Annotated in this window: 86 protein-coding genes, 2 rRNA genes and 1 pseudogene (2 of these 89 cut by a window edge); 52 read left to right on the forward strand and 37 right to left on the reverse strand. The window is 45.9% G+C overall.

The window, feature by feature from the left end; all coding sequences use genetic code 11:
• The 3 genes and pseudogenes from DTQ70_RS28705 to DTQ70_RS28720 form a co-directional block, all read left to right on the forward strand.
• Nucleotides 1-1,930 (forward strand): 23S ribosomal RNA (locus DTQ70_RS28705); it begins 875 nt to the left of the window's first position.
• A gap of 73 nt (nt 1,931-2,003) precedes the next feature.
• Nucleotides 2,004-2,115: ribosomal RNA gene (gene rrf, locus DTQ70_RS28710) — 5S ribosomal RNA — on the forward strand.
• 619 nt (nt 2,116-2,734) lie between these two features.
• Nucleotides 2,735-3,671, forward strand: a pseudogene (locus DTQ70_RS28720) (transposase).
• A 127-nt stretch (nt 3,672-3,798) separates the two neighbouring features.
• Here DTQ70_RS28720 and DTQ70_RS28725 read toward each other — a convergent pair.
• From DTQ70_RS28725 to DTQ70_RS28740, 4 genes are all read right to left on the reverse strand, one after another.
• The gene (locus DTQ70_RS28725; RefSeq protein WP_122933996.1) at nt 3,799-6,027 is read right to left on the reverse strand and encodes a sodium-translocating pyrophosphatase; all 2,229 of its coding nucleotides are present in this window, start codon (nt 6,025-6,027) and stop codon (nt 3,799-3,801) included.
• A gap of 181 nt (nt 6,028-6,208) precedes the next feature.
• The gene (locus tag DTQ70_RS28730; protein ID WP_122933997.1) at nt 6,209-18,106 is read right to left on the reverse strand and encodes a BspA family leucine-rich repeat surface protein; all 11,898 of its coding nucleotides are present in this window, start codon (nt 18,104-18,106) and stop codon (nt 6,209-6,211) included.
• Nucleotides 18,107-18,315: 209 nt separating this feature from the next.
• Nucleotides 18,316-18,903, reverse strand: coding sequence for a diheme cytochrome c-553 (locus DTQ70_RS28735; protein WP_122933998.1), 588 nt, complete (start codon nt 18,901-18,903; stop codon nt 18,316-18,318).
• A gap of 23 nt (nt 18,904-18,926) precedes the next feature.
• Entirely contained in the window at nt 18,927-19,916 is a 990-nt protein-coding gene (locus DTQ70_RS28740) for a ScyD/ScyE family protein (RefSeq protein WP_122933999.1), read from the reverse strand.
• Between the two features lie 431 nt (nt 19,917-20,347).
• On the opposite strand from DTQ70_RS28740, the gene DTQ70_RS28745 reads away from it, so the two are divergent.
• Genes DTQ70_RS28745 through DTQ70_RS28760 form a run of 4 tightly spaced genes read left to right on the forward strand, consistent with a single transcriptional unit; the run spans nt 20,348 to nt 26,320 of the window.
• On the forward strand, nt 20,348-20,635 hold the full coding sequence (locus DTQ70_RS28745; protein ID WP_122934000.1) for a nucleotidyltransferase family protein: 288 nt from the start codon (nt 20,348-20,350) through the stop codon (nt 20,633-20,635).
• Complete coding sequence (locus DTQ70_RS28750) at nt 20,619-21,062, forward strand: DUF86 domain-containing protein (protein ID WP_122934001.1); 444 nt, start codon at nt 20,619-20,621, stop codon at nt 21,060-21,062. The genes DTQ70_RS28745 and DTQ70_RS28750 overlap by 17 nt, the downstream gene beginning before the upstream one ends.
• A gap of 11 nt (nt 21,063-21,073) precedes the next feature.
• On the forward strand, nt 21,074-24,778 hold the full coding sequence (dnaE, locus tag DTQ70_RS28755; RefSeq protein ID WP_122934002.1) for a DNA polymerase III subunit alpha: 3,705 nt from the start codon (nt 21,074-21,076) through the stop codon (nt 24,776-24,778).
• A 48-nt stretch (nt 24,779-24,826) separates the two neighbouring features.
• Nucleotides 24,827-26,320 carry a hypothetical protein gene (locus tag DTQ70_RS28760; protein WP_122934003.1) on the forward strand — a complete coding sequence of 498 codons (1,494 nt, stop codon included), beginning with the start codon at nt 24,827-24,829 and terminating at the stop codon, nt 26,318-26,320.
• Between the two features lie 86 nt (nt 26,321-26,406).
• Here DTQ70_RS28760 and DTQ70_RS28765 read toward each other — a convergent pair whose 3' ends face one another.
• The 10 genes from DTQ70_RS28765 to thrC form a co-directional block, all read right to left on the reverse strand.
• Complete coding sequence (locus DTQ70_RS28765; RefSeq protein WP_122934004.1) at nt 26,407-26,829, reverse strand: putative toxin-antitoxin system toxin component, PIN family; 423 nt, start codon at nt 26,827-26,829, stop codon at nt 26,407-26,409.
• Nucleotides 26,830-26,834: 5 nt separating this feature from the next.
• Nucleotides 26,835-27,074, reverse strand: coding sequence for a hypothetical protein (locus DTQ70_RS28770; protein WP_122934005.1), 240 nt, complete (start codon nt 27,072-27,074; stop codon nt 26,835-26,837).
• A gap of 13 nt (nt 27,075-27,087) precedes the next feature.
• Nucleotides 27,088-27,831, reverse strand: coding sequence for a M23 family metallopeptidase (locus DTQ70_RS28775; RefSeq protein WP_122934006.1), 744 nt, complete (start codon nt 27,829-27,831; stop codon nt 27,088-27,090).
• Between the two features lie 18 nt (nt 27,832-27,849).
• Nucleotides 27,850-28,746 (reverse strand): SMP-30/gluconolactonase/LRE family protein, encoded by an 897-nt coding sequence (locus tag DTQ70_RS28780; protein WP_122934007.1) that lies wholly within the window; start codon nt 28,744-28,746, stop codon nt 27,850-27,852.
• 127 nt (nt 28,747-28,873) lie between these two features.
• The gene (locus tag DTQ70_RS28785; protein ID WP_122934603.1) at nt 28,874-29,992 is read right to left on the reverse strand and encodes a TlpA disulfide reductase family protein; all 1,119 of its coding nucleotides are present in this window, start codon (nt 29,990-29,992) and stop codon (nt 28,874-28,876) included.
• A 145-nt stretch (nt 29,993-30,137) separates the two neighbouring features.
• On the reverse strand, nt 30,138-31,154 hold the full coding sequence (locus tag DTQ70_RS28790) for a LiaI-LiaF-like domain-containing protein (protein ID WP_122934008.1): 1,017 nt from the start codon (nt 31,152-31,154) through the stop codon (nt 30,138-30,140).
• Nucleotides 31,155-31,166: 12 nt separating this feature from the next.
• Entirely contained in the window at nt 31,167-31,337 is a 171-nt protein-coding gene (locus DTQ70_RS30925) for a LiaI-LiaF-like domain-containing protein (RefSeq protein WP_164490258.1), read from the reverse strand.
• A gap of 57 nt (nt 31,338-31,394) precedes the next feature.
• Entirely contained in the window at nt 31,395-31,988 is a 594-nt protein-coding gene (locus DTQ70_RS28795) for a PspC domain-containing protein (RefSeq protein ID WP_122934009.1), read from the reverse strand.
• Between the two features lie 162 nt (nt 31,989-32,150).
• Complete coding sequence (locus DTQ70_RS28800) at nt 32,151-32,618, reverse strand: GNAT family N-acetyltransferase (RefSeq protein ID WP_122934010.1); 468 nt, start codon at nt 32,616-32,618, stop codon at nt 32,151-32,153.
• A 3-nt stretch (nt 32,619-32,621) separates the two neighbouring features.
• Entirely contained in the window at nt 32,622-33,923 is a 1,302-nt protein-coding gene (thrC, locus tag DTQ70_RS28805; RefSeq protein ID WP_122934011.1) for a threonine synthase, read from the reverse strand.
• A gap of 267 nt (nt 33,924-34,190) precedes the next feature.
• Between thrC and rhaT the strand changes: the two genes are divergently transcribed.
• Nucleotides 34,191-35,243: an L-rhamnose/proton symporter RhaT gene (gene rhaT / locus DTQ70_RS28810; protein WP_122934604.1), complete on the forward strand. Its 1,053-nt coding sequence runs from the start codon at nt 34,191-34,193 to the stop codon at nt 35,241-35,243.
• A gap of 70 nt (nt 35,244-35,313) precedes the next feature.
• On the opposite strand, the gene DTQ70_RS28815 is transcribed toward rhaT, so the two are convergent.
• Together DTQ70_RS28815 and DTQ70_RS28820 are read right to left on the reverse strand one after the other, a co-directional pair.
• Nucleotides 35,314-36,798, reverse strand: coding sequence for a M56 family metallopeptidase (locus tag DTQ70_RS28815; RefSeq protein WP_122934012.1), 1,485 nt, complete (start codon nt 36,796-36,798; stop codon nt 35,314-35,316).
• Complete coding sequence (locus DTQ70_RS28820; protein ID WP_122934013.1) at nt 36,795-37,166, reverse strand: BlaI/MecI/CopY family transcriptional regulator; 372 nt, start codon at nt 37,164-37,166, stop codon at nt 36,795-36,797. Before DTQ70_RS28820 ends, DTQ70_RS28815 begins: the two co-directional genes overlap by 4 nt.
• Before the next feature lie 360 nt (nt 37,167-37,526).
• On the opposite strand from DTQ70_RS28820, the gene DTQ70_RS28825 reads away from it, so the two are divergent.
• The 3 genes from DTQ70_RS28825 to DTQ70_RS28835 all read left to right on the forward strand — a co-directional run bounded on the left by DTQ70_RS28825 (nt 37,527) and on the right by DTQ70_RS28835 (nt 40,721).
• Entirely contained in the window at nt 37,527-38,735 is a 1,209-nt protein-coding gene (locus DTQ70_RS28825; protein WP_164490259.1) for a DUF6600 domain-containing protein, read from the forward strand.
• 106 nt (nt 38,736-38,841) lie between these two features.
• Complete coding sequence (locus DTQ70_RS28830; protein WP_122934015.1) at nt 38,842-39,960, forward strand: sensor histidine kinase; 1,119 nt, start codon at nt 38,842-38,844, stop codon at nt 39,958-39,960.
• The gene (locus DTQ70_RS28835; protein WP_122934016.1) at nt 39,957-40,721 is read left to right on the forward strand and encodes a LytTR family DNA-binding domain-containing protein; all 765 of its coding nucleotides are present in this window, start codon (nt 39,957-39,959) and stop codon (nt 40,719-40,721) included. The genes DTQ70_RS28830 and DTQ70_RS28835 overlap by 4 nt, the downstream gene beginning before the upstream one ends.
• Before the next feature lie 245 nt (nt 40,722-40,966).
• Here DTQ70_RS28835 and DTQ70_RS28840 read toward each other — a convergent pair whose 3' ends face one another.
• Nucleotides 40,967-41,845, reverse strand: coding sequence for an AraC family transcriptional regulator (locus DTQ70_RS28840; RefSeq protein ID WP_122934017.1), 879 nt, complete (start codon nt 41,843-41,845; stop codon nt 40,967-40,969).
• Between the two features lie 555 nt (nt 41,846-42,400).
• Here DTQ70_RS28840 and DTQ70_RS28845 point away from each other — a divergent pair.
• The 6 genes from DTQ70_RS28845 to DTQ70_RS28870 all read left to right on the forward strand — a co-directional run bounded on the left by DTQ70_RS28845 (nt 42,401) and on the right by DTQ70_RS28870 (nt 51,134).
• The gene (locus DTQ70_RS28845) at nt 42,401-43,870 is read left to right on the forward strand and encodes a c-type cytochrome domain-containing protein (RefSeq protein WP_229600032.1); all 1,470 of its coding nucleotides are present in this window, start codon (nt 42,401-42,403) and stop codon (nt 43,868-43,870) included.
• Nucleotides 43,871-43,872: 2 nt separating this feature from the next.
• The gene (locus tag DTQ70_RS28850) at nt 43,873-47,127 is read left to right on the forward strand and encodes a DUF1553 domain-containing protein (protein WP_122934018.1); all 3,255 of its coding nucleotides are present in this window, start codon (nt 43,873-43,875) and stop codon (nt 47,125-47,127) included.
• Nucleotides 47,128-47,132: 5 nt separating this feature from the next.
• Nucleotides 47,133-48,584, forward strand: a complete 1,452-nt coding sequence (locus DTQ70_RS28855; protein ID WP_122934606.1) for a DUF1501 domain-containing protein — start codon at nt 47,133-47,135, stop codon at nt 48,582-48,584.
• Between the two features lie 98 nt (nt 48,585-48,682).
• Nucleotides 48,683-49,240 carry an RNA polymerase sigma factor gene (locus tag DTQ70_RS28860; protein ID WP_122934019.1) on the forward strand — a complete coding sequence of 186 codons (558 nt, stop codon included), beginning with the start codon at nt 48,683-48,685 and terminating at the stop codon, nt 49,238-49,240.
• Nucleotides 49,215-50,012 carry a hypothetical protein gene (locus DTQ70_RS28865; protein WP_122934020.1) on the forward strand — a complete coding sequence of 266 codons (798 nt, stop codon included), beginning with the start codon at nt 49,215-49,217 and terminating at the stop codon, nt 50,010-50,012. The genes DTQ70_RS28860 and DTQ70_RS28865 overlap by 26 nt, the downstream gene beginning before the upstream one ends.
• A 12-nt stretch (nt 50,013-50,024) precedes the next feature.
• Complete coding sequence (locus DTQ70_RS28870; RefSeq protein WP_122934021.1) at nt 50,025-51,134, forward strand: hypothetical protein; 1,110 nt, start codon at nt 50,025-50,027, stop codon at nt 51,132-51,134.
• 11 nt (nt 51,135-51,145) lie between these two features.
• Here the strand turns inward: DTQ70_RS28870 and DTQ70_RS28875 are convergent, their stop codons facing one another.
• Nucleotides 51,146-52,018: an AraC family transcriptional regulator gene (locus tag DTQ70_RS28875; protein ID WP_122934022.1), complete on the reverse strand. Its 873-nt coding sequence runs from the start codon at nt 52,016-52,018 to the stop codon at nt 51,146-51,148.
• 168 nt (nt 52,019-52,186) lie between these two features.
• Between DTQ70_RS28875 and DTQ70_RS28880 the strand changes: the two genes are divergently transcribed.
• The 5 genes from DTQ70_RS28880 to DTQ70_RS28900 all read left to right on the forward strand — a co-directional run bounded on the left by DTQ70_RS28880 (nt 52,187) and on the right by DTQ70_RS28900 (nt 61,091).
• On the forward strand, nt 52,187-54,658 hold the full coding sequence (locus DTQ70_RS28880; protein WP_122934023.1) for a glycosyl hydrolase family 95 catalytic domain-containing protein: 2,472 nt from the start codon (nt 52,187-52,189) through the stop codon (nt 54,656-54,658).
• A gap of 250 nt (nt 54,659-54,908) precedes the next feature.
• Nucleotides 54,909-58,067, forward strand: a complete 3,159-nt coding sequence (locus DTQ70_RS28885) for a TonB-dependent receptor (RefSeq protein ID WP_229600033.1) — start codon at nt 54,909-54,911, stop codon at nt 58,065-58,067.
• A 42-nt stretch (nt 58,068-58,109) separates the two neighbouring features.
• Entirely contained in the window at nt 58,110-59,627 is a 1,518-nt protein-coding gene (locus tag DTQ70_RS28890; RefSeq protein ID WP_122934024.1) for a RagB/SusD family nutrient uptake outer membrane protein, read from the forward strand.
• 83 nt (nt 59,628-59,710) lie between these two features.
• Entirely contained in the window at nt 59,711-59,917 is a 207-nt protein-coding gene (locus DTQ70_RS28895) for a hypothetical protein (protein ID WP_122934025.1), read from the forward strand.
• Nucleotides 59,918-59,954: 37 nt separating this feature from the next.
• On the forward strand, nt 59,955-61,091 hold the full coding sequence (locus DTQ70_RS28900) for an exo-alpha-sialidase (protein ID WP_229600034.1): 1,137 nt from the start codon (nt 59,955-59,957) through the stop codon (nt 61,089-61,091).
• Here the strand turns inward: DTQ70_RS28900 and DTQ70_RS28905 are convergent.
• A complete protein-coding gene (locus DTQ70_RS28905) occupies nt 61,063-61,821 on the reverse strand; it encodes a LytTR family DNA-binding domain-containing protein (protein ID WP_122934026.1) in 759 nt (252 codons plus the stop codon). The genes DTQ70_RS28900 and DTQ70_RS28905 overlap by 29 nt on opposite strands.
• Nucleotides 61,796-62,917 carry a sensor histidine kinase gene (locus DTQ70_RS28910; RefSeq protein WP_122934027.1) on the reverse strand — a complete coding sequence of 374 codons (1,122 nt, stop codon included), beginning with the start codon at nt 62,915-62,917 and terminating at the stop codon, nt 61,796-61,798. The genes DTQ70_RS28905 and DTQ70_RS28910 overlap by 26 nt, the downstream gene beginning before the upstream one ends.
• Nucleotides 62,918-63,161: 244 nt before the next feature.
• Here DTQ70_RS28910 and rsmH point away from each other — a divergent pair, with 244 nt between their 5' ends.
• Genes rsmH through DTQ70_RS28925 form a run of 3 tightly spaced genes read left to right on the forward strand, consistent with a single transcriptional unit; the run spans nt 63,162 to nt 66,707 of the window.
• On the forward strand, nt 63,162-64,064 hold the full coding sequence (rsmH, locus tag DTQ70_RS28915; RefSeq protein ID WP_122934028.1) for a 16S rRNA (cytosine(1402)-N(4))-methyltransferase RsmH: 903 nt from the start codon (nt 63,162-63,164) through the stop codon (nt 64,062-64,064).
• A 21-nt stretch (nt 64,065-64,085) separates the two neighbouring features.
• Entirely contained in the window at nt 64,086-64,478 is a 393-nt protein-coding gene (locus DTQ70_RS28920) for an FtsL-like putative cell division protein (protein ID WP_122934029.1), read from the forward strand.
• Nucleotides 64,479-64,508: 30 nt separating this feature from the next.
• A complete protein-coding gene (locus DTQ70_RS28925) occupies nt 64,509-66,707 on the forward strand; it encodes a penicillin-binding protein (protein ID WP_122934030.1) in 2,199 nt (732 codons plus the stop codon).
• Nucleotides 66,708-66,880: 173 nt separating this feature from the next.
• Here DTQ70_RS28925 and DTQ70_RS28930 read toward each other — a convergent pair whose 3' ends face one another.
• A complete protein-coding gene (locus DTQ70_RS28930) occupies nt 66,881-67,747 on the reverse strand; it encodes a TIM barrel protein (RefSeq protein WP_122934031.1) in 867 nt (288 codons plus the stop codon).
• 286 nt (nt 67,748-68,033) lie between these two features.
• Between DTQ70_RS28930 and DTQ70_RS28935 the strand changes: the two genes are divergently transcribed.
• On the forward strand, nt 68,034-68,756 hold the full coding sequence (locus DTQ70_RS28935; RefSeq protein ID WP_122934032.1) for a head GIN domain-containing protein: 723 nt from the start codon (nt 68,034-68,036) through the stop codon (nt 68,754-68,756).
• Nucleotides 68,757-68,835: 79 nt separating this feature from the next.
• On the opposite strand, the gene DTQ70_RS28940 is transcribed toward DTQ70_RS28935, so the two are convergent.
• The 4 genes from DTQ70_RS28940 to DTQ70_RS28955 all read right to left on the reverse strand — a co-directional run bounded on the left by DTQ70_RS28940 (nt 68,836) and on the right by DTQ70_RS28955 (nt 74,078).
• Nucleotides 68,836-69,597 (reverse strand): LytTR family DNA-binding domain-containing protein, encoded by a 762-nt coding sequence (locus DTQ70_RS28940; RefSeq protein ID WP_122934033.1) that lies wholly within the window; start codon nt 69,595-69,597, stop codon nt 68,836-68,838.
• Between the two features lie 85 nt (nt 69,598-69,682).
• The gene (locus DTQ70_RS28945; protein ID WP_122934034.1) at nt 69,683-70,321 is read right to left on the reverse strand and encodes a sensor histidine kinase; all 639 of its coding nucleotides are present in this window, start codon (nt 70,319-70,321) and stop codon (nt 69,683-69,685) included.
• A 3-nt stretch (nt 70,322-70,324) separates the two neighbouring features.
• Entirely contained in the window at nt 70,325-70,741 is a 417-nt protein-coding gene (locus DTQ70_RS28950; protein WP_122934035.1) for a globin family protein, read from the reverse strand.
• Between the two features lie 136 nt (nt 70,742-70,877).
• Nucleotides 70,878-74,078, reverse strand: coding sequence for a two-component regulator propeller domain-containing protein (locus DTQ70_RS28955; RefSeq protein WP_122934036.1), 3,201 nt, complete (start codon nt 74,076-74,078; stop codon nt 70,878-70,880).
• 260 nt (nt 74,079-74,338) lie between these two features.
• On the opposite strand from DTQ70_RS28955, the gene DTQ70_RS30930 reads away from it, so the two are divergent.
• The 9 genes from DTQ70_RS30930 (at nt 74,339) to DTQ70_RS28985 (ending at nt 84,023) form a co-directional block, all read left to right on the forward strand.
• Nucleotides 74,339-74,506, forward strand: a complete 168-nt coding sequence (locus tag DTQ70_RS30930) for a class I lanthipeptide (protein WP_164490260.1) — start codon at nt 74,339-74,341, stop codon at nt 74,504-74,506.
• A gap of 49 nt (nt 74,507-74,555) precedes the next feature.
• Nucleotides 74,556-74,723, forward strand: coding sequence for a class I lanthipeptide (locus DTQ70_RS30935; RefSeq protein ID WP_164490261.1), 168 nt, complete (start codon nt 74,556-74,558; stop codon nt 74,721-74,723).
• Nucleotides 74,724-74,779: 56 nt separating this feature from the next.
• Nucleotides 74,780-74,947, forward strand: coding sequence for a class I lanthipeptide (locus DTQ70_RS30940; protein ID WP_164490262.1), 168 nt, complete (start codon nt 74,780-74,782; stop codon nt 74,945-74,947).
• A gap of 40 nt (nt 74,948-74,987) precedes the next feature.
• Entirely contained in the window at nt 74,988-75,116 is a 129-nt protein-coding gene (locus tag DTQ70_RS31010; RefSeq protein ID WP_206019611.1) for a class I lanthipeptide, read from the forward strand.
• A 186-nt stretch (nt 75,117-75,302) separates the two neighbouring features.
• A complete protein-coding gene (locus DTQ70_RS28965) occupies nt 75,303-76,517 on the forward strand; it encodes a lanthionine synthetase LanC family protein (RefSeq protein ID WP_122934038.1) in 1,215 nt (404 codons plus the stop codon).
• A gap of 124 nt (nt 76,518-76,641) precedes the next feature.
• Nucleotides 76,642-79,818: a lantibiotic dehydratase gene (locus DTQ70_RS28970; RefSeq protein ID WP_122934039.1), complete on the forward strand. Its 3,177-nt coding sequence runs from the start codon at nt 76,642-76,644 to the stop codon at nt 79,816-79,818.
• Entirely contained in the window at nt 79,815-82,049 is a 2,235-nt protein-coding gene (locus DTQ70_RS28975) for a peptidase domain-containing ABC transporter (RefSeq protein WP_122934040.1), read from the forward strand. The genes DTQ70_RS28970 and DTQ70_RS28975 overlap by 4 nt, the downstream gene beginning before the upstream one ends.
• 153 nt (nt 82,050-82,202) lie before the next feature.
• Nucleotides 82,203-83,477 carry an HlyD family secretion protein gene (locus DTQ70_RS28980; protein WP_122934041.1) on the forward strand — a complete coding sequence of 425 codons (1,275 nt, stop codon included), beginning with the start codon at nt 82,203-82,205 and terminating at the stop codon, nt 83,475-83,477.
• Between the two features lie 81 nt (nt 83,478-83,558).
• Nucleotides 83,559-84,023: a nucleoside triphosphate pyrophosphohydrolase family protein gene (locus tag DTQ70_RS28985; protein WP_122934042.1), complete on the forward strand. Its 465-nt coding sequence runs from the start codon at nt 83,559-83,561 to the stop codon at nt 84,021-84,023.
• A gap of 224 nt (nt 84,024-84,247) precedes the next feature.
• Here DTQ70_RS28985 and ald read toward each other — a convergent pair whose 3' ends face one another.
• Nucleotides 84,248-85,363 (reverse strand): alanine dehydrogenase, encoded by a 1,116-nt coding sequence (gene ald, locus DTQ70_RS28995; RefSeq protein WP_122934044.1) that lies wholly within the window; start codon nt 85,361-85,363, stop codon nt 84,248-84,250.
• A 195-nt stretch (nt 85,364-85,558) separates the two neighbouring features.
• Between ald and DTQ70_RS29000 the strand changes: the two genes are divergently transcribed.
• The 11 genes from DTQ70_RS29000 (at nt 85,559) to DTQ70_RS29045 (ending at nt 96,684) form a co-directional block, all read left to right on the forward strand.
• Entirely contained in the window at nt 85,559-86,020 is a 462-nt protein-coding gene (locus DTQ70_RS29000) for an Lrp/AsnC family transcriptional regulator (protein ID WP_122934045.1), read from the forward strand.
• Entirely contained in the window at nt 86,017-87,789 is a 1,773-nt protein-coding gene (menD, locus tag DTQ70_RS29005; RefSeq protein WP_122934046.1) for a 2-succinyl-5-enolpyruvyl-6-hydroxy-3-cyclohexene-1-carboxylic-acid synthase, read from the forward strand. The genes DTQ70_RS29000 and menD overlap by 4 nt, the downstream gene beginning before the upstream one ends.
• A 102-nt stretch (nt 87,790-87,891) precedes the next feature.
• Nucleotides 87,892-89,259: a Gfo/Idh/MocA family protein gene (locus tag DTQ70_RS29010; protein WP_122934609.1), complete on the forward strand. Its 1,368-nt coding sequence runs from the start codon at nt 87,892-87,894 to the stop codon at nt 89,257-89,259.
• Nucleotides 89,260-89,431: 172 nt separating this feature from the next.
• Entirely contained in the window at nt 89,432-89,797 is a 366-nt protein-coding gene (locus DTQ70_RS29015) for an FdtA/QdtA family cupin domain-containing protein (RefSeq protein ID WP_122934047.1), read from the forward strand.
• Complete coding sequence (locus DTQ70_RS29020; protein ID WP_122934048.1) at nt 89,794-90,921, forward strand: DegT/DnrJ/EryC1/StrS aminotransferase family protein; 1,128 nt, start codon at nt 89,794-89,796, stop codon at nt 90,919-90,921. Before DTQ70_RS29015 ends, DTQ70_RS29020 begins: the two co-directional genes overlap by 4 nt.
• Nucleotides 90,890-91,822, forward strand: a complete 933-nt coding sequence (locus tag DTQ70_RS29025; RefSeq protein ID WP_122934049.1) for a glycosyltransferase family 2 protein — start codon at nt 90,890-90,892, stop codon at nt 91,820-91,822. Before DTQ70_RS29020 ends, DTQ70_RS29025 begins: the two co-directional genes overlap by 32 nt.
• 20 nt (nt 91,823-91,842) lie before the next feature.
• Nucleotides 91,843-92,613, forward strand: a complete 771-nt coding sequence (locus DTQ70_RS29030) for a class I SAM-dependent methyltransferase (RefSeq protein ID WP_122934050.1) — start codon at nt 91,843-91,845, stop codon at nt 92,611-92,613.
• Nucleotides 92,610-94,151, forward strand: coding sequence for a hypothetical protein (locus DTQ70_RS29035; RefSeq protein WP_122934051.1), 1,542 nt, complete (start codon nt 92,610-92,612; stop codon nt 94,149-94,151). Before DTQ70_RS29030 ends, DTQ70_RS29035 begins: the two co-directional genes overlap by 4 nt.
• Nucleotides 94,152-94,251: 100 nt before the next feature.
• Entirely contained in the window at nt 94,252-95,322 is a 1,071-nt protein-coding gene (locus DTQ70_RS29040; protein ID WP_122934052.1) for a M42 family metallopeptidase, read from the forward strand.
• 387 nt (nt 95,323-95,709) lie between these two features.
• Nucleotides 95,710-95,859: a hypothetical protein gene (locus DTQ70_RS30945; protein WP_164490263.1), complete on the forward strand. Its 150-nt coding sequence runs from the start codon at nt 95,710-95,712 to the stop codon at nt 95,857-95,859.
• 147 nt (nt 95,860-96,006) lie between these two features.
• On the forward strand, nt 96,007-96,684 hold the full coding sequence (locus DTQ70_RS29045) for a hypothetical protein (protein WP_122934053.1): 678 nt from the start codon (nt 96,007-96,009) through the stop codon (nt 96,682-96,684).
• A 139-nt stretch (nt 96,685-96,823) separates the two neighbouring features.
• Here DTQ70_RS29045 and DTQ70_RS29050 read toward each other — a convergent pair whose 3' ends face one another.
• Nucleotides 96,824-97,723 carry an NAD(P)-dependent oxidoreductase gene (locus DTQ70_RS29050; protein ID WP_122934610.1) on the reverse strand — a complete coding sequence of 300 codons (900 nt, stop codon included), beginning with the start codon at nt 97,721-97,723 and terminating at the stop codon, nt 96,824-96,826.
• An 85-nt stretch (nt 97,724-97,808) separates the two neighbouring features.
• Here DTQ70_RS29050 and DTQ70_RS29055 point away from each other — a divergent pair, with 85 nt between their 5' ends.
• Nucleotides 97,809-99,554 carry a DUF885 family protein gene (locus DTQ70_RS29055; protein ID WP_122934054.1) on the forward strand — a complete coding sequence of 582 codons (1,746 nt, stop codon included), beginning with the start codon at nt 97,809-97,811 and terminating at the stop codon, nt 99,552-99,554.
• A gap of 87 nt (nt 99,555-99,641) precedes the next feature.
• Here DTQ70_RS29055 and DTQ70_RS29060 read toward each other — a convergent pair whose 3' ends face one another.
• On the reverse strand, nt 99,642-100,664 hold the full coding sequence (locus DTQ70_RS29060) for a family 43 glycosylhydrolase (RefSeq protein ID WP_122934055.1): 1,023 nt from the start codon (nt 100,662-100,664) through the stop codon (nt 99,642-99,644).
• A 90-nt stretch (nt 100,665-100,754) separates the two neighbouring features.
• Nucleotides 100,755-102,059, reverse strand: coding sequence for a Gfo/Idh/MocA family protein (locus DTQ70_RS29065; protein WP_122934056.1), 1,305 nt, complete (start codon nt 102,057-102,059; stop codon nt 100,755-100,757).
• 91 nt (nt 102,060-102,150) lie between these two features.
• On the opposite strand from DTQ70_RS29065, the gene DTQ70_RS29070 reads away from it, so the two are divergent.
• Both DTQ70_RS29070 and DTQ70_RS29075 read left to right on the forward strand, forming a co-directional pair.
• The gene (locus DTQ70_RS29070; RefSeq protein WP_122934611.1) at nt 102,151-104,025 is read left to right on the forward strand and encodes an ABC-F family ATP-binding cassette domain-containing protein; all 1,875 of its coding nucleotides are present in this window, start codon (nt 102,151-102,153) and stop codon (nt 104,023-104,025) included.
• 98 nt (nt 104,026-104,123) lie between these two features.
• Nucleotides 104,124-104,345 (forward strand): hypothetical protein, encoded by a 222-nt coding sequence (locus DTQ70_RS29075; RefSeq protein ID WP_122934057.1) that lies wholly within the window; start codon nt 104,124-104,126, stop codon nt 104,343-104,345.
• A gap of 12 nt (nt 104,346-104,357) precedes the next feature.
• Here DTQ70_RS29075 and DTQ70_RS29080 read toward each other — a convergent pair whose 3' ends face one another.
• Nucleotides 104,358-104,783 (reverse strand): hypothetical protein, encoded by a 426-nt coding sequence (locus DTQ70_RS29080; protein WP_122934058.1) that lies wholly within the window; start codon nt 104,781-104,783, stop codon nt 104,358-104,360.
• Nucleotides 104,784-104,982: 199 nt separating this feature from the next.
• On the opposite strand from DTQ70_RS29080, the gene DTQ70_RS29085 reads away from it, so the two are divergent.
• Nucleotides 104,983-105,696: a thiopurine S-methyltransferase gene (locus DTQ70_RS29085; RefSeq protein ID WP_122934059.1), complete on the forward strand. Its 714-nt coding sequence runs from the start codon at nt 104,983-104,985 to the stop codon at nt 105,694-105,696.
• A 15-nt stretch (nt 105,697-105,711) separates the two neighbouring features.
• Nucleotides 105,712-106,428 (forward strand): class I SAM-dependent methyltransferase, encoded by a 717-nt coding sequence (locus DTQ70_RS29090; protein WP_122934060.1) that lies wholly within the window; start codon nt 105,712-105,714, stop codon nt 106,426-106,428.
• A gap of 73 nt (nt 106,429-106,501) precedes the next feature.
• Here the strand turns inward: DTQ70_RS29090 and DTQ70_RS29095 are convergent, their stop codons facing one another.
• From DTQ70_RS29095 to DTQ70_RS29125, 7 genes are all read right to left on the reverse strand, one after another.
• Complete coding sequence (locus tag DTQ70_RS29095; protein WP_229600035.1) at nt 106,502-109,573, reverse strand: TonB-dependent receptor; 3,072 nt, start codon at nt 109,571-109,573, stop codon at nt 106,502-106,504.
• A gap of 21 nt (nt 109,574-109,594) precedes the next feature.
• Nucleotides 109,595-110,590 (reverse strand): FecR family protein, encoded by a 996-nt coding sequence (locus DTQ70_RS29100; RefSeq protein WP_122934061.1) that lies wholly within the window; start codon nt 110,588-110,590, stop codon nt 109,595-109,597.
• Nucleotides 110,591-110,594: 4 nt separating this feature from the next.
• Nucleotides 110,595-111,215: an RNA polymerase sigma-70 factor gene (locus tag DTQ70_RS29105; RefSeq protein ID WP_122934062.1), complete on the reverse strand. Its 621-nt coding sequence runs from the start codon at nt 111,213-111,215 to the stop codon at nt 110,595-110,597.
• Between the two features lie 248 nt (nt 111,216-111,463).
• Nucleotides 111,464-112,354 carry a hydroxypyruvate isomerase family protein gene (locus tag DTQ70_RS29110; RefSeq protein WP_122934063.1) on the reverse strand — a complete coding sequence of 297 codons (891 nt, stop codon included), beginning with the start codon at nt 112,352-112,354 and terminating at the stop codon, nt 111,464-111,466.
• A gap of 138 nt (nt 112,355-112,492) precedes the next feature.
• A complete protein-coding gene (locus DTQ70_RS29115; protein ID WP_122934064.1) occupies nt 112,493-112,933 on the reverse strand; it encodes a carboxymuconolactone decarboxylase family protein in 441 nt (146 codons plus the stop codon).
• Between the two features lie 75 nt (nt 112,934-113,008).
• Nucleotides 113,009-113,584, reverse strand: coding sequence for a Crp/Fnr family transcriptional regulator (locus DTQ70_RS29120; protein ID WP_122934065.1), 576 nt, complete (start codon nt 113,582-113,584; stop codon nt 113,009-113,011).
• Between the two features lie 25 nt (nt 113,585-113,609).
• A complete protein-coding gene (locus tag DTQ70_RS29125; protein WP_122934066.1) occupies nt 113,610-114,587 on the reverse strand; it encodes a polyprenyl synthetase family protein in 978 nt (325 codons plus the stop codon).
• 161 nt (nt 114,588-114,748) lie between these two features.
• Between DTQ70_RS29125 and DTQ70_RS29130 the strand changes: the two genes are divergently transcribed.
• On the forward strand, nt 114,749-115,343 hold the beginning of the coding sequence (locus DTQ70_RS29130) for a D-alanyl-D-alanine carboxypeptidase/D-alanyl-D-alanine-endopeptidase (RefSeq protein ID WP_122934067.1). The gene runs 740 nt beyond the window's last position; only the first 595 of its 1,335 coding nucleotides appear in the window; its start codon is at nt 114,749-114,751; its stop codon lies off the right edge, out of view.

Here is a 115,343-nt window from a genome sequence, read left to right on the forward strand (position 1 = left end):
AGGTAGAGCTACTGATAGGATGCGGGGGAGTCAAATCCTACCAAATTCTGACAAACTCCGAATGGGCATAAACAGACACAGCAGTGAGGGCCGGGGTGCTAAGGTCACGGTCCGAGAGGGGAACAACCCAGAGCAACCGCTAAGGTCCCTAAGTATATACTAAGTTGAACAAAGGAAGTCTGACTGCCGAGACAGCCAGGATGTTAGCTTGGAAGCAGCTATACATTTAAAGAGTGCGTAACAGCTCACTGGTCGAGCGGGGCGGGCGTCGATAATAAACGGGCATCAAGTATATCACCGAAGCGATGCGATTAGTAATAATCGGTAGGGGAGCATTCCAACGTCAGTGAAGTTGTAGCGTGAGCTATGGTGGAGATTTTGGAAAAGCAAATGTAGGCATAAGTAACGACAATGTATGTGAGAACCATACACACCGTAAAGCTAAGGATTCCTCAGCTATGTCAATCAACTGAGGGTTAGTCGGGGCCTAAGGGGAAGGCGAAGGCCGCACCTGACGGACAGCAGGTTAATATTCCTGCACCTGATACAAGTGTGAAGCGTACGGGGTAGGGGAGAGAGTACGAAGTGACGGAAGTCTTCGTTGAGCGGCGTTTACGGACAAAGCGAACTTTTGAACTGGCCTCCAAGAAAAAGCGCTGAAACATCAGCTTGTATTAGCCCGTACCGTAAACCGACACAGGTAGCTGGGTAGAATATACCAAGGTGCTCAAGTGAATCACGGTTAAGGAACTCGGCAAATTAGTCCTGTAACTTCGGGAGAAGGGACACTCTGGCGCGAGCTAGAGTCGCAGAGAAATGGCCCAGGCGACTGTTTAACAAAAACACAGGGCAACGCAAAGTGGAGACACGCAGTATGTTGCCTGACACCTGCCCGGTGCTGGAAGGTTAAGAGGGGAGCTTAGCGCAAGCGAAGGTTTGAATCGAAGCCCCAGTAAACGGCGGCCGTAACTATAACGGTCCTAAGGTAGCGAAATTCCTTGTCGGGTAAGTTCCGACCTGCACGAATGGTGTAACGATCTGGGCACTGTCTCAACCGTGAGCTTGGTGAAATTGTAGTAGCGGTGAAGATGCCGCTTACCCGTCACGGGACGGAAAGACCCCGTGCACCTTTACTACAACTTTGCGTTGGATATGGGATATGAATGTGTAGGATAGGTGGGAGGCTATGAAGTGGATTCGTCAGGATTCATGGAGCCAACGTTGAAATACCACCCTTTTGTATTCTGTGTTCTAACTTATTATTGAGGACCGCGCATGGTGGGTAGTTTGACTGGGGTGGTCGCCTCCAAAAGAGTAACGGAGGCTTCCAAAGGTTAGCTCATGACGGACGGTAATCGTCAGGGGAGTGCAAAAGCACAAGCTAGCTTGACTGTGAGACCGACGGGTCGATCAGGTGGGAAACCAGGGTTTAGTGATCCGGTGGTTGCGCATGGGTGTGCCATCGCTCAAAGGATAAAAGGTACGCCGGGGATAACAGGCTGATCATCCCCAAGAGCTCACATCGACGGGATGGTTTGGCACCTCGATGTCGGCTCGTCACATCCTGGGGCTGGAGAAGGTCCCAAGGGTTCGGCTGTTCGCCGATTAAAGTGGCACGCGAGCTGGGTTCAGAACGTCGTGAGACAGTTCGGTCCCTATCTGTGATGGGCGTAGGAAGTTTGACGGGGGCTGACCTTAGTACGAGAGGACCGGGTTGGACTCACCTCTGGTGAATCGGTTGTAACGCCAGTTGCACGGCCGAGTAGCTACGTGGGCAACAGATAAGCGCTGAAAGCATCTAAGTGCGAAACTGGCCTGAAGATGAGACTTCCACATAAGGGACGTTGTAGACGACGACGTTGATAGGCTGCAAGTGTAAAGGTGGTGACATCAAAGCTGAGCAGTACTAATTGCCCAATAGCTTCTTTGTAAATACAGATTTGCATAAATTATTCTCTACCAATGTCAATTGCTTATTGAAAGACGAAATAGCTAATAACCTTGATGGTGGTTACAGGGTGGGTGTTCACCTCTTCCCATTCCGAACAGAGAAGTTAAGCCCCACTCCGCCGATGATACTGCAATAAAATGTGGAAAAGTAGGTAGCCGCCACAATATTAAAATCCGAGAGGAGTTCAGAAATGAGCTCCTCTTTTTTGTGCTATATATTACTCGCCTCCAGTGCCTCGCGTGCCGTTTGTAAGGATCAAGACCAAAAGTTGTGGGGGATGTTGGATTTTTTTGGATCAAGACCAAAATTTGTGGAGAGGGTTGGATTTTTTTAAGTTTGTGCTTTTAATCAATCGTACTTGCTTTGGAGAGTTTCCTACCTATCGTTCAGTTCCTGTTGCCCGATTTCATTTTGGACTGGGCGTCCCCGAAAATTTTGAATTGACCACTATTAACCGCCAAGAGGGTGTCTTCGATATCCATCTTACAGAGAAAAATACAGACGCTCGAGACCCTGAAAGGAAAAATCTGCTTTCCAAAGGTTTTTTTGCACCCATAACTGTCCAAGACTTTCCCCTGCGTGGGCATAAGGTCTTTCTTCACATTAAGCGCCGCCGATGGCTCCATACCCAAACCGGTAAAGTAGTTTACAGAGACTGGGCAGAAGTAAGCAAAGGAACGCGAATGACAAGTGAATTCGCGAATTTTTTAAAAGGTATCAGTGGATACGAATCCGAGTAGTACAAATTCAATCGGAGAGTTTTATGGCGTGAAGGGTCGGAATTTGCTTCGTCACTACAAAGATTGCCAAGGTGGATTCAAACATTGGAATCAAAAGTCTCATGCTAAACTATGGCTGTTATACCCTCAAAATATGGGAACTCATCTTTCCATTGATGAAACCTCGTTATCTGATGGGGAGTTGTATACGATTCTTACCAATAAAGCTGCCAAAGGCAGTAAAGGAAGTATTGTGGCTATCATTTCGGGCACCAAGGCTGAAACAGTGATTGAGATTCTTCGAAAAACTCCTCAAAAGCTTCGTAAAAAAGTCGCTGAGATTACGCTGGACATGGCCAGCAATATGGCTTTAATTGCCAAGCGATGTTTCCCTTGCGCCACACAGGTAACTGACCGTTTTCATGTCCAAAAGTTGGCTTCGGAAGCCTTACAGGAAATCAGAATAAAACACCGTTGGCAAGCAATAGATGCTGAAAATGAATCTATTGAGCAAGCTAAAGCCACTCAAACAGACTACCAAGCGGAAGTACTCTCCAATGGCGATACGGTGAAACAGTTATTGGCACGCAGCCGGTATGTGCTCTACAAAAAGCAGAAAGATTGGACAGAGAATCAAAAACAAAGGGCAACACTACTTTTTGAGCGCTATCCTGATTTGAAAAAAGCTTATGAGTTAACCATGGCCTTGAGCCATATTTTTGAGAATACTACTGATAAACTTTATGGATTGGCCAGACTCGCCAAATGGCATGAGAAGGTGCGGCAATCCGGCTTTAAAGCCTTCAACACGGTGGCGCGTTCTATCCAAAATCATTATGAAACCATCCTTAACCGCGGCGGCGGACCGCTATTTTGATAATCGAAGTACGAACGCGTCTGCCGAATCTTTTAATGCCAAGATTAAAGCTTTTCGAGCTCAGTTCAGAGGGGTAAGGAATGTAGAATTCTTTCTGTATCGGCTAACTCAGATATATGCTTAATCCAAGTTGCTCCACAAATTTTGGAATTGAGCCAAAATATCATTCAAGTGGGTTAGTGAGAATATAAAAATAGCCGCCCAAAAATTGCTTTTGAGGCGGCTATTTTTATATTAGATTAGTACTTTAACTATTTTGCAGCGATTTGACCAAGAGCTGAAGCTTTGGTGAACGTGCTTACTTTTGTTGTTTGTACTGAACTTACTTTGTTGGTTTCTTTTGTTGCGCTATGCTCGTGACTGCCATTCACGGCAATGTACGGAGCAATAACCAACGATACGATAGACATTAACTTAATTAGGATGTTCATTGAAGGGCCAGAAGTATCTTTGAATGGGTCACCTACAGTATCGCCAGTCACTGATGCTTTGTGTGGCTCTGACTTTTTGTAGAAAGTTTCTCCGTTGATTACTACCCCTTTTTCAAAAGATTTTTTAGCGTTATCCCATGCACCACCTGCGTTTGATTGGAACATTCCCATCAACACACCCGATACGGTTACCCCTGCCAACAAACCACCTAATACTTCTGGCCCCATGGTGAAGCCTACAAGTACAGGGGTAACAAGTGCGATTGCTCCTGGCAAAATCATTTGTTTGATAGATGCTTCAGTTGAAATAGCTACGCATTTTTCGTACTCTGGTTCTGTTTTGTACTCCATAATGCCAGGAATTTCGCGGAACTGACGGCGAACTTCATTTACCATTTCCATGGCAGCCTTACCTACTGCTGATATAGCTAATGCACTGAAAATGAATGGAATCATTCCCCCTACAAACAAGCCTGCTAGTACGTCTGCTTTGTAAATGTCAATTTGGGAAATGCCTGCAATTCCTACAAAAGCGGCAAACAATGCCAACGACGTCAAGGCTGCAGAAGCAATCGCAAAGCCTTTCCCTGTAGCAGCCGTTGTATTACCTACGGCATCCAAGTTATCCGTGCGTTCACGTACTTCAGAAGGCAGCTGTGACATTTCAGCAATACCACCTGCGTTGTCAGCAATAGGCCCAAAGGCGTCGATGGCTAACTGCATCGCTGTGGTTGCCATCATACCTGCGGCTGCAATAGATACACCATACAAACCAGCAAATTTATAGGACAAAATGATACCCGCTGCCAACACGATGATAGGCAACACAGTAGATTCCATCCCAACGGCTAAACCACCAATGATGTTGGTAGCGTGACCTGTTCCTGATTTTTCGATGATTGAATTCACAGGACGTTTGCCCATGGCCGTATAATATTCAGTAATATACGACATCAATGCGCCTACAATTAAACCAACCACAATTGAGTAAAATACGCCATCAGAGGTAAATTCAAATCCTCGAAGCACAAGACTTTCTGGCAGAATATTTTTCACAAGAAAATACGAAGCTACAAATGTAATACCAATCGATGCCCAGTTGCCAATATTTAAGGCATTTTGGACAGATGCGTTTTCGTTGTTTATACGTACAAAAAACGTAGAAACCAAAGAGGCCAATAAACCTACCCCAGCAATCAACATAGGAAGAAGTACTGGAGAAAAGCCGCCGTAGTTATCTGTTACATCAATTTCTTGGCCTAAAACCATGGTAGCCAAAATCGTTGCTACGTACGAACCAAATAAGTCAGCACCCATACCTGCTACGTCACCTACGTTGTCGCCTACGTTGTCAGCGATGGTTGCTGGGTTACGAACGTCGTCTTCAGGAATACCTGCTTCCACTTTTCCTACAAGGTCAGCACCTACGTCGGCAGCTTTGGTATAAATACCACCACCTACCCGCGCAAACAACGCGATAGATTCAGCGCCCAACGAGAAACCAGCCAAGACTTCGATTACTTTTTTCATTTCGACCGAAGTAAGTGGTTGGCCTGCCGCAAACATTTGATAAAAAACAATGAATAGGCCACTCAGACCTAATACAGCCAAACCTGCTACCCCCATACCCATAACCGAGCCACCAGTAAAAGATACATTAAGGGCCTTGGCGAGTGAAGTGCGGGCTGCTTGGGCGGTGCGAACGTTGGCTTTGGTAGCCACTTTCATACCGATGTACCCCGCGGTAGCTGAAAACACTGCTCCAATCAAAAATGCGACAGCAATCAGTGGAGACGAGTGTATTTCGATGCCATTGGCTTCGGTTTGGCTACCCAGATACGCCAAAATTAAGGCAGTAGGAATGGCGAAGTAGGCCAAAATTTTCCATTCAGCTTTCAAGAAAGCGATGGCGCCATCGGCAATATAGCCTGATAGCTTTTTCATGTTGTCGTCGCCAGCAGGTTGGTTGGCAACCCAGTTGAAACGCCAAGCGGTGTACAGAAGCCCAATAGCCCCAAAAGCTGGGACAAGGTAAACGATACTATTCATGCGTAGGTTAAAAGATTTAGTTGAATATTTATATAAAATGTCGGACAAATATAGCAGAACGTGATTCATTTCCCCAACCCAAATCTTAGTTAATTGCTTATTTTGTATCGTTATTGTACAATTTTAGACCCTATTTTAGGTGGGTGTCACTAAAACAGGGCCTAAAATTGATAAATGAGCTTTAATTTACTTTTACAACTTTCAGCGTTGCTTGTTTTTCAGGCGTCGTCACCTTCAAGAAATACATGCCAGTTGGTAGTTCGCTTACGCCAAACTCCTCTTGATGGGTGTTCGTTTCGGGTACAAATTGACGGCGTAGCACCTCCCGACCCGATGCATCCGTTAAAGCCGCTTGCACCATGTGTCCCTTGCTCTCTTGCACTTTTAAGCGCAGGATGTTGCTGACGGGGTTGGGCATGACTGTGGCGAAAGACCCGTTATCAGTTATCTGTTTTCCGTTATCCGACCCTTGCCCTTTGCTTTTTGCCTCTTCGCTCTCCGCTGCGCGTGCTGCTCCCACGCCTACTCCATCTTTCGACTGGATTCTGAACCAGTACTCTTGATAGGCCAAGACATTGCCTTGTGGTTGACGCGTCGAGGGGTAAATGCTACCCCAACCCTTCATATCCCAATAACGGATGCCTAACTTGTACAAACCCTTGGGTAAACCTGCATCATATATGTTACCACCTGAACCGTTGTCTTGGTAGAAACCGTAGGCGGGGTGGTTTTGAGCGTACAACTCCGTCCAGCCCTCGCGGTTGGCGTACATGAAGTATGGCGCGTTGTTCTCGTGCGTGTTAAATGAACGAATTACCCCCATTTCTGGCGTCGCCAACATGTCGAAGGTCAATGAACCATCGGTGCTTAATCCGCAAGCTTCTACGTTGATTGTCCAGTAACGAGGAGCCATTTTGTTGGCATTCTCAACGTAGTATAAGGTCGGATTTACCTGCGTACTCTGCTCCAATTCGGGGCCACCGTCGCGGGTGATGAATTGGCTTGTCCACAACGACTTATCATTCGCAGGCTTTACTGCCGATTTTGATTCGCCGATGTTAATCAACGTCACTACAAAAGCATTCCAGTAAACATCTTTGCGAACACTTTCTGAGCTCTGACAACCGCCTTCAAATAGACACTTCGCCCAGTACGTTTGCTTGGTCACGTTGCTAAATGCCACTTCAAAACTTGGCGCGGTGACGCCCGTATTCCAAAACGTTTGGCTTCCTGCGGGGCAATTGGCCGAAATCGTGACCGTTGTGCCTGTGCAAACAATCTCTTGACTTGCCGTAATCACGGGAGCAACTTGCGTTGGCGTTAACGTAAACGTTACCACATTGCTCTTTTCACTTACACAACCATTTTCCGTCTGACAACGAGCGTAATACGAGGTCGTTTGGCTGGGAACAGTCGATGGAAGGCTTGGCAGAGCAACATTCGTTGTGGCATTGTACCAAACAGTGCGCAAGCTTCCACAAGTTGACTGTCCACTGAAACTGGCTGTCGCGTCACAACTAGCTGTAGATGACAATGAAACCGTCGGAGCTGTTGGAATCGTCACCAATTTTAAGCGCATTACCCCTGATTCAGATTCTACACACGAAGGCGTTCCGTCTGATTTGCGGCAACGTACGCGGTAGTTGTGGAATTGATTGTCCACCAAACCTACGGGAACTCCTGCACTGTACTCGCCACCGTCAACTGAGTAAAGAATCACTTCGCCAGCAGCACAGTTCGCATTAAATGTGAGCGTAGTAGTCACTAAGCTACAGACTTCTTTGGTTTCACCTACGGCAACCGTTACACCATCCACCAACATCGACACATTTTGCGGAACGGAAGCACGGTTATTTATCGTCAATTCTATCACGCCCGAATAGGTCGAAGCGCAATTGGCATCACAAGCCGCTTGGTAGCGGTGGGGTTGGTTATTGGACGGCTGGGAAACTGGTGCTGTCGCCGACCAGTTGCTCCATGCACCACTACCAACTTGAACTCGCCAAACGGGATTGCCAACCACACACGAACTCGAAACCCCAAACTGTAAACCGTTAACAGGATTGGCATCCGTATCGCACAAAACGGGGTTGTTGCCTTCGTTTAGGGTTTGTTGAAGGGTAGTCAACGAAATAGTTGGTGGAACAACTACCGTCACCATCACATCCACAAATCCACTCAATTGAGGGGCTAGTTCACAACGAACTTTGTAAACCGTACTTGCCGTAAGTGTTGGTGTCACCAGCGGTGAGCCCACAAACAACTGGGTGGTGCCCGCCGCGTTGTACCATGTTACTTGTCCCACTGCACACGAAGCCGTCAATGATGCCGTCGCGTTTTTGCAAATGGTCACGTTGGTAGTATTTGTTGGAAGTTCCACCGAAGCAATGACGGTCAATACCGCATCGTTGCCATCGCCACCTACGTAACTGATGCGGGCGTTTAACTGACTTCCCAAAAATGGTGCAATCGTTGACCCTTCGGGTAAGCCGTTGAACGTACCTTGAATGGCATCGCTTCCGTCGTTGTTGACTAGCACAAACGTTTGTCCCAATACTGGTATGTGGCTACCGCTGAGTACCAAATCAAGTCCCGACAAGTTGACCGACCCTTCTACTTTTAACTGACGGTAGTCGGTATCAGCCGTAGTTCCGTTGATGACAATGGCCAAGTCATTGCCCGAGGCAAACGACACGGTTCCGACGTTGACATCCGTTCCCGCTGCCGTTGGATTGATTCCTGCTGCTGCGTTGATGACAAGGTTACCTCCGTTGGTCGCCAAGGCCGAAGCGTTCAAATTAACTGCCCCTGCCGTCGAGAGGTTGACGTTGGTGGCTGCGGCGCGGCTGATGGGCGCACTGACAGTAATGGCGCCGCTGTTGGCATCACCGATTTGGAGCGTACCCGCCGTGATGCGGTCAAGTTCGTCGTCGGAAAGGCTCAAAGGACCGCCCAGAGGGTTTGTTGACGAGCCTAAGTCGATGTTTACGCCGTTGGTGTAAGGACGAAGTATGACACTGCTGGCCGAGTTGGTGCTGATAGTCGCCGTATTTTTGATGTCAATACTGTTGGTAATCAGCGAAATGTTTCCTCCCATGCTCGCTGTTGTAATTTGTCCACCAGAAAGTGATTCAATCTCAATACCCACGCCGCTTCCACCTTCGATGCCAGTTACGGTGATGGCACCTCCTGAGGTGCTATTGATAGTCCCACGAATATACACTCCTTTATTATCAGGCCCAGTTGAGCTTCCAGCCGTTCCTTGAATGTTGATTGCTTTCCCATTCCCCGCCGTAATGGTGCCATTTAAGTCAACCCCTACACTTCCATTGGATGCTGTAGCATCAGCTCCTCCTATACCAATAATCGTAATGGTGCCATCGTTGGTTGTGACCAAGTTACGAACTTCTACTCCATCGCTAAACGACTGGTTGGCACCCGTACCTTCTATATAAATACTACCAGTACCCCCCGCAAGGACTTTTCCACTTAGACCAATTCCCGTATTGCCCGTAGGATTATTGAATGAACCATTGGTTCCTTGACCGCCTTGACCAATGAGTCGGATATTACCGTTATTGGTACTAATTTGGCTATTGGAACCAGAAAGCTGAAGACCATAATTAAACGAAGCGGTGCTTGGTGAGCTACTGCCAGTACCTTGCACGGTGACATTCCCAGTTCCTCCCGCCGCAATACGGCTAGTAGCATCAAGTAAGACACCTTTGGCGCTACCTGTGCTTGCTCCTCCTGCTTGGCCTGTAACGCTAATGTGGCCATTGGTAGAAGTGATGGCACTCGATGTTAGAAAAACACCTTGATGGTATCCATCTGTACCAGTTCCGCCAGTGCCTAGTACCGTTACAGTTCCCGCTCCACCCGCAGAAATTAGTCCTGAACTTTCAAGATTAATACCATGGTTGGAAGTCGCATCACTACTTCCCCCACCTTGGCCTGTTACGCTTACATTTCCTCCTGAAGAGGTGATCGTACCTGCATCGAGGTGTACCCCAAAGGTATTACCATCGGTCTGGCTAGCTCCTGTGCCTTGTACAGTAACCGTACCCGTTCCACCTGCGGTAATCATTCCTAGGTCGGTGACTGCCACTCCGTGTTGGTTATATTCGTCCGCAAGTCCGCCACCTTGTCCTGTTACGCTGACGTTGCCGCCTAGTGAGGTTATTTTGGAATTCGTACCTGTAACCAATACGCCAATGTTTTCATTGCCCGAGGCAGTACCACCCGTTCCTACTACTGAAAGTGGAGCGTTACCTCCCTCTATTAGACCACCACTATTGACCGAAACCCCTGCTTTGTAGCCGGCAACCCCGCTTTTCCCTTTAATGGTTGCTTGCCCACTGCCTGTTACTTTTAGTGAGCCGCCATTGACATCAACACCAGCAAAATCGCCCGATGAAGGCGTTGTCTGTTGGTTGGCTTCTACGACTAAATTTCCGTTTTGTGTTAGTAAGCTACCCCCTGTATTAATGGTTGCATTTTTGCTTACTTTCACCGTTGCCGTACCTGTGCCAGAGAGGGTGACAATCGCATTAGCAGCGATACTCAAAGCATCCGTTCCAGGCGTGGTAGCATCATCATTTTGCAAGTCTAAATCCAAGTTAGCATTGCTGACAAACGTGATGTTGCCATTCAAATTCACTTCGTCATCGCCCGTGCCACCGTTGATGGTCAATGTAGGCAATTGGGTTGTAAATGCCCCAACGTTGATGATGTCGTTGCCTCCAGCAGTGTTGACAGTAATACTGGTTTTTCCCGAAAGTACTACCTCCGCAGGCGTGGTAAAGGCCGTAGTGATACCGCCGTCGATGTTATACGTTTTACCCGTGACGTTGAAGCGGATTTTACCGCTGTTTTCACTTACCTCCAGCGTTTCGCCCGTGCCTTTGGCATCGGTAATGACGATGTTTCCGCTTGTGGTCGTGATGGTGTAGTCGGGAGAGGTACAAGCAATGTTTTGAGCATCACCCGTGATTGTCCAGCCTTTGTTGGTAATCAAATTATTACGCGCCGATTGAGCAGTACAATATTTTAGCCCTAGTGCGCCCAAACTCCGACCCGTCACTGTCCCCTGATTGAAGCCAATCAACGTCGCATCGTAGTTGACCTCGCTCATTCCACAGTTGTCTAGGAAGTTGCCTAGATTAACGCTGGCATTGAATTTGGTTCCCCAAGCCGCCAAGCTTTGATTGAAAGCCGTCGCATTTTGAAACATTAACGACATGTTAGTGACATTACTCACGTCCCAATTGCTAATATCTTGGTTAAACGAAGTCGCTTCTTGAAACATACGTGACATCCCCGTTATGGTGCTTGTATTCCACGTACTGATATTTGCGGGGCCATTGAGAATCGTACAATTAGCAAACATGGATGAAAGCGACGTTACGCCAGACAAGTTGGGGACATCTGTCGCGGTAACGCTCAGGTTATTACAACCATTGAAAGCACTGCTCATAGATGTCCAAGCAATATCGCCCCATTGACTAATCGTCAGTAATTTAGAAGCATCTCCTACGGAGTTGAAATGAATCCTTGGGAAATCCCCTCGAATAGCCACTGTGTAAGTACCTGCTGTACCGTAATTATGGGTAACGCTCCCCGTTACTGCCAACTCATCATAAATACCGTCGTTGTTCCAGTCCACGTCATAATTGTAGCCTGTACCTAAGGTCGGGATGGTGATGGAAGTAGCGTTGGAAGTACCTGAGTTGTCAGTTTTCCAAGTTGTGATAAAAGGCTTTCCACCGTAACCTTCAATGGCAAAGGTGTAAGGCGAGCCAGGGTCGTTGCTCGGAATGCTGATAGTGGCCGTGCGTTTACCCGTTGTTGTAGGGTCAAACGTTACCGTAAAGGTTGTTGAACTACCTACAGCAACAGTCGTTGAAGAAGGCTGCGTGATGGTAAAATCGGTGGTTCCTCCCGTGATTGTTCCCAATGTCAAAGCTCCCGCTCCCGTATTTTCGATGGTGAAAGTACGTGTCACCGAGCCACTTGGCACTGAGACAGGCCCAAAATCTGTGTGGTCGGTGATAATTGGTGAGTTATCACCACTTACGATGCTAACGTTGTTGCCTTTGAGGTTAATCTCTGGCGCACACGTAGAAGAAAGAGCATCCCCCGTGATAGTCCAGCCTTTGTTGGTAGTTAGGTTCGTACGAGCCGATTGAGCAGTACAATATTGCAAACCTGTTGCTCCCAAATTTCGACCTGTCACAGTGCCCTGATTGAAGCCAATTAGCGTAGCGTCGTAGTTGGCAATGCTCATGCCGCAGCTACTCAGCATCTCTGTTAAATCAACACTGGCATTGAATTTGGTTCCCCAAGCCCCCAAGCTTTGATTAAAAGCCGTTGCCCCCAAAAACATCCCAGTCATATTTGTCACCTTACTCACATCCCAACCGCTGATGTTTTGATTGAAAGCCGTAGCACTAGCAAACATCCCAGTCATATCTGTCACCTTACTCACATCCCAACCGCTGATGTCTTGATTGAAAGCCGTCGCACCAGCAAACATCGTACTCATATTTGTCACCTTACTCACATCCCAACCGCTGATGTCTTGGTTGAAAGAAACAATACTACTGAACATGTTTGACATGTCCTGGACACTACTCACGTCCCAAGCACTAATGTCTTGGTTGATAGCTGTAATAGCCGTAAACATGTTACGCATGTTGGTTACGTCGTTCAAATCAGGCTTATCGCTGGCGTTAATCTCTAAATTGGTACAACCCTCAAAAGCGTCCTCAAAACTTTTCCAATCAATGTCTCCCCATTGATTTACTGTTAATATTTTACTTATGTCATTATCATCATGAAAATAAATTCGTGGAAAAGCTCCCCTAATAGCTACTGTGTAGGTGCCTGCCGTACCATAGTTATGGGTAACGTTGCCCGTCAGCCCAAACTCATCATAAATACCATCATTGTTCCAGTCCACGTCGTAGCTATAGCCCGTACCCGTGGTCGGGATTTCAATAGAGGTACTGTTTGAACTAGAACTACCTAAGTTGTCGGTTTTCCACGTCGTAATGAAGGGCCTTCCACCGTAGCCTTCAATGGCGAAGGTGTAAGGGTTTTCGTCGGTATCGTTGTTTGGAATGCTGATGGTAGCCGTGCGTTTACCCGCTGTGGTAGGGTCAAACGTCACCGTAAAGGTGGTAGAACCATTGGCAGGAATAGTCGTCAACGAAGGTTGTGTGATGACAAAATCAGTGGTTCCACCTGTGATTGTTCCCAACGTCAAGGCCACTGCCCCCGTATTTTCGATGGTGAACGTACGCGTTACCGAACCGCTTGGCACTGAGACTGGGCCAAAATCTGTGTGATCAGTAATGATAGGTGTATTATCTCCACTTACGATGCTGACGCTGTTGCCTTTGAGGTTGATTTCAGGAACACAGGTGCTGCTTAAAGCATCGCCCGTAATGATCCACCCTTTTCCTCCACTTCCAGTCGCTCCCACTAAAGTAGCGCGCGCGGCGGCAGCAGCACAGTATTTCAAGCCTGCTGCTCCCATTTCTCTATTCGTGACTGTACTTTGGCTAAACCCAGTGAGGGTAGCATCATAGTTCGCAACACTCATCCCGCAGTTATCAAGAAAAAACCTTAAATCAACGTTCGCATTAAGTTTTGTTCCCCACGAAGACAAACTTTGGTTAAAGGCCGTTGCACCGTAAAACATACCGTACATGTTCTCTACAGCCCTGATGTCCCACGAGCTCAAGTCTTGATTAAAAGAGGGTGCTTGATAGAACATCAATTTTATGTTCGTAGCTGCGCTTACAATCCACCCACTTATGTTTTGATTAAAAGCAGTTGTACCATGAAACATCGATTCCATATTTGTCACTGCACTTACCTCCCAACGACTGATGTCTTGATTGAAAATGACTGCATCTCGAAACATTGATCTCATGTTAGTAACAGCACCTACTTGCCAATTACCGATGTCTTGATTAAAGTGACTAGCCCCGTCGAACATTCCAGACATATCATTGACCGTTTGCACATCCCACCCGCCAATGTTTCCATTAAAATCGGTAGCTCCGTAAAACATTTGTGAGGTCGAAAGCGCTTTCGTTGGCTGCCAACTTCCAATGTTTTGATTGAAACGGAAGGCCTCAAAGAACATCCGTCTAAACGTGGTAACATTTCTTACATCCCAGTTCGTGATATTCCCGTTAAATGCGTCTGCCTGGCTAAACATCTCTTCCATCGAGGTCACGGCACCTACTTGCCAGTTGTTGAGCGATTGATTAAAAGACGCTGCTAAAGCAAACATGTTTCTCATGTTATTTACGGCTCTCACATCCCAACCACCAATATCCTGATTGAAAAGTACACATGCAGCAAACATATACCCCATGTCGGTGACAGAACTTACATTCCAGCTACCTATGTTGCTTGGTCCTGTTAGTTTTAGACAGCTAGCAAACATTGCATTGGTAGAAGTAACATTTGTTAAGTCAGGAACATCTGTGGCTGATACATCTAAATTTACACATCCTTTAAAGGCGCTTTCCATGCTTGTCCAAACGCCACTTCCCCACTGAGTTACCCCGAGTAACTTTGCTGCTTCACCCGAAGCATTGAAGAATATTCGTGGAAAAGTCCCTCTGATAGCCACTGTATATGTACCTGCCGTACCGTAGTCGTGGGTAACGTTGCCCGTCAGCCCAAACTCATCATAAATACCATCGTTATTCCAGTCCACGTCGTAGCTATAGCCCGTACCCGTGGTCGGTATTCTAATAGAGGTACTATTTGAACTACCTGGGTTGCCTGAGTTGTCGGTTTTCCAAGTAGTGATAAAAGGCGTTCCACCGTAGCCTTCGATGGCGAAGGTGTAAGGATTTTCGTCGGGGTCATTGCTCGGAATGCTGATGGTAGCCGTACGTTTACCCGCTGTGGTAGGGTCAAACGTCACCGTGAAGGTGGTTGAACCATTGGCAGGAATAGTCGTCAACGAAGGTTGTGTGATGACAAAATCGGTGGTTCCTCCCGTGATTGTTCCCAGCGTCAAAGCGCCCGCTCCCGTATTTTCGATGGTAAAGGTGCGCGTCACCGAGCCGCTTGGGCTTGACACTAAAACAGGGCCAAAGTCTGTGTGGTCGGTAATGATAGGTGTATTGTCGCCCCTTGCGATATTTTGACTGTTGCCTTTGAGGTTGATGTCGGGTACGGCAGGGGCGGACACTGTAATCACCACATCATTGTTACCGGTTCCTCCCGTGTAACTAATCGTCGCATTGAGGCCGCTTCCTCGGAAGTTAGGAATCGTTGCTCCTTGTGCTAGACCGGTGAACGTACCCACGATAGGGTCGGTACCGTCGTTGTTGACGATGGTAAATACTTCGTTCCCTGTTGGCACGTAAGTACCCGCCAAAAGCAAATCTACACCCCTTAAATCGATTTCTCCTTCTACGTTGAGTTGGGAGTAAGTGCTGCCCGTACCGTCGCCGAGGGTAGTGCCGTTGATGGTGATTTGCAAATCACTGTTAAACGACAGCGTGCCGGCAATGACATCCGTCCCGTTGAAGGTAGGTTTCACGGCTTTGGGTGACGTGCCTGGGTCGAGTAACAGCGTACCGCCGTTGGTATTGATACTTCCGCCACTGATGATGACATCGCCGCCGCTGATGAGTTGCATGTTGGTAAGCGTTGGGCGAGTAATTCCAATCCCAACGGTGATATCGCCCATCGTAGCATCACCTACGACAAGCGTACCCGTGCTGATTCTGTCAAGTTCAAGATCCGATAAAATAAGGGGGCCATTTGCACCATCAGGGGCAAGAGAAAAATCAATCGCCGTACCTGCCGTGAAGGGTTTGAGCGTGACACGGCCTGACGAATTAGTGCGAATGTCAGGGGAATCCACTATTCGTAAACTGTTGGTAATGATTGCAATATCACCGCCATTTACTTCCGTGGTAATGCTAGAGACGGGAGCCCCAATTTGTTTTGACATATAAATACCATAAGTCGAACTGCCGCCGCCTGATTTTCCCGTGAGCGCAATATTCCCTCCCGCAGACTTAACCAAGCCTTCCAATGTTATTCCATGGTTTGAGACACCAGTAGAGGTTCCACCTTCTCCTGTGATAGTTACGGTTCCAGTGCCTCCAGCTGAGATTTCGCCACTTTGGCTCATCGAAAGTCCGTAGTTCAATTGGCTAGTTCCACTGCCTCCGCCGTAGGCATTGACCGTGATACTCCCGCCAACTGAAGTGATTTTGCCAGAAGTTTGTAGATTAACTCCTATGTTATTGTTTCCCGTTGAAGCACTTCCTCCTCGCCCAGTGACCGTCACCGCACCCGTTCCCGCAGAGGTAATTTCACCAGAAGTAGTAAGTCTTATCCCGTCATTGCCAATACTGCTTCCTGTTCCACCACCTGTACCCTCTACGGTAACGGCTCCGCCCAAAGAGGTTATTTTAGCCGTACTTCCTTGAATGAGAATACCGTAATTACCGATTCCACTCGACGCACCACCGTTGCCAATTACTGAAACGGTATTGCTACCTCCATAGATGACTCCTCCAAAGTTTAAGAAAATACCTGCCTGACCACCCGATGCGTCATTTCCTCCTTTTCCTTTGACCGTCAGAGCACCCGAACCTAGCACTTGCAATTGGGTACTAGTAGTCATGGATACACCGATGAAATTACCAGCAGTAGGACTTGTTTGTTGGTTTGCTTCTACTGTGAGGTTACCATTGTTCGTTCCGAGTGTGCTTCCATTATTGAAAACTACATTTTTACTTACTTTGAGAGTCGCCGCCCCTGTTCCTTGAAGTATAATGTTAGCATTAATGGCAAACGTGATGGCATCCACTCCTGGGCTAGCGTCATCGTTCTGCAAATCCACATCTAAGTTGGCATTGGTCGCAAAAGTGATGTCTCCGTTGAAATTCACTTGGTCGTCGCCCGTGCCGCCGTTGATGGTTAGTGAAGGGAGATTGCTGCCGAGAGCGCCGATGTTGATGATGTCATTGCCGTCAGCGGTGTTTACTGTGATGCTTGCTAAACTACTCAAAGGTACATCCGCGGGAAAGTTGGTGGTAGGGCCATTGTTTAGACTGAATGTTTTCCCTGTCACATTAAAACGGATGTTCGTACTATTTGGAGTAATGTCCAACGTTTCCCCCGTTCCTGTTAGGTCGGTGATGACTAGGTTGTTGCCTGAAGTACTGATGTTATAATCAGGCTGGCCAGCATTGTTAAAGGCAAACGGAACTACATAAAAACATCCGCCCGTATTCGGGGTGATTTTTGCATACAGGGTTTGCGAGCCGGAAGGCAAACTATTGGAGGGTGTAAACGTATTGGGGGCGGTAAAGGTACCTGCCGAAGCAGTGGCGGCGGCATCGGTGAAGATTCCGTTTACGGTGCCGTTAAAAGCATTTCCATAGATAAAAATAGGATCGGAGTTATTGACAAATAGGTAATTATTTTGAATTCCAGCAGCTGAACCCGTATTTTTTTTAAAGACTCCAGTATTGGTAAAAGTGCCGAAATATTGCGTATTGCCGGGAGCATGCCCGCTTATAAAACCAAAACCATCGGCTATGATCATTCCATAGTTATTGCAAACACCTCCTAAATTGAATGTTCCGTTAGGAACAAACACTTTCCCGCATACTTCATTTTTAAATTCAAGGATTGTTAAAGGGGTTGACGAAAAGTCTTCAGCATAAATACAATAATGGGTGAGATTACCATTCACTGTAATAGTTCCTGAGTTTGAAATAACCCCACTTCGCAGAGTAAAAAAATTGTTTATAAAATCAGTTGTAACGGTAAATGAGCCCAAAGAAGTTATCGTCAGGTCATTACCTACAAAGGCTTTATTGACAGTGACTGCGGTATTAATAACCGGATCATGCGGAACGTTATCCAAAATAGTTATATCATCATTAGCCGTAGGTACACCGCTTGGCGACCAGTTGGAGGCAGTATTCCAGTCAGAGTTGGTAACCCCAATCCAATTTTTATCAACGGCAAACAAATTTTGGCTTATCAGCAAAGCCATTAAGAGATAAATGAGTTTTTTCATGAGTAGAAAAGATTAAATGTGGAGAAAGAATCGAAATAGGGCAGCGAGGCAAAAGGAGGGGAGGTGCTTCGTCAAATACCCCCTTGTTCCTCCTTCCCTTTCTACCATGAAAGTGTCAGCCAAAACAGTCCCAAAAGGACAAGGCTATCGCCTAGCCCTCCTAAAAAGGAGGGCTCAAAACGAGAGAATTACGTCAAGGATGGGGTTAGTTACTGCAACTTATCAGGCGCAATAGGCATCGGCACGATGTTGTTGACAGGTGGCGTGCTCTTCAAGTAGGCAAATACCGCTTGCAGGTCTTCTTCAGCCATGTTTACGTAGTTGGGCCAAGGCATCGGAGGCAACAAAGGGCGTGCGGTCGCAATCCCTTTTGATTTACCCTGCGTGAGGGCAATCTTGAACTGCTCAAACGACCAAGAACCAATTCCTGTGGTATCGGAGGTCAAATTGGCCGCAAAGCTCATTCCCCAAGGGCCAACGGCCGACGTACCGTCGCCGCCAAGTAGCATCCAGCCACTTTTCAACGCGTCGGGGGTGACTTTCGCAATGGGACGGTCAGCGGGGTAGCCTGACAAGTGGCGACCTGGTACTTCTTCTGGCCCTTTCGGACCCAGCTGCTTGGGCGAATGGCAGTCTTGGCAGCCCATGATGCCGACCAAGTATTCACCACGCTTGATAAGCGCCGAGTCCGATAGTTCCAGTTCAGCCTTGGCTGTGTCCTTCGACTCTTGCGAAGGTTGACAAGCTGCAATAAAGAAAACGAGTAGGGCAAATGCGTAAATAGGATAGCTTTTCATTGTTGTAGGGAAAAAAGATTAAATTAGTATGTTAGTTTTTGAATGGTTCCAAGGGCATAGCTCAAAAGGTAAAATTCGCGGTTTCCGCTGCGTTCGATGTCGGTTGGCATCATGATGCTTGGAAGTAATACTTTGCCTTCTTCGTTGACCACTTTACCCGAAAGCGGCTGAAAGCCCGTTGCGCCAAACTCCGCCATCTGAATCGCCAATGGCTTGTTGTTTTTAGAAAGGGTCAAATGCGACAAAGTCGTAAAACCTGTTTTGTACTCACTTACGGTACCGTCGGTCGTTATTTGGTACATTTTAGCATTACCCGGGGCAAACGGAAACCCGCTGAGCGTTGTCACTAAGAAACGCGTACCGTCAAACACGATACCAGTAGGTACAGACTCTACTTTCGGAGCCGCATCAGGGATTTTGGCAAACAAGCTCAATTTACCAGTGGCCTTGTCGCGTTTAAAAATGGCATTGGCACCTGCGTCGGCGATGTATAGATTGCCATCGGGGCCAACGACCAAATCATACACGTTAGAATTGATAGGGTTGGTAAGATTGAGGGTACGGATGTAAGTTCCTAAATCCTCCTTTTGGGCAGTGGCTATATTGAGAGGAGCATCCCCAGCCTTAAATGAAGCAACATCAATAGTATAAAGCATTCCACTAACACCGTGAAGCACGTACAATTTCCCGTCGTGGAAAAGAGGGTGGCTCATGCCTTCAATGGCCCCGTTGGCAATGACCGAAGGGAAGCCCGTCATAGCCGTCGTTTTTGTTCCTTGGGGGGTAATCATGACGATGCTTGCGTCGTTTTTACCCGTACCAGCTTCGGTGACCCAAAGCTGTCCTTTGGTGTCGAGCGTGAGCCCAATGGGAGCGCGTAATTGATCTACAAAATTGGCCGCTGTCAATTGCTCTGGCTCAGGCACGACTTCTTCTTTTTCATTACAAGCCACAAGCCAACCAACCAATACGACAGTCGAAAGTGATAACCAAAATGTGCGGGAAGTTTTCATAAAAGAATGAGTTTTGAGTGAATAGTAAACTGCACAAATATCGTATCGAATGGACTGAGGGTGTTAACTCAAAATGGACATTCTTTGTCTCATTTTTGACATTTGAAAAATTTTGATGTAAAAAATTTCAATTTTTATTAACTCATTTTTGACTTTCTTTTGCTCATTTTTGACAAAACGCCGTTTTTAGCCCATTTAAAGCGGGATTGTGTTAATTTTGAGTTTGGGAAAGAGGAGAATAAAACTGGTGCCGCTAAACTGATATTTTTTCAATGCCAATCATCATTTTACAACTCTTGTTTCTTTGCTTATTCTGCTCTTGCTCTTGTTTTGCGCAACAGGCGTCCTCACTACTACAGCAATTTTAGCGGCTATTCTCTTCTGCTTTCTAGCAGAAAACCGTAACTTTGGATAGAAAATTTAGTTCTACTATGCAATCTCTGACAACCATCATTCAGTATTTAGAAAGCTCACTGTTTTTCCAAACCTATAATTTGGAGAAAATTGGCATTTTTGGCTCAGTAGCACGTGAAGAGGATGCAAATGACTTAGACTTATTGATTGATGGTGACCCAAGTGACTTCAAAAAATGGGTTCAATTCAAGGAAAAAATTGAAGCTGATTTAGCTATTAAAGTAGATATTATGTTTGAAAAATACGCCGACCCGATTATTCTTTATCGTGCAAAAAAAGACTTAATCTATGCAACAAGACATTAAAAATGATTTGGTTTATTTGCTCAGAATGCTTGAATCAATTGGAAAAATACAGCTGTACATTGCTAATTTCGATAAAGCTATTGAGTTTTTTCGAGCTAATGACCAACAAAATTTCAATGCTTCTCTTATGTTACTTATTAATATTGGAGAGCAGTCCAATCGAGTAAGTAACATTCTTAAAATAAAACATTCTGATTTAGCATGGCTTCAGATAAAGAGTTTTCGTAATCGTGTAGCTCACGACTATATTGGTATTGACCGATTTATTGCATTTGACATTCTTCAAAACGAGTTGCCTACATTGAAACGCCAATTAGAACAAATTATACGTGTGGAAATGTTAGATGGTAATTTTGATAGAGAAGAATACAAACTCGCTCAAAATAGTGAATACTATACTCATATTGACTATAAAAATATTGAATAATCTCCCCAATTATGCAATTCTCCCACCTCCACTGCCACACCCAATATTCCCTACTCGACGGGGCGGCAGATATTAAGAAACTGTTTAAAAAGGCCAAAGCTGACGATATGCCCGCCATTGCCATTACTGACCACGGCAACATGTTTGGCGTATTTGAGTTTGTGGCCGAAGGACATAAACAAGGCATCAAACCCATCGTGGGCTGTGAGTTTTATTTGGTAGAAGACCGCCACAAAAAACAGTTTACCAAAGAACAAAAAGACGTTCGCCGCCACCAATTGCTGCTGGCCAAAAACGCCGAAGGCTATCGCAACTTGGCCAAACTCTGCTCGCTGGGCTTCATCGAAGGGATGTACGGCAAATACCCACGTATCGACAAAGAACTTCTAGTAAAATACCACAAAGGACTCATCGCCACGACTTGTTGCATTGGGGCAAGTGTACCACAGGCTATCATCAAAAAAGGTGAAGAGGCTGGACGCCAAGAGTTTAAGTGGTGGCTCGATTTGTTTGGGGATGACTATTACGTCGAAATCCAACGCCACGGTATTCGTGATCAAATCATTGCCAACGAAGCCTTGCTCAAATACGCCAAAGAGTTCAACGTCAAGGTGATATGTTCCAATGATAGCCACTATGTAGAACAAGACGACGCCAACGCTCACGATATTTTGTTGTGTGTCAATACGGGTGATAAACAATCAACACCTACCAACAAGGACTTTGATGACGAAAATCCGATGCCCAAAGGCACGCGCTTTGCGTTTTTCAACGATGAGTTTTATTTCAAAACCAAAGACGAAATGCTCAAAACGTTCAGTGATTTACCCGAATCGCTGGACAATACGCAAGAAATCGTTGACAAAGTAGAATTGTTAAAGCTCAATCGGGATATTTTATTGCCTAACTTCCCCATTCCCGACGAGTTTAAAAAGCACAGTATTTCGCAAATGATTGAGTTCAACGGTAAAATGAAAGAACTCACCGCCGACGTGCTCAATCAGTGGGAATACCTCAAACACTGGACTTTTGAAGGCGCCCGTAAGAAATACAAAGAAATTACGCCCGAAATTGAGGAACGACTCAACTTTGAGCTGAATACCATCAAAAACATGGGTTTTCCTGGCTACTTCCTTATCGTAGCCGACTTTATCCAAGCGGGGCGCGACATGGGCGTACTCATTGGGCCAGGGCGGGGGTCGGCGGCAGGGAGTGCCGTCGCCTATGCCATCGGAATCACCAACATCGACCCCATCAAGTACGACCTACTTTTTGAGCGTTTTTTGAATCCTGACCGTATCTCCATGCCCGATATTGATACGGACTTCGACGACGAAGGCCGTCAACGGGTGATAGATTATGTAGTGCAGAAATACGGTAAAAATCAGGTAGCCCAAATCATCACCTATGGTACAATGGCCGCTAAATCGTCGATTAAAGACGTGGCGCGGGTAATGGACTTACCGCTGCAAGAGGCCAATGCCGTGGTAAAACTCGTGCCCGATAAGCCTACTTATGGCATGAACCTCGACAAGGTTTTCAAAGTGCCTCTCGAAAAAATGGCGGAGGTTATCACGCCCGACGAGGTAGAAAACCTAAAAAAACTGCGTGAAATGCTGAAAGGCAACGACCTGACGGCCAAAGTCCTTAAAGAGGCTCAAAAGCTCGAAGGAACCGTCCGCAACGTAGGTATTCACGCCGCGGGGATTATCATTGCACCTTCTGATTTAACCGACTTGATTCCTGTCAGTACCTCCAAAGAATCAGACTTACTAATTACTCAGTACGAAGGAAAAATCATTGAAGATGCGGGGGTTATCAAGATGGACTTCTTGGGGCTTCGCAACTTGACCATCATCAAGGAAGCCCTTCGAATGATTGAGGCGAACCACGGAGTTAAAATTGAGATTGATTATATTCCACTGGACGATGTCAAAGTTTTTGAATTGTTCCAACGAGGGGATACCAACGCCGTTTTTCAGTTTGAATCCGACGGGATGAAAAAGTACATGCGCGAACTCAAACCTGACCGTTTTGAAGACCTTATCGCCATGAACGCCCTGTATCGTCCAGGCCCAATTGCGTACATTCCTAACTTCATCAACCGTAAACACGGCCGTGAAAAAGTAGAATACGACCTCCCCGAAATGGAGGAGTATTTGGCTGATACATACGGAATTTGTACTTATCAAGAGCAAATTATGTTGCTTTCGCAGAAAATGGCTGGCTTTACCAAAGGGGATGCCGACGTACTGCGGAAGGCTATGGGGAAAAAGCAGATTGAAGTTCTCAACAAGATGAAAAGCAAGTTCATCGACGGCGGAAAAAATAAGGGCCTTGATGAGAAAAAACTCGATAAAGTCTGGACCGACTGGGAAGCTTTTGCCTCGTATGCCTTTAACAAATCGCACTCTACTTGCTATGCCTTTGTAGCTTACCAAACGGCGTATCTCAAAGCCCATTACCCTGCCGAGTACATGGCGGCGGTCTTGACAAGTTCACTGGGAAACATCGAAAAAATCACGTTCTTCCTCGAAGAATGTAAAGCCCTCGGGATTCCTGTACTGGGGCCTGATGTCAACGAATCGGAACGTCGTTTTGGGGTAAACAAACGCGGCGAAATTCGTTTTGGATTAGGCGGAATCAAAGGAACAGGCGACGCCGCCGTAGAAAGTATCATCGAAGAACGAACCAAAAACGGGCCTTACAAAGACCTTTTTGATTTTATCACTCGGGTAAACTTGCGTACAGTCAACAAGAAAACCATCGAATCGTTGGCCTATGCGGGAGCGTTTGACTTGTTTGAAGAATACCACCGCGCGCAGTACTTCACGGCCGCCGAGGGCGAACAGCAAAACTTAATCGAAAAACTAATCAAATACGCCAACGCCGTTCAAGCCGATAAATCCAACGCACAAGCATCGCTGTTTGGTGGTTTTGGCGGAGGTGGCGCCGATATTGCCAAACCTAAAGCACCTAACGTCGAACGATGGAGCGATATTGAGCGGTTGCGTTTTGAAAAAGACGTGGTTGGCTTCTACATTTCGGGTCACCCGCTTGATATGTATCGTCTAGAATTGACCAACTTCTGTACCTGTACCCTCGACAAGGTGATGCTCACTTCCGAAGTTACCGAAACCAGTGATACCGAAGAAGGCGATACGCCTGCCGTTGCCAACGTAGAAATCGGCGGCCGTCCGCTCTTGTTTGGAAAAGATATTACCGTAGCAGGTATTGTGAGTAGCAGCCAAGTTAGAACTACCAAAACAGGAAACCCGTTTTGTATTTTTAAGCTCGAAGATTATGCAGGTTCGATGGAAATGGCGCTTTTTGGCGAAGATTTTGTGAAGTTTTCGGCTTACGTCCAAATGGGACACTTTTTGTTTGTCAAAGGCAAAATTCAAAACCGCTGGAAACAAGAAGATCAATACGAGTTTAAAATCACGTCGATGCAGCTTTTGAATGAAGTTCGTGAAAAACTCACCAAGGAAATCAAGTTGCAGTTGGATTTAGATTTACTGGATAGCGGTCTTGTAACCAAGCTCAACGAAGCCGTACAAGCCTATCCGGGTCACTGTGCGCTCACGGTATCGGTTGTGGATCATCAAAGTCGGACGGAGGTGAAACTTCAATCACGAACGCACCGAGTCGCGCCTACCAACGAATTTTTTAAACTGATAGAATCAATGGGAGGGGTGAATTTTTCGGTCAATTAAATCGACAATTACTTACGCCTTTTTTCGTTTATTAGAAAAAATTGCATTATGAAATATCCTCTCTACGGCCTTTTTGCGCTTTTGTTTACACAAATCCTAAAGGCACAAAATGCCCAAATTACCCTCAAAATGGCACCTGAGGCCACCAATTTTTCGGTGTCGCTGGTAACGGAAAAAATAAAGTTTCAGCCTTCGCCAGCCATTGGTTTGGCCGACGTTGAGTTTCTAAATATTGGTTATTTTGAAATTACCAACCAAAAAGTCGCCAATGCGGAAGTAGAACTTACTGAACCTCAGTTGGTACGCCTTCAAATTGTCCCTACTTCTGCGGGGGCTTCGGCTTATCAGCCTGGTAATCAAAGTTTTAATCGGGTGTTGTTTATCAGCCCCAATGATAAACTGACGGTGACAATTCATCCCAATAAATCACTGACTTTTGAGGGAACAAATGCTTATTACCAAGAGTTTTTGCGGGATTATTTCAAAGAAAACTTATACGAATACTTGCCCGTATTTGGCTACAAACCCACCAAAAATGACAACAGCATCATTTTGCCAAAGGTGGACAGCCTGCATCAAGCTCGTTTGCAGCGTTTTCAAACATTGAAAAGCCAACAACCCATCAGCGAGGCGTTTGATGCGTACATCACGGCGACCATCAATACCGAAGCGTATCTGACCCGTCAATTGGTATTGGATAAAAAACTCCGTGAAAGTCAGGGTGTTCAGCTGAAGTCGAATCAGCGCCAAGAAATTGAGAACTTTACGCTTCAAAATTTCAAAATCTTGCCCGATGCCGCCCTCATGAGTGAGCCGTACCGCCGCGAATTGGTAAATCATATCCTGATTCCTATTACCAAAAAATACCCAACGGATTCGGCACAGCGCTACATTTTGTCGGGGGACGCATTACAATTAGCTTACCAAGAAAGCGACGAACAGCTACGAGCCTATCCCAAACAACGCGCTTACTTACTCACACATTGGGTTGATTATGCGGTAGCGTTTAGAAGCGACATGACCGCCGCTCGCAGTTTATTGGAAAAATTTGAACGTGCGTACCCATCTTCCGAGCTAATTCCGTATTTCAAGCAAAGCATTACGGCCAAAGAAGGTATGTACGTAGGAAAGGGCGCCCCCAACTTTTTACTTAAAGACCGTGATGGTAAAGAAGTAACCCTCCAAAGTCTGCAAGGTAAGCCCATTTGTATTGCCTTTTGCTTTAATCTAAAACAACACGAGCTTATTTTTAAACCGCTCGAAGAAGCTTATAAGGGTCGTTTAACGTTTGTTTATCTCAACGTTACACCCAATACTTCTTTTGAGCTTTGGCAATCGTTGACCGAAAATCGTCCGAGTGTTGTCCATCTTTGGGCTTCCGACGAAGACGCACAAAAATTAAAAGAAACCTACGCAACCACCATGGGTTATCCGTTCGTATTGATAGATGCGCAAGGAAAGATTGTAGAACGCTGGATTCCGCAAGAATTTCCTGATAACAAAACGCTTCAAAAAGAGTTAAGTGGATTGGTAAAGAAGTGATTGGTTTCGTGAAGAGAATCGCCGCAACGGGTAACCATGCGGCGATTTTTTTATCGTATTATTTCAAGTGGCAAAGTGTTAATTTGTCACCAAATTTCCTCCAATATATCTATGAATTTTTTCATGCTTACAATTTCAGTTGTAGCATAATTTTGAAGTTGCAGCAAGTCTGGATCACCAGTGATTAGATACGTTGCTCTACCATCTCTTGCTAGGCTTAGTAAATAATGGTCGTTTCTGTCACGCCCTATTTTTACCTGAGAGGTCACGATTACTTTAACAGCAAACCCTTGAAAATATCCCAAAAACGTTTTAACACTAGCGGCGTCAACGCCCTTTGTCTTGAAGTAGTTTTTTCGCGGAAAACTTCGTATCTCTTTAATTAATTGGTCACAGTACAAAAACTCTATTGTATCTAAGTGATAGGTCAATTCTACAAATCGTTCTCTTGTGATACCCCCAATCAACACACTTGCAATTAGATTGGGATCAATGATGACACGTATCATACAGATTATTCAAAGTTTCCTTCTCGAACTTCTCTGACAGCCTTAGTTACTTCAGATTGATTGGAAGTACGGTTGGGTAATTGCGTCAAGAAATCTCTCATTCCCTGGGCAGCTTTCAACGCTTTTTTGGTGGGAGGGGGCGACGTAATTTGTCGTTCTATTTTTACAAAATCCAACGACTCCAAGTACCGAAGTAAAGCTTCAGCCTGTTTACTTTCAGAAAGTGTAAGCGTAACCTGAGTCATAGCCTATAATTTTTTATCGTATTATTTCAGCACTCGCTAACCAATCGTAGGTATTTACAGGATGAGGAAGCGCTTCGGGCGTTAGTTGAAGATACATCATGTGTAAATGCGTGCCTGAGCGGGCTTTTGCAGCATTAAGCCCTGTACGTCCGACTTCCGCTATTTTCTGCCCTAAAGCGATTTCATCGCCTGCTTCTACCATTACTTTGCTGTGGTGGGCGTAATAAAATAACCCGTCGAGGCAAGGGTCATAAATCCACACAAAATTGCCGCCTCGGTACAAGCTTTCGTGCGACCAATTCGTTTCGGTTGCTACTACAATACCAGGGCGCATCGCCAACACATCCACGGGTTTATCTGTCTGATCATCAACGCTATCTTGGTTGCGGTCATAGACAAAAATATCGTGCGCAGGATGGCTTCCTTGTACGGAATGATCGAATAAATTAAAGCCTTTCGGGCGAAAACCCGACCCATGCCCTCCGATGTTGTTGGCATCGTAGTCGCGCAAAGGAAACACAAATCGAACCGAATCCGTGCAGTTTTGCTGGCGATACGGCTGAGTTACTTGGCGCAATTCGCGCAAAATGGCCTGAAAGCGCAATTGCGCCGAATCAGGCGTCAGGGTTTGTTCACGAATCTGCGTATTCAAATCTTGAAAAGCCATTCCCAACGTTATCATTTGTTCGCGCGGGGCATCCGAACGAGCGGCTAGTAAGCCTAAAATCAGAATGATAAGAGCGTTAAACTTCTGCATTTAAACGTATTAATGGGGTTATTTCTTTCCTAAAAAAGCTTGCATCATTGTCCACTCTCTACCAGGAGCGTCGGCGGTAAAAGTTTCCATACAGCCCCTGTCTTGTAAAGTGATGTAGCAAGTTCGCCCTTTTTTGCCTCCAAAACAAATATTAGACACACTTTTGCCTTTGGTTTTGATGGTTTTGACAATCTTTCCATCGGGCGCTATGACGGCCACTTCTCCCTTGCCATGGCGTGTGATATACAGGTTCCCGTTGGCGTCACAGCGCATTCCGTCCATTCCTCCGTCGGCAAATTGTATCAACAATCGTTTGTTTGACAAGCTTCCATCCGCGCCAATGTCGAAAGCCCAGACGTTACGCTGCACGCTTTCATTGACGTATAGTGTCCGCTCGTCAGGACTCACATCAATGCCGTTGGTTGTTCCCATCGAGGGAGCGACAATTTTGGCTTTTCCTTCGGGCGACACGTGCCAGACTTGCCCCGTACCAGCTTTCCAGTTGGGGTCCGAACAAAAAATGTGTCCTTTGCTCGTAATCGCCAAATCATTGGGTTGATTCATGCTTGGTTCGTGGCAGTGAACAGTCACTTGCTTCGTTGCTAGGTTGACTTTCAATACATTATGGCCTGTAAAGTCGGCAACATAAAAAGTATTGGCATTGCCAAAACGTATCCCATTGCCTGTACTTCCTTTGGGTAAGGTCAAAAAAATCGACGTTTTGTTGCGTTTGGGGATTTGGGCAATGGTACCATCCATGGCATAGTTGACGGCATAAACATTGCCTTCGCCATCTACCGATGGGCCTTCGCAGTTGTTGGTAAACTCATGTTCACGGGTAAAGTCGGAAGTTTGGGCAAGGGCTCCGAGTCCAGATAACGCAGTAAGAATAGTTGAGAGGTAAAAATGGCGCATGGTTTCGCTGGTTTTAGAATACTGTAAAGATTAAGGTTTGACTCAAAATAAAAAAACTTTCCAAGTGACGAACACCTGAAAAGTTTTCATGTTTTATTTTTCTAGCAGTAAAAAGCGAGAAGTACGCCTAATTATTTACTTTCAACACTTCTTCCAATTTTTTCTCAAGCGCTTCACCACGAAGATTTTTACCGATAATTTTTCCGTCTTTGTCCAACAAGAATGTTGCAGGAATACCGTTTACACCATACGTTTGGGCCGCAGCCGATTGCCAATATTTTAAATCAGATACGTGACTTGGCCATAACAAACCGTCTTTTTCAATAGCTTTGACCCACGCGGTTTTGTCTTTATCAAGCGATACGCTAAAAATCTCGAAGCCTTTGTCTTTGAAACGATTGTAGGCTTTCACCACATTAGGGTTTTCTTGGCGACAAGGCCCACACCACGACGCCCAAAAGTCAATCAAAACTACTTTTCCGCGAAGCGATGAGAGGCTTAGAGGCTTGTCGCCTGTTGTGTTTAGGGTAATTTCAGGGGCACTGTCACCAATCTGAATTCCGCGCATACGTTTGGCATTACCGACAAAAATCTGTCCTTGCTTCATGTTAGGGCGTTCTTTCTCAAACTTCTGAGCCAGGTCGAAAATAGTACTCATTTCTACTTCTGGGTTGAGAAAATTGGTCGCAAACAACGCAGCCAACGACGTTCCCATCTCTGGAATCATGGCCTTCACTTTGGCCGTAAAGTCCTTGCTTTCTGCTTCAAATGCCTGCTGAATTTCGGCTATTTTCTTGCTGTCTTTCTTTTGTTCAGCTTTGGCGTATTCATCTTGCCATTTGGCCGATTTTTCTGACATTACCTTATAGAGTCCCAACAACTTCTGGTAGTAATCGTTGTTGGCCGAGCCTTTGATTTGCGCAGCGCCATTTTCCGTTCCATCCGCAGTAACTTCGATGTTTTCACCGCCTTCAATCAACACAATGAAACGCTGTTTCTTAGCGATGTTGACCTGATACACAGTGCCTTCGTCAAGTTCTTTCCGCTTAAATGTAAAACGTTTATCGCTTCCTACGGTTACTGAATCTAGCACCACCAAAGGCTGAGTGCCAGGAATTTCGAGATATACTTTATCGTTGGCTTGCAAGGTCTTAGCCGACCCCGATATGGTAAAATCTTTGGGTGTGCTTTGTGCAAAGAGCGTTATGCTTGCCAATAATGCCGAGGCAGTCAGTAGTTGTTTCATTGTTGTGCGAATGTTTGCCAATAGTGAACGAAAAAAGGCCGCTTTTGTTGCGTGTGTTACAAAGGTACAAAAAACAAAAATGCTGCCAGTCATTCTGACCAACAGCATTTTTGAGACTATTTATTTTTCAAGTTATTGGTTTTATCTAGTAGCGATTCACCTCCAAAGAAGAGATACCACCCTCGTACGAAATTTTGATTTTTTTCTTCGCCGAGTTATAGTTAGAGGTGCGATACAAACCGCTGCTGATTTTTTCAAAATTGTCGAGGTCTTTTGAGTTGAGTGCTCCGTCGATTTTAAATTCACAACCTACTGATTCGGGGATGTTAATTTCAATAGACGCCACTCCAGCTTCAATGTCGATTTGCGCATCATTTTCAACGTTTTCGCCGAGTCTGAGGTCAACTTCGGCAGCACCTGCACCGAGTTTTACTTTTTTCACCCGATAGGCCGACAAGTCGAAATTTCCTTTTCCAGCACCAAGCCCCAAATCGAAAGTCCAAGTAGGTTTGTCGCTCAAACGCATCTCTACGCGGTTATCCATGTTGTCAAAATCACGAATACGGATTTTCTTACGGCCCGTGCTGTCTTTGCTTTCCATTTCAAAGTCCACCACGCTTGTTTTGGTGCTTTCGTTTCGTTTTGCCGTCATGACATAGTTACCAAACTCCGTTTCAGCATCCGCTTCTACCAGTTGTGAAGTAGTGCCTTCAATGGTAAACTCTCCCGCCCCAGCGCCAAATTTCAAAGTTGCATCGGCAATATTTTCGGTAAATGGCTCAGAAAAGTGGGTTTTCCCGTCTTTTGAATACGTATCAGAGCGTTCTTCGTAGTCGTTGCGGTGGTTATGGTGGTCGTCATCATCGTCGTCAAAATCGTCGATGTTGAACTCAAAACCACGGTCATCCCAGTCGTGAAACTTTTTATTGGCACCATTAATGATGGCCGATGGAATCGCTAAGGCAATCAAAATGGCCGTTACTACCCCAGACCAAGATTGTTTGAGTAACAAAACGCCCCCTGCCAATATCAATAAAACAGGCCAAAAACGAAGCGTGAAACCCCAGTCAATGTGGAACCAACCGAGGGTTTTGGCCAAAAGTACCAACCCAAAGGCCAGAAGTATAGAACCCCAAACGAGGGTATTAGAGGATTGTTTCATGGCGAAGTGGGGTTAAGAAAGATTCTTGATTTTATCTTTAAAGATGAGTAACGCCCCTCCGACAATCAACACAACAGGTAAAAAGTAACGCTCGAAATCAAACCAATCAAACAACTCACGCATGAGCAAGAGGCCGCCGATTAATACGAGGAGAATTCCCCAGAAAGTGCTTCGATAATTCATGGCAATCAAAATTTAGAGGTGTAAAGAAGTAAACGTTTTTTAGTGAGTATTACGGCATTAAGCTTTTGGCTCATCGGGGCTTTTGTCTTCTTTTGGTTCGTCCGAAGATGGCGTCGTTGGGGCGGTCGGTTCGGTAGAAGCAGGCGGCTGCCACGAAGAGATAGGAGCTGAGTCCGTCCACGAAGGGGTAGCACGGTCACTATCCACCGAGGAAGTTGGCGTTCCGCTTTGGGAGTTGTTGTGTCTCAAAATCAAAAACAAACCAATGCCAATCAAAATCGCCGCTGGAATGTACTTTTGTAGGTGCATCCAGTAGAAAAGACGGTCGAAAAGCATAAATCCGCCAATCAAAAGTAAACCGTATCCTACGATTTCTATTCCACGATTACTGGTTTTCTTAGGAGCCATATCGTCGGGATACTGCCAACTATTCTCCAACCCAACGGCGGGAGTTGATGATTCGCCTACTGGTAAGGCTACCCACAGAATGATGTATAATAATACGATGGGAAACCCTTTCGCAAAAATCATTAGGACGATAAGGATAACACGCATCAAAGCTTTGTCCATTCCGAAATAATCGGCAAGACCAGCAGCGACACCGCCTAAAACGGCTTCACTTTGTATTCGGCGTAAGGGCTTATTGTTCATGGCTATGGTTGATTTATAAGTGATTGTTAAAAGTTGGTTTGTGTGCCGTCGGGCTTTATTGTTGATTCAAAGGTACTATGCAATGCAAGGTAATAAAATATTTTTTACGACCAACGGTTAAAGGACAAAATGAATGGAGAATTTTGGGGATGAGGTGGAAGCCTAGGAATGGAGATTTTTCTCAAAATACACTACGTCCGCCTCTGGATTGAAATTATAAGGAGAGATTGGCTGAAAGCCGTAGGAAGTATATAATTTTACGGCAGCTTCCAAGCGTTGTAGGCTGTCTAAACGCATGGTATGGTAGCCCAATGATTGAGCGGTTTGGAGCGCAACGTCCATCAATTCTCGCCCCCAGCGCTTACCTCGGTAAGTAGGGCGGATATACATTCGTTTTAGTTCACAAATGCTTTCATCTAGTTTTCGCAGGGCAGCACAGCCTACAAAACTGTCGTCTTCTTCCAACAACCACAACTCGCCGACAGGTGGGCCATACATGGTCGGAAGGATTTGGAGTTCGTTGTCGAACTTCTGAAACTGCAAATCAATGCCAAGGCTGGTGGCGTACTCTTTGAAGAGTTCGACGGCCTCAAGGTAGTGTTCAGAAGTTCGAGCAACGATGATATTCATAGTTTATCCCAACAAATAGGCTTTGAAATCAGCAAACTGTTTGGTCATTGGGGTTGCTACTTTTTCTTTACTAAGCAAATCAGACAAACGCGTCGGAATTTCGACGTCGCCAGTGCCCAACGCTTCTTCCACGACGTTTAAGAATTTGGCATAATGCGCCGTTGACAAAAATACTCCTGCTACTTCTTTTTGAGTTAGGTTCGTGTATTCTTTTAAACCTAAATAAGCCACGGCCGTATGTGGACACATTAAGTAGCCCGTGCGGTCATACACCTCGCGCATGGCGGCTTTGGTTTGGTCATCATTAAACCAAAAACCCGAAATGTCTTGTTTTACTTTGGGCCACTCGTCGCCAAAAAAGCGGGTCATTCGCACAAAATTACTTGGATTGCCTACGTCCATGGCGTTAGAAATGGTTTCAACCGACGGCACAGGCGCATAATTCCCGTTCGACAAATAATTAGGAACGACGTTGTTGCGGTTGGTGGTGGCAATAAAATGCGCCACGGGTAAGCCCATCCGATACGCCAAAAGCCCAGCGCTCAAGTTGCCAAAGTTTCCGCTTGGCACCGAAAACACCACAGGCAAACCCAATTGTTTCACTTGGGCATACGCGCGGAAATAATAAAACGACTGCGGAATGAGGCGTGAAATATTGATGGAGTTGGCCGAAGCTAGGTTGTACTTTTTATTGAGTTCGTCGTCCAAAAATGCTTGCTTTACCAGCGCCTGACAGTCATCAAATGTACCATCGACTTCTAGCGCGGTTACATTTCCGCCCAAGGTGGTCAATTGCTTTTCTTGAATATCGCTGACCTTACCACTAGGGTACAAAATCGTTACGTTGATGCCAGGGACATTGTGAAACCCTTGGGCTACCGCGCCACCTGTATCTCCCGATGTAGCCACCAAAATGCGTATTTCTTGCTGCGAACGTACCAAAAAGTAGGACATCAACGAAGCCATAAAGCGCGCCCCAAAATCCTTGAAAGCCATCGACGGCCCGTGGAATAGCTCCAAACAGTACGTTTTATCTTCAATAGGGACAACTGGCGCATCAAAATCAAAGGCCCGCTCCACAATGCGCAAAATATCGGCTTCGGGAATGTCGTCGCTCAGAAGTGTTTTTGATACTTCAAACGCAATTTCGTTGAACGAACGTTGCTCGATATTCGCTAAAAAATCGGGTGAAATACTGGGAATATGTTCGGGCATATACAACCCATTATCGGCAGGAAGGCTACGAAAAACAGCTTCTTCTAATGAGGCTTTGAGCTGTGCATTTTTGGTACTGTATAAAATCATTGGAAGGTGGTACGCGATGCGTGTTAACTTTTTTCAAAATTGAGAGTCCAAAATTACGCCGCTCATCCCCCTCATGCAAGAACTTCCTCATTTTTGCGTTTCGATGCACTTCAAAAAAGCTATAATACGTGGTGCGTAAAACGGAGAAAAAAAAATCTTTTTACATGACAGTCAAGGACAGTTGAGGGTATGCAGCTATCTAAGTTTGTACAATTTGTTGTATTAATACAATTTTCAACTCTTTACCAACTCAAAAACCGTTTTCTCATGGAGTCTATTTTAGGCGTTATTTTTCACTCAATAGGGGGATTTGCCTCGGGTAGTTTTTATATGCCCTACAAAAAAGTAAAAGGATGGTCTTGGGAAAGTTATTGGATTATCGGGGGGCTATTTTCGTGGCTCATCGTGCCGCCTCTGGCCGCTTGGTTAACCATTCCAGGTTTTTCCGAAATCATCAAAGCTACTTCCTCTGATGTTATTAAACTGACCATTTTCTTTGGACTTTTATGGGGAATCGGCGGGCTTACTTACGGGTTAGGAGTTCGTTATTTGGGTATGTCGCTTGGCAACTCCGTAACTTTAGGATTCTGTTCGGCGTTTGGGTCATTGCTTCCCGCTATTTTCTACGCAGTTTATCCAACCGAAGGGAAAGTGTCTATCATTGATATGATTAATTCGCGTAGCGGACAAGTGGTGTTGCTGGGAATTGCCGTGTGCTTGCTTGGTATTTTTATTTGTGGAAAGGCTGGAATGATGAAAGAAAACGAGCTTTCTACCGAAGAAAAACAAAAGAGTGTGGCGGAGTTTAACGTGGGAAAAGGGCTAGTTGTGGCCATTATTTCGGGAACGTTGAGCGCTTGCTTTAATTTCGGTATCGAAGCTGGAAAACCCATGGCTGACGCCGCCGTAGCAGCGGGCATGAATCCGCTTTACCAAAACAACGTGATTTATGTGGTGTTACTTTGGGGAGGACTAACAACCAATTTTATTTGGTGTATGATTCTTAACAGTCGCAACAAATCGTTTGGCGATTACCTCAATCCCGCCACGCCACTTGTCAAAAACTATGTATTCTCGGCACTTGCAGGCACTACCTGGTTCTTGCAATTTTTCTTCTACGGAATGGGCGAAAGCAAACTGGGCAATGGGGCTAGTTCGTGGATTCTTCACATGGCAACCATCATCCTAACGGCCAACTTATGGGGTTTATACTTTAAAGAGTGGAAAGCCGTTTCTCCCCGTACCTTCCGCACGATAGTATTAGGGATTCTTACCATGCTCGTTTCGGTGGTTATTGTGGGGATTGGCAATAGTTTATAATGCTCGTTTTTATACAAAAAGAGGCTGTCTCTTTGGTTGGAGACAGCCTCTTTTTGTTTTAACAAAATGCTTATTTGCCTTTCTCTGCATTTTCTTTCTTCCACTTGGCCATGTTAAAACCCAAATAATAACGCTTATCTGCCAAGGTTTCTGCTCGGTTTTTTTCGTAGTATGCCGTTGTTTCCAAGTCCAACTGAAACTTGTATTTGTAACCAATCGTCGCTTGGGCGTTTTTGTAAAGTCGGCTAATAAACACTTGCGAAAAATCCGATGCCTTGTAATTGTTTAACACCGAATTAGGTACCTTTTTGCCATCAATCCAGAGTCCGTAAATTTTCGGATTTTTGTACGATTCAAACTCCTTTTCCGTAGGTGTAATTCTTGGTAATGGCCCTAAAGGAGGATTCATGGCGTACTGCTGCTGTAACTGCTGCGTCTCACTCATCGACTTAAAAAGCACTTCCAAACGGGCACGGTCGGTTTCGTTGGGGCGATCCAATCGGCTCCATTCTTTGCCGTTATGTACACCTTTTGTAACGTATTTGTTAACCAGGGTTTGGTATTCGGTAATCATTTCGGGAGAAGCTCCGTCGGGGTTGGATGGGGCTTTTGCGCTAGAAGCAGGTTGAATAGTCGGAGGAGCAGGGGTTTGCGCCCAACTAAGGTCGGCAAAAGCAATGCCTACGCCCAAAAGGACAGCAAAAGCAGCAGCTTTAAGGCCAAAGGCGCGGAGAGGAGTTGTGTTTTTTTGCATCATGGCGAAACGGGTTTTGGTGACTTTATAATTAAATGAACTCGACAGAGCAAGGTGCGTGTGGTGGCAAAGGCGGTGGAGCAGTAAGTATTGGTAAACGGGCGGATTGGGATGGGCGCGAAGTACCCATTCGTCGGCCAAAAACTCGTGGTTGAGAGCAATCGCGTGGCGGTAATACCAAACTGCGGGATTGAACCAGCCAATAATTTTGAAAAACTCGCTCCAAAGAATATCAAAAGTGTGTTTCTGACGAATGTGCGCTTCTTCGTGTTGCCAGATTTCGGGTTCGATGCTGCCTTGTTGGTATTCGGTTTCGTTGACAAAAACGTAATTCCAAAAACTGTACGGAGTGATGGCTTGGGGAAGAAGAACTATCCTTAATTGACCCTGCCGAACGACGGGGTGCTGCCCAATACTCTTTCGCATAAGCCAAAGATTTTGGACAAAACGTACGAACAATAAGCTGGCTACCAGCAGATACAACCCGCCAACGAGTTGCTCCAAAGAAGGGACAATAGTGGTTGTTTTTTCAACTGTCTGCTGCACAAAAGGAGGAGTTGTTGTGGCTTTTGGCGTAAGGTTGGGGGAAATAATGGCTGTTTCATGGCTGAGGTAGGTAGGTACGGGCGCGACCGTAGAAGGAAGTTGAATAGGGACAAAGGGCACGAGGGCAGCAAAAGCCAGCCCAAACACTAAGAAAAAGCGACTAAAGACATAGACTTTTTCTTTTCGCAGCAAAAAATGATAAACCATCAGCAACACGGCTGACACAACGGTGAATTTGAGCACGTAGAGTATCATTGTTGTTTGTTTTTGATTTGTTGTTCAATCACGCTTTTTAAGTCTTCAAGCTCGGTTTCGGAGAGGTCGGTGGCCGTGGTAAAAAAGGAGGCAAATTGAGAAGCAGAGTTGCCAAAAAATTGCTGAATCAATCCCTTGACGTGTTTCCCGAAATAATCCTCTTTGGTCACAAGTGCATGGTATTGTCGAGAATTTCCAAAGGTTTCGTAGCCCACAAAGCCTTTGTCTTGCATTCGTTTGAGCAAAGTAGCAACGGTAGTAGCGGCGGGTTTCGGGTCGGGATGGGCCTCAATGAGGTCTTTCATGAAAATGGGGCCTTGCCGCCAGAGGTATTCCATGAGTTGTTCTTCGGCTTTAGAAAGTTGCATATTCTACGGATGTGTATTTTGTTCTACAAATGTAGAATTTCAGAATGATACTTCCAACTAATTTTTCAAATTTAATTGGATGGTAGAAAGAAATCCGTGCGGTTAATCGTTAACTGTTAGTCGTTATCCGTTTAAAGTCAACGAATTGTATAAAAGAAAATACCCCAAAGCTTTTGCTCGGTTACTTAAAAAGTAGCCTCGGAGAGGCGCAACGTTTGTAGAATCTCGGAGAGGCGCACCGTTTGTAGCAACGGATACATTTTCCTTAATGATTGTTAACGGGTTTGGTAATTGAAATGAAATGCAGTACCTTTTCGTTATCATTACAAAAGCAACAGCTTCCTTTAACAATTGAAAACAATGATGACTTTCAATAACTTCCGCGCGCTATTTTTGGCTTTGGGTGTTGCCGTGACACTCTTCGCAGCCCAAAAAAGCTGGGCCCAAAACTACGACTACGAGCCTTCGTACGATGAGTTTTACGACGAGCTTTCTCCTTATGGCGATTGGATGGACTATCCGTCGTACGGACGGGTATGGCGCCCCCGCGTAGAGCCTGATTTTCAGCCCTATGGTACCAATGGGCGCTGGGAAATGACCGAATACGGCAACACGTGGGTGTCGGATTATCCGTGGGGCTGGGCACCGTTTCACTACGGACGCTGGACGTTTGACAACTACTATGGCTGGGTGTGGATTCCTGGTTATGAATGGGGGCCTGCTTGGGTAACTTGGCGCTCGGGTGGCGGCTACTACGGCTGGGCACCGTTAGGCCCAGGGATGGGGCTGGACATCAATATTAACATCAACATCCCGCATAACTACTGGGTGTTTGTTCCCGATATGTACATTCGTAGCCCGCGTGTGTATAGCTACTGTGTGCCACGCAACCGCATCTCTGGTTTGTGGGGTGGAACATCCTACCTCAACAATTATTACCGATACAACAACCGTTCGTACGTGTTTGGCCCTCACCGCCGTGACCTAGAACGCGTGACTCGCAACCGCGTGTATGTGTATCGCGCCGATGACTTGTACCGCAATTACCGCCGCAACGATTATAACCGTAACGACCGTTATTCACAAAATAACCGCTCGTATCCACAGCGGCAGTATGACAATCGCATGGGGCAAAACAACTCACGCTACAACGACCGTTCTATGCCTCAGTCGAGACGAGAAAGCGAAGAGCGTTGGGAAAATCGCTCGCAAAATACACCTCGGCGTGATGACGACCGTAACTCACAAGGTCAGCGTAACGATGGCCGTAGAGACGAGGGACGTTATCAGCAACCTCAACCCCGTTACGAACAGCCACAACAACGCCAGGAACAACCCCAGCAACGCTACGAACAACCGCGCGGTGGTGCTGAGCGTACTTGGCAGGGTGGAGGAGAAAGAGACAGTAGCCCCCAACGCCGTAGCGAAGGACAAAGCCCTAGCCGTTCGACAGAACGGAGCGAAACGCCCCGCAATGACCGTGGAGGATGGCAAGGACGTGGCTCAGCCCAGTCGTCGCCTTCGGGAGAACAACAGGGTGAACGAGGAGGGAGAAGAATAAGAGATTGAGCAAAAAAGGCATTCACAACTTGATATGAGTCATTCGACGGGCTGAAATAGACATTCAGCCCGTTTTTGTTGCCTTATTATGAGCTAATTCCTTATTTTTACTTTGATGAATCTAGCTCCTTCTGACTTTCTCAGCAAACGCCAACAACTCCAACTTGCTTGGAGTGTGGTGATTGTTTATTTGCCAATTCGGATTTATATCAACATTCATGACCTTAGCCAAGTCCCGATTTTGCAACGCTTACCGCTCTGGATGATGGAGGTGACAGTCAATGTGCTGTTTTTCTTTTTGTGGATTAACGTCATTGAGTGGGTGCAGAAACGGTTGTTTAGCTGGTTTGGTAGGGGATTTCTGATGGAATTCAAAATCCCCGCTCAATTGGCGATGTTTTCGATGGCTACCGTGTTGGCGATTATGTTCAATATCGGCTTTCGGGGTTTATGGAGTTTTGCCGAAGATTCGCTCGAACAACGTTTTGGTCTTGCCCCAAACCATTCGCCCGAAAACAGCGTTGCGCATCATTTTACAAAGCAGCAAAAGAAAAAGGCCAACATGGGCCTGACCATTTTGGCGATGTTATCGGCCTTTTACTTGGCCTCCAACCGACGGGCATATCAACAACTGGAAAACGTGCAACTAAAGGCCGAGCGGTTGGAAAAAGAAAACGTGAAGACGCAGTTTAATGCTTTAAAAAACCAAGTTAGCCCTCATTTTTTGTTCAATAATTTCAGTATCCTTTCTTCCTTAGTAGAAACCGATAGCGAGCAAGCAAGTAAATTTCTTCAGCAACTTTCAAAAGTTTATCGGTATATTTTAGAACAAAGTGACAACGAACGTAGTAGTCTCAAAGGAGAGTTAGAGTTTATTGAAACGTACCTATTTTTGTTAAAAATGCGTTTTGATGAAAAATTGAAAGTCGAAATTGAGATTCCTGAGCTGGTTGCAAATCGGTATTCGATTGCCCCGCTGACGCTACAATTGTTGGTTGAAAACGCCGTCAAACACAATCGAATGTCGGCCGAAGAGCCGCTGCTGGTTTCTATTCACTGCGACGAGACGTATTTGAGCGTGGTTAATCCGATTCAGCCTCGTCCCCAGAGCGAACCTTCGACGGGCTTAGGACTGAACAATATCGTCAATCGATACAAATTACTAACCTCAACTCCCGTTTCTATCACCCAAAAAGAGGGGATGTTTAGAGTTACCATACCATTGCTTACATGAACGTATTAATTATTGAAGATGAAAAACTGACGGCCCAGCGGTTGGCTCATTTGCTGCATCGTTACGATCCCGAAATTCGGGTATTGGCACAAATCCCCTCGGTGACAAATGCAATCAATTGGTTCGAAAACCCCCAACATCCCAAGCCCGATTTGTTGTTTCTGGATATTCACCTAGAAGACGATTTAGGGTTTCGGATTATCGAAAAACTTCAGCTGACGATTCCTGTCATTTTTACCACCGCTTACCACGAATATACCTTGCGGGCTTTTAAAGCCAATAGTATTGATTATTTGTTGAAACCGATTGATTTTGAGGAGCTAAAAGCGGCAGTTGATAAGTTTAAACGGCTGCGACAACCGCTTGTTCCTGAAGTAAATCTCAATGCAATGCTCCAACTTTTTGGGCAAAACCAAGTGGCTTACAAAGACCGTTTTATGGTAACGGTGGGTGCAAAATTGCGGAGTATTCAAACCAGCGAAATTGCTTATTTTTCGTTTGAAGACCGAGCTACGATTCTTACCACGCACGACAACCTTCGCCTCAGCGTCGATTACAGCCTTGATAAGCTTACGCAGTTGCTCAACCCGCATGATTTTTTTCGGGTCAATCGCTCCCTGCTCGTTTCCTTGTCGGCGATTCAAGTTGCCCACGCGTATTCGGGCGGTAAAATAAAGCTAGAATTGACGCCTCCTTATAAACAAGAAGTTTTTGTGAGTGGTGATCGCATTGCTGATTTTAAGGAGTGGCTGGGCAAATAAACTAAAGCCGCTTTCAACGCCTGAGATGCCCTATTTAAGCATCCAAAACGGGCACTGGTGCTTTTTTATTTTTTCTGACGCGCTCTCCGTTCTATTTTTAGGGCGCTTGGTTTGCTTGCTTTTTTGCGCGCTTTCCATTCTTCCAAATGCACTTAAAGACTTTTTAGATAGAATGAGTGAGGGGGCCACGGGGGAGGTTTTGCCTCCCCCGTGCTTGATTTTATCACACTTCAACACAAGGTCTTTTAGTCAAGCTCAGGGACTTGTTTTCGGTACTGGCTTGGCGCTATTCCAAAACGGCTTTTAAACAGTTTAGAAAAATAGTAGATGTCAAACACACCTACTCGGTCGGCAATTTCTTGCAGTGAAAGCGAAGAAGTCGTTATCAATAATTTGGCCCGTTCTAGCCGTTTATTGATGATATAGTCCAACGGGCGAACGCCCAATATTTTTTGGAATTGCCGCGAAAAATAATCGCAATTCAGCCCCTGAAGGTCAGCCAATTGCTCTACTGTCAGCTTTTTATCCAAATGCGTATGAATAAACCGAAGTACAAAACCGATGTCACTACGGCGGTGTTTGTCGCTAGTATTGTCGAAGGCAGTGGTAGGGCGGATAAATCGAGATACTAGCTGAAGTAAAATTCCCTGCGTTTCGATCAGATGGTGTTCGTTGGTTGGAGGGTATTTTTGGTTAAAACTGAGCAAATCTGCGCGGTTATCGTAGGTTTTAGGGTCGCTTTTTAAGATGGCACGGCCTGGGTGTAAATCCAATAAGCGCTGGAACAGTTCCTTGTCAAAATGAGAAGCTTTGGCCTCATACACAAACGGTAGAATGTCGAATACCGAAAGCCCCGACTCGGAATCATCTAAAAAGGAGATATAATATTGCTGCATGTTGGTGTCGCAATGATAACGACTGACCGAAAACTTGGGAATGAGGTACATATACCCAGGTTTTAATACGTATTTCTGCTGATTATGATAAACCCAAGCTTCTCCTTCGGTGATAAAGTACAAGCGGGAAAAGGGGCTTAACACGCCGTCAAATTGCCAATCATTGCCTAGCGAAGCATAACCAATGTGCAAGAGGTCAAATTTTAAGGTGTAGAGTGTGTCAATCATTGTAGTATGGATTAGATAAAAAAAAGCTCATGTATAAAAGGAACAATGAGCTTTTTGCGGCTTTAACCTATCTATCTATTTATAAAAACGCTGCGTTATAATGGGTGTCGGGCGCTTTAACTGTTACAAAGAAAACGTATTTTAGTTTAATTTTATCTTTGAAATTTACCATAGTTGTAAGATATTTTAACTTCTAATTCGCATAAAATAGATTCTATTGGGAATAATTATTTAGCAAAGAGTAGGATTGTGGTATTTCTAAATTTTGATTCTGGAAATATGTGTACTGTATCCGAAGGTTCTTATCCTTTTTATGCGTTCATCCGTCTAAACCTGTTCAATCTGCTGTATCCGTGGGCTATTATCGGCGGTTGTTATACACGGATGGCTTGGGTTCGAGACGGTTTTTGAGGACTTAAAAAATATTCGGGCGCAGTAACTTATGCGGGAAAGTATTTAAAAAAGTCGGATTTGTACAAATAGCTGACACTTTTATTCATTTTTGAAAGGCAAACTTCACCTTACTTTTGTGTATCCTAAACCAGAAAAACTTGCATGATGACCGTTGCCGAATACATAGGCCGTTTTCACCCACTTTTAGTGCACCTCCCCATCGGTATCCTATTGTTTGGATTTGCGTTGATGTTGTACCAAAAAGTCCGAAGAGCGGAGTTAACTGAGGCTATTTCGCTGGCGTGGCTGGCCGGGGCGATTGCCGCATTGTTGTCGTGCGGGGCGGGCTGGCTGTTGGTGCAATCGGGCGACTACGAAGCGGAGGCCGTGCAGGTACACCAATGGACGGGGCTGGCAACGGCTGCGTTGAGTTTTTTGACCTACGCTTTTGTAAAATACCGCTGGCTATTGGCCTCGGCAACGGTGATTCTATTGACCATCGCAGGGCATTACGGCGGTAACCTGACGCACGGCGAAGGTTATTTGTCGTTTGTTAATCGACCCACTGAGGCATCTGATACGACGGCGGTGGTCATTGCGCCTGAGGTAACAAAACAAGATTCGTTGGTAGCGGCCAATCAGCCCCAAGTTCGTCGCACGTTTTTTTACCGCGACCAAGTGGTGCCTATCCTAGAAAAAAACTGTTACAGTTGTCATTCGGCGAAGAAAAAGAAGGGCGGACTGCGGCTTGATACCGAAGCTTTTATCCAAAAGGGAGGTAAAAATGGGGGAGTGTTAGTAGCGGGAAATCCGCAAAAAAGCAAACTGTTTAGCTACCTGCTGCTTCCGCACGACGACGAAATGCACATGCCACCCAAAGGCAAACGCCAATTAACTTCCCAAGAAGTAGCCATACTGCACCATTGGATTGCGAAAGGGGCATCGTTTAAGGAAGAAGTGGAGGTTATTCAGAATCAGCAACCGTCGGAGGTGGAAGCCTCGGCGATTTTGCCACTTACCTTTCCCGCTGCGCTTGCTGACTGCACGATTGTTCCTCAAAAAGAAACACATGCCGTGGCAAGCGTCGAGACGTCGATATTGGCGAAACCAACCGACGCACCTACTACCTCGACGGTGGCGTATTTTCAGCAACAGCAGGTGACGTTGACGCCCGTCCAGCAAGGAACGGGCTACGTAGCGGCCAATTTTGTGAATGTAAAAGCGTACCAGCCGTCGATGTTGAAAGAATTGAGCCGCGTGCAAGGTCAATTGGTACGGTTGCGTCTTTCCAACCAGCCCGTGCGCGATGAAGAGTTGAAGCCGCTGAGTACCTTGACCAACCTCAACCGACTCAATCTTGAAAATACACAAATTACGGATGCGGCGTTGGCCGAATTGAAGCAATTGCCGAAATTAGAACAGCTAAATTTGTACGGTACGGCGGTGACCGATGAAGGTATTCAACAATTAGCGACTTATCCACAATTGAAGGTCGTTTATTTGTGGAAAACCAAGGTAACTCCGCAAGGAATTGAACGGCTCAAACGCGCCAAACCAACGTTGAAAATAGAAGATGGACAACAAAGACTCACGTTGCCCGATACCAATAAAACCACAAAAACGCAATCATAGTCATGATGAGGTTACTCCTTTTTTTCTTGGCCAGCGTGCCTTTTTGGTTTCCTCCCACCAAAACCATTGACGGCGTAAAAGTGCCCGAGGAAGTGGCCGCCGCCTATGACAAACTCCCCGCCGAACTGGATTATAACCAACACGTAAAGCCTGTGCTTTCCGACAAATGCTTTGCCTGCCACGGCCCCGATAAAGCCAAACAAAAGGCGGGTTTACGCCTTGACGTAGCACAAGCTGCTTACGGTTCGCTGCCCGAAAACCCTGGCAAAGTAGCCGTCAAGCCAGGTAGCTTGGCCAAAAGTGAGTTGGTACACCGCATTTTGTCCAACGACCCTGACTACCAAATGCCGACGCCGCAATCGCACCTCACCCTGACGGCGGAGGAAAAAGCCGTTTTACTCAAATGGGTAAAAACGGGAGCGGTGTACAAGCCACACTGGGCGTTTGTGAAACCTGAGAAAAAAGCCATCCCTAGCCCGCCCGCATTCAGCGGCTACACGCCCGTCAATGAAATTGATTATTTTGTTGGACAACGGTTGATGCGTGAAGGACTGACGCCATCGGTCGAAGCGCCCAAGGAGTTATTGTTGCGGCGGTTGTCGTTGGATATAACAGGATTACCCCCGACCATCGCCGAAATCGACGCTTTTTTGGCAGATAAAAGCCCCAATGCCTACGAAAAACAAGTGGATAGGCTGCTGGCGTCGCCGCATTTTGGCGAGCGCATGGCCACCGATTGGCTGGACGTAGCCCGCTATGCTGATTCTCACGGCTATACCGTCGATCGGTTGCGTGATATGTCGCCTTACCGCGACTGGGTCATCAATGCTTTCAACCAAAACATGCGCTACGATGCCTTCATCCACCAGCAATTGGCGGGGGATTTGATGAAAGGGCCTTCGGGAAATACCCCAAGCCGTGACATGCTGATTGCGACGGCCTTCAACCGAAACCACCAACAAAACATGGAAGGGGGAATTGTGGAAGAAGAGTTTCAGACCGAATATGTTATGGATCGAGCCAATACCTTGGGTGATGCGTTCATGGCGTTGTCACTGGGTTGTGCGCGTTGCCACGACCACAAATACGACCCTATTTCTCAGAAAAATTACTACGAACTTTACAGCTTTTTCAACAACGTGCGCGAAGCGGGACAAATTTCTTGGAACGACGACTTGCCCACGCCTACGCTGCTGTTGCCTACCGAAAAGCAAGAGGAGTTAATCCGTTTTATGCAGTCGTCGATGAAAGAACAGGAAGCCAAATTGGCCAAAACTGTGGATGCTTCCGAGGCTTCTTTTCAGGCGTGGCTAGGAACGGAAGAGCCGCAAAAACTCAAAATCCAAGCCGTGCCGCAGGTAGGACTACAGGGCTTTTTCACGTTTGAAGATTCGTTGAGAAATACGGTAAATCCTTCGCACAAGGGCAAAATGAAACGCGACGCGGGCGATGCCGACAAGCCTGTTTTTTCAAAAACCGCCCGTGGACAAGTACTCGAACTCAACGGCGATTCGTACGCCGATTTGCGGCCTGTGGGCATTTTTCGGAAATCAGAGCCGTTTTCGGTTGGGATTTGGGCGTGGTTTCCCAAAGAGTTTAAAGAAGGCGTGATTTTTCACAAAAGTAATGCCGAGCGGTTGTACAATTTCAAAGGTTTTCATTTGCACGTCAAAGACAACCGTTTTGAAATCTGCATGGCGCACACCGCTCCGTCCAATGCCATCACGCGGCAAAGCAATCAACCCATTCCGCGCGACCGCTGGGTGCAGTTGACCATGACGTACGACGGTTCGTCCAAAGCCAATGGTTTTAAATTGTTTATGGACGGCACCGAATTGGCGATGGAAACGGTGATAGACCAGTTGTACAAAGACATTATTTTTTACGATGCCAAAAACGAAACGGGGCTACAAATCGGTGGCTGGTGGCGTGGATTGGGCTTCAAAGGGGGTAAAGTGGACGACGTGGCGGTGTATAACCGAACCCTCACGCCTTTTGAAATAAAGATTTTGGCCAACAAAGCTACGTGGCAAGCCATCGTGGATAAACCTGCTGCCGCGCTGTCGCAGGAAGAACGGGCAGTGCTGAAAGACTACTACGTGTCGGCCGTGGATGCGGCGGTGGCTGCCGAACGGGCAGTTCTCCAACAACAACGAACGGCTTTCAGCGATTCCACGCGCCACATTGCCGAAATTATGGTAATGCAGGAAATGCCAACGCCCAAACGCTCGTACTTGCTACAACGCGGGCAATACGACGCGCCTGGCCCCGAAGTGTTTCCCAATACCCCTTCGGCGGTATTGGCTTTCCCCGCCACCCTTCCCAAAAACCGCCTTGGCTTGGCACAGTGGTTGACCGATCCTAATCACCCGCTGACGGCGCGGGTAGCAGTGAATCGCTATTGGCAAAATTTCTTTGGAACAGGCTTAGTAAAAACCACCGAAGACTTTGGAAACCAAGGCGAATTGCCCTCTCATCCTGAACTGCTGGATTGGTTGGCCGTCACGTTCCGTCAGGATTACGGATGGGATGTCAAACGATTGGTGAAATTGATGGTGATGTCGGCTACCTACCGTCAAGATTCGCGCACGACGGCCGCTTTGCGAGAGCGCGACCCCGAAAATCGCTTATTGGCACGAGGCCCAGCCACTCGCCTAACCGCCGAAATGCTCCGCGACAATGCGCTGGTGGCCAGTGGATTATTGAATAATAAAATTGGGGGTAAAAGCGTGAAACCTTACCAGCCCGATGGCTTGTGGGAAATCAACAGCATGACCTACAAAATGGATACGACCGATGCCATTTACCGCCGTAGCCTGTACGTGATTGTCAAACGCTCCGTGCCCAATCCGACCTTGGGGACGTTTGATGCCCCCACGCGTAGCAGCTGCATCGTACGCCGACAACGCACCAACACGCCTTTGCAAGCCTTGGTCACGCTCAACGACCCCACCTACGTGGAAGCCTCGCGGGTAATGGGCGAGCAAATGGCCCGCCAAAAACAGTCAGCGGAAGCGATTGAATGGGCGTACCGACAACTGACGGGAAAACGACCCAACGAAAAGGAAGTACAGTTGTTGGATAAATTATACACGACGCAATACCAGACCTTTAAAGCAACCCCCGCCAAAACAAAAGGTTGGCTAAAAACAGGGCTGAAAAAAATAGATACCACGCTCGAACCTGCCCAAGTGGCAGCCTACGCCGTCGTGGCCAATACCATTTTAAATTCCGATGCAACCATCACCAAACGCTAATGCCCATGACACCGCATCACGATGAACCTTTTCGATTGCATACGCCCGAATTTTCGGGCTTGAACCAACAGCTCGACCGCCGCGATTTTCTCAAGCGAACGGCCTCGGGATTGGGGGCGTTGGCGCTGGGTAGTTTGTTAGGAACGCCAAGTTTTGGCGCAACGCCGATTTTGCCCAAAGCCAAACGGGTGGTTTACTTGTTTATGGCAGGCGGGCCTTCGCAGTTTGAAACCTTTGATTACAAACCCAAATTGCAGTCGATGCTCGGGGCAGCTTTGCCCGATTCGGTGCGAAAAGGGCAGCGCCTGACGGGGATGAGCGCCAACCAAGCGTCGTTGCCGATTGCCCCAAGTGTGTATGGTTTCAAACAACACGGAAGTACGCGCACGTGGGTGAGTGAGCTGCTGCCTTACACGGCGCAGGTGGTGGACGAATTGTGTTTGGTTAAATCGCTTTATACCGAACAAATTAACCACGATCCCGCCATCACGTTTTTTCAAACGGGTCATCAACTCCCTGGGCGTCCGTCGATTGGGTCGTGGGTGAGCTATGGCTTAGGCTCTGAAAATCAGAACTTACCTGCTTTTATCGTGTTGGTGTCCAAAGACGCATCCAAAGACCAGCCTTTGTACGCGCGGCTGTGGGGAAATGGCTTTTTACCGTCCGAATACCAAGGCGTGCAGTTTCGGTCGGGCAAAGACCCCGTGTTGTTTCTCAATAATCCCGAAGGCTACGACGGCACCGACCGTGAGCAGATGTTGGGGTACTTGAGCCAACTCAATAGCTTGCAAAACGATACGTGGGGCGACCCCGAAGTGAATGCCCGCATTGCGCAGTACGAAATGGCGTATCGGATGCAAACTTCCGTGCCCGAAGTGATGGATACCAGCCAAGAACCCGACGAGGTATTTGACCTGTACGGCCCTGGTAGTCGCGATAAAGGAAGCTACGCGGCCAATTGTTTGTTGGCCCGTAAACTGTTGGAAAAAGACGTGCGTTTTGTGCAGCTTTACCACCAAGGCTGGGATCACCACGGGTCGTTGCCCAAAGGCATGGCGAAGCAGTGCAAACAAATTGACCAAGCCACGGCGGGGCTGTTGATTGACCTCAAGCGCCGAGGACTGCTCGAAGATACCTTGGTCGTGTGGGGAGGCGAATTTGGCCGAACAGTATATTCACAAGGAAAACTAGCCGCCAACGATTACGGCCGCGACCACCACCCGCGTTGCTTTACGATGTGGATGGCAGGGGCAGGCGTGAAATCAGGGTTTTCGTACGGACAAACCGACGATTTTAGCTACAACATCGTCAAAGATCCCGTGCACGTGCATGACTTTCAAGCGACGTTGCTGCATTTGATGGGCGTTGACCACGAGCAGTTGACGTATAAATACCAAGGCCGCCGTTTTCGCCTTACAGACGTACACGGGAAGTTGGTGAAAGGGATTTTGAGTTAAGACCTGCGTCGGAGACGCTAGGCTGTTTTTTTATTTTTTTTACAACGCAGGCAACCTTTCGCCTGCGTTTCTTATTATAAGCCCAAAACGCACCTAATTTGATTACACTCGCCACCATACAAAAAGCCCAGCACCGCGATAAAATGGCCCAAAAACAGCTTTTTGAAGGCTATGGTAATGTTATTTATCGCTTGGCTTTTAGGTACTTGCGAGAGCGAGCCGATGCCGAAGACGTTGTTTCGGAAGCGTTTTGCTTGGCTTTTGAGAATATGCCGAAAGCAAATTTCCAGAGTGTGCCATTTTTTGAAGCTTGGTTGAAGCGTATCACGGTCAATGAGGCGTTGAAATCACTTCGCAAGCGTGCCAATTTTCATTTGTTGTCAGATTCTGAGTTTGAAATAGAAGCCGTTAGCGAAAACACCATCGAGAGGCTTTCGGCCGCACAAATTTGGGAAATTGTTTCGCAGCTTCCTGTTGGCTACCGAACCGTTTTTAACCTGTACGAAATCGAAGGGTATAGCCACGCCGAGATTGCCAAAATGCTGAACATCTCGGAAGGGACATCCAAATCTCAATTAAGTAAGGCAAAATCATTGTTGCAAAAAAGGGTCATTGAACTAGAAAAAGACTATGCACAATCAAAAATTGTTCGATAAAATCCGAGATACGCTCAGCGACGATGCGGCGGAGGACGTTAGCCCTTTTGAATGGGATAAAAAAGCCGTGTGGGAGCGTATCGAAACGCAAAATTCCCCCCGCCGTGGTTTTACTTTTGGTAGATGGGCGGCGGTGGCTGCCGCTTTTATTGGGATACTATTGTTGGGTAAATGGTTGTTGAGTCCCCAGTCTTTGAACGAATTACCACCAAGCTTGGCTAAAGTTACTCCGCAGCCTAGTCTTTCTAAGCCACCCGTAGAGCCGTTAAAAGTAGCAACCACTCAGCAGAATAAGGCGTTTGTGAAGAAAAACAAAAGCTACAGATACGTTGAAAGACAGTTGGTTGTAGAAGATACTTGGGCCGTTGAGCCAGAGGATTCAAGTAAGCTTGCGCAAGTCGTTGTCCAAGCCGATGGAATCACCTCACCCCAACCCCTCGCCTTGTTGGAGAAGGGTGAAGCGTTTTCCCGTGTCCAAAAGGAAGAAGGCGACGCCCAAAAAAGTCCCCTTCTACAGAAAGGAGAGGAGGATTTAGGAAATGAGGCGAAGCCCAAAGAACGAGTCCTGATTGTGGATATTGACTTACCAGATTTTCCCGAGAAAACCCCCGCCCAAGATTTGTTAAGAACCACCTTTTTAGAACGCTTTAGTCGAGAAACGCGCCGTTTGCGCACAGAACGAAAATTTGATTTAAGAGCATTGGACCGCCGCGCAGGCAAAGGCGTGTGGTCATTGGTCGCGCACAGCCTCGTTGTACCAGAATCGAAATAACCAATAACAACCATGAAAACAACCCTCTTAATGTGTCTCCTTGCTACGAACTGTAGCTGGGCTGCCGACTCCCTCATTGTGAATGCAGGCCCTGCAAGCCGCGTTATTTTTTACGGAAAAACGCCCGCAGATTTACAAAAGCTTGAGCGTTTGGATTTAAACAAACTTCTACGTGACCTGAATCAAACCAAAGATTCTACGTTGGGACACATTCAGCTGAGTTCAGCGCCTTATCGTGCAACGGCCAAGCCACTTCCCAAATGGCAACAATACTGGCAAGCGTACAAGAAAAACACCTTTTTTAACTTGCATCTGGGAATGGGTAGTTATACTTTTTTTAACCAGCCCATTGATCGGTATGAATACCTTAGGCTCAATGACCCTTCGATTTTTATGGAAAATGCACCCAACAAAGGACTTGTTATTTCGAACTCACTTTGGTTACGAACCCGTTCGGTGGTAGGCGTGAGTTTGGTGCATGACGCCTATTGGTGGAACGGTAAACGAATGGGAATGAAATTTAGGTACGGAGTAGGGGTAGAAGCACTAGGTTTGAGGTATCAATATTCCAATGTGGTAAAAGTGGACAGTGAATTGTTTCCGAATAACGAATGGTCGTCACCCAGATCTGATTATTATCAGAATACGTTGATGCTTAGGCCAGAGCAAACCGATGTGCGTGCGTTTAGTTATAATTTTCAACTGATGCCCAAGGTGTTTCTCAAAAACAAAAAAGGAAAAGAAACTTTCTCTTTGGGTTTGGGAGTGCGTTACAACGTAAGTAGGATGAAACAGCCATTGGATGGTGGTGGGATGATCGTTGGGTGGGGCGTTTATCCAATAGATTCAGATAAAGTTTTGGGAGGTCGAGTTACGGCCACCAGCGGCCCCATTGTTGCTTCTAAGGATATGTATTTCTTTGCGAAGGAGGGTGGCCTGAAAAACTTTACTTATATGGCAGAAATGGGTTACCGAAGCGTGTCGCTTTTTTTTAATTATACGCCTTCATTTACTCAAATTACCCCTAGCTTGACGAGGTTCTCTACCAGCAATGCCCAATATTACAATCAGCAAAGTGGCAAGCTCGGGTTTATCAATTTTGGGGTAAAAATAGGCCGTTAGTCTCCTTTCCGCTACTTATCTGCGTGGGCTTTTTGGTACGAAAACGGACTCATGCCTGTAATGTTTTTGAACTGCTTATAAAAACAAGTGAAGTTGTTGAAACCACTTTCAAAACAAATTTGCTTGATGGCCATGGGCGTGTTAATGAGTAACTTACAGGCATTGCCTACCCGTATTTCGAGCAAAAACTGAGAGTACGATTTACCCGTTCGGTGCTTGAAATACCGACAAAAAGAGTTGGGCGTTAGTCCCGCCAACGACGCAATGTCTTGCAGTTTTATTTTGTTATGAAAATTCTGGAGGGTGTATTTATAAATGCCATGAAGGCGTTCATTCTCCAGATCGGAGGCGTCGTATTGAAAACTAAGGGAAGATAATAAGTCATTTTCGTCGCAGTGCTGAGCCAATAATATACATTGAATCAGGGCGATGAGTTGGTAAGTGCCCTCGGTGGCGAAAATGACTTCTATTTGTTGGGCCACTTGTTGGCTCAATTCTTCTGAAAAAGAGATGCCCCGCTTGGCTTTATCAAGGACATTTTTAAGCATTTTATTCTCGGGGAGTTGTAGAAATTGGCTCCCCCAAAAATCTTCCGTAAAATGAATGACGGAAGAATAAAACTCACTTCCTTTTGGGCAATCTATTTTTTCTTCGTGGTCAAAGTGCCAATAATGCGGTAAATTTGCCCCTACCAGCACTACATCGCCAGGTTTAAAGCGTCGGATACTGTCGCCAATAAACTGCGTTCCGCTGCCTCGGTGAAACCAAACCAATTCGACCTCTTTATGGCAGTGCCAACGGTTGTTGATGTTCGGAATTGGATCTCGACGAAGGCTAAAAGAACGATTAGGGCTAATAGCAACTTGTAAAAGCTGGGGTTTCATAGTTAAAAAATTAGCAGAAAATATCCGTTTATATCTGTTTCGTAGTTAAAATAACTTATAATCTTGATAATTTCCAAATTTATACTGGATTAGAAATACACGTACTTTGTAAAACCAATAGTTCTATTTCTAATCATAGCCTTAACTCCATAAGTTTCTACACGCATTATGAAGTACTTTTTCAAATCTTTTGCCTTCCTCTTTTTATGTTATTTTCAAACCTTTGGCCAATCGAGCCAAAAACTATGGTATGCCAAGCCCGCCGAAAGGTGGGTGGAGGCATTGCCAGTGGGCAATGGTCGAATCGGTGCAATGGTGTTTGGCGGTGTCAATGAAGAGTTGATACAGTTGAACGAATCAACGCTGTGGTCGGGTGGTCCGCTCAAAAAGAACGTCAACCCCGAAGCGCATCAATACCTCAGTGCCATCCGCGAGGCGTTGTTGGAAAAAGAAGATTATTCAAAAGCCAACGAACTCACCAAAAAAATGCAAGGGTTTTATACCGAATCGTACTTGCCGTTGGCCGATTTGATGATTAAGCACCGTTTGACAAATGGCACGCCAACGGCTTACTACCGCGACCTTGACATTTCAAAAGCTATATCCACCACCCGTTTCACCGTGGACGGGGTCACTTACGTTCGGGAAGGTTTCGTTTCGGCACCTGCCAATGTGTTTGTGGTACGTTTGAGTGCTGATAAGTCGAAACAACTTAATCTAGACATCAATACGCGTTCCAAACTACGGATTCAAAAACAACCGTTGAGCAATACCGAATTGGTCGTCAATGGCAAAGCTCCAGCGAAAGTGGACCCGTCTTATTATAACCCTAAAGGCCGTACTCCTGTCATTTACGAAGATGCCGAAGGCTGTAATGGAATGCGTTTTCAGTACCGAATCAAGGCGGTTGCCAAAGATGGTTCGGTAAAAACCGACACCGCAGGTATCCACATTGAGAAGGCCAGTGAAGTAGTTTTGTACATTGTGGCTGCTACCAGTTTTAACGGCTACGACAAATGCCCCGACAAAGACGGAAAAGACGAAAAACAACTGGCGGCTGGTTTCCTGACCAAAGCCCTAGCGCAGCCCTACGCGACTTTATTGAAACAACATCAGAGCGAATATCAATCGTATTTTAACCGTTGCCAGTTGACGATTAAAGACACGTTGAATGCCAATACAACCCCAGTTCCAACCGACGAGCAGCTAAAAGCATATACAGCAGGGCGTTACAATCCTGATTTGGAAGTGCTTTATTTTCAGTATGGTCGCTATTTGCTGATTTCGTCGTCGCGCCCAGGAGGGCCGCCTGCCAACTTGCAAGGAATTTGGAACAAAGAGCTTCGTGCCCCGTGGAGTTCCAATTATACCATCAATATCAATACCGAAATGAACTACTGGCCTGCCGAAGTGACCAACCTTTCGGAAATGCACCAACCGCTGCTTGATTGGATTCAGCATTTGGCCAAAACAGGTCACGAAACGGCCCACGATTACTACCGCGCCAAAGGATGGGTTGCGAACCACAATTCCGACATTTGGGCGTTGAGTAATGCCGTGGGCGACGTAGGTGCAGGTGACCCCGTTTGGGCAAATTGGCCTATGGGTGGCAATTGGCTGTGTCAACATTTGTGGGAGCATTATCGGTTTACGGGCGATAAAAAGTTTTTGGCCGAAAAAGCCTACCCTGTCATGAAAGAAGCCGCTCTTTTTAGCCTCGATTGGTTGGTGACAAACAAAGACGGCTACCTCGTAACTGCCCCTTCTACTACGCCTGAAAATAAGTTTTTTGACGCGGCTGGCAAGCAACAAGGGGTATCGGTAGGAACTACAATGGATATGTCGATTATCTGGGATTTGTTTACTAACCTTATTGATGCCTCAACAGTTTTAGGCCAAGACAAAGAATTTAGAGAGCTGTTGATTGCCAAGCGAAACAAGCTGTTGCCGTTGCAGATTGGTAGCAAAGGTCAATTGTTGGAATGGTCGAAAGACTTCAAAGAGACAGACCCGTACCATCGCCACGTATCGCATTTGTTTGGTTTACACCCAGGGCGTCAGATTACGAAAGAAACGCCTGCCTTTTTTAACGCGGCTAGAAAGACCTTGGAGCTACGCGGCGACGAAGGAACGGGCTGGAGCAAAGGCTGGAAAATCAACTTTTGGACCCGATTGCTGGACGGCGATCACGCTTATACCCTCATTCGGGAGTTATTGAAATATACCAATGAAACAGGTACCATCATGAGCCGTGGTGGAGGAACCTACCCTAACTTATTCGACGCTCACCCACCTTTTCAGATAGATGGGAACTTTGCAGGAACGGCGGGTATGGCCGAAATGCTCATTCAAAGTCATCAAGATAAAGTACACTTATTGCCTGCGATACCTACCAGTTGGCCATCGGGCAAAGTCAGTGGTTTGCGTGGGCGCGGAGGGTTTGAAGTATCAATGCAATGGGAAAAAAATACCTTGACCCAAGCTCAAGTTAAGTCTATAAACGGCGAAGAATTGCGCCTGCTCACCCACAAACCCGTGACCGTACAAGGAACAAATACTACTTCCGTAAAGACGGCTGACGGGTACTTGCTGCAATTAAAAACCCAAAAAAATAAAACCTATTTACTGACGGTGAAATAATGCACGAAGCATTAAAAAATAAGGAGTTACTATCAATGACAAATAGTAACTCCTTTGCTATCGCTATGCCTAAAATGTGAAAAATAGCCTCCAAATAAGTCGGATTTGTACAAATATTTTACGGTTTTATCCATTCTTTCGCTCCCTTGTGGGTCTTAAATTTGTCTAACCATTTCACTGAATCTTCCTATGGAAAACAACCCTAACATCTGTTCATTTACCAAATTCTAACCTTTAATCATTTTACTTTATGGCAATTCATTCTACGCCTTTTGAAAGGAGTACAGGCATCCCTTTGCCCCAAAAACGGGTGATGTACACAACGCAAGACAGTAACAAACAAGAATTTTTTACCCTAACGCGTCGGTTACGCATTGGCTTTAGGGCTAGTGTATTGGCGTTGCTGATGTTGTTGGGGGGCATGGTGCAAGGGGCTTTTGCACAAAACCGACAAATCTCAGGGACGGTTTTTGACGCCAGCGGCGTGCCTTTGCCTGGTACGAGCGTGAAAGTAAAGGGTACGGTGACAGGTACCATCTCCGACGTCAACGGCAAGTACAGTGTTCAGGCTGCCAACAATGCCACGTTGGTATTTAGCTACATTGGGTATATTTCGCAGGAAGTACTGACCGATAGCCGAAGCGTCTATGATGTAACACTCCAAGCCGACGCCTCCGCCCTTTCGGAAGTGGTCGTGGTGGGCTATGGCACGCAGAAAAAAGTAAACCTGTCGGGGTCGGTAGCCACGGTTTCAGGCACAGAGTTGACGCAGCGCCCCGTGCCCAACATGCAAAACCTATTGCAAGGTCGCGTAGCAGGTTTGGACATTATCCAAAGTACGGGCGAGCCAGGCCGCGACGATGCCTCTTTCCAGCTCAGGGGATTTGGGTCGTTTGGTGCTTCTTCGGCTCCTTTGGTCTTGGTTGATGGGGTCATTGCTTCTATCAAGAACCTTTCGCCGCAAGACATTGAAAGTGTGACAGTTTTGAAAGATGCCGCGTCGGCTTCTATCTACGGTGCGAGGGCTGCCAACGGGGTTATTTTGATTACGACCAAAAAAGGAAAAGCAGGCAAAACCCAGATTGAATACAACGGAAGCATGGGTGTAAGCGAAGCCACAAAATACCCCGAGCTGATTACCAATTCAGCCACGTATATGGAAATGTACAATTCGGCGCGCCTTCGTAGTGGACAGCCTGCGCTTTATACCCAAGCCCAAATTGATTTGTACAAAAACAACCCCAACAGCGACAAGTACCCCAATTTTAATTGGTTGGACCATGTGCTAGGCAAAGGCCCGATTCAAAATCACCATATCGGGTTTTCGGGTGGAAACGAGCAGACGATTTACAATGCCTCTTTCAATTACTTAGACCAACAAAGTATTACCAAAGGGTATAAGTACAAGCGATACAACGGGTTAATTGACTTTTCGTCGCAAGTGCACAAGCGGGTACGCGTTGGAACAAACATCAACTTGTCGTTTCAGGATGCAAAAGCACCTTGGTTGACCAACGACAACTTGTTGTTACTCGCCTACGCCTCAGCACCGACCATGATGCCGTTTTTGCCCGATGGAAGTGGAAGAGCGACTAACCGCGATTTTACGACCAACGGAACAGGAAACCGCAGCGTAGAAGAAGTGTATGCGACGGGTGGACAATTCACCAAAACGTACAATGTCAACGCCCAGGCATTTGCCGAAGTAAGCATTTTGAAAAACTTAAAATGGATGAGTAAGGGGGCTATTACGTATTTCGATGAACAATACAAAAACCGTCAGTACCCAACGCAGTCGTTTGCGTATCAGCCCGACGCTTCAGGAAATTATGTGCAAGTAGCAAACGGTAACCCTAACTTCAACGGGCTTCAACAAAATGAAACCCGCGCTATTACGAAAACCTTTTTCAGTACCCTCAATTACAACACCCAATTTGGTACTGACCATAATCTGAACTTACTGGCGGGTTATGAGCAACAAAACAACTTCACCGAAAACGTAGGTGGTGCTAGATACGACTTCCCAACCACGTCCATTATGGTGCTTGATGGTAGCGGTCCGACCAACCAAACAACCAACGGTGGTGCTTCCGAATGGGCCTTGCAGTCGTTGTTTGGAAGGGCTAATTACGATTTCAAAAACAAATATTTCCTTGAAGGTAACATTCGCTACGACGGAACGTCACGCGTGGGAATCGACAACCGTTGGGGGATTTTTGGCGGAGGTTCGGGGGCGTGGAAGCTTTCGGAAGAAAATTTTATTAAAAACAACGTATCGTGGATTGATAACCTAAAATTGCGCGCTTCGTACGGAACGCTTGGAAACCAAGAAATCGGGAACTACCCTTACCAAGACGTACTCAACCTAACGGCTTATCCATGGACTTCGTCGCTCACAACGGGGGCGCAGTTGACCCGCTTGGTGACCAAAGATTTGAGATGGGAAAAAACGTCGATGTTGGATTTTGGGCTAGACGTTGACTTGTTCAAAGGACTTTTTGGCGCTACCATCGACTGGTACAAACGTGACACCCGCGACATCCTTACGCAGCGCCAAGATTTGCCAAACAGCGTAGGACTTACCGCGCCTATTGTCAATGCAGGAGCGATGCAAAATACGGGGATTGAGTTGGAATTGAGACACAACAAAACCATCAACGAATTCAATTACGGGGTGGGTGTGCTTTTCCACCGCTATCGCAACAAAGTTACCAACTTGTTGGCCGAGACCTTAGGTACAATCGAAATTGGGCAGCCGTATAACAACTTCTTTATGTATGAGTGGGTGGGTATTTTCCAAAGCCAAGACGAAATCAACAGCTCGCCCAAGCAACCTAACTCAGGTACGCTCAAACCAGGTGATTTGAAAATCAGAGACTTAGATGGCAACGGCACCGTTGGCCCCGAAGACCGAGTGCGTATTAGCCGTTTTCCTTCGTACAACTACTCGTTTAACCTCAACGCAGGCTGGAAAGGTTTTAACCTAACGGCGTTTTTCCAAGGGGTACAGGGAATAAAGACCCAAGTGAGCGGTTGGGGGTATGAGCCGTTCCAACAAGGTTCTGCGCCTCCGTTGCGCTTCCTAAACGCTTGGTCGCCTACCAATCCTAGCACGACCGTTCCTGCCGTGTATCAAGTGGGCTACCCAGGGGTGTCAGGTTATACCTCTACGTATTTCTTGCAAGATGCGTCGTATTTGCGTTTGAAAAACTTGTACCTCTCTTACACTTTCAATCAAGACATCCTCAGCAAAGTAGGAGCCAAAGGGTTGATTGTGTATTTCTCGGGTGACAATTTAATTACGTGGACAAAATACGAAGGAAACGACCCCGAAAGAGCAGGTTCAGGACGATTTGCGCAATTCCCTCAGTTGAAAATTTTTACGGGAGGATTGAACATCAAATTTTAGGTGAAACCGCGCTTTAGTACTCATTTTAAACGTTCGACAACAATGAAATTTTATAAAAAATACATGACCCAATGCCTCGCAGCTTTGATGTGCTTCAGCACGTTGAGTTCTTGCGATAAAGACTTTTTGGATAAAAACCCACTGAATGCCATCTCGGGCGCGACATTCTGGAAAACCGAAACCGACGTTACCATGGCGTTGGCGGGGGTGTACCGCACACTTCAAAACGGGATTTATGGCCACCGCAAGCCGTTTTTTGATGCATACTCTGACAATGCCTATGACCGACATAATTATTTTGGGTATCAGGCCGTAACCCTAGGCGTTGTGAACCCAAGTAATGTCAACTCGGGGCTTTACAACCAGCCTTATGCGGGAATTGCGGCTTGTAATTATTTTTTAGAAAACGTGGGTTCAGTCGCGGCGGTGTCGCAAGCCAATAAAGACCTGTACTCGGCCGAAGTACGCTTCTTGCGGGCCATGTACTATTTTGACTTGGTACAAATGTTTGGCGGAGTGGTCTTGTACAAAGTAGCTCCCAAAACCGCCGAAGAAGCCAAAATCAAACAGAGCACCAAAGAAGAAGTACTCGCCTTTGTGTTGGAAGACTTGGATTATGCCATTTCAAAACTACCCGCCACTGCCTATACAGGACGTGTCGTAAAAGCCAGTGCGCAGTTTTTGAAAGCCCGCGTGCGGCTCTACCAACAAAACTGGGCGGAGGCTGCGACCATCACCAACGAGATAATCAACTCAAAGTTGTTTTCGATTTATCAGGGTGGATACGCCAATCTCTTTTTGACAACTACCCAACAAAATAACAACGAGATATTGTTTTCGACCAAATACTTGGCACCTAACAACCCTCAGGGCAACGAAGGAATGTTGGTGGAAATTGGTTGGTACGGTGCCATTGCTCCTTATCAAAACTTGGTGGACGAATACGAAATGACCAACGGGAAGATGATTTCGGAAGCAGGCTCTGGCTACGACGCGGCTAATCCTTACACCAACCGTGACCCACGTTTGCGCATGACGATTAAAGCGCCTGGTGACCCAGAAACGACCAATTTTATCCATACTGACCCACTTCTAACGGGCTTTGCGCAGAAAAAGTACATGGATTTGTCGAAATTGCCGTACGATAGAACCAAGATTCCAGTGACCGACATGAACGTGGTACACATGCGCTATGCCGAAGTACTTTTGGCGTATGCCGAAGCCAAAAACGAAGTGTCGGGGCCTGATGCGAGTATTTACGACGCGCTCAACGCCATTCGTACTCGGACGAGTGTGAAACTCCCTGCGGTGGATCAAACAAAATACAACACCAAAGAATCGTTGCGGGAGTTTATTCGTCACGAGCGCCGCGTGGAATTGGCCTTGGAAGGACACCGTTATTTTGATTTGAAACGCTGGAATGCGATGGCTTCGAGACTAACCGCGGTAAAAAACCCTGCGGGACAAACGTTGGTGTTTGGAGAGAAAAACAACGTGTTGCCGTTCCCTCAGTCGGAAGTGGATAGAAATAAAAGCTTGACGCAGAATACAGGATATTAATTGTTGATTGTTTACCTCTAATCGGGAAGGTGTACGTTTTTTGTATGCCTTCCTTTTGTTTTTAATATGTTGCCGTTCAAGAAATGCTGATGCAAACCGTGGGTGACACGATTTATTTGTTGCCCGCTTGGCCTAAGAACTGGGACGTGGATTTTAAGCTACATGCTCCTAAAAATACAACGATTACAGGGACAGTCAAACAAGGCAAACTGATGAAATTGGAGGTTTTTCCAAAAATGCGTAGGACAAATATTAAAGTAATGGGTAATGTTGGTAGGCAAGGCAAATAAATGCCGTTGGCTATTAGTCTCTTTTCCTAGTTACATCATGATGAATTTGTTAAAACTGCTGAGCGTAAGCTTGGTACTTATGGTTTCTTTTGCGGCTTTTGGGCAAGATGGAAACGTTCTCTTCAAAGCAGGAGACGATGGTTATCAGTGCTTTCGTATTCCTGCGATGGTGACAACCAAAAAAGGAACGTTGCTGGCCTTTGCAGAAGCTCGTAAAAAGGGATGCAACGATGCGGGTGATATTGATTTGGTGTTAAAACGCTCCAACGACGGCGGTAAAACGTGGTCTGAAATGAGTATTGTTTGGGACGACGCCGACAATACCTGTGGTAATCCTGCTCCCGTGGTGGATCAAAAAACTGGCAACATTGTGTTACTCTCGACGTGGAATTTGGGCAGTGATCACGAAAGACAAATCATTGACCAAACCAGTAAAGATACGCGCCGTGTTTTTGTGCTATCGTCCAGCGACGACGGGCTGAGTTGGTCAAAAGCCCGCGAAATCACGGCCGACGTAAAACTTCCCAACTGGACTTGGTACGCCACGGGGCCTTGCAACGGGATTCAGATGCAGTCCAAAAAATATAAAGGGCGATTGGTGATTCCCTGCGACCACATTGAGGCCAATACCAAAAAATATTTTTCGCACAGCATTCATTCCGACGACGGCGGACAAACCTGGCAGTTGGGCGGAACGACGCCTTCCGACCAAGTAAATGAGTGCAGCGTGGCTGAATTGCCCAAGGGAGTTTTAATGCTGAATATGCGCAATTATACGTCGGTACGCGTGCGGCAAGTATCGATGAGCAAAGATGGTGGAGCAACGTGGTCGGAACTGCAACGAGATACTACCCTGATTGAGCCTGTATGTCAAGGAAGTTTGCTGTGGTACGGGAAAAAAGGCAGAAAACCATTGTTGGCTTTTTCCAATCCCGCCCATCAAAAAACAAGAGCCAACATGACAGTGCGGCTATCGTACGACCAAGGCAAGTCGTGGAAGCAAAGCCACGTAGTCTATGAAGGCCCTTCGGCTTATTCCAATTTGGCGATTTTACCCAACGGAAACTTGGCGTGTTTTTACGAAGCAGGCAAAAAAAGTCCTTACGAAAGCATCGTTTTTAAAGAGCTGTCGTTCGACGATTTCACTACGTCCATTTACTCAGAAAAACGCTGAAGGCATCTTTGTACTGGTCGCTGACGGGAATTGTCATCGTCCCAATTTGAATGCTATTTCGGGTGAGGCTGGAGATTTTATCCAACGAAACAATAAACGACCGATGTACCCGCATAAACTTGCGGGGAGGAAGTTTATCTTCCAAAGCCTTTAGGCTCGTCAACGACAAAATAGGTTTGTTGCTTCCCTGAAGGTGAACTTTGACGTAATCCTTTAGCCCTTCGATGTACAAAATATCCTTGAAAGCGACTCGAACAAGCTGGTATTCAACCTTCAAGAAGAGCGAATCTTCTTCGGGTTCGGCGGCAACAGGCGCTGCTGTAACGGCAGGGGTTGGCGCGGGGCGGTTGATTAACTCAAAATACGCCTTGGCTTTGTTGGCAGCCCGCAGAAATTCTTCGTAGTTGAAAGGTTTCAACAAATAGTCTAAGGCATCGACTTTGTAGCCCTCAATGGCAAAATTGTTGAATGCCGTCGTGAAGATAATGCGCGGGCCAGCGCCATTTTGTTGGGCTTGTCCCAAAACCCGCGCAAGCTCAATACCCGTCAAATCGGGCATTTGGATGTCCAAAAAAATGAGGTCAACTTTCTGGTCATGTAACCCTTGTAGTGCTTCTACGGCGCTGGAGTATTTGCCGACCAACGTCAGAAATGGCGTTTTTTCGATAAACACACTGACCAATCCCAAAGCGAGGGGTTCGTCATCAACGGCTATGCAAGTCAGGTTCATAGGAAGGAGTTTGGGTCGATTGCGTTACATTAGGTGTTTGAATCACCAGTAGCACTAAGTATTCGTTGGTGGGGGTTTGCTCGGTGATGTCGAGGCGATAGCGGTTAGGATAAAGCAAATCCAACCGACGGCGGGTATTTACCAAACCAATGCCATTGCTCTCGTCCAAAGTAGGCCCTTTTCCCGAAAAGAGGGTATTTCTAACTTCTACTCTGAGGGTAGCGCCTTCTTGTGTCAAACCTACAAAAATTTCGCTGGGTTGTGTAGCACTGACGCCATGTTTGAAGGCATTTTCCAAAAACGGCAACAAAAGCATGGGCGCAATCGATACATCGTGGTAAGGCTCGGGTTTGTCGAACGTTATTTTGACTTTATCCGTCAAACGCAGTTGCATGAGCTGGATGTAGTCCTGTAAAAATGCAATTTCATGGCTCAGGCTCACCATGCCTTCTTTGGTTTCGTACAACACATACCGCATCATGCGCGAAAGCCGATGTAGCGCCTCACGGGCATGTTCTACGTCGAGCATTGTCAACGCATAGATGTTATTGAGGGTGTTAAAGAAAAAGTGAGGGTTGATTTGTGCCTTTAAAAAAGACAATTCGGACGTTACTTTTTCTTGTTCGAGTTGTTCACGGATGTGTGCGTCTTTTTGCCATTTTTGAACCATCGTCAAGCTGGTACTTGCTCCCAGCGACAAGAGCGAATAAAGCAGGGTAAAGGTATCAAAACGACGCCCCCTAGCTATGCCATCCCATTTTTTATCGGGACGAACGGCCTTGTGCCAAAGCTCAGGTAAATTCAACCAAGACTCCACTCCCTGAATCGTCCAATAAATGACGAATACCACGGCAGCTATCGAGATCAAGTACCACAAGGTGTGGTTTTTAAAAAGCAATTTGGGTATGAGTACTTTGGCGTTAAAATAAAAACTACTGATAAGCAGCACCAAAAGTATCCATTGTTTCACCCAGTATTCATCTGGAACAGCCAGCCGTCCACCAAAGGGTGGCATTAAGACCAGCCCTGAGATGAGGGACCATGCCAAAAGATGAATGACAAGCGGTAGGTTTTTTCTATTCGGATTGAGTAACATGCGTTTCCTAATACAGTATGACGGAACAATCTTACTGAAAAAATAAAAATGATGGTTGTTATAATCGGCAGTTTATGGAAATTTACCGATAAAATACAGACCTGATTCTTTTGGCAATCAATGAATTGGTTAAGTGTCTGTAAAAAAGAAAGTTTAATAACTGTCCCTCTTCTCAACAAGTTGCTAAATTTGTGGCGGTTCGCATACCCATATACTAAAACGAACCCAGCAGCTAAAAACCGAGATGTATCATAACCCAGTATTATTGGAAGAATGTTTGGAAGCATTAGACATACAGCCCGACGGCGTGTATGTGGACGTGACGTTTGGCGGCGGTGGTCACTCAAAAGCGATTTTGGCGCGCTTGGGTGAAAAAGGCCGTTTGTTTGCCTTTGACCAAGACCCCGACGCGCGGGCCAATGCCGAAGCCATCAACGACAAACGCTTAACGTTTGTGGATGCCAATTTTCGTTACCTTCAAAAATACCTTCGCCTGTACGGTGTCAAGCAAGTCAATGGGATTTTGGGCGACTTGGGCGTTTCATCGCACCAGTTTGATACCCCAGAACGGGGTTTTTCTACGCGTTTTGAGGCATCGCTTGACATGCGCATGAACCCCCGAATTGGCAAAACCGCTCGCGATATTATCGATACCTATACCGTGGAGGAATTACACCGTATTTTTGGAATGTACGGCGAACTCCAAAATGCCAAAACTGCGGCGCAGGCCATTGTAGCGGCCCGTGCTAATCGCTCGATTGAAACAGTAACCGACCTCAAGACTGCCCTGCAACGGTTTGCCCCCCGTGGGAAAGAGAACAAATACTTTGCGCAGGTGTTTCAGGCGCTGCGGATTGAGGTAAACGAAGAAATGGCCGTTTTGCAAGAGTTTCTCACGCAGTCGGCCGAAGTGCTCAAGCCTCAGGGGCGTTTGGTGGTGATGTCGTATCATTCATTAGAAGATCGCCTTGTTAAAAACTTCATTGCCAAGGGGAAATTTTTTGGGGAAGTCGAAAAAGATTTTTTTGGAAACGACCTCAAGCCATTGCAAGCCATCACCCGTAAGCCTATTGAAGCCAGTCCTGAGGAAATCGCTGAAAATTCTCGTGCTCGTAGTGCCAAATTACGGGTAGCTGAAAAGTTATAAACCCAAACCCTTAAAATTGTTATGGCTGTTAACGTAGTAGGTGGGCCGAATGCAAATGGTCGCCCAAAGAAGAAAAGCAAAACGGGCAATAGTAAAGTCTTGGGATGGTTGAGCCAATGGTTTAACGTAGAAAATGTAATGGGAGGGAAGCAATTTCCCGTCAAGTACATCGACGGCTCCCTTTTTTTACTATTTCTAGGGCTGATTATGGTCTTTTTCCGAATCAACGCCGAGCGCCAAATGCGCCAATTGCGTAAGTCAAATGAAGAGGTAAATAACTTACGGGCCGAATACACCATCCTGAAAGCCAATTATATGAAGATGGGGAAACAATCGGAATTGGCTCCCAAGGTGGAGGTGTTTGGCATCAAAGAGAGCCGTAAAACACCACAGCGGATTGTGGTGGAAGAGTAGTTTGAGGTTTCCATTTTAAAAAATTAGACGATGCTTTCCCGACCCAAAAATATTCGTGAAGATATATCTCGCCGCTCGTGGATAGTGGCTATTGGCCTGATTGTCCTCGGAGCAGTGGTGATTTATCGTATTTTTTACATCCAGCATTTTGCCCTTCATAAAAATAAGCCTTGGATTGAGTACATGTCAACCACGATGCACATTGATACTATTGAGGCAATGCGCGGAAACATATATTCTAATGACGGGAGTTTGATGGCAACGTCGCTGCCGTATTTTGAAGTATCAATCGACCCCACGGTCACGGATAGTGCGTATTTCTATACGCGCGTTGATTCTGTGGCGACGCTTCTTTCCAATTTATTTAAACAAAGAACGGCTGAAGATTACCGCCGTGAGATGGTTTTTGCACGCCATGAGTTTGAAAAAAATAAGAAAAAAGGAAATCGCAACATTCGGCTGGTGAAACGAAGAATAACGTATCGTGAGTACAATATTATTCTTAACCAGTCTTTTACGGGGGTTGTTTATGACAAAAAAACAAAGAAAAAAGTAAAAGGAACTTGGAAAGGCTGGCCGTTTTTTCGTCGATTTGCCACAACTGGCCGAAGCCGTGGCGGAAAACTGACGGTGGTTTATGAGCGCTATAACCCGTTTGGGTCGCTGGCCGAGCGTACCATTGGTGATTTGGATAAAAAAACACGGCATGGCTCTTTTGGGATAGAGGCTAGTTTTGATAACCGATTGGCAGGGACGCCTGGTATTGGCCTATACCGCGTCTTGGACGACCAAACCTTTATGCCCAACGACGATGACGAAAAAATACAGCCTGTCAATGGTTATGACTTACACACAACCATTGACGTGAATTTTCAGGACATTGCCGAAACAGCCCTGCGCAATACGCTCGAACGCTACAGGGCTTCGTACGGCTCGGTGATTGTGATGGAAGTACAAACGGGGGAGATTCGGGCCATTGCCAACTTGTCGCGCTCCTCCGATTCTACCTATAGTGAAACCTACAACTACGCCTTGGCGGGACTGAGTAACCCTGGTTCTACTTTTAAGTTGCCCACCATGCTGGCGGCTTTTGAAGAAGGGTTGCCGTTAAGTAAAATGTATCATACGGGCAATGGCGTTGCCAAATACCGTTCGGCGGTGATTCGGGATACAAAAAAAACGGGCCACGGCAGCATTACAGCCCAGCAAGTTTTTGAGAAATCGTCGAATGTAGGGGTGCATTTGATTATGAAAGATTATTTCTACGCCCACGGGGACAAGTATGTGGGATACCTGAAACGGTTTCATTTGCGCGAACCTACGGGGATTCACATGAAAGGCGAGCCTGCGCCACGGGTTCGGACGCCGCTGGACAAGCGTTGGAGCAAAACCTCACTGACCTATATGAGCTACGGATACGAGTCGGAGCTGACGCCTTTGCAGATGTTGGCTTTTTACAATGCCATTGCCAACGACGGATATTGGGTGCGCCCCATGATTGTGAAGCAAGTAAAAGATGCCGATAAGGTGATTCAGGAGTATCCAGTGTTTAAAAGCGAAGAACGCATCGCGTCAGAAAACTCAATCAAAAAAGCGCGTACGATTCTCGAAGGAGTAGTGGACCACGGAACAGCTACCAACATTAGAAATGACCATTATAAAATTGCGGGTAAAACAGGAACGGCCCAAAAATTGGTGAATGGACGATACCTGCAAGGGCTGTACAACACGTCGTTTATTGGTTATTTTCCTGCCGACGAGCCGCGCTATACGTGTTTGATTGTCGTTGATAGTCCGCGTGGGTTTAGCATGGAGCAGTTGTACGCGGGAAGTGTGGCTGCGCCCGTGTTTAAGGAAGTGGCTGATCGTATCATTGGGTACGACATCAAAATGCACCCACCGTTGACGAAGCAAAAAAATAAAACATCGGAAATGCAGAAGCAACTGCGGGCGGGACATTCGGATGATATTCGGATTGTGGCCGAAGAAATGGACATCGAAGCGCCTGTAAACGTAGATGGCTGGGTAGAGGCAAAGAAAGACGGTGACAAAATTGCGTGGGCCAACCGCGATACGGATCCTACAAAAGTGCCTAATTTGAAAGGAATGTCGCTACGTGATGCCTTGTATCTGCTCGAAAACCACGGCTTCAAGGTCAAATATTCGGGGCGGGGAAAAGTGGCTTCTTATACCAATCAGGGAGGCGTGTATTCGCTGGTGCTGAGGTAGAGGGCGAATGCAAAAAAAATGCTTTAAACAAACAAGGCTTGGCGAAATTTTCGCCAAGCCTTGTTTGTTATATGGAGCGTTCGCGAGGTTTTGAGAAACCTCGGTTTTCGGTTTTGAGAAACCGAAAACACACAACCGAAAATCTGAAAACACACAAACAGGCAACCGAAAACCTACCCCCACTTAGCAGCTTGGATGTTGTCGATGCTGATTTTGATGCTTTCGAGTGGCGGACGCTGACACACGTCTTGCTCTACAAAATAATGCTTTAAGCCTGCTTTTTTGGCATCTTTGAACAACGCGCCAAAGTCAATGGTGCCTACGCCTACTTCCGCAAATTCTTTCTTTTCAGTGTTGGCCATGTCTTTTACGTGCCAAAGTGGGAAACGACCTGGGAATTTTTTGAAGTATTCGTTGGCATTTTCACCTGCTTTAGCTACCCAGTACAAGTCCACTTCCATGATGACGTTGGTGTTTTTCAACAACAAATCGTATGGTTTTTCGCCGTCAATTTTTTGGGTAAATTCAAAGTCGTGGTTATGGTAGCCGAGCGTAAGACCTGCTTTTTTTGCCACTTCTGAGCCTTTATTCAACAGGTCAAAAAGTTGTTTGTAATCTTCAGGTTTGCGTTCGTTGTCAATCAAATAGGCGATAACTGCGTATTCTTGTCCAATCGCTGCGGCGTCTTCCACTATTTTATCCCAGTTTTTGGTCAAGCCATCGGTGTCTCCAAATGCCTTAGAGCGGGCTGTCATGTAGTGGCCGCTGATGGCTTTGAGTCCATTATCGGCAAGAATCTTACTGTATTCGGTAGGAGTTTTTCCAAAAAACTTGCCTTGGTTATACCCAAAGTTTTCTACTTTTTTATATCCAAGTTTGGCAACTTCGGCCAAAATTTTCTCAATTCCCTGCTTTTGGATGTCGCTGCGAAGGGTGTACAACTGCAATCCTACAGATTTGGCATTGGGGCGGGCTTCTAACCCGAGCATGGTGAGGGCACTTAGTCCCGCTGTGCTTTGAAGAAAGGTTCTACGGTTCATTTGGTACAAAAGGTGATTTGATAGGTTGAACTTCGTACAAAAGTAATCAGAATCGGAGAATTACTTGAAAAGTATTTATCAATTTGATACTAAGTTGTGTTTCAATGTGTTATGAAATAAAAAGAGATTTATGCTAAAACAAAGATGTTCGCGTGCTAAAAACGGCAAAAACGACTCAGTAGTATGACGATTAAAAAAATAACTTTGAGAAAAATGCAACGTTAGCCGTTTTAAGTGCATCTTATAGATAAATACCAAATACAACCGTTTTAACAATAGTAACCACATGAAAACAATCTTCAGAAGTCAGTTAATGCTTGCGATGTTGGCAAGTGCATTGGTGGTAGTCGCCTGTTCTTTTTCTTCAAAACAAGACGACAGCCGCAGCTCACGTAGCTACGATTTAAAAGGTTTTGACCGTTTGTCGTTGGGAAGTGCGTTTGAAATATCAGTAACAAAAGGCAATTATTCGGTCAAAGTGGAAGGCCGCAAACAGGATATTGACGATTTGGAAGCAGGGGTAGCGTCGGGAAAACTTCGGATTCGCTACAAAGATTCGTACGGCTGGAATCGAAACCGCAAACGTGTGACAGTAACGATTTCGATGCCGACGCTCAAAGGATTGGACTTGTCGGGCGCTACAACCTCAAGGGTAGCGGGCTTCAACGATTTAGGAACGCTTGACTTGGATATTTCGGGGGCTTCTAAGTCGGATATTCAAGTAAAAGCACAAAAAGTAATCATGGATGCCTCGGGTGCTTCTAGCATTACATTGACAGGAAATGCCAATCGAATCGAGGGAGATGTGTCGGGTGCTACCTCGCTTAGAGCGTACGATTTTCCCGTAAAAGAAGCATTTTTGGACGTGTCGGGCGCGAGCAACGTGCGTGTGAGTGTCAACGGTAAAATGGAGGTAGAAGCGAGCGGTGCTAGTAGTGTGCGTTACCGTGGAACGGCCTCGGTTCGCTCCAACACCTCAGGCGCAAGCTCTGTAAAAAGCGAATCATAGTAAGTGTCGAGTGTAAAGTGCAGAATGTCGAATAATTTATAAAAATTCGACACTCTGCATTCCTGCACTCGACATTCCTTTATCTATCTATCCAGCGTTTAAAAACGGGGGCTTTTTCGCGACTAATTTCTACTTCGGGGAGGTGGTTGGTTTTGAGTTTTAGGTACAATTTTCCTGCCGCATCTCCTTTATAACTTTCAATGGCTTGCTGATTGATAATTTGTCGGCGGCCCGTTCTAAAAAATTCGATAGGATTCAGAATATCTTCTACTTCATCGAGCGTGTTTTGTTCGGCAATGTATTTTTGTCCGTCGTGCGTAACGACATAGATGACTTGGTCGAGATAAAAAGCCGCAATGTCCGATATAGAAATAGGAATGGAGGCATTGCGGTGCTGCACAATGAGTTTTTCTTTGTACAACTTTCCTTTTTGCGCTGGGTGATTGACCAACGTCTGGAGCAACTCAGTCGGCATCTGCGCATTCTTTTTCAGTGCTTTGTATTTTTCCAAGGCTCGAATGAGGTCTTCTTCATCAATGGGCTTGAGCAAGTAGTCAATACCGTTGACTTTGAAGGCTTTGATGGCATATTCGTCGTAGGCCGTGGCAAAAATAATGGGACATTTGATGTCGAAATAATTGAACAAGTCGAAGCTAATGCCATCCGAAAGCTGGATGTCCATAAACAGCAAATCAGGTTCAGGATTTTGCATAAACCAACGGCGGGCAGTTTTGACGCTGTGAAGCACGTCAAGGATTTCCGTTTGCGGGGCTATGTCTTTTAGCATCCGTTGGAGCTGTTCAGCAATCAAAATTTCATCTTCTACGATTAGGACTTTCATATAAGTTAGGACTTGGGAATTACGAATTGGGGATTGTGAATTACGAATTAGAAAGAACCAATCAACCAGTTAACCAATAACCAAATTACAGCAAAGGCAGGGTGACTCGGAAGGTTTCGGGGGTTTGCTCTACGACCATAGGTTCACTCGAAAAATAAGCATACAAGTCGGTGAGGCTTTTGAGTGCTTCGTTGCGCTTTGGTTCTAAAATTTGCTTCTTTTGAAGGTTATTTTCTATAATTAATTGGTTATCAATTGATTTTATGGATATTGTCAATGGGCTATCGGGGTCGGTGATGTTGTGACGGGTCGCGTTTTCTACCAAAATTTGCAAAACAGCAGGGACAAGCTTTTGTTCAAGGTGTTGAGGTTGCACGTCGATGAGCACAGTAAGCCCTTTCCCAAAGCGCGTTTGGAGTAAGTCGGCATAATCTTTAATAAAATTTAGTTCATCGCTGAGTGGTATGAGCGGCGTGGTGCGGGTCGAAAGTAAGTAGCGATACACCCGCGTAAGCTGGCTCAGAAACTTGACGGCGAGGCGCTGGTCGCTGTAAATGAGGCTTTCTAAGGTGGCAAGGCTATTAAACAAAAAGTGCGGGTTTAGCTGGCTAACTAAACTCTGGTACCTGACGTCGGACTGGGTACTGTCATAGTTGGTTGCGTCACTCGCTGGTTTTGCGGGGAGTTCGTGGGATTGGTTAGGTTGGTTAGCGAGTGGTTTCATTGCTTAGGTTATTTCTTGGCTGGCTGCCTCGGTCATAGCAGCTGCCATTAGGCTGTAAACATCAAGCCACGCTTGCCGAATTTCGGGCGTGAAATCATCTTTAAGTACTCTTTCTAGCGTCCAAATCAGCGATTCGCCAACAAAGGCATAATGACTGTCTTGGGTGCCATATTTTACGTGGCGGCGTCCCAAATCATGAAGAAGTGGGAGCAACTCGTCCATATTATCTAACGAACAAACGGCAAAACTTATGACTTGAAACAGCTTGATTCCTTGGGTTTTAAGATCGCTTTTAAACAAAGGTTGTACTTCGGGGATAATTTCAAATAAGCGACCATAAAAAACTTTGGCGGCATATTCAGATTTAGGAACAATACGCGCAAAGCTTGTTTGGACGAGTCTTTTCTGTTGGTCATTCATGGTTTCAACAATTGAGCAAGGGTTGATGTACTAATTAGATGGCTGAAATTATGTAAATTCAATTGGGACTTTACAAAAAAAGCAATTGAGCCGTGGGTTTCGCGACTTAATCCGCCCCAAAAACTTGGGTGAACCGTTAATCTAATAGCGGTACCCGTACGACAAAATGTGTGGTTGTTTCTTCGATAAACAGGGGTCGGTTGGTTAGATAGCTGTACAATGCCTTAAAATCACTGAGACCCCGTTTGTTGGAGGTCGCAACGGTACCTCGTTTTTGTAAGTTATTTTCAAAAATTAAATACTCATTGTCTTCGTATATCAGCACTTTTAGCGGTGATTCCAAAGCGGTAATGTTGTGTTTGATGGCGTTTTCAATCAGATTTTGGAACGTCACAGGTACAATCCGTTTGTGATATAACGTTTCCGAAAGGTGGATGTCAATCTGTAGCCCGTCGCTATAACGCATGTGAAGCAGGCTAACAAAATCGCGGGCAAACCGTAATTCTTGTTCCAGCGTCACGGTTTCGTGGTCGTCGTTTTCGATGAGGTAGCGATATACCTTTGTGAGCTGACGGAGGTACTTCGAGGCCAGTTTGTGGTCTTTGTAAATCAAACTGTCGAGTACCGCCAAGCTATTGAACAAAAAGTGCGGATTGAGCTGATTGACAAGGTTTTGGTATTTGGATAAAAACTTTTCTCGTTCCAGTAAAATCGTTTTACGTTCCGTCTCGGCTTGTTGTTTTTGGGCTATTTCAAACTTCTGTTGGTAGTCGAGCTTTTCAGTTAATTCTTGGTTCAATTGATTTTGGAGCGTTTGTTGTTCCTCCAACAGTTTTACTTCAGTGGCGTGTTCGTGCTCAATCATTTTGACCCGCCATCGGTACAAATAAACTCCCGAACCAATCAGGGTAGCAAGGACCAAAAGCCGAAACCACCAACGTTGCCAGAAGGGTGGATGAATAATGATGTGCAGGTGGTACGGGACAGGGTTCCAAACACCGTCATTGTTGGCCGCTCGCACGTGCAAAATATATTCGTTAGGCTGTAAATTGAGGTAATTGAGGGTAGTTTGGTGGGTGGGTGCTCCCCAAGTTTTTTCAATGCCTTCGAGCCAAAACGAAAATAGATTGTTTTCGGAATGGTCATAACTCAGGGCGGCAACCTCAATCGTCAGGTCGTTTTGGTCATAATCTAGCTCTATTGGGACGTTGGCCTGGCGGTAAAGCGTTGGCAATACTTCTTTGCCATACACTTTGACCGACGTTACGGCTACGGGCGGGATAAACGAATTGGTCTTGACTTGATTGGGATGAAAACTCACCAGCCCGTACAAGCCGCCAAAAAGCAAATTCCCTTGGCTGTCTTTGGCGACGCATTCGGTTTCTACCGACAATACTTGCAGGTTGTCGGCCGAGCCAAATGAGGTAAAGCGCTTGCCGTTTTCTTCAAAACGAGTTAAGCCATTGGCCGTTCCCATCCAGAGGGTGTTTCCCACGCGAATCAGGGCCGATATGTAATTATTAGCCAGTCCGTTGCGGGTAGTGAAGTTGGTAAATTGCTGCGTTTGTCGGTTTAAACAACCCAATCCGTTGTCGGTGCCCATCCAGATATTTCCCTTTGAATCTTCGGCAAAAGCCATGACGCCGTTGTCGGGTAGTCCTTTGGGGTTACTTTCTTCGTAACGGTATGAAACAGTTTTGGATAAATCGGGACTAATGCAAAGCACCTCATCGACGCCGCAGCCTACCCACAGGTAGTTTTTGCTGTCAAAAAAGAGTGAATTGAAGCGATTGACGGGTACTTTCCGAACCTGCGCATCATTGAAATGATTGGTGAAAATGCGTGATTTGGGGTTGTAAATGGTCAAACCTTCTTCTGTCCCAATAAAAATGCGGCCATCGGCACTTTCGGCAAGGTCGTAAATCAGTTTGCCTGCCACAAAATCGGTACGAGTAATATCCTCCGAAGGGGAGGGGTTTTCTTCGTTTGGCAGGTGGTCGAAGTGCGTAAATCTGCCCGTTTTAACGTCAAAATAGTGTAAATACGAACGAGTTCCTACCCACACGCCGCCGTTTCGGTCCACCAGAACACTGTTGATGTAATTGTCGGTCAGGCTATAAGGGTTGTTAGGGTCGTGTAAATAGCGTTTGTGGGTCGTTTTTTTTGCATCAATCCAGAGTAAACCTTCACTTGTGGCCAGCCAAAGGTTGTCTTTACTATCGACCGCAATCCGATTGATGGTACTAGCGTTGGCATTGGGTTGGGGAACGTTGGCATCTTTGAGCAACGAGCGAAACGACTGGTTGTAAGGATTGAACCGACTCAGCCCTTTGTACGAAGTAGAAAACCAAATAACGCCCGCACGGTCCTGAAAAACGGATTTGACGTAGTTGGAGCCGAGACTGCTTGGGGTATTGATGTCAGATAAAAACTGCCCTACTTGCTCAGAATTTTTGATGAAATAAAAAACCCCTTCGCCCAAGGTAGAAATCCATAAGGTTTGGTCACGGTCAAAATAAATACGGCTGATTTCTTGGGGTTCTTTGAGGGGGAGTTTGATGATCCGAAAAAGCTCACTAGATAAACTCAAAGAAGCTACCATTCCACTTCGCGACCCTACCAGAATATCGCCCGTTTTGGGGTGCTTGGCCAAGGCTGAAAGCGAATTGTCGGGGATGCTACCAAGCTCATCGCTTTTGCAAAATACCTGAAACGACTTAGACGAACGATGATAACGATACAACCCCATGTCGGTACCCACCCAAATTGTCTCGCCGTCGGCCATGATACTCCGAATCGAATAAACCTGTGTTTTGGAGGAAGCATCAGTGGGCAGTTTAACGAGTTCCGATTTTTTGGAAATAGGGTCAAAAACAAGAAGCCCAGAGGCGGTACCTAGCCAAAGTTTCCCTTGGGTGTCTTCTGCCACGCAGCGAATGTAATTGCAGCGCTTGCCGTGTTGGCTAAAGTAAAATCGTTCAAATTGTTGGGTACGAAAATCAAAGCGGTTAAATCCATTTTGGGTGCCGACCCATAGCGTACCATTTTTGGACATGAAGACTGAACGCACCAGCATGTCGGACAAAGAATGAGGGTTGAGCCGTTCGTGGTCAAAAATACGGCACTGTTTTCCATCGTACCGCACCATTCCCATCATGGTACCCACCCACATAAAGCCCGAAGTATCCTGCACTGCCGCCGTGATGTAGTGGATGGGAAGGCCTTGTTCGGGGCCGAGATGTTGAAACGAGACGTTTGAATATTGAGCATAACTCCTGTGCTGTCCCCACCAGCAGGCTAAGATAAAAAAGAGCAAGGACCACAAACGAACAGGCATAAATGCGACCAATTTTAGAGGGTTAAAGCTAAAACTTTACGAAGTAAAAACCCAAAAAGAGAAAGCGAGTCGTGGATTTTGGGAATTAAACCGTATTGAAACGACAAATGAACCGTTGGAAAGAGAGTTAAAACGTTTCAATGGAGAATTTAACCGCTTTACTTTTTTGATTTTTCCCAGCTTCGTTTTACCCACCACCTTTGCAATGTCAATCACGACAAACAAATCATTCAAACACAAAACACAAAACAAACACAACAATGAAAAAGCAACTTTCAAAATTGAACTTGAAGACTGACAAAGTAGTAAACTTGTCAAAAGACAACAGCCAAGGCGTCGTAGGTGGCCGTCCGCAATCGAACCCTACTTCGAAGCACTACTGCCACTCTGATTTGTGCTCATTTACTTGCCCATCTTGGAGCTGCTAATTTTTAATTTTTCAAATCATTCAAACACAAACACAAAACAAACACAACAATGAAAAAGCAACTTTCAAAATTGAACTTGAAGACTGACAAAGTAGTAAACTTGTCAAAAGACAACAGCCAAGGCGTAGTAGGTGGCCGTCCTCAATCGAACCCTACTTCGAAGCACTATTGCCACTCTGATTTGTGCACATTTACTTGCCCATCTTGGAGCTGCTAATTTTTAATTTCTCATTTTTCAAATCATTCAAACACAAACACAAAACAAACACAACAATGAATAAGCAACTTTCAAAATTGAACTTGAAGACTGACAAAGTAGTAAACTTGTCAAAAGACAACAGTCAAGGTGTAGTAGGTGGCCGTCCTCAATCGAACCCTAATTCAAAAGTGTATTGTGTGAGTGACTTATGTACATTCACAGGGGCAACATTCTCTTGCTAATTTTTCTTTCCATTCACTTACAGCCAAAAAATCAATAACAATGAAAAAGCAGTTGTCAAAACTCAGCCTGAAAACCGACAAAGTCGTATCGCTTTCAAAGACCCAACTTCAAGATGCACAAGGAGGCGCCGTGCCTTTTACGCAGAAAAAAACTTGTTTTTGCTTGTAGTAGCTATCTTTTAGTGGTCTTATGTGGCAGCCATCCTTTGCTAGGATGGCTGCTTTTTTATAATCAATATTCGCTCTTATGGTGGCTTGCCTACGCTTCAAAAGAGATTTATGACGGTTTAGCAAGATTGATTTTAGACCCTGAAAAAGTTCAATGAATTTTAAGCCTTACTTATCTAAGTTAACCATGACAAGTGTTTATACGCTTACTTCGGAGGATTTCTCCGCCGACTGTAGAACTATTTTAGATCGAATCTATCACCATATTGCGGGGCAGCCAACCGACGGGCACGCGTCGCTGTTGGGGGGGCAAATGGGCTATGCCTTGTTTGAGGCGTATTATCACCGCCATTTTGGAATCAAGGACGATGGCCGAATTTGGGAACGGGTATCATCAAGCCTCAACGATATTCAGGAAGGTAAACTCATTCATTCGTTTGCGGGTGGAATCGCGGGGGTTGCGTGGGGCTTTTTACATTTGTTCAACGAAGGCTTATTGCAAGACGATGAAATAGACCCGCAGTCGATTGTCGAAGACCTCGACGAAGGGTTGTTTGAAAGTGCGATGTTGTTGTTGGCCGACGGCAATTTTGACTATTTGCACGGAGCGCTTGGGGTGTGTTTGTATTTTTTGGAACGAACCCCTAGTCCTAAAATAACGTCGTATATCGACCAAATTGTTGAACAATTATCGCTGGTAGCCGTTCGTTTTCCTAGTGGAAGCATTACGTGGGAGTTTGATGATTTTGGGCGTCGAGGTTCATCCTCCCCACCTTTGTATAATTTAGGTTTGTCGCACGGAACGGCCAGTATTGTGGCTATTTTAACACTTCTTTACGAAAAAGGTCATTCGCCAGTTACTTGTAAAGAACTGATTACGGGGGCGCTTCGTTGGATGTGGAACGTCCGCAATAAAAGTGCACAATCAGTGTTTCCGAGCGTGATTCAAGCCAATGCACCCGACCAAGAGAGCCGCCTTGCGTGGTGTTATGGAGATTTGGGCATTGCCAATACGTTTTTGTTGGCGGGGCAAAAACTACAAAACGAATTTTGGGTCGAGATAGCCGAACAAACAATCATCCGCGCGGCGGCGCGCCGAGGCCGAGATGTGGCCATGAAAGACGCGGCGCTCTGCCACGGCACCTTGGGGGCGGCGTATCTTTTTGGAAAATTTGCTGAAGCTTTTCCACAACACCTGCTGGAATCAACGAAAATCTATTGGCTTTCAAAGACATTTGATTTTGTTCAACCAGCGGGAAGCGAAGATGTTTTTTTGAGTTATAGCGGAGAAAGATACGAATCAAACCTGTCATTACTCGATGGAGAGGCAAGCATTGGCATGGCACTTTTGACGTATTTGGGAGCCTCGCGCGCGTGGGAGCGTTTTTTGTTGTTGTCTTGAAAACAGGGAAATCGCTTCCGTAGCAAAATGCCACTACTTAAAAGCAAAAAACCACGCTTCGCTTCCTTTTTTTTGAGTCAGGCAGGTACTTACCGCTAATTTCACTAAAAAATCAGCCACAGTCATGTCAACTACCTATTTTTCAACGGCCTTTGTAAGAGTGCCTCTCGCAGGGAGCGAAGCAATTGAAAACATTGATTGGGAAAAACTCCGTGAGCAATTTACCCAGCCTGCCTTTTTAGAAGCACTTTATATTGCTTCACCAGCACTTTATGAAGAGGTTCAAAAGCTAGATTTTACGAAGCAACCCGACGAAAAATCGAAGCGAATTGTTTATTCTCTTACCAAATACCTTGCTCGCTACTCCACTCGCTGTACGCCCTTTGGCTTGTTTGGGGGATTTGCTACGGTGCCCATTTCTAATGGCACCACTGATGTGCGTATAGGGAGTATCGGCACTATTCGCAAAGTGACGCGCCTCGACATGAACTACCTCTGCGCGCTCACTCAAGACCTTGAAAAACACCCTGATATTAAGCCTTTCCTTCGGTTTTACCCCAATACCAGCCTGTATAGCATCAACGGTCAATACCGCTACGTGGAGTATCGGTACAATGGCGGCGGAATGCGCGTTCATCACTTGAGTAGCGCGGAGCAGTCGGAGTACTTGGAGGCGGTGCTGGCCCGTGCTCAAAAGGGTGCGTCGTTGTATGCCTTGGCCGAAGTGCTTGTTTCGGAGGAGATTACACTCCAAGAAGCCCTCGACTACGTCGAAGAGGTGGTGGCTTCGCAGCTACTGGTAAGTGAGCTAGAACCTGCGCTTACAGGCGGTGACTTTTTGGCACAAATCATCGGGACGCTCCAAAAGATTGCGGAGATTGAAACGTCGGAGCGCTTAGCCGCAATTTTGGGCCTTTTGGGCGAGGTTCAGCAGGCATTGCTGGCCATTGAGCAATCGGGGAGCGATTATGGCAGCGCTAAATTTGAAAAAGTGGAAGCCTTATTGAGCCAACTCCCGACGCCGTTTGACCGTAAAGTGTTGTTCCAAATTGATACTTATTTACCCGAACTCTCAGGCCAATTGAACCGTGGCTTGTTGAATAAATTAGCTTCCAAAATCCCTACTTTATTAAAACTATCGCCCGCAGGAAATCCGATGCTCGACGAATTTCGGAATCGGTTTTATGAAAAATACGAAGACGAAGAAGTTCCCTTTGTGTTGGCCCTCGACCCCGAAGTGGGCATTGGGTATCCTGGAGGACAAGCCAAAAACGATGTTTCTCCTCTGGTGGAAGGCGTGTGGGTGGGTAGTAACCAGTCATCTAATCAAACCCTCAGTATTCCGCCTGAACACAGCTATTTGCTGCAAAAAGTTGCCGAAGCTCAACTGACAGGTGTGTACGAAATTTGTCTCAAAGAAGAAGACCTGCGGGCCGTAGAAGGACGTCAGCCGCAGTTGCCGCTCACCAACACGGCTATGTTTTCGGTGATTCGTGAGGATGGGCGGGAGAAAATCGTACTCGATACCTTTGGCGGTACGACGGGGACGTTTTTGCTCGGGCGCTTTGGCCATACCGACGCCTCGGTGTTGGCGTTGCTCAAAGAAATCAGTGCCGCCGAAGACCGCAGCGTCCCAGAGGTGATTTTTGCAGACATTGTCCACCTTCCCGAAGCGCGGACGGGCAACGTCATCATTCGCCCTCAATTGAAAAAGTACCAAATTCCGTTTTTGAGCAAAGCCTCCACGGCGCCCGAATTTGAAATCGCGCTTTCGGATTTAATGTTGAGTGTACGGGGTGGGACTATTTTTTTACGGTCAAAATCGCTCAACAAAATCATCGTTCCACGTTTGTCCAACGCCCACAATTTTTCGGGTACTCAGTCATTGGATACGTACCACTTTTTGTGTGCTTTGCAATCGCAACACGTGCGTTCTGGGCTCAGTAGTTTTACGAGCAGTTTTGCGCCGTTATTTATGTTTATTCCGCGTTTGATGCTCGATAATATCGTGTTGGCCGAGGCCCAGTGGAATTTCAAAGAACAACACGTAAAGGCGATGGTAGCGGCGTTTAAAAACAATAATTGGCCTGCGCTAAAAGCCGAAATTGAGGCGTGGAGAGCGCAGTATTCGGTGCCGAGGTATATCTGTTTGACACAATTTGACAACGAATTGTACGTCGATTTAGAAAATCAGTGGTTGGCCGAAACCTTCTTAAATGAAATAAAATCACTAGAGCAGTTCAATATCAAAGAGTTTTTACACCGTGCCGACTCGTCGGTGGTGCAGTCGGGACGGGGTTGGCACACCAATCAGTTTGTCGTTGCCTTTGATAATACCGCTTCGTATCCCGTAGTTCCGACAGCCTCTCCTGCGTTGCCCGTACAAAACTCGACTCCAACGACGCGCAAATTTTTTACGGGTTCGGAGTGGCTCTATTATAAAGTTTATACGGGTATCAAAACCGCCGACCGCATTTTGACCGACGTGTTATATCCGTTGACGGAGCGTTTCAAGGCTAACGGTTGGACTGATAAGTTTTTCTTCATTCGCTACGCCGACCCGAACGTACATTTTCGTTTGCGTTTTCATTTGGCAAACCCTGCGCACATCGGGCAAGTAGTGCAAGAACTGCACGATGCTTTGGCGCCGTATATGGCCAACAAAACGGTCACTTCGGTCGTAAACGACACCTACAACCGTGAATTGGAACGGTATGGAAGCAATTCCATCGACGCCATTGAAGATTACTTTCACCTCGATAGCGATACCATTTTGCGGTTTTTGTCGATGATTGATGGCCCCGAAGGCGAAGAATGCCGCTGGCGTTTTGGCATAAAACTTACCGACGACCTGCTGACGGCCTTTGGGTTTGATTTAAAACAAAAAATGGAGTTTACCGAAAAACGTGCTGCCGATTTTGGCCGCGAGTTTGGATACAATGCAGGGTTGAAAAAACAGCTGGACGCTCGTTACAAAGACGTTGAACCTGCCCTCCAAGAACTATTTACGTTGGCGAATCCCGAACATGAGTTTTTCTACGAATTGTCAAACCAACGCACCGAAAATTTGCAGTTGATGATTGAGTACGTTCGGATGCTGCACGCGCAGAGAGAGTTACAAATTTCGTTGGAAGACTTGCTGGCGAGCTTGGTTCACATGAATATCAATCGACTCTTCCGTAGCCAGCAGCGCTTGGTAGAATACATGGTTTTTTACCACCTCCATAAATATTACCGCATCAACTACGGACGCAACGTATTAGCCAAAAAATCAGCCCATTCCAACGTAACAGCCCAATGAAAGACTTCACAAAAACCATTTTTGGCGGTAAAATGAGCCCCTATGGATTAGTTGACCGATTTCCCCATATACAGCAAGGGGCGTCGATGGACTGTGGCCCTACTTCGTTGGCCATCATTTTTCGGCACTACGGCGTCGATAATGTCAAGCATTTGTTTACGCAGTTGGCCGAAATCAACCAAGAAGGGACAAGTTTGTACGCCTTGCTCGAAATTGCCGAAAATTACGGTTTTAAGGCCGAAGGCTATGAGCTGGATTACGACTATTTACAGCAAATTCAGTTGCCCTGCATTGCCCATTATGAAGGGCAGCATTTTGTGGTAATTTATGAAGCTAACGACAACTTCGTGCGCGTTTCTGACCCTGCTTTTGGAAAAGTTCGATATTCCAAAGAAGAGTTTACCAACAAGTGGAGTGGCATTGTACTCGAACTAAAACCCACCGAGGCTTTTTACCAAAATGCCGAACTTGCGGAGGCTGGGAAGAAAAATAAAGAAGAAAAACGCTCTATTTTTCAACAAATTTATTGGCCCATCATCAAGGAAAATAAGCGGGTATTGGGGGAAATCTTGTTGTTTTCGCTATTGCTTGAGTTGGTGGGACTCGTCATGCCGCTTTTCACCCAAACCATGCTCGACGATGTGCTGGTCAACCAAAACAAGAAGCTGATGCTGGGTTTGTTGGTAGGGTTGGGGTTGGTGTTTATCGTGCAAGTCGTTCTCACTTACACGCGCAGTATGCTCATGGTGCATTATCGGTTTCGGTTTGAGGTCGATTTTATGACCCAATTTTTCGACCGACTTATTTCGCTTAAACAAAAATACTACGATAGCCGCAAGCGGGAAGAGTTTATGTCGCGTTTTCAGGAGGGAATCGGGATTCGTCAGCTGACCAACCCGATGATTATCCAAAACTTCCTTGACATCTTCTTCATGCTGATTTACTTCCCTGTGCTGTTTGCGTTCAGCGGGTCATTGGGCTTGATTTCACTGACTTGTTTTGTGGCCTACTGCGTTACCACGGTCTTTTTTATTCCCATTGTTAAAAACCTACGCTCGAAAGTTTATCACAAAAATCAGGCTTCGTTGGGCGGTTTTTTGGATACGTTGTTGGGGATTAAAACCGTCAAATTACTGTCGCTCGAAAAATACAAATTGGTAAAGTGGAAACACCTCCACCGCGAGGCTATCAACTCGGTGATGCAAGACGAACAAAAGCAGATTCTTATCAACTCCTTGCAACGATTGATTTTTATTTTTAGCCAAATCGCGGTGTTTTGGGTGGGGGCGTATCAGGTATTTACGGGTCAACTGAGCATTGGACAATACATGGCTTTTTCGTCTATTTTTATGACGTTGATGAACTCCGTCAATAGCGTAAGTACCCTTTGGATGATGATGACGCAGTTGACAGTAAGTTTTGAAAAAGTTAACGAAATTTTCTTAGAAGAGCGGGAAACGAGCAATTACCAAGAACAAATCAATGCCTGTTCGAGCCAGGTGGTGAAGTTTGAAAATGTATCATTTCGGTATAGTCAACGTGAAGAAAAATACCAATTGCGTAGCATTAACTGTGAAATCAAAAAAGGAGAGCGCATCGGTATTGTAGGGCGAAACGGTGCAGGAAAATCAACGTTTGTCAAACTGCTCGTGGGGCTTTATCCCGAATACGAAGGGAAAATACGTTTTGATGGCGTTGAGCTTCGTGAAATCAACCCCAAAGTGCTGCGTAGCCACGTACACATGTTTCCGCAGGATACGTATATTTTTAACGATACCATCAAAGAAAACATCCGCTGCGCCAATCTCGCCGCTTCTACGGAAGAAGTCATCGAGGCCGCCAAGCTGGCCGATTTGCACAACTTTGTCAAAGGCAATCACCTCGGTTACAACCAAATGGTGGGCAATTTTGGCGGAAATCTTTCGGGCGGACAAGTCCTCAAAATTGGTTTTGCACGCTTGTTTATTTGCCCCGACCCCGATATTATTATTTTGGATGAGGCGAGTAGTGCCTTAGACGTAGAAACCGAGCGGACGATTTTGGAAAATATCTATAAACGTTTTGAGGGTAAAACCATCATTTCGATTGCGCACCGCCTGCATACGCTCAAAAAAGCCGACCGTATCTTGGTGTTTGATGATGGAATGATTTCCGAACAAGGCAAGCACGAAGACCTCATTTCGCAGCGCGGCATTTACTACGATTTTATGAAAACTTACATTGATTACTAATACGCGTCAGACGCAAAAAGAAAAAGTTGTCAGACCGAACAGAGAGCAAACAGCGACCGTCTGACTACCGTCTGACGCGTGCTGGCCGTCAGACGATAGTCAGACGCAAAGCAACCAACCTTATATCAGAATCATTACAAAACTCAATCAGCCATGAACAATCCTGCATTCCAAGACCTTCAAGCCACCCAATACGAAGATTTGTACCACGTTGACGACGCGCCCGTGGCCGATTTGCGCGTCAAAGCTCTCAGCCGAATGGGGTGGTGGGTCGTTATTTTCGCCCTGATGGGCGTGTTGGCGGGCGCACTGATTATTTTGCCCGATACCATCCAAACCCCGTTTGTGCTAAAATCAGAAGTGACCGAAGACATTTATCGTTTTCCATCGGCCGTTTATGTGGAGCGCGTGCACGTTCATAACGGCCAAAAAGTAAAGGCAGGTGATACAATTCTTGAAATCAGCGCCCCCGACATTGCCGCATTGACGGCAGAATTGGCCTCTGCAAAAGCCAATTTGAAAAGTTTTGACCAATTTAAGTCGGTCGCAACGAAAAACGAACGGCAGATTATTGAAGTCAACATTCAACGGATTCGAGAAGAAATTGCGTTGAAAAAATCGCAGTTAGCCATCGCCGAACAAAAATGGGTGTCGGAATCGCAAAAATTGGCCCATGAAGCCCAAGAAATGAAGCGCCTTTTTGTAGTAAATCAGGAGTTGTACAAAAACGGAGACGTGAGCAAAAACGAGCTTAATCAGCATGAAACCAACGCCTTGCGTGCCAAAAATGCGCAGGAAATTGCCTACCAAAGTTATTTGGAAAACCGTAACCTACTCCAGCGCGACATCGCCTCGAAGGAGTTGGAAATAAGTGGTTTAGGGAAACAAATTGCCAAAAATAGCAACGACCATTTGCTCGAAGGCGACCGCCTTAAAGGGAGTTATTCGTCGGTGCAGCAGCGTTTGAAGGGAACATACGGAGTTTTTGAAACGACGCCTGATAACCATTTGCTCTTAAAAGCCAAGCACAACGGTACGGTCTCGTTTGTGTTTGAAGGGGATAAAGAAGTCGCTCCAAGTACTATTTTGCTCAAGATGATTTATGAAGACGCTCCTTTGTACGCTTATACGCAGGTTAATTCGTCGCAAATTGGCAAAGTAAAAGTGGGACAAGAAGTAGTGATGAAGCTGGATGCGTATCCCGTGTACGAATGGGGAGGCGCAACAGGCATCGTATCAGAGGTATCGCTGACGCCTAACGAAAAAGGAATGTTCAACGTGCGGGTACAGGTCGAAGACTTACAAAAACTGCGCGGCCGCCTCAACATTGGTATGCTAGGTAAAGCCAATATTGTTACGGATGAACGTACGATTTTTGGGTACTTGTTCCGAAAGTTTCAAAAAACAACGTCTGAGTTAGTTGAGTAGGTATTTTAGAGAAGTTAGCCACCTTACTCAAAAAAATGTTACTTTTGGGCAACGTTAGTCACCAACACACTCGTCCCAAGCATGGAAAAATTAGACTGTCTCAATCAAGTCGCTGAGTTTCACCGTACCTTCAAACATCCTATTCTCTCTACTCCCCAAATTCCTTCTGAAGACCGCTGTAAATTGCGCGTTGCCCTTATCGCCGAAGAGTTAAAAGAATTGGAAGTAGCTATTTTAGAAAAAGACATTGTTGGGGTGGCCGACGCACTTGCCGATATTCAGTATGTATTATCGGGAGCAGTTCTTGAATTTGGTTTGGGAGAACAGTTCAAAGCATTGTTTGACGAAGTTCAGCGCTCCAATATGAGCAAAGCTTGCAACACCGAAGAAGAAGCCCAGGCAACCGTAAAACACTTCCAAGACAAGGGCACGGAATGTTATTATGTAGAAGATGCAGGGAAGTATTTGGTGTACCGTACCGCCGATAACAAAACGCTCAAATCTATTTTTTATTCACCTGCCGATTTGGAAGGTGTCTTAAAATAATAAATTATGTCGTTTAAGAAACTTGTTTGGCATGGAGTTTGATGTCAAATTAAGTATAATAATAGAGTAGGGTAATTTGGCATTAGCCCCGTTCCATTGGAGCGGGGCCATGTTTTTTTTATAGGGGGTAAGTATTTGTTTTGTACGCCAATAAAAAAGGCCGAACCTGTGTTCGACCTTTTCAGACATCAATCTCAATTTATAAAAAATTAACCCACCAGTTCTTAGTTTAGTACCTCCTCAAGGGGAGTATATGTCAAGCCCCACGCATCGGCAACGGCTTTGTAAACAATCTTACCATTTACGACGTTCAGACCTTTTTTCAATTCCTCGTTTTGGGCGCAAGCTTTTTCCCAACCTTTGTTGGCCAATTGGATTGCGTACGGCAAGGTCGCGTTGGTCAATGCAAGTGTTGAAGTATAAGGTACGGCACCTGGCATGTTGGCTACGCAGTAGTGAACAATACCGTCGATTTCGTACGTTGGATTTTCGTGCGTTGTTGGCGTACAAGTTTCAATACATCCGCCTTGGTCAACGGCTACATCCACCAATACCGTTCCTTTTTTCATCAACGAAAGCATGTCGCGCGTGATGAGGTGAGGCGCTTTTGCACCAGGAATCAACACGGCTCCTACGATAAGGTCAGACTGTGAAACCAATTGACGAATGTTGTATTCGTTCGACATCACAGTGTCGGCGTTGGCAGGAAGGACATCTTCCAAATAACGCAAACGATTCAAGTTTACGTCCACAATCGTCACGTTAGCACCCAAGCCTGTCGCCATTTTGGCCGCCTGAGTTCCTACAATTCCACCGCCCAAAATCAATACATTGGCAGGTTTTACGCCTGCTACACCGCCGAGCAAAATACCGCGTCCGCCCATTGGTTTTTCCAAATATTTGGCACCTTCCTGAATCGCCATCCGACCTGCTACTTCCGACATAGGTACAAGAAGTGGCAACGAGCGATCTGCTTTTTCTACAGTTTCGTAGGCCAAACATATTGCGTTACGCTCAATCATAGCATGCGTCAAAGGCTCCGACGAAGCAAAGTGAAAATACGTAAACAACAATTGGTTTTCTTTGATTAATGCGTATTCCGACGCAATCGGCTCTTTCACTTTTACAATCATTTCGGCGATTTCGTACACCGCTTCAATGGTTGGAAGGATAGTTGCACCTGCTTTTTCGTATTCTGAATCTTCAAATCCGCTACCTACCCCTGCCGTTGACTGTATGTAAACGGGATGGCCATTTTTACGAAATTCTGCTACTCCCGCGGGAGTCAATGCTACGCGGTTTTCGTTGTTTTTGATTTCCTTAGGTACGCCGATAATCATTGTCGTAATTGGTTTAGAATAAGTGTCAGAATGTTGACTTTTGGAATACGATACAAAATTACGGCGAACGAAAATATTTTCTGTTATTGAAATATAAATAAGAAAATAAATCTTATTTATCGAAAAAAAGATGAAAATTTTCTATTATTGAACTGAATTTTGATTGAAAGACGAAAAATATTCGCCCCCTTTAGTATGGTTCATCTTGACGATACCGATTTGCAGATTCTGAGGCTGTTGCAAACCAATGCACAGCTGACAATCAAAGAGATTGCGACGCAGATTAATCTCTCCATTACGCCCGTTCACGACCGCATCAAAAAACTGGAACGGGAAGGAATCATCGAAAAATACGTGACGATGCTGAACCGCAAAAAACTAAACAAAGGCTTGGTGGTTTATTGTAACGTAACGCTCGATAAACAACAGCACGAAAATTTTCGCGAGTTCAACGAAGCCATGCTCCAAATGCCCGAGGTAGTAGAATGTTGTGTGGTGTCGGGGACGTTTGATTACCTCATCAAAATTGTAGCAACCGACGTGGAGAGTTACCACGCGTTTTACCAAGAAAAATTAGCCAGTTTTAAAGCCATTTCTCACATAAGTAGTTTTTTTGTGATGTCGGAAGTGAAAAGCACGACGGCAATACCGATATGATACTTCAATCCATTAATAACATAGCCGAACTCTGCGCCCGAAAAGGAGTCCAAAATGTATTGATTTCGCCAGGGTCGCGAAGTGCGGCGCTTACCTTGGCGTTTGCGCGCCATCGTGGCATAAAAACAAAAGTAATTCCTGACGAACGAGTGGCGGGTTTTGTCGGGATGGGCATGGCACAATATAGCGGCCAAACGGTGGCTTTGGTATGTACCTCAGGCAGTGCGGCCTACAACCTTGCCCCTGCAGTAGTGGAGGCGTTTTTTCAAGAAATACCGCTGCTGGTTTTGACCGCCGACCGCCCCAAAGAATGGATACATCAGCAAGACGGGCAAACCATTTACCAAAATGAGTTGTACGGCAAGCACGTCAAAAAGTCGTTTGAACTTCCTGCGGATTATACCCATCCTGATACAAATTGGTACATCGAACGCGTGTTCAATGAGGCTATTAACCTTTCCCAAACGTATCCCAAAGGGCCAGTACACGTCAACGTGCCGATTCGTGAACCGTTTTATCCTACGGCCGACGAAAAAATTACCTACGATCGAAACGTACGTGTGGTTGAGCGACTTGCTACGCAACCGACCCTTTCTCCCGAAACGTGGCATCGACTGCAAGAGGAGTTTGAAAATACGTCTCGCGTACTGATTGCGGTAGGACAGCTTCCGCCCCAATCGGCTTTATGGAAAGTTTTGAAAGAATTTAGCGAAGAAATGGGCGTGCCCGTCTTGGGAGATATTATTTCAAACATTCCTGCCGACGATACTTTTGTTCGCCACCATGATGTGTGTTTGCGGCCAAAAAATCACGAACAATTGGCTGATCTACAGCCTGATTTGTTAATCACCGTGGGAGATTCGTTTATTTCTAAAAACCTGAAACTGTTTCTGCGCAAGTTTACTCCCGCGCGCCATTGGCACATCAAACCCACCGAGCAGCTGATAGATACCTTTCAGACCCTGTCGTTGCAAGTGCCCGTGGAGCCAGTTTATTTCTTTCAAAAATTGTTGGAGGATATTGATTACCAGCAGTTTGTGAATCAAGACGATGACAGCGAAGAGCGCACCCAATACCGCGAAAAATGGTTGCAAGCCGACCGAAATGCCCAACGGAAACTTGCACAGTTTTTCCGCCAAGAAACCCGTTGGAATGAATTTACGTTGGTTGATTCTCTCATGCGTTCGTTGCCCGAAAATAGCGTCTTGCATTTGGCCAACAGTATGCCTGTGCGCTACGCCAATTTCGTGGGAGTAAGTACTCAGGTTGAAGTGTTTGCCAATCGGGGTACGAGTGGGATTGATGGTTGTACAAGCACGGCTGTTGGTTCGGCAATGATGACCGATAAGTTGGTGTTTTTGCTGACGGGCGATGTCTCGTTTTTTTACGATCGCAACGCGCTTTGGCATCCACATCTTCCTGCAAACCTCCGCATTGTACTTTTTAATAATAACGGTGGAAATATTTTCAGGTTGATTGATGGACCATCAGCACAACCCGAATTGGAGCAATATTTTGAAACGCGTCACTATACATCGGCACGTAATTCGGCAGAGGATGCAGGGATGACCTATTTTGCTTTGGATAATAATAAGAATAATAGCCAAGACATGATGGCTGCTGTTTTGACTGGAACTGTCCAAGAACACACTTTTGAATCTATCTGGAAGCAATTTTTGGTTCAAAATGGCAAAGCCAAATTGTTAGAGATTTTTACTGATCCCGTCATAAACGGTAATGTTTTTGAGGCTTATCGAAAAATGGGGTAGCTACGGACAAATAAATCACTCATATTGCAGTAATTGCAAAACCTGCTGGACTTTATTTCAGTAAAAAAAGCAATTCAACACGAAACCGCTCCTTTTCCACAAATGAATAATTTTACTCTCAATCGTCGTCGATTTCTTCAAGGGACTTCGGCTTCTATAGCATTATCCACCCTAGATGCTAGTGGTCTTAATTTGAATAATCCTGCCAAAACCTACCGCGTTGCCTTGATTGGAACGGGCTGGTACGGAAAAAGTGATTTATTTCGCCTTATTCAAGTGGCTTCGGTAGAGGTAGTAGCCCTTTGTGATGTGGACAAAAATATGCTCGAAGCCGCTGGAAAGCTAGTAAGCCAACGCCAAAAATCAGGCAAAGTGCCCCTTTTATACGGCGATTACCGCAAAATGCTCGCCGAAAACAAACTCGATATTGTGCTGATTGGTAGCCCAGACCACTGGCATGCCATGCAAGCGATTGAAGCTGTTAAGTCAGGAGCGCACGTGTACGTTCAGAAGCCAATTAGTGTCGATGTGATGGAGGGCGAAGCAATGGTGGCAGCGGCACGAAAATACAACCGCGTAGTGCAAGTAGGAACTCAACGGAAAAGTACGCCGCACTTGATTGAGGCCAAAAAGAATATTGTCGATGCGGGTTTGTTGGGGAAAATATCGCACGTAGAAATGTGCTGTTATTATCACATGCGCAACAACGGAAATCCACCTGTGCAAGCTGTTCCTGACTTTTTTGACTATGAGATGTGGACAGGCCCTGCGCCAATGCGTCCATACGATGGTTTGCCGCATATTCGTTGGTGGCGGACGTTTAAAGAATACGGCAACGGTATCATGGGCGATATGTGTATCCACATGTTTGATACCGTGCGATGGATGTTGAAATTGGGCTGGCCAAACCGCATCAGCTCAACGGGCGGGATTTATGTACAAAAAGAAGGGAAGTCAAATATAGCGGATACGCAGTCGGCAATTTTTGAATACGACGGCCTCAACTGCGTGTGGCAGCACCGCACGTGGGGAACGCCCAATAATCCCGATTATCCGTGGTCGTTTACGCTCTATGGCGAAAAAGGCACCCTTTGGGGAAGTACCATGGCGTATGACTTTATTCCGAATGGGAAAGGAGAAAAAATTCATAAAGATGTGGTGTATGAAAAAGAAAAATACCCCGAAGATTTGACCGAAGAGCGCATTGAGCTAAATGCCGCCCCTGCGACGCGTTTGCACATGCTCGATTTTATTGCGGCTATTGAAAATAATTCGCGCCCAGTGGCAGATATTGAAGAAGGACACATTTCGACTGCTAGTTGTATTCTCGCCAATATGTCGATGGAATTAGGACGTCCTTTGGTATATGATCCTAAAAAACGGGTGGTCGTAGGTGATGCCGAAGCAACAAAAAAACTGGCTCGCCCCTACCGAGGTTCGTGGGTGCATCCAGACCCCAATCGTGTCTAAAAACAAGCCCAAAAATAGGTTTCAGGAGCAGAAATGCTCCTTTTTCGTTTTTTAACCTAGAGTTAAAAATATACTTGTGTGAGGGTAACAGGAAGGTAGATTCAAAAATTTTGTGTTTATTTAGGGGAATTTTTAATGCCCTTTTAATCTAGCAGCGTTACTTTACCCCATTATGCCCCAATTGATAGATTTAAGTACCTTCGGAGAAGAAGAAGGAAAACTGACCGTTTTTGAGAAAATTTTACCAGGAGATATAAAACGAGCTTTTTATATCTATGGCGTTCCTAGTGACCAAGAGCGTGCAAAACATGGTCATTTTACGGCGACAAATGCCTTAGTGATGGTCGCAGGCAGTTGTCGGGTTCAAGTTACTCATAGCGGACAGGAAGAAACCTTTATTTTAAATTCACCTTCGCAAGCACTCATTTTACATCCTGGAGACTGGCACGTTATGGATGAGTTTACGGCAAATGCCGTGCTGTTGGTCATGTCAAATCAATACTATGATAAGAACGACTATTTCTTTGAAAAACCATGATACTTCATCTCGACCTTAAACGGACAAATCAGCCGTACCAGGCTGAAATAGCGGAAGCCATGCAACGCGTGGCGGAGTCAGGATGGTATGTGTTGGGGAAAGAAGTGACGTCGTTTGAAGAAAACTGGGCTGACTACTGTGGAACTTCACATTGCTTGGGAGTAGCCAACGGACTGAATGCCTTAGAGCTGATTTTTAAAGCGTTTGATTTTCCTGCAGGAAGCGAAGTAATTGTCCCTGCCAATACCTATATCGCTTCCATTCTTTCGGTTACTACGTTGGGCTTAACCCCGATTTGGGTAGAGCCAGACCCCAAAACGTTCAACATTGACCCTCGCAAGATTGAAGAAAAAATTACGCCTCGTACCAAAGCCATTTTAGCCGTACACCTTTACGGAAAATGCTGTGATATGAAACCGCTTTGGGATATTGCGCGCAAACATGGTCTCAAAATCGTAGAAGATGCTGCCCAAGCCCACGGTGCCACTTACCAAGAATACAAAGCTGGAAATTTGTCGGATGCGGCGGCCTTTAGTTTTTATCCTACCAAAAACTTGGGCGCGCTTGGCGATGCGGGAGCTATCACAACCAACGATGCCGATTTGGCTCGCAAAATTGCCAGCTTGCGTAATTATGGTTCCACTATCAAGTACTACAACGACCATGTTGGAACCAATAGTCGCTTGGACGAATTACAAGCGGCGATTTTGAACGTGAAATTGAAGTATTTAGAAACGGAAAATCAACGCCGTCGCGAACTAGCGCGCTTTTATTTGTCCGAAATAAAACATCCTGATTTGGTGCTGCCAACGTTCAAAACCCTCTACCAAGATGCGTGGCATTTGTTTGTGGTTCGCCATCCTAAACGCGAGCAATTCATTGATTATTTGATGGAAAATGGCATTCAAGCCACGGTGCATTATCCCGTTCCGCCGCACAAACAAAAAGCATATTCAGAATACAATCATCTGAGCTTGCCGATTACGGAACAAATTCATAACGAGGTGATTAGCCTTCCTTTGAATCCTTCACTGACCGACGAAGAGGCGCGTCATATTGTTCAAGTCATCAACCAATCTGTCTATCAACCCCATGCTGCTGTCGGTTATCATTCCCGTCTATAACAGCGAACAGACGATTAATCGACTCGTTGAGCATGTACTGGAAACGCTGAACCGAACCACCCTCGAAATCGTTTTGGTCAACGACGGTAGTCGCGACCGTTCGGAGCAGGTATGCACTCAATTAGCAAAGCGTTTTTCGGAAGTAAAATTTATTTCATTGCGTCGTAATTCGGGCGAGTTCAACGCCGTCATGTGCGGTTTGAACCATGCTTCGGGCGATTATTGTGTGATGATTGACGACGATTTTCAGAATCCTCCTACCGAAATTTTAAAACTTGTTGAAACCGCTCAACAGGGTGATTACGACGTGGTTTATTCATTTTATGCCACCAAAAAACACTCATGGTTTCGGAATTTTGGCAGTTGGTTGGTCAACCGTGTGACGACTTGGCTGCTCGAAAAACCTAACGATTTGTACTTGTCGAGTTTCAAATTGATTAATCAAGCCGTTGTTCAAGAAATTATCAAATACAAAGGCCCGTATCCGTACCTCGATGGGTTGATTTTTAGAATCACTCGCAACGTGGGACGCGTGCAGGTGTCGCACAATGCCCGCGAAGAAGGGCAGTCGGGCTATACTTTGCGCAAACTTACGTCGCTCTTTATGACGATTTTGTTTGGCTATTCACTCAAGCCTTTGCGATTGTTGACGGCCACGGGTTTGGCTTTTTCGGGTTGCTCACTATTGGCAGTGTTGATAGACTTGGTGCTGTACGCCATTCATTCTGAGTTTTTTATCCTCAATTCGGTACTCATTCTGCTTACTTTTTTTAGTGGACTGATTTTGACCTGCTTAGGAATTGTGGGGGAATACATTGGTCGTATTTTTATGGCCCAAAGCGGCTTGCCACAGTACGTGGAAAAAATGGTGATTTCGAAGGAGCCGCAAATACAAAAATAAGCATTTTTAACGCGATTGCGATGATAGGTAAACAGGACGAATACGAACGGATGTTCAACGCTGAACGCCAATTGTGGTGGTATAAAATTTTGCACCAGAAGGCAACAGAGCGTATCAAACAACATTTTACGAACCCAACAAACCTTACGATTTTGGACGCTGGTTGTGGAACGGGCGGAATGTTGATTCACTTAAAAGAACAAGGTTTTAATGCCATCGAAGGGTTTGATTATTCGGAAGATGGCGTCAAGTTTTCGCAGTCGAGAGGCTTAGACGTGACGTATTTTGACCTCACCAAAATCGCCGCTTATAAACCCGAAAAAAAGTTTGACGTCATTATCTGCAATGACGTTTTTACGTATTTTTCGGATGAAGTTATTGTGGATGTTTTAACCGCTATTAAGGCCAAATTGGCACCAAACGGCATTTTTATTACCAATAACAACGCCCATGCTGCTTTTGCAGGAGTACACGATGTGGTGGTAGGAGGACAAAAAAGATTTGTCAAAGAAGATATGCAAAGGTTGTCAAAAGCCGCCGATTTGGAAGTGACCTACGCCACCTACTGGAGTTTCTTTTTATCGCCACTCATCATGGCCGTACGGGCATGGCAACGGTTTCAGATGAAACGAGGATGGATTGACCTCAGTAAAGAGTCGTCTGATGTGGCCGTTCCGCCGTCTTTTATCAATAATACGCTGTATTGGTTGGTAAAAATTGAAGAAAGTATCATTGGTAAAGGCCCTTTCGGAAGTTCAGTTTTTGTGACAATGGCTCCTAAGAAAGTATGACAATAAAACGCGCTGAAACTTGGTGGAATATCCTCTTCGTCAGTAGTTTACTCGTGTTGATAGCCATTAGGTGGTATCATCAAATTCCAACCGAACTGGATGTAGATACGAGTACCTGGATTAGTTCGGCCATCAGTACAGCGCGCTCTGACCGCCCGCTTTGGACTTTACTCAATTACTCCGACAGCCGCCCACTTACTGTACTTCCTTTGGCAATGGCCGAAATGATGGGAGTCAAAGTTGATTGGGCGTTGGCCGATGGGATTGGAGTCATCCTCTGGGTCGCGACGCTGACGTTTGTTTTTCTGATTTTCAAACATTGGTTTTCTTCGGCACGGTCATTTTTGTTTACCGCTCCTCTGCTTCTCTTCCAAGCATTTCACTTGTGGCCTGGTTTTATGACCTACAATTCAGAACACGTCTGTATTCTGATGTTGACGGTGGGTTTTTGGGCGGTTATCAAACTGAAAGACAGCGCTTATTCTTCGTGGTGTTATTTCTTTTTGGGGTTGTGGCTGGGGCTTCTGCCGTTTGCCAAGTTTCAAACCATTCCGATGGGGTTGATTTTGGCGTTTTTCCTCTGTTTTTTTCTACTCAAAACCCAACAATGGAAACGCCTTTTGGCGGTGATAGGAGGCGGGGTTTTGCCCCTTTTGTTAGTAAATGGGTATTATTATCACTACGACCAACTGGAGACATTCTGGAATGATTATTTCTGGAATTATTATTACTACTCCTTTTCTACTGTTCATTCAAAACTAGAAGCCAGCAATCGTTTTAGTCCACTTACCGTCGGGCGATTTGTGTTTCAGCCTGCGGCTACCCGTGTTTTTTGGATAGTTCAAATGGTGCTAATCACGACAGGGGTTGTTCAGTTTTTACGATTTCCCTCACAGAGCGTGGCGGTTTCTCGCTCCGTGATTGGCCTTTCAGTGGCAGTTGCTTTGGTAAGTTTGTACGCCGTTTTACAAGCAGGAAACCCGTTTGACCATTACTTATTGTTTTTGTTTGTTCCTTCGGTCGTGTTGGCGGGTTTTTGTTCACTTTATTTTTCGCCAAAAATATTTTCTATTGCTTGGACATTTGCACTTTTGGCAATCGCCTTGGAAGGTATCAGGAATGTGGTGGAGTTTCCTCTAGGAACTATCCCAAAATTACCTAAGTCAGACGAAATAATCCGTAAGGCAATACGCGCACACATCGGCCCTAACGAAACAATGACAATTTGGGGCTATGCTGACCGTTTTTTTGTGTACGAACACTTGCCAGCGGGAAATCGCCTGCCACATTCGTACTGGATTTATACCAAAAGCCCTTTGCAAAACCACCGCCAACGCGAATTGATTGATGATTTAGATCAAAATAAACCTGCGTTATTCATGGACGCGATGGTGGCTCCCGTGTCAACCATTTATGTTCCTGACAACGTGAACTACCGCCACGAAAAATTTCCAATCATTGCAAAATATGTTCGGGAGCATTATACGTTGGTAGATGTAGTGAAAGGCGCTCGCTTTTACCGACGAAAAAAAGAGTAAATTTTGGTTCTGAGCAGTATATCAGCGAGAGCGTATCAAGCACTTCATTAAATTTGTATTTATAAAAATGAGTAGTGAGTTAAATAGCAAATAAAACATCATGTCAGACAAAAGCACCGAATTTCTTTATAACTATTTAAACAATGCCTCTCCGACGGGTTTTGAATCGTCGGGACAGCAAATTTGGCTTGATTACTTGAAGCCTTACATCGACGATTATCTCGTGGACACGTACGGAACGGCCGTGGGTATCGTCAATCCAGATCAGCCGTACAAAGTGGTGATTGAAGCACACTCGGACGAGATTTCTTGGTTTGTCAATTACATTTCGGAAGATGGCTACATCTATGTTATCCGCAACGGGGGTTCTGATGCACTGATTGCGCCGTCGATGCGGGTCAATTTGCACACAAAAAAGGGGACGGTTAAAGGTGTTTTTGGGTGGCCTGCCATTCACGTGCGTGACCTCGCCAAAGAAGCTGCTCCCAAAGTGGCGGATTTGACGATTGACGTAGGGGCCAGCAGCAAAAAAGAAGTGGAAGAAATGGGCATCCATGTGGGTACAGTCGCTACGTTTTTGGATGGGTTGTTTGAAATGAATAATCGTTACTACGTAGGACGTGCCTTGGACAACCGCATGGGTGGATTTATGATTGCAGAAGTGGCGCGTCGTTTGAAAGAAAATAATGTTCAACTTCCTTTTACGCTCTACATCGTCAATGCCGTGCAGGAAGAGATTGGGCTGCGTGGGGCAGAGATGATTGTGCGCCGCCTGAAACCCGACTTGGCCATTTGTACCGACGTAACGCACGATACACAGTCGCCGATGTACAAGAAAAAAGAACAAGGGGACATGAAGTGCGGCGGCGGGCCTGTATTGTGCTACGGCCCTGCGGTGCAAAACAACGTGTTGGACATGATGATTGGGGTAGCGGAAGACAAAAAGATTCCGTTCCAACGCCAAGCCGTAAGTCGTTCGACGGGTACGGACACCGACGCTTTTGCCTATGCAACCGAAGGAGTTGCTTCAGCTTTAATTTCATTGCCGTTGAAGTACATGCACACCACCGTTGAAACTGTTCACAAAGATGACGTGCAAAATGTAATCAACCTCATGTACGAGGTGCTTGTGCAACTTAAAGGAAACGAGGATTTTAGATATATTAAATAAGAAATGTACTGCGGTTGTGAGCAACCGCAGGCACGTACTATTAGCGTACTAGTAGTTTATTTCGCTTCGGCGAAGCGTAACATTTGTAGTATAAAAATCCGTTTATAAAGTTAGAATCCTTTTGCTTCGGACGGGGCGCCCGTGCGCAAGCATAAACTGTTGTTATGCTTCTCCGAAGCTAGTGTTTTCGACGCGTATCTTTCAGCAACAGGGTTTTGAGAAACCCTGCTGCGGTTAGGAGTAACCGCAAGCACGGCAGGCACGGGCCTCGCGTCTGCGATGCGTATTTTTTAGCCACAGAGGCGTAGGTAATGACACCTCAAGCCTTTGTGAATTTCCAAAATTTTTGGAAATTCACAAAGTGAAAATACTTTAAAACGTAACTCTATGGGATTTATAAAAGAACCAAAGGGTGTTGACTTTATCATTCAAAGTAAACCCTTGACTGAGAAAGACAGGCAAAATATCAGCAAACATATTGCAGATTATAAAGAGAAGTACGCTAAAAAGCTGGTTGCCAAAACGAAAGCAAAATAGTCAGTCTAAAATAGACAACTTCAAAACAAATATCCCTTCCCCAAACTGCGATTTGGGGGCAACATGGTCTAGTGTTTTCGACGCGTATTTGGGTTTGGTATAATAGAAAAGAAGTCTGATAAAGGGATTAAACAAGTGCAGACGATAATGTTTGGATTATTTAAAAAGACAAGTTGGAAAATTGATGGAAAGGTATTACACTTTTTCCGACAAGTCTTTGGGGCATTACCTGCCGAGTTTAGCTTTTTAGGAGACGGACTCGAAAAAGGACTATATACGAGATTTTCGATAAATCATGCGATGAAAGGTAATTGCTATTCAATTGGTTTCGCCCCATCTCAATCTGATAAGTCGATGACTCAAGGTAAAGATTTTGAGTTGAATAACATCATTATTAAACAAGATAAGCAAGAATTTTGTCTAACTGTTACTGTTTATGATGGACTTTGGATAGGTTTCGAAATCGAAAAGAATATTTTGGATTTTAATAATTATCAAGTTGACATATCGTCATTTCAAAAAAGTAAAATTAAATCTGCTTCAGATATAAAAATGAAAGAACTTGTTAGCGGATTAACTAGCGAACATTTTGATTTAGTAAGTTTTAATGAATTTAATGTTGCTGGAAATATTTACTACCAAATAAAAGATCTTGATAGTGGCAATTATATAGCTATTGACAGTAGAGGACAAGTGCTCGGACTAATTCATGAACCATATAAAATTGAACTCATAAACAAATCAGTTCGACAATTTATTGATGATGTTAACAATAAACTGTTTGACTTTGACAAATATGTGAATGGGCAAAATGGATATATATAATATCGTAGTAGTCATAGAGAGAACAAGAGCATTGTGCTTCTCCGAAGCATATCTTTCAGCAACAGGGTTTTGAGAAACCCTGCTGCGGTTAGGAGTAACCGCAGGCACGGCAGGTACGGGCCTCGCGTCTGCGAAGCCATTACTCCAAAAATGACTTCAGATTAGCAATCACTTTTTGTGTCAAACGCACTTTAGACTCCTCCGTAAAACCTGCCGAACGCGGGTATAGTAAAACATTATTGAGCTCCGAAAATGGTTGGTAATGCGCACCTATTCCATCCGAATCGAAAATACCAAAAGAAGTAGGGTCGTTTTGCAGCCAAGTAAAGCAGGCCTGTACATCGAAGGTAGGGCCTAAAGAGGTGTTGATGAGAATCGAATTGGGCTTTTTGACCAAAAAGGCTTGTTCGTCCAGCAGAATCGTGTGTTTCGGTAGGTGAGTAGTGATGATGTCACAAGTAGATAATAGTTCGTGGAGGGGAAGGTAATGAATGCCTTCTTGTTCAACTTCGGGTTGGCGCGTTCTTCCAAAATAATACACTTCCATCCCAAAATGAAGTGCTGTGCGCGCCACCATCTTGCCTAGTGTGCCAAGCCCCACAATCCCGATGCTTTTACCGCCCAACTCCACGGGCTGTGGTTTCCACTGGCAGGAACCGTAGCCTTTGAACAAATGGATAAGTTGCGCAAAAATGTATTCCACCACTCCCTCATCGCCGTAGTCTCGCACGCCAAGCACCCGAATCCCTAATTCTCGCGCCTTGGCGATGTCCACGTTGGCAGCTGCTTCACTGTACAAACTACAACACATTCCGATGTATTTCAGTGAGGGAGCAGCGGCAATGACATCGGCCGAAACGGGTGTTTGCCAACTGACAAGCACACAATCACTTTGCCCAATCCGAGCTAAGGTTTCCTCGTCAGAGGTCGGGACGTCGTAGTAGCGAAGCAGAGGTTGGCGCGAAAAAGTGGCAATTTCTTGAACCCCTTCTTCGGTAAGGCGGCAAGAATCAATGAGGGTAATTTGGTCAAATAACATCCCAAAAGCATTTTTGTGCGAAGGTGCAATAGTATGAAGAATTTGGCCTAAATTCACACATTCATTCACAAACTCTCCCTTTTCTATGCTCCAACTTAGACCTGTGTTGCTAAGTGCGTCGTTGTTGCTAACTACCAGCGCAACCGTACTGGCACAACCTGCCCCTCTTTCTTCTTTGTACAAACAAACGAGCGACGTACATCATTTGATGGCCAACTACGCCGCCGACCGAGGAAGCCTAATCCGTTTTTATGTCATCGAAAACTCTCCCGAGCGCCGACAACGCCTCGAACGGCTTTCGACCGATTATCTCCAACAGTTGAAAAAACTGGATTTTGATAAATTGCCCGTTGATAGCCAGGTCGATTACCTGTTGTTTCAGCGCAATTTACAGGTGGACTTACGGGAATTGGCTAAAGAAGCTAGTGAAGTTTCGCAGACCCAAGCGTGGTTTCCGTTTGCCGACCGTGTTTATGCCCTAGAAAAATCGCGCCGTCGGGGTACGTCGGTGGAGGGCGAAAAAATCGCGATTGAGTTGAATGCCCTAGCGCGAGAGGTGGCTGAAGCCCGAAAAACGGTGGAAAAGCTCGATAAAATTGATCCAGTTTTGGCCGATCGAGCATCGGGAACGGCCACGGGGCTAAAATCGGCGATGAAAAGTGTGTTTGAGTTTTATAATGCTTATGACCCCGATTTTACGTGGTGGGTGCCGCAGCCGTACCAAAAGCTCGACAGTGCGCTGACGTCTTATGCGTCGTTTTTTGCAAAAAAAGCCAAAGTAGCTGCTCCTACAAAAGACGACGGGAGTGGTATCAATGGCGTGGCTGTGGGGCGTGATGAACTTATCCGACAGCTCGAATTTGAATTTATCTCCTACACGCCCGAAGAACTCATTGACATAGCCAACAAAGAATTTGCGTGGTGCGACCGTGAGTTGCTCAAAGCTTCGCGCGAGATGGGTTTTGGCGACGATTGGAAAAAGGCACAGGAAAAAGTAAAAAATTCGATGGTGCCCGTGGGCGAACAACCTGCCATGATTTTGAGACTATACAACGAGTCGGTTGATTTTCTTAAAAAGAATGATTTGATCACGATTCCGCCAATTGCCGAAGAAACGTGGCGGATGGCGATGATGTCGGCAGAGCGGCAGAAGTTTAGCCCGTTCTTTTTGGGCGGAGAAACGATTCTGATTTCGTATCCCACGGCGGCCATGTCGCACGAAGATAAATTGATGAGTATGCGGGGAAATAACCCTCATTTTTCGCGTGCTACCGTCCACCACGAACTAATTGCGGGACACCATTTACAAGGATTTATGAACAACCGTTACAAAACATACCGTCGTTTCCGTACGCCATTTTGGACTGAAGGCTGGGCTTTGTATTGGGAAATGATTTTGTGGGACATGAACTTCCCGCAGTCGCCCGAAGACCGCGTAGGGATGTTATTTTGGCGAATGCACCGTTGCGCTCGGATTATCTTTTCGCTCAATTATCACTTGGGCAAATGGACGCCGCAGCAGTGTATCGACTTTTTGGTGGATAGGGTAGGGCACGAGCGTGCCAATGCCGAGGGAGAGGTGCGCCGTTCGTTTGTGGGCGGGTACGAGCCGCTTTATCAGTTGGCGTATATGACGGGAGCGTTCCAGTTTTATGCGCTCAAAAAAGAACTGGTCGATTCCAAAAAGATGACCTACAAGCAGTTTCACGATGCCATCATGCAGCAAAATTCATTGCCCGTGGACATGGTACGCGCCGTGATGACCAACAAAAAGCTTTCGCCCGATTATAAGTCTTCGTGGAAGTTTTATGTGCCGCCTGTGATGAAGTAGATTTTTTGAACCATATAAGTCATATAAGAGATTATAAGTTTCTCTCTTATATGCCCTTATATGTCTTATATGGTTGAAATAAAAACACTACTTCGGCGCGGTCAATTCTTGGTCAGTAGAAACAGGCGAACCAAACGAAGGCGTGCCGTCTTTCAAGAACGTAAACGACTGAATACGAGGAGAACGCTTGCCACCGCAGCCCTGACCTGCTTCGCTGTTGGCGTGGTACAGAATCCAATTTTGGCGTCCATCGGGCGATTTAAAAAAACTGTTGTGGCCAGCCGCGTGCGTGCCTTTGGTATTTTCTGCCCAAAACACAGGCGTTGGGTGTTTTTTCCACGAGGTAAGTTTCATCAAATCATCGTTGGGAGAAGCGTAAATCATCCCCAATGAATAAAAATCCGTCCAACACCCGCTGGCTGAAAAAATGATATTGACCCGACCGTTGGGACTTTTCAAAAATTGAGGTCCTTCGTTGACCAATACCAACGGCTTATCATCAGGGCCAGGGCGGCTGATGGTACCGTGCTTTTCCCACGAAAACTGAGGTTCTGAGATTTTGATGCGCTCGCCTACGCAAGTCCACGGGTTGCTCATTTTGCACAAATAAATCGACTGCTGCCCATTTTCGTCGCCTTCCCACCCCGACCATGTGAGGTAAAATTGCCCCTTGTGTTCAAACACTGAGCCATCAATCGCCCATTTATCCTGTGGCGTTTTGAGTTGGCCTTTCATGTTCCACGTTCCCTGCGTTGGGTCCGCGGAGGTATTTTCGAGGACAAATAAGCGGTGGTTGCGGTTGTGACCATCGTCGGCAGCAAAATAGATATACCATTTGCCTTGGAGAAAATGCAACTCAGGCGCCCAAATCTCTTTGGAATAAGGCCCCGTCGCAGGTGGTGTCCAAACGACCGTTGGTGAGGCAGAAGCAAGTTCGGTCAGGGTTTTTACTTTCCAAATGCTCAGATTTTTGCCCGTGGTGTGCATGTAATAGTAAAACCCATCTTTGTAAATCGACCAAGGGTCGGCTCCCGCGGGCAGCAACGGATTTTTGAACGTTTGGGCGTGGATAAGGAATGGTAAAAGAGCTAGAAATACGATTTTTTTCATTGTTTAAGTATGATTTTATAAATTTAAATTAGAGGCAAAAGGTGCTGGCTTAGGGATTCGACATTCTGCACTCTGCATTCGACATTCCTCTTACACCTTTGGATATTCCCAGCCTTTGCGGTAGGGGCGTTCGAGGAGTTTATTGGCTTCGGGGTCGTTTTTGATGAGTCCTTTTTCACCGTCCCACTCAATACTTCGCCCCGCTTTCATCGAAAGCATTCCTAACAAAGCCATGTTTGAGGAGCGGTAACCAATTTCAATGTCACACACCGACGGTTGATTTTTCTCAATTGACATCAAAAAATCAGTCCACAGATTCGCGATATTTTGCTGGTCGGGCATGTCGAGCTTGGCGTCTTCGTGGATGATTGGCTTTTTGGAGTCGGTCGGATAAAACGTCCAGCCGTCGAGCCAGCCCATGTGAAAAGTACCTTCTGTTCCGTAAAAATAACAGCCTACCGCCTGTTGTGGGTGCGTTTTTTCGGCGTTGTTTCCCGCAAACTGACGGTGTTCCCAAGTGGCCGTAAAATTCTCAAATTCATACACCGCCACTTGGTGGTCGGGGGCATCGGTATTATCGGTTTTAATGGCGCGCCCACCCGTCGAAAATACCTTTCGGGGGTATTTTTCTTCCATAATCCAAAGCATTTGGTCGAGCCAGTGAATGCCCCAATCGCCCAACTGTCCGTTGGCATAATCTAAATATTGACGAAATCCACGCGGGTGTATTTTGGCATTAAAAGGCCGTAAAGGTGCAGGGCCACACCACATGTCCCAATCAAGTCCTTTAGGAGTTTCGGAGTCGGGCGTTACTTGGCCAGGGCCACCGCCGTAATGCACAAACGTTCGAACCATTCCGATTTTGCCCACTTTTCCCGAACGAATAAAATCGCGACCAGATAAGTTGTGGGGCGATACCCGACGGTGCGTACCCACTTGAACGATTTTTCCTGTTTTTCGCGCAGCCGCTACCATGGCTTTGCCTTCGTTGATGGTATGGCTAATCGGTTTTTCGACATAGACGTGCGCACCTGCCTGTACGGCCGCAATGCAAATCAGCGGATGCCAGTGGTCGGGCGTGGCAACGATGACGATTTCGGGTTTTTCGGTTGCCAAAAGCTCACGAAAGTCGCGGTAGAGTTTAGGTTTATCGCCGCTAAGTTTTTCTACTTCGGCGGCGGTTTTGGTGAGCTGATTTTGGTCCACGTCGCATAAGGCAACAACTTTAGATTGACCTGCGGCCATGGCTACCCGAAGAATATTCCCGCCCCACCAACCTGTGCCAATGAGGGCAGTACGGTACTTAGAAGCACGGGGCGCGGCAATGCCGTAAGGAGAGAAAAGCGTGGCAGTAGCGCCAACGGCTGAACTTTGGATGAAAGTGCGACGATTCATGGAGGATGTGATAGGTGTTAAAATGAATGTTGGACGAAAGTATAAAGTCGGAAAATCGGTTTGGTTACTGAATGCTTGCTACCTTTGCGGTATGAATTACCTATCTGCAGAAAATATATCGAAGTCCTTTGGCGATAAGTGGCTGTTTAAGGGCATGACGCTGGGCTTGAGCCGAGGCGATAAAGTGGCGCTCATTGGGGCCAATGGTACGGGAAAAACGACGTTAATGACCATTTTGGCGGGGCTCACCCCTCCCGACGAAGGGGTAGTGAGCGTCCGAAAAGACATTCGGGTAGGGTACCTCGACCAAGCGCCCGATTTTGACGGTCAGCTTCCTGTTATTGAAGTGATTTTTTCGGGTAAAAATCCCGTGGCGGCGGCGGTCAAAGAATATGAACGTGCTTTGTTGTTAGGCGATGATGCCGTGTTGGCGCGCGCCATTGAGCAAGTCGATTCGCTGGAAGCTTGGGATTTTGAGGCAAGGGTCAAGGAAATTTTGGGAAAACTAGGCATTTATGATGTTGAGGCAAAAATCGGGACACTGTCGGGCGGGCAGCGCAAGCGCGTCGCATTGGCCAAAGTGCTCATCGAAAGTCCTGACTTGGTGATTCTGGATGAGCCTACCAACCACCTCGACTTGAGCATGGTCGAATGGCTGGAAAATTACCTCAACACCCAAAACACAACACTCCTTTTGGTAACGCACGACCGTTACTTTTTGGATACGGTGTGCAACGTCATTGTCGAACTCGACAACGGAAGCTTATATACTTACAAAGGCAACTACGCGTACTTTTTGGAGAAAAAAGCGGAGCGCGAGGCCGTAGAAGCCGCCGAAATTGACAAAGCGCGTAACTTATACCGCAAAGAACTCGACTGGATTCGTCGCCAACCCAAGGCGCGAGGCACGAAAGCCAAGTACCGCGTCGATGCCTTTGAGGATACCAAAGAGAAGGCACATCAGCGCAAATACGACAACCAAATTGAGCTAAATATCAAGTCCACCCGTTTGGGAAGTAAAATTGTGGAGTTGAACAGTGTTGGTAAAAAATACGGTGATAAAACCATCATCAACAATTTTTTATATACTTTCAAAAAAGGCGACCGTATCGGAATTGTGGGGAAAAATGGCGCAGGAAAGTCAACTTTGCTCAACATGATTACGGGCGAACTTCGTCCCGACAATGGCCAAGTTGTACGCGGTGATACGGTGCAGTTTGGTTACTACACACAGTCGGATTTGGAATACAAAGACGGCCAACGGGTGGTGGACTGGGTCAAAGACGTGGCCGAGGTGATTCGCTTGGGGACGGGCCAAACCGTGACGGCTTCGCAGTATTTGCAGGCATTTTTGTTCCCGCCCAATAAGCAAGGAACAATGATTGAAAAATTGAGCGGGGGCGAAAAACGCCGCTTGCAGCTTTTGCGCGTTATGATGCACGAGCCTAATTTTTTGATTCTCGATGAGCCTACCAACGACCTCGACATCACGACGCTGAACGTGCTCGAAGAGTTTTTGATGAACTTCCCTGGCTGTTTGGTGATTGTTTCCCACGACCGCTATTTCCTTGACCGTTTGGTAGATCACTTGTTTGTATTTGAAGACAACGGTCACATTCGCGATTTTCCAGGGAATTACACCGACTACCGCAATTTCTTAGCCGAAAATAAAGAGCAAGCAGCCGCTGCCAAACAGACGGTTGTAGCCCGCCCGCAGGCTACGTCGGCTACGCCTGTTTCGGCACCCGCCAAACGCAAATTGTCGTTTAAAGAACAACGTGAATTTGAGACGTTGGAAAGCGACATGGCGAAGCTGGAAAGTCAAAAAGCCGATTTTGTCGAAAAAATGAACGGTGGCGTTGGCTCGCACGAGGATTTTGCCACGTGGGCCAAAGCCGTAGAGCGCATTACCGAAGAATTGGAAGAAAAAGAAATGCGCTGGTTGGAGCTGAGTGAGTTTATGTAATCCTCACACCTCAACCTACTGTATCTACGCTTCAGGCATTCTTTTTATGGGATGCGATAACAAAAAAATAGCTTTGAGGGTCTTTTTCCCTTAAAGCTATGACCTTCTTTGGAAATCTTGCCCTTTTGTTGGCACTTATTGGCTACTTCAGTCTGGCGACCATGGCTGGAAAACCTACGCCTGGCGGAGATGCGGGCGTTGGTCATGCCTTTGCGTTGTTGTTTGCTTATGCCGCCGTCACCGCTGGAATCACCATTGCTACGGCGTTGGTGTTTTGGAAGGGAGCCTTGGATAAGTGGCTCAAAAAGCACGCGCATTAACTTTCCTTTGGGCTATTTTTTGACACCTGCGTAGTAAAAAAAAGTACCTTGGGTATCGGTATGGCTAACCTTTAACACCTTTGAGCTGACTTCTTTTTTTCCGTTAAACCATTTTCCATCTTCGTACGTCCCAATTTGCTGGTTTTGGTAGCGCAACGAGAACCCACCTGACACGGCCACCGCCGATATGTTTTCGAGGGTAGTGGTAGCAGTTTGGGGTATAAATGTAGTGCGCACCAAACGGTAACTTCCATCTGAATTTTTAAGAATATCAAGACGAGGAAGCTGATTTACGTCGGTAATGGCAATGCACAATGGATCTAAGAAAGCGTTGGTTTGGTAGGCCCCTTCAAGCACGTTTGGGTCTTGGGTAACGGCTTCGCGCTGGCAATTTGTGAGCAGCAGCGCCGCAAACAACAACAGAGATAAGTATTTCATTGGCGTATCATTAAGGGTTTTGAATACGACGCATTGACGTACAAAAAAGTTGGAACTTACGCCTTAATGACTAAAACCAACGGTTGAAAAGTATAAATCTACGCCTCAAAAAAGCATAATTGAGTACCCTGTTTATCTCCCTTACTTTTGAACCAACAATTAGTTTTATCCTCTAAACACTCTTTAATCAACTACAGCAATGGAAGCAAAATTTTGGTTCGACTCATGGGACAAGGGCGGTTTTTACACGAGTTTTCACCGTCGCGACATTCATCCGTTTGTTTTAACATACTTTACCCCCAGCGAATTGCGCGGTAAAACTGTCCTTGTTCCTTTGTGCGGCAAAAGTCTTGATATGGTTTATCTCGCGGCTTTTGCTGATAAAGTCATCGGGGTTGAGCTTGTTGAAAAAGCCATCATTGAGTTTTTTGAGGAGAATAAGTTATCGTATCACCAACCCGACGAAGAGACTTACGTCGCAGGTAATATTACCCTACTTAGAAAAGATTTTATGGCGCTCACGCCCGAAGAACTCGGCCCCATCGACTGGGTGTATGACCGTGCTTCGCTCGTGGCGTTGCCGCTCGACATGCGCCAAGAATACCTGCGCGCCATCGACCGCCTCACCGACGTAGGGACTCAATCGTTAGTAATCACACTCGAATATTTCCCCTTGATTAATTCTGCACCGTTTAGCATCACTGCCCAAGAAATGGATGACTACTACGGACTGGGTCATTTTATCAACCATGCCGAAAGCCCGTTGTTGATGCAGCACGGAATGGTACGCCGCTGGAACTTAGAGTATTTGTACGAACATGGCTTTATTTTGTCAAAACATACGAATGGATTGATTTTGGAGAAAAAAAACCTTGTTCAACCACTGCACTATGAGCTAAATGCAGTAGGTTAGGGTTTTTGAACTCCCATGAGTGTTTTATACAACGAACTTGCCAAGGTCTATGACCAAATGTACCAGCAACTCTTTGATTATGACCGAGAGTTTGCCTTTTATCACCAGCAATTACAAAACGCCACAGCCCAGTCGGTACTCGAACTGGGCTGTGGCACAGGGAATCTAGCCCAACGCTTCTGCGACGCGGGCTATGATTATTGGGGCATTGATTTGAGCGAATCGATGGTAGAATTGGCTCGGCAGCGTGTTCCCAAAGCCAGCATTCATGCGGCTGATATGTGTAGTTTCGAGCTGGGGCGCACTTTTGACATGATTTGCATTACAGGACGGAGTATAAGTTATTTGCTTCAAAATCAGTCGATAGAGCAATGCTTTGCTTCGGTCGCCCGCCACCTTTCACCTCAAGGTCAATTTGTTTTTGATGCCATCGATGCCGCTGCTCTTTTTGACGATTTTCATCAAACCCGAACTGACGAAATTATGGTATCTCCTTACCGACGGTTGAGCCGAAGCACGCCCAATTTGAGCACGGGCTGGACGTGGGACTGGGTATCGGATTATTACGAAGGGGACAGGTTGATTGGTCAAGACGAAGTGACATTGCGGGCTTTCTTGGTGGAAGAACTTCGATTGTTACTGGCTCGAAATGGCCTCATCCTAAGCCAGATTCTCGACAAAGACGCTTATGCCTGGAAAGACGCTTATTTTATTGCCCACAAAAAACGCTGACAATCATTGCCAGCGTTTTTTGTATTATCGTGTAAAGGGTTGCTCACAACCCGATGATATGTTATTAACAAGCCTAGAACTTGAAGTTGAGGCTTGCGTTGAAAATAGCCCCTAATTGGCTAAACTGCGAACCATCGTAAGTCACGTTTGAGTAGCGTCCGTTGAACGTAATCAAGTTGTATTGGTCCCAGTATTTCGCAGAGGGCACGTTGTTTTTGGCATCAAAACGCGTACGAGTACCTGTTTTGAGGTCAACAAAATCCCATTTTGGCATGACATTGAATAAGTTAGAGGCATTCAGGGTCAATGTAGCTTTTGAATTAAACGGAATCGTAATGCTCAAGTCAGTAACCACGGCTGGGACAAACTCCGTATCGGTATTTTCGTCTAAGCCATTTTGGTGGAAGCGAGTGGGGCCAAACAAGGTATTGTTGAGATTGAACATAATTTTCTTGAGCGCGTAGTCAAAGCCAAGAATTGTTTTGTACTTAGGGCGTGACGAAAACAAAAGCGCATCTTGTGTGCGGTCAAACACCGACTTGCCTGCATCTGCAATCAGCTTCGTATTTTTGACTGACGTATATTTATTCTCGAAGGTGTAATTACCTGCTAAATTAATCGAAAGCTTTCCTGGGCCAACGAGCAAGTTGCGTTGCGAAACCACAAAGTCAAGACCTGATGTTGTTGTATTTAAGGCATTTGAGAAGAAGCTTACGGCCACTATACCGTTGCTGGTCAAGATTTTATCTAAAGCTGTATTACCCGCCGTCGTACCCGCAATTTCCGAACCAAGTACGATACGGTCTTTCACCTTGATGTTATAGTAATCCAACGTAATGCTCAAGTTTTTGTTAGGATTTAAGCCCAAACCAAGCGTGAAGTTGGTCGATTTTTCAGGTGTAAGTTTAGGTACCCCCAACGCAAATGCCTGCGGACTTACGTTGTTTACGATACCTTTTGTTTGAATACCTTGGCCAGGCACAAAGCTCGCTTGCGCCAACTGTTGGTAAATTTGATGTAACAACGGCGCGCGGAAACCCGTAGAATACGAACCACGAATGGTTACTTTATCGTTGTTGAATTTATAACGGCTACTGATTTTGAACACGTTGGCGTTTCCAAAATCACTGTAGCGCTCGGCACGGAATGTACCATTGATTAAAAAATCGGGAGTAATATCATAACCTAAGTCCACGTATCCCCCGAAGTTGAAACGCGTGTTTGTCCCCGCGTTGTTAGGCGTTGTTCCTGGGAAAGAGTCGGCACCTGTTCCAACGTACGAAGAAGTATCTCCTTCAAACACCGTAAATTTCTCCATCCGAAACTCCGACCCAATGGCAAAGCTAAGTTTGTCAGAGAGCTGTTTTGAAAGGTCAATGTTTCCTACGTTGTGTGAGAAAGCATAACCGCCTGGTTTAAAATAAATAGGAGAGTTTTTGCCCAAGCTACGGTTGCGGGTATTTGACACCGTATAAAGTTGCTTGTTGCCACCCGTTGTAAAGCTCAAGTCGGTTTTCCAGCCGTTCTTTTCGCTACGTACCCCCATTGTTCCGTTATAGTCGTTCAAATCACCTTGGAAGGTGGGTACGTAACCTACGTAAGTTTGACCCGCAGGCGTAAGAAGTCCGTCGTCGGTCGTACGCCAGTAAGGTGTGCGGTAATTGGCAAAACTGTTTACTTTTTTGTAAACGTAAGCAGCGTTGAAATAAAACTCCGAGTTTTCGCCGACAGGTACACCTCCGTTTACCAAAAACTTCGCGGCTGTGTTTTCAGGTTGGCCGTTGACGTTTCCTGCGTCAGGGAATTTGGCCAAAAATGCTTTTACGGTTGACAAATCAGCCCCAAATCCAAGGTTGCCATCGGCTTCGGCTTCAGCGCTTACTGTGCCTGGGCGGTTGGCCAAGGCGGTACGACTGAAATCGATGGTGTAGTTGATGTACCCATTGCCAAAATTTGCTCCGTTGTTTACCGCAACTCCAACGTGTTGTCCATCGCCTTTGTGGGTGATACCCGTCGTAAGGGTAGCCGAACCGTAGTCAAATTTATCTTTTAGAATAATGTTCATTACCCCCGCAATCGCGTCCGAACCATATTGTGCCGAGGCTCCATCGCGCAAGATTTCTACGCGCTTGATGGCTTGTTGAGGAATCGCCGAAATGTCCGCTCCACTTTCTCCCCGTCCTGGCGAGGTTTGGATGTACATCAAGGCACTGGTGTTTTTACGCTTTCCGTTAATCAAAATCAACGTACGGCTTGGCCCCATGTTACGAATTTCGTAAGGGTCAAGCAGCGACGTCGCGTCATTAACGGGGGTATTGACGGTGTTAAACGAAGGCACGCGGTATTGAAGGGCTTTGTCAAACGTCAACTGACCCGTAGTACGCAAATCGGCTGCCGAAAGAATATCAATTGGGAGTGGCGTATCAGTCATCGTACGTTTTGAGGTACGGCTACCTACTGAAACAATTACCTCGCTCAACGACTGCACACTTGGTACTAATTTGACGTCGATTTGGGTTTGGCTACCTACCACAATTTCTTGCGTTGCAAAACCTACAAACGAAAACGACAACGTCCCGCCAGCGTCAGGAACGTTGATTTTGTATTGGCCTTGGGCATCGGTTACTACCCCTTGGTTAGTACCTTTGAGTGCAATACTTACGCCAGGAAGTGCTTCTCCTTTTTCGGCATCTACGACTTTTCCCGAAATGGATTTATCTACAGCTTGCACCATTTCAAGCGTTGGAGCAGCGCTCTCCACTGTCGAATTTTGCGGAGCTCCGCCTAAGTTCATGGCACTTTTTTCGGCCTTCTGGGCAATGATATAACTTCCGTTATGGCTCTTCTTAAATTGAAGGTTGGTATTTTGGAGGATTTTATTGAGGTTATGTTCGAGGTTGCGACTGTAATTAATTGCGTCCATCGACACTGAATAGGTGCTCACATTTCGGTCAAAAAACAAAATGTCACTCTTGTAATGGTTCTTCAAATCGTGAAGCGCTTCTTTGAGCGACTTCTGAGCGGCAGCCGCAGTTGTTTTCATAGAGGCGTTGGCGTGAGCGCGGGCCAGCAGTTGCGCCGAACTAGGGCTGTTGGCGCTTAGCATCATGCCTGCCATAAGCATCATAGGTAAGTGTTTTTTCATAAGGCAGTGATTGTTGATTGGTTATAGATTTGTTTCTGAATAAATGATAATTTCGTTTCCTTCTCTTCGGTACCGTAAATTGGCCGCTTCGGAAAGCGTTTCGAGCAATTCGCTGGCATTTTGGGCCGTAAACGAACCCGATACTGTCCAAGAACTCAGCTCTTGGTTTTCGATGCGGACTTTTACCCCAAAGTTTTCAAGAAATAAGTGCGTAATGTCGTACAACGGCGTTTCATCAAATACAAAGCGATGTTCTTTCCACGCTACGTATTTTTCGGGTTCACGGATTACGGTTTGCTTCAACTGGTTTTGTGGGTCAATCATCACCAAATCACCAGGTTTCATGGTTACTTCTTTGGGCGTAGCACCTTGGCGGTAGCGTAGCTGCACTTTCCCTTTGTTCAAGACTACTTTAGCACCTCGTTCGCGGCTAAAGACCGTAAATTCAGTACCGAGTACCAAGACCTCAAATTTGCGATTGGTTTTGACAATAAAAGGCTGGTGAGTGGCAGTATGAACCACCGAAAACGCTCCTTCGCCTTGCAGGAATACTTCACGGGTGTGGTCGCCAAAACCAAAACGCGGCACCCGAAGAGAGGAGTTGGCATTGAGCGTAACCTGACTTCCGTCGTCCAAGCGAAAAGACGAAGTTTGACCAAAAGTGGTGCGGTAGGTTTTGTACAAAATGGTATCTTGTTTGAACCAAGCTGTAAAACCCAAAGCCGCTACTACAGAAGCCGCTGCCAACCATTGAAAGGGTTTAAAAAATGTCCTTGACTGCGTTACGGGTGCATTGTTTTCTTGAATACGAGTAAAATGGGATTGAAGTGCTTCCTCTACATCAGGAATAAACTGTGGATTTTGCTGTTCCCATCGAACAAGGGCAGCGTAAAACTTTTCTAGATTTTCGGAATACTTCACCCATTCGTCAATCTGTTGTTTCTCAAATACTGTCGCATTGCCTGCTAGGTATTTGCACAACATGTCATCGGTGATGTGGATGTTGGTGGATTGCATTTGATTATGACCATTTATCGCGTAGGGTATCGCGTAGTTGTTTAAAGGCTTGGTAAAGGTGAGCTTCCACGGTACGAGACGAAACAGCCAATTCTTCGGCGATTTCATGGCTCCGTTTGCCATCGAAGCGGTTCATCAAATAAATCTGACGGCGCTTGATGGGCATGGCATTGATGGCGTTCTGAATGTCTTGGTAAAGTTCTTCGTACTGCGTGATGGAGTCGGGGTGTTGTGCTTCGTTGGTACATACCGAAGCAGCATTTTCGAGGGCGGTTTTGCGCTGCATTTCGCGCCGCACGTAATCAAAACAGCGATGTCGGATCGTAGTAAATAGATAAGCCCTAAACGAAGTATCTATTTTTTTGTAGAGTTGTTCGCTATGAAATTCGTAGAAAATATCCGACACCAAGTCTTCGGCAATGGCCTTTGAAGAAACAAACCGTAGCGCATGGCTACAAAGGGGAGTGTAATACAGTCTAAACAGCAAGGCAATGCCCTCATCGACACTTTGGCCGAACGCTTGTCTTACCCTATCCTCTACTTCTAGCGACAGGTTTTTAGGGGTTTCATCATTGGTTATCTGCCAAAAAGGAGTTCTTTCGGAGTTCGGCTTTGGTTGCTCCATTTGGTTTTTAAAAGAGGTCAGTTTAAGTCATAGACGATTAACGAGTTTAAAATACTTAGTGTGGAAAGAACTTTTTTTTGGTAATTTACAAAAAAAGGGACGTTTGTGAAAAACGTCCCTTTTTAGTTTTATAAACTAGAAAATAGTTTATAATGATATTTTTATACTGTAAATGCTGATTTATGGCAAATTTGCTTTGGTATGGTTTATGCTAGATTTTACGCCTAAAAATAAACCAATCAGACACTTTATACGTCGCAAATCAACACACATTTTTTTAAAGCTTCTAGCATTCCCGCCTTGTCTTTGGCTTTTGGTACAAATTCTTGTCCGATGTATCCTTTATAACCCGAGGCCACAATTGCTTTCACAATGGCAGGGTAATAAATTTCTTGGGTATCGTCGATTTCGTTACGGCCAGGGTGCCCGCCTGTATGGTAGTGGCTGATGTATTTACCATAGCGCTGAATGTTGCGAATATGATCACCACTCATGCTTTGCATGTGGTAAATGTCGTACAAGAGTTTGAATTTCTCAGACCCCACCATTTCGCATAGTACTGCTCCCCATTCCACATTATCGGCTTGATAATCAGGGTGACTAGCGCGTGAACTGAGCAATTCCATCGTCAGGGTTACGTTGTATTTTTCGGCCAAAGGAATCAGGCGTTTGAGCCCTTTTTGGCAGTTGAGCAGTCCCTGATAATCACCCAAACCACGGCGGTTGCCTGAGAAACAAATTACGTTGGTAATCCCGTATTCTTGGGCTTGGGGCAACAATTCTTCGTAGCATTTTACGATGATGTCGTGATTTTTAGGGTCGTTCAAAAAACTACCTAAGCCCGTTTTTTCAGGCCAAGGGTCGGCCCATCCTAAAGCAGAGGTTAAGCCGTAGTTTTTCATAATTGCCCACTCTTTTGGTCCTGTTAGCTCAATCGACTCAATGCCCATGTCTTTGCTAGCTTGGCAAAGTTCTTCGAAGGGGATAGAGGCGTAGCACCAGCGACTTACTGAGTGCTTGATATTTCCTTTGAGTTTAAGGGGTGCGTGCGCTTCGGCAGAATCGACAATAGCAGGAATCGTAGCCGCCGAAGCTCCTAAAGTTTTGAGGGCATCGCGGCGAGAAAGGTTTGATTTCATTGGTTACAATGGTAAGTTTTGCTTGTGCCATTTTTTACACCTACAAAAGTGTCTTTCTCTGTTAAATTACTGCTAACGTAGCACATTACCTTTCAACCCATTTGCTGTCAGGCTGTTGTCAAATAAAACGACGATTGATTATTTGGCGACAGGAAGCTGAGTGCTGATGGCTATTCGATTCCAAGAATTGATAACGACTGACACCATGATGAGTTGGGCAATGCTTTTTTCGTCGTAGTACTTTTGGGCATTTTGATAAGTTGCCTCCGACAAGCCTCCTTGGTGAATCAGTGTGATGTCTTCGACAATGGCCAACGCGGCTTTTTCTTCTTCCGAAAAAAAGTCGGTTTCTTTCCACGCATCCAATAACAGTAATCGCTTGGCCGTTTCGCCGTTTTTGAGAGCGCTGGTAGCGTGCATGTCAATACAAAATGCACATTGGTTGAGCTGAGAAGCCCTTACTTTCATTAATTCTTTGGTTGTAAGCGGAATGTTGGTGTTTGCCAGGGTAGTTTCAACTCCGTACATGGCTTTCCATGCTTCGGGAAAAGCGTTTTGAATTTTTACTCGGTTGCTCATTTTTACCTTTGTTTATGATGTTTGAAATGATGGTACAAAGGTGAGGCCACAACGGTAAAAAAAACTTAAACTGGTTTAAGAAATGCTTTTTTTCCTGATTTCGCTTAAATATTCGGGGGTAAAACCGAGGTAGGAGGCAATGAGGTATTGCGGAACGCGCTGAAGGAATTCGGGTTGGCTCTTCCGAAAAAAATGGTAAAGCTCTTCGCTAGAGTGCTCGTGCCGAAATTTAAGTCGCTTTTGAGTAGCGGCAAATGCCCTTTGATAAACGCACCTAAAGTATTTTTCCATCTTAGGATGTGCCTCCAGCATTTTGTCGTGGGCATCTCGGTGAAGCATTAACACCTCTGTGTTTTCGACTGCCTGAATGTAAAATTCTGCACTTGCCTGACTGATAAACGAGAAAGTATCGGTCATCCACCAGTTTTCGATGGCAAATTCGGTGGTTTGCTCGACGCCCTTTTCGCTGATAAAATATTTCCTTAAAATTCCCTTGGCCACAAAATAGGTTGCTTTGCAGACCTGCCCTTCGCTCAAAATATTTTCCTTTTTTTTGAGTGTTTGATGTTTGAAATAGCCGAAGATTTCGGCTATTTCGTCATCGCTAACGGAGATAAATTTATTGATATGGGCTTGGAGCAAGGGAGACATGCTGTGAACTGCCTATGGATACAAGTTAGCTTTCACGCCCGACCAAGAATTCGGCAAAATCAAGCAATGGCTTTTTGCGTGTTTCGGCTACGGGCAGGTTTTGCAAAACTTCAAAACCATGGGCAAAATACGCATTGGCTTTGGCTTCCGCAATTTTGTCAATCCCTAATTGGGTATAAATATCGGTCACGGCGGCTACTTTGGTGGCGGTGTCGTACGTGCCTTGTTCCTGGGTCAGCCAATAGTGAAGTTGTTCTTTGGTTTCTCCTTCAGCCAATAAAAGAGCCTCGATGAGCATAAACGTTTTTTTGTTGGCAATGATGTCGCCACCGACTTGTTTTCCAAATTTTTCGGGGTCACCATACACGTCCAGCAAATCATCTTTTAACTGAAAACCTAGCCCCATGCTTACGCCTGCGTCGTAGAGGGCTTGGGTGGTGGCGTCGTCGGCTCCTGCAATGATTCCGCCCAATTCCATGGCAAAACCCAGCAAAACAGACGTTTTGAGGCGAATCATTTCGATGTATTCTTCCTGTGACACGTCGGTACGGGTCTCAAAATTCATGTCAAACTGCTGCCCTTCGCACACTTCTGCCGCCGTCCGATTAAAGCGTTTGATGACTTTCGGTAAACAGGCGGGTTCTACATCCAACAAAAGTTCATAGGCATTGACCAGCATCACATCCCCCGATAAAATTGCCGTATTGGCGTTCCATTTTTCGTGGACCGTCGGTTTGCCACGGCGCAGGGGTGCGCAGTCCATAATGTCGTCGTGCATGAGCGTAAAATTATGAAACACTTCGACGGCCACGGCGGGTTTGAGGGTTTTGTGCCAATCGTCCGTAAAAAGGTGGGCTGAAAGTGTCGTCAAAAGAGGCCGTAAACGCTTGCCTCCGAGCGACATAATGTATTGAATAGGTTCGTATAATTCGATGGGGTTTGCTCCGTAGGTGGTATTATCGACTTGCTTGCCAATGGCCTCTAAGAAAGGTTGAAACGTCATGCTATAAATAGGAATAAAAAGCTTTGAAGCCCAAAATAAGGGAACTTATACGTATAAACGGTGGCTGGCCAAAAAAGTTTTGAAGAAATTATGTAAAAACCTTTGGCAAAGTCCCCAACTTTGGCAAAGTTCGCAAACGTACCACCCACAAGCTTGAATCTATGTTACGTCATCTACAAACCCTTTTTCTTGTTCTTGGTTGCAGTTTTTTATTGACAAGTTGTGCTACTTCCCAAACCAAATCGACGGCCAAAGTTAACAATGCACCGCCTGCTACCAAGTGGGGAGAGTTGGTGAGTAATTCGGCAGTTTTTCGTCAAAACCATACGGGATTTGCCTTGTATGACCTCGAAAAACAAGAAACCGTGGCCGAATACCAAGCCGACCGCTATTTTACACCCGCCTCCAACACCAAACTTTTTACCCTCTACGCGGGGCTATGTCTGCTCGGTGACTCTATCCCCGCCTTGCGCTATACCACCAAAGGCGATTCGCTGATTTTTTGGGGGACAGGTGACCCCAGCTTGTTGCATCCTGATATGCCTGCGTCAAACGTTTTTGCTTTTCTGAAAAACTGGCGTGGCCATTTGTTTTATTACCCCCACAATTACACAGGTAAGCGCTTCGGGGCGGGTTGGTCGTGGGCTGATTATGCCGACTACTACCAAGCCGAAATTTCGCCCTTGCCTGTGTACGGTAACGTCGTGCGCTTTACCAACAACACCGTCAGTCCGCGGACTTTCAAAGATAGTTTGC

This window comes from Runella sp. SP2, assembly GCF_003711225.1.
In the GTDB taxonomy this organism is placed as follows: domain Bacteria; phylum Bacteroidota; class Bacteroidia; order Cytophagales; family Spirosomataceae; genus Runella.

Coding starts and splice junctions, on each gene's coding strand:
- DTQ70_RS28870 (WP_122934021.1), top strand. CDS start 50,025: ATGAAAACAACCCTCTTAATGTGTCTCCTTGCTACGAACTGTAGCTGG.
- DTQ70_RS28965 (WP_122934038.1), top strand. CDS start 75,303: ATGACAAGTGTTTATACGCTTACTTCGGAGGATTTCTCCGCCGACTGT.
- DTQ70_RS29085 (WP_122934059.1), top strand. CDS start 104,983: ATGGAAGCAAAATTTTGGTTCGACTCATGGGACAAGGGCGGTTTTTAC.
- DTQ70_RS28740 (WP_122933999.1), bottom strand. CDS start 19,916: ATGAAAACTTCCCGCACATTTTGGTTATCACTTTCGACTGTCGTATTG.
- DTQ70_RS29015 (WP_122934047.1), top strand. CDS start 89,432: ATGCCCCAATTGATAGATTTAAGTACCTTCGGAGAAGAAGAAGGAAAA.
- DTQ70_RS30925 (WP_164490258.1), bottom strand. CDS start 31,337: ATGAATTATCGAAGCACTTTCTGGGGAATTCTCCTCGTATTAATCGGC.
- DTQ70_RS28850 (WP_122934018.1), top strand. CDS start 43,873: ATGATGAGGTTACTCCTTTTTTTCTTGGCCAGCGTGCCTTTTTGGTTT.
- DTQ70_RS28840 (WP_122934017.1), bottom strand. CDS start 41,845: ATGATTGACACACTCTACACCTTAAAATTTGACCTCTTGCACATTGGT.
- DTQ70_RS29070 (WP_122934611.1), top strand. CDS start 102,151: ATGAATTACCTATCTGCAGAAAATATATCGAAGTCCTTTGGCGATAAG.
- DTQ70_RS28780 (WP_122934007.1), bottom strand. CDS start 28,746: ATGCGCCATTTTTACCTCTCAACTATTCTTACTGCGTTATCTGGACTC.
- DTQ70_RS28895 (WP_122934025.1), top strand. CDS start 59,711: ATGCTGATGCAAACCGTGGGTGACACGATTTATTTGTTGCCCGCTTGG.
- DTQ70_RS29045 (WP_122934053.1), top strand. CDS start 96,007: ATGTTTGGATTATTTAAAAAGACAAGTTGGAAAATTGATGGAAAGGTA.
- DTQ70_RS29025 (WP_122934049.1), top strand. CDS start 90,890: ATGCTGCTGTCGGTTATCATTCCCGTCTATAACAGCGAACAGACGATT.
- DTQ70_RS28945 (WP_122934034.1), bottom strand. CDS start 70,321: ATGAAACCACTCGCTAACCAACCTAACCAATCCCACGAACTCCCCGCA.
- DTQ70_RS30935 (WP_164490261.1), top strand. CDS start 74,556: ATGAAAAAGCAACTTTCAAAATTGAACTTGAAGACTGACAAAGTAGTA.
- DTQ70_RS28725 (WP_122933996.1), bottom strand. CDS start 6,027: ATGAATAGTATCGTTTACCTTGTCCCAGCTTTTGGGGCTATTGGGCTT.
- DTQ70_RS29120 (WP_122934065.1), bottom strand. CDS start 113,584: ATGTCTCCCTTGCTCCAAGCCCATATCAATAAATTTATCTCCGTTAGC.
- DTQ70_RS28795 (WP_122934009.1), bottom strand. CDS start 31,988: ATGAACAATAAGCCCTTACGCCGAATACAAAGTGAAGCCGTTTTAGGC.
- DTQ70_RS29055 (WP_122934054.1), top strand. CDS start 97,809: ATGCTCCAACTTAGACCTGTGTTGCTAAGTGCGTCGTTGTTGCTAACT.
- DTQ70_RS29030 (WP_122934050.1), top strand. CDS start 91,843: ATGATAGGTAAACAGGACGAATACGAACGGATGTTCAACGCTGAACGC.
- DTQ70_RS28730 (WP_122933997.1), bottom strand. CDS start 18,106: ATGAAAAAACTCATTTATCTCTTAATGGCTTTGCTGATAAGCCAAAAT.
- menD (WP_122934046.1), top strand. CDS start 86,017: ATGATACTTCAATCCATTAATAACATAGCCGAACTCTGCGCCCGAAAA.
- DTQ70_RS29010 (WP_122934609.1), top strand. CDS start 87,892: ATGAATAATTTTACTCTCAATCGTCGTCGATTTCTTCAAGGGACTTCG.
- rsmH (WP_122934028.1), top strand. CDS start 63,162: ATGTATCATAACCCAGTATTATTGGAAGAATGTTTGGAAGCATTAGAC.
- DTQ70_RS29000 (WP_122934045.1), top strand. CDS start 85,559: ATGGTTCATCTTGACGATACCGATTTGCAGATTCTGAGGCTGTTGCAA.
- DTQ70_RS29110 (WP_122934063.1), bottom strand. CDS start 112,354: ATGAAATCAAACCTTTCTCGCCGCGATGCCCTCAAAACTTTAGGAGCT.
- DTQ70_RS28815 (WP_122934012.1), bottom strand. CDS start 36,798: ATGATACTCTACGTGCTCAAATTCACCGTTGTGTCAGCCGTGTTGCTG.
- DTQ70_RS28845 (WP_229600032.1), top strand. CDS start 42,401: ATGATGACCGTTGCCGAATACATAGGCCGTTTTCACCCACTTTTAGTG.
- DTQ70_RS29100 (WP_122934061.1), bottom strand. CDS start 110,590: ATGCAATCCACCAACATCCACATCACCGATGACATGTTGTGCAAATAC.
- rhaT (WP_122934604.1), top strand. CDS start 34,191: ATGGAGTCTATTTTAGGCGTTATTTTTCACTCAATAGGGGGATTTGCC.
- DTQ70_RS29075 (WP_122934057.1), top strand. CDS start 104,124: ATGACCTTCTTTGGAAATCTTGCCCTTTTGTTGGCACTTATTGGCTAC.
- DTQ70_RS28830 (WP_122934015.1), top strand. CDS start 38,842: ATGAATCTAGCTCCTTCTGACTTTCTCAGCAAACGCCAACAACTCCAA.
- DTQ70_RS28890 (WP_122934024.1), top strand. CDS start 58,110: ATGAAATTTTATAAAAAATACATGACCCAATGCCTCGCAGCTTTGATG.
- ald (WP_122934044.1), bottom strand. CDS start 85,363: ATGATTATCGGCGTACCTAAGGAAATCAAAAACAACGAAAACCGCGTA.
- DTQ70_RS29020 (WP_122934048.1), top strand. CDS start 89,794: ATGATACTTCATCTCGACCTTAAACGGACAAATCAGCCGTACCAGGCT.
- DTQ70_RS28855 (WP_122934606.1), top strand. CDS start 47,133: ATGACACCGCATCACGATGAACCTTTTCGATTGCATACGCCCGAATTT.
- DTQ70_RS28825 (WP_164490259.1), top strand. CDS start 37,527: ATGATGACTTTCAATAACTTCCGCGCGCTATTTTTGGCTTTGGGTGTT.
- DTQ70_RS28875 (WP_122934022.1), bottom strand. CDS start 52,018: ATGAAACCCCAGCTTTTACAAGTTGCTATTAGCCCTAATCGTTCTTTT.
- DTQ70_RS29125 (WP_122934066.1), bottom strand. CDS start 114,587: ATGACGTTTCAACCTTTCTTAGAGGCCATTGGCAAGCAAGTCGATAAT.
- DTQ70_RS28785 (WP_122934603.1), bottom strand. CDS start 29,992: ATGAAACAACTACTGACTGCCTCGGCATTATTGGCAAGCATAACGCTC.
- DTQ70_RS28765 (WP_122934004.1), bottom strand. CDS start 26,829: ATGATACGTGTCATCATTGATCCCAATCTAATTGCAAGTGTGTTGATT.
- DTQ70_RS28835 (WP_122934016.1), top strand. CDS start 39,957: ATGAACGTATTAATTATTGAAGATGAAAAACTGACGGCCCAGCGGTTG.
- DTQ70_RS29095 (WP_229600035.1), bottom strand. CDS start 109,573: ATGAAAAAACACTTACCTATGATGCTTATGGCAGGCATGATGCTAAGC.
- DTQ70_RS28745 (WP_122934000.1), top strand. CDS start 20,348: ATGCAATCTCTGACAACCATCATTCAGTATTTAGAAAGCTCACTGTTT.
- DTQ70_RS28775 (WP_122934006.1), bottom strand. CDS start 27,831: ATGCAGAAGTTTAACGCTCTTATCATTCTGATTTTAGGCTTACTAGCC.
- DTQ70_RS28760 (WP_122934003.1), top strand. CDS start 24,827: ATGAAATATCCTCTCTACGGCCTTTTTGCGCTTTTGTTTACACAAATC.
- DTQ70_RS28910 (WP_122934027.1), bottom strand. CDS start 62,917: ATGTTACTCAATCCGAATAGAAAAAACCTACCGCTTGTCATTCATCTT.
- DTQ70_RS28770 (WP_122934005.1), bottom strand. CDS start 27,074: ATGACTCAGGTTACGCTTACACTTTCTGAAAGTAAACAGGCTGAAGCT.
- DTQ70_RS30930 (WP_164490260.1), top strand. CDS start 74,339: ATGAAAAAGCAACTTTCAAAATTGAACTTGAAGACTGACAAAGTAGTA.
- thrC (WP_122934011.1), bottom strand. CDS start 33,923: ATGATTTTATACAGTACCAAAAATGCACAGCTCAAAGCCTCATTAGAA.
- DTQ70_RS28980 (WP_122934041.1), top strand. CDS start 82,203: ATGAACAATCCTGCATTCCAAGACCTTCAAGCCACCCAATACGAAGAT.
- DTQ70_RS30945 (WP_164490263.1), top strand. CDS start 95,710: ATGGGATTTATAAAAGAACCAAAGGGTGTTGACTTTATCATTCAAAGT.
- DTQ70_RS28940 (WP_122934033.1), bottom strand. CDS start 69,597: ATGAAAGTCCTAATCGTAGAAGATGAAATTTTGATTGCTGAACAGCTC.
- DTQ70_RS28790 (WP_122934008.1), bottom strand. CDS start 31,154: ATGAAACAATCCTCTAATACCCTCGTTTGGGGTTCTATACTTCTGGCC.
- DTQ70_RS30940 (WP_164490262.1), top strand. CDS start 74,780: ATGAATAAGCAACTTTCAAAATTGAACTTGAAGACTGACAAAGTAGTA.
- DTQ70_RS28925 (WP_122934030.1), top strand. CDS start 64,509: ATGCTTTCCCGACCCAAAAATATTCGTGAAGATATATCTCGCCGCTCG.
- DTQ70_RS28955 (WP_122934036.1), bottom strand. CDS start 74,078: ATGCCTGTTCGTTTGTGGTCCTTGCTCTTTTTTATCTTAGCCTGCTGG.
- DTQ70_RS29035 (WP_122934051.1), top strand. CDS start 92,610: ATGACAATAAAACGCGCTGAAACTTGGTGGAATATCCTCTTCGTCAGT.
- DTQ70_RS29105 (WP_122934062.1), bottom strand. CDS start 111,215: ATGGAGCAACCAAAGCCGAACTCCGAAAGAACTCCTTTTTGGCAGATA.
- DTQ70_RS28800 (WP_122934010.1), bottom strand. CDS start 32,618: ATGAATATCATCGTTGCTCGAACTTCTGAACACTACCTTGAGGCCGTC.
- DTQ70_RS28905 (WP_122934026.1), bottom strand. CDS start 61,821: ATGAACCTGACTTGCATAGCCGTTGATGACGAACCCCTCGCTTTGGGA.
- DTQ70_RS29065 (WP_122934056.1), bottom strand. CDS start 102,059: ATGAATCGTCGCACTTTCATCCAAAGTTCAGCCGTTGGCGCTACTGCC.
- DTQ70_RS29115 (WP_122934064.1), bottom strand. CDS start 112,933: ATGAGCAACCGAGTAAAAATTCAAAACGCTTTTCCCGAAGCATGGAAA.
- DTQ70_RS28750 (WP_122934001.1), top strand. CDS start 20,619: ATGCAACAAGACATTAAAAATGATTTGGTTTATTTGCTCAGAATGCTT.
- DTQ70_RS28885 (WP_229600033.1), top strand. CDS start 54,909: ATGGCAATTCATTCTACGCCTTTTGAAAGGAGTACAGGCATCCCTTTG.
- DTQ70_RS28975 (WP_122934040.1), top strand. CDS start 79,815: ATGAAAGACTTCACAAAAACCATTTTTGGCGGTAAAATGAGCCCCTAT.
- DTQ70_RS28820 (WP_122934013.1), bottom strand. CDS start 37,166: ATGCAACTTTCTAAAGCCGAAGAACAACTCATGGAATACCTCTGGCGG.
- DTQ70_RS28735 (WP_122933998.1), bottom strand. CDS start 18,903: ATGAAAAGCTATCCTATTTACGCATTTGCCCTACTCGTTTTCTTTATT.
- DTQ70_RS28880 (WP_122934023.1), top strand. CDS start 52,187: ATGAAGTACTTTTTCAAATCTTTTGCCTTCCTCTTTTTATGTTATTTT.
- DTQ70_RS28900 (WP_229600034.1), top strand. CDS start 59,955: ATGATGAATTTGTTAAAACTGCTGAGCGTAAGCTTGGTACTTATGGTT.
- DTQ70_RS28970 (WP_122934039.1), top strand. CDS start 76,642: ATGTCAACTACCTATTTTTCAACGGCCTTTGTAAGAGTGCCTCTCGCA.
- DTQ70_RS29060 (WP_122934055.1), bottom strand. CDS start 100,664: ATGAAAAAAATCGTATTTCTAGCTCTTTTACCATTCCTTATCCACGCC.
- DTQ70_RS31010 (WP_206019611.1), top strand. CDS start 74,988: ATGAAAAAGCAGTTGTCAAAACTCAGCCTGAAAACCGACAAAGTCGTA.
- DTQ70_RS29050 (WP_122934610.1), bottom strand. CDS start 97,723: ATGTTATTTGACCAAATTACCCTCATTGATTCTTGCCGCCTTACCGAA.
- DTQ70_RS28985 (WP_122934042.1), top strand. CDS start 83,559: ATGGAAAAATTAGACTGTCTCAATCAAGTCGCTGAGTTTCACCGTACC.
- DTQ70_RS29080 (WP_122934058.1), bottom strand. CDS start 104,783: ATGAAATACTTATCTCTGTTGTTGTTTGCGGCGCTGCTGCTCACAAAT.
- DTQ70_RS28930 (WP_122934031.1), bottom strand. CDS start 67,747: ATGAACCGTAGAACCTTTCTTCAAAGCACAGCGGGACTAAGTGCCCTC.
- DTQ70_RS28935 (WP_122934032.1), top strand. CDS start 68,034: ATGAAAACAATCTTCAGAAGTCAGTTAATGCTTGCGATGTTGGCAAGT.
- DTQ70_RS28950 (WP_122934035.1), bottom strand. CDS start 70,741: ATGAATGACCAACAGAAAAGACTCGTCCAAACAAGCTTTGCGCGTATT.
- DTQ70_RS29090 (WP_122934060.1), top strand. CDS start 105,712: ATGAGTGTTTTATACAACGAACTTGCCAAGGTCTATGACCAAATGTAC.
- DTQ70_RS28920 (WP_122934029.1), top strand. CDS start 64,086: ATGGCTGTTAACGTAGTAGGTGGGCCGAATGCAAATGGTCGCCCAAAG.
- dnaE (WP_122934002.1), top strand. CDS start 21,074: ATGCAATTCTCCCACCTCCACTGCCACACCCAATATTCCCTACTCGAC.
- DTQ70_RS29040 (WP_122934052.1), top strand. CDS start 94,252: ATGTCAGACAAAAGCACCGAATTTCTTTATAACTATTTAAACAATGCC.
- DTQ70_RS28865 (WP_122934020.1), top strand. CDS start 49,215: ATGCACAATCAAAAATTGTTCGATAAAATCCGAGATACGCTCAGCGAC.